Genomic DNA, 115,343 nt, shown 5'->3' on the forward strand with positions numbered 1-115,343 from the left:
CTCATCGAGCAGTGGCTGTTTGACCGCCAACGGCGGTGTTTGCAGCGCCAGCCAGAGCCGCACATCCACCATGCTTCCCCCTTGCTGCAACCGCTCATTGATGGCACAGCAGTCACTCCCCGCCCCTTCAGCCACCAGCACCTCTGCCGGTCTCAGATCAAAGTGCAGACGCCAGTCACGGCTCTGGGGAGTGGCCGCCGGTATGGTATCAAACCAGGGCTGCTCCTCCACCGCATCGGTCAGCAGGGCCAGATGCAACCGGAAATCAGCGCGATCGCCATGTTGCAGGTCACGGTTGAGGCGCTGCCCCAACTGGCCCTCATCGACGAGCAGGTGATTACGGATTGAACTGGGCAGCATGAGATAACTCTCGAAAATGGCGATTTCACTGGTTATCGGCCACAAATCCAATTCTTTTAATGGAAAAATCCTGCTTGGGGGTTCACAAAACCGGAAGATCTGTTAGTATGCGCCTCGCACTTGTGGAGGGGTTCCCGAGCGGCCAAAGGGATCAGACTGTAAATCTGACGGCTCTGCCTTCGAAGGTTCGAATCCTTCTCCCTCCACCATTTCAAGTGCGACAATTTGAAAGCAATACCCCGTGGAGGGGTTCCCGAGCGGCCAAAGGGATCAGACTGTAAATCTGACGGCTCTGCCTTCGAAGGTTCGAATCCTTCTCCCTCCACCATCATTCAGAAAACCCGGCTTGGCGCCGGGTTTTCGCATTTATAGCCCGCCGCAATCCATTCTCCCTCTGCACTCCAGTCCCTTATCGCCATTTACCTACAGCCGATCGCGCAATAAAAAAACGGGAGGCCAGCGCCTCCCGTTTATTCTCATCTCTGCCTTGTTACAGAGTGACGTGTTACAGGGTAAAGCGATAGAAGATATCGACCGCCTGAGCCACCCCGCTCATCGCCTGCAGATAGAGTCGTGGCAATACCTCGTAGCGCAGCTTGAATTCGGCGATGGGGCTGAAAACCCCGACCCCGTACTGGAACTGCAAGCCCGGTAGTAGATATGCAGACAGAGTCACCTGGGTGTTGTCACCACTGCCCGCGGTATCGAGGGAGACATCGCTCATCCCCAGCGACTCGCCGATACTCGACACCACGCCATTGGCCTGACTCACCGCACCGGCCACCAGCAGACCGTTGAAACCGCCATCCTCACCGCCGGTCTGCAACCCTTTGCCGCGCAGCAGATAGGAGAGTTGTTCCGACTGCGCCATCTGCGGTTCGGAGTAGACAGTGATCTCAGGCTTGCTGGCAGGGCCGGTCACCCGCACCCCGACCGTCACCTGACCCTCGATGGTATCGGGATCCCGGTTGGCCTCGATGTTGAGGAACGGCCGATCCAGCGGACCGGAGAAGAGGATCCGCCCCTCCTTGATGATGAGGTTCTGACCGTAAGCCTTGAAGCGGCCGTTGGTCAGCACCAGCTGGCCATTGCCAGCCAGCGGTTTCTCGGGATCCTGACGGATATTGAGGCCACCGGAGACATCGGTCTTCAGCCCCATGGCATCGAGCTTCACATCGTTGCCAAGACGGATCGCCACCTTCATCGCCAGCGGCAGGCTGGCCTGCTTGGGGGCCGGGGGCAGATCGTCATAGACCACGGTCACATCATCTGAGACTGCCACCGCCGAATCCGGCAGGCTCTTGACCAGAATGCGCGCCCAGGGAATATCCACCTGACCGGTAATCCGAGTCTCCTCCCCCAGCGACACCGCGATATCGGGCGAGACTCTGACCCGGCCCATGCCCGGATATTGCGCCTCCAGCTCCTTGCCCTGAATGGTGAGGCTGCCGCTGACCGGCATCTTGGCCCAGCTGAGCCAGCCGCCCAACGCCAGCGGCCCCTTGCCCACCAACATGGAACCATCGAGCTCGGCGCGGTTGCCCTCGATCTTGAGGCGGGTCACCAGCTTGGTCAGGGTCACCATATCGGAGTGAGTCTGCACTTCACCGTCACGCAGGTTGAGCTGGCCAAACAGCAGGGGCGCCGCCAGGGTGCCATCGAAACGGGCATCGGCGGAGATGATCCCTTGCAGAGAGCGCACCTCAGGGATGAGCGGCGCAAAGGTATTGAGCTTGAGATCGTCAAACTTGAGCTGACCACCGAGCAGACCGCGACCGGCGGGCTCCCTGATCAGCAGATCGGTATCGATATTGCCGATCTGCTTGGAGGCAAAATCGAGGCGAATGGCCGCCTGCTGCCGCTCGAAATCCAGGGCCAGAGCCAGCTGCTGATAGTCGGTCTTGAGGCCATCTGCCACAAAAGTGCCCGGCGTGGTGCGCACCACCGCATGCAGGGTCGGCTGATTGCCACGCCAGCTGGCACGCCCATCGGCGGAGAGCGTCGCCTGCCAGCGGAAGTTGTCCGGCAACCAGGGGCGCAGCCGTTTGAGATCAAACTCGCTCAGGGCAAACTCCAGGGTGCCCTGCGCAGCGGAGACCTGACTCCCCTTGACGCAGAGGCTGGCCCCCTGGGAACCGAGGCAGAGATCCCCCATGGCCAGACGCTGACGCGGCAGATCGAGATCCAGTGCCCACGGGGAGCTCAAGTCCCAACGGCGCAGCGGGGTTTTCAACTGCAACTCGGAGAGCGCCCCGCGCCAGTGATCCCCGCGCACGCCGCCACCCAGTTTGAGGTTGGCCGCAACAGGGTCACCCTTCATGGTCAGGGTCAACAGATGCTGACTGATATCGCCGCTGAGGTTCAGGGCCAGCTGGCTGAGCTTGGTTTCGCCCTGTTTCAGCTGCGCCACCAACAACGCGAGCTCACCGGCCGGTTTGGCACCGATCACCGCATTACCCTTGAGGCTAATGCCCTTCAGGTCGGTGCCGGCATAGTAGAGCCGGTCGGAGACGAGATCCGCATCGATTTTTGGCGTCTGCTGATTGCCACTGACCTTCACCTGTCCCTTGATATCCCCTTTCAGGCCGGGATAGATCCCCCCCAGCTGGGGAGCCTGCAGGTTGGCATCGAGCTTCCATTGGGCAGTGCTGATGCTGCCCTTGGCCTGCAACTGGTTGGGGCCACTTTGCAGCGAGAGCGCCGGGATCTGCCACTCCATCTTGTCGTTGCCGCTAAGCTCCCCCTTGAGGGCCAGCGGGTACTGGTTGAGCTTGCCATCCACCTTGAGCTTGGGCAGTTTCAGCTCCCAGTGGCCCGCTTCGTTCATCACGAAACGGCTCTCCAGCTCACCGGCCAGCGTCCCTTTCAGCTCAGGCAACAGCTCGGCCGGATTGATCCCCTTGAACAGAGTGGTCCCCTGCCACTCGATCCCCTTGTTCCATGCCAGCTTGCCATCGAGCTTGAGCTCCCCCTTGAGGCCATTGAGCTGCAAGGCGATCTTGCTGAGCCGCTCCAGATCCCCCTTGCCGTCCAGCGCAAGCTTGAAGGGGGGGACATCGGTCCCCTTGCCGGAGGTATTGAGGGCAAACTGGTAGCCGGAGAGCTTGCCCTTGGCGGTCAGGCTCCCCTTGTCCAGCCGATAGCTCGGCTCATCTTTGGCAGGCTTGTGAAGAGGCCAGCCGAGGCTCTTCCAGTCGAGGGCCACATCAAAAGGCAGATCCGGGTCGAGGGCGGCCAGCGAGCCCTTGAGACTGGCGGCGACCGGCCCCTTGGCCGACAACGCCAGCCCCAGCTTGCCGACCGAACCGCTCAGCGCCAGCGTGGCCTGCTCACCCTGCAGCTCGCCATCCAGCAGCCCCTTGCGGGCCTTGGCATCCAGGGTCACCGCCAGCGGGTAGTCGTCACTGAGCTGGATGTGCCCCTTGAGCGCCAGATCGGCCATGGCATGGCGCAGCGAGAGCTCGCGCACCTCGATGCGATCGTCGGCAGCAGTGGCCGAGAGCAGCAGCCTGTCGAGCCCTTCGATCAACTCGCCCTGCTTATATTGCACCCGGGTCGCGCTGACCCCTTCCAGCTGGATGGGGAAAGGAAGATGAATGGCGGGCAGGAGAATGGGGGCAGCCTTTGCCGTATTTGCAGCTGGCGCCCCTTTGCCCTGTTTGGCTGTCTCGGCGCTGGCCTTGTCGTTGCGCGCCACCGCAGCACCGGCTTGCTTCTCGTTAGCGGCCGGCTGCTTGGCAGATTTGGCTGCGCTGGCGGGTGCCGCGTCATCAAGCGTCACCGTCAGGTTATCAAGCACCGGGCCGCGTACAATCAGCCCCTTGCGGTTGAGGGTGGCGCCGATATCGAGGGATCCCAGGGTCACGGCAACACCGGGTACCGCCAGATCGAGGTCAGCCACCTTGAGACTGTCGACCTGAATTTTGAGGGGGAGCGGATGCCAGACAAAAGGCTCCGACGGCTCTTCCGGGGCAGGCTCCGAGTCGGCCACCTTGACCACCGGATGAGTCACTTCAAGCGATTTGATCCAGAGTTTGCCCTGCAGCAACTTGCCAAGATCCCAGTCGAGCACGGCGCGATCGACGGTGACATCCACCAGCTCATCCTGCCAACCCGCCCCTTCCAGAGTCCAGCCATAGCCAAGCTGGCCCGCCACCAGCTCTCCCTTTAGGGAGGGCAGCGCCCCCTTGGCCTGTTGCCACAACCACTTGTTGCCCTGATGGGTGAAGCCCAGCAGGCTGACGCCGATGAGCAGCAGGAACACCAGCCCCATCAGCCAGAGAAAGATGCGTTTTAGCCAGATCACAATGCAGACCCCCGCGAAAGATACAGCCGCAGCGGCCAAAGAAAAAAGCGTTTAGACAACATCATAATTCAGGCCCCAATGCGAAATGCAGCCGCAAGGGCTTGTCCTCCTCCGATACCCCGACCGCCAGATCCAGCCTGACCTGGCCGATGGGGGTGACCCAGCGCACACCGACGCCGGTACCTATTTTCCAGGGCTCGCTGTAATCGGTGGTGGAGGTGCCGCCATCCACAAACATGGCCCCCAGCCACTTCTCGCTGAAGCGATAGTTGTATTCCAGACTGGCCACGCTGGTGTAACGACCACCGGTCAGCTTGCCATCCGGCCCGGTGGGGGAGATGCTCTCGTAACCAAAGCCACGCACCGTCTGATCGCCACCGGTAAAGAAGCGCAAAGACGGCGGCACCAACGAGAAGCTGTCACCTATGATGGCCCCCTGCTCTGCCCGCATCAGGAATCTGTGGTTATCGCCAAGAGTTCGCAGCCACTTGCTGCGTCCCCACACCCGCATAAAGCTGATGTCGGAGCCCCATCTGGGATCGGAGAACTCCAGCGTCAGCTGCTGGCGATCCCCCCAGTCGGGCACCAGGGTGCCGCGCACCCGCAGTCGGGACCAGGAGACCCCGGGGATCAGCAGCAAGCTGTTCCCCTCGTCGGCGCCCTGGGTATAGATCTCGTTCTCCAGCCGGATAAAGACGTCCCGATCCCAGCTCTCCGGCCGCCGCGTCCAGCGGTGCACACCGATGGTAGTGAGATCGGAGCGGGTATCGTTGTTGTCCTTGTACTGGTAGCCGGTCTGGATGGAGTAGTAGTCCCGCAGCGGGTTGCCCACCGGGATCTGATAGTCGAAGCTGAGCTCTGCCTCCGGCGCCGACACCTTGGCGGTGGCAAACAGACGATGACCATAGCGGTTGACCCAGGGCTTCTCCCAGGTGGCACTCATCCGCGGGCCTACGTCGGTGGCATAACCGATACCGGTCTCGATTTCGTGATCGACCCGGTTATCCAGCGTCACCGCGATGGGAACCCGATAGTTGCTCGCCTCGCTCAATACCGGCTTGATGTCTACCTGACGGAACAGCTTGGTGGAGGAGACATCCTGCGACATCTCGGCCAGACGGATGGCGAGATAGGGGTCGCCGCTCTTGATGTTGATAAGCGGGCGAATAAGGTGAAGCGCTTCGGGGGTGGCATCGTAGCGGATCTCGCCAAAACGGTAGCGATGGCCCGATTCGAACAGAATAAAGATCTCCGCCGTCCCCTTGTCCGGAAACACCTTGACCTGACTCTTGCTCAGCTTGGCATCAAAGTAACCACGGGCCAGCCCGAGGCTGCCCAGATCCGCCTTGATGGATTCATACTTGGCGTGGTTGAGGGGCTCGCCCTCTTTGAGGGGCAACTTGTCCAGCAGGGCGCTGTAAAGCTCGTCGCTGCCCGCATCCCCCTCCAGCAGAATATCGAGGCGGGAGACGATGACCGGCTCCCCTTTATCCACCTCAATCACCACTTTGGATGGAGTCTTCTTGTCGCGACTCAGGGTGATTTTCGGCTGGTAGTAGCCATATACCTGCAGCGCCTTTTGCACGCTCTCGGTAATTTTTGCGCGGGCCGGGCGGTATTGCCGCTCCTGATAGACCGGCAGGGCATTGAGGTAGGCTTCAACGTTATCCTTGTTCTCCCCTTTCAACCCCTTGACCTGATAGGTGAGCTTGGCAGCAAACGCGGGCGAAGCCAGCAGCGACAGCAACAGGCCCACCCCCAGAACCCGCAGGCCGCGGCGAAAGGCAGAGCCGGACAGTGAACGCCCTGCCAGCAGGGATGAAATGCATCCTGTCAAAGGTCAATATTCCTGAATCTGTGGTGAAGGAAAACAGCGCCCTTTCGGGCCAACCCCGAATGCGGCGCAGCACGCCATGCAGTGCATGGCCGTGACACAAAAATGCGCGCCAGAAAAATGGCGAACCTTATCCTAACATAGGCATCGGCCAGCGACAGCGCGGCGCCATTGGCAAATTCGCCATATCTTTTAAGAGGTTGACCACAAATCACACATTTTGGTGACAATGACGCCGCCCGCTTTCCCGATGAGGGCGAGCTGACCCGCCCTGAACAAGGTTCACTTCGTCGTCAGGCACCATTTATCACCTCTCCCCCTCTCTTTTTACCACCAGAAACCCACCACGACAGAGTTTGTCGGCATCGCCCCACCCTCACCGTTTAACAGGCCCGGCACACGCCAAAGCCCGCCGTAGCGGGTGATTAAGAATTGCTCGTTCAGCGCAATCGAATTATCCCGCTGCCTTTGCGAACGTCCCTCCCTCACACTTGAACCATCAACTGAAGGAGACACATCATGCATGCACGTAGCGAACAGATGGCTGACTATATTGCCGATCGTCTCGAGTTCATCACCTTTCTCGCCTGTTGCAGCGCCCTGCTGGCCCTGCTGACCGGCATGAGTGGCCAACAGGCGCTGGCCTTTACCGCCCTGAACCTGCCGTTTGGCCTCGGCATTCTGCTGGCGATGGCGCTGCTGGCCCCCCTGCCCGTCCACTGGCGGCTGCCGGGCATCACCTTGCTGCTGGCAGGTTGCGCCCTGATGACCCTGCAACTGGGGGGAGAGTGGCTCAATCCGCTGGCCATCTGGAGCCTCTACGCCCTGCTCGGTCTGGAGATCATCTGGCAAGCGCGTCCCCGCGCCATGCTGGCCACCCGCGCTCGCCAATAATACGACCGATAAAGGGCGGGCTGTGATGGCTGACGCCAGTGGCAAATTGGGGTACTCTTGCGCTCCGATTTGCTACCCCCCTTGGCGTTAACAACCTTCGCCATCACTCCCAGGAGCGCCCCGATGAAAAAAGCCTGTGCCCAGCACATTCTGGTCAAGACCGAAAAACAGTGTCTGGAGATCAAGGAGAAGATCGAGAAGGGAGCCGACTTCGGCCAGATGGCCAAGCGCTTCTCTACCTGCCCCTCAGGCAAGCGTTTTGGCGATTTGGGAGAATTTTCCAAGGGCGATATGGTGAAAGCATTTGACGATGCCGTCTTCAAGGGCGAACTGCTCAAGGTGCTGGGGCCGGTGCGCACCAAGTTCGGCTTCCATCTGATCAAAGTGCTCTATCGCAACTAAGTCATCGCAACTGACCATTTTCTCGGTGAAGCTCCCGTCAGGCTGGCTTCACCGACCTCTGCATCTCCCTCGCAAAACTGACCAAAACCACGCCAAACTCTCATCAATTTACTAACGTTATCAGGCAATTAAGTTTATCCTTCTCGGCATTGTCCACATTCGACGATGGATCCCGTGCTATGCCCCGCTCTTGCTTGTGGCCCCTGCTGGCCTGGTTACTCCCGCTCGCTGGCGCCCTCGGCAGCCGCTTTCATCTCTGGCCCTGGTGGATCGGTTTTGCGATCTGTCTCATCGGAGCCCTTGTCTCCCTGATCTTGCTGGTACGCCTGCCCTGGAGCCGCCACCGCTACGCCAGCTGCCTTGGCGCCTTGCCACTGCTGCTGCCGCTGACCTTTGTGGCACAGGCGCTGCGGATGCCGCTGATCAACGATGTGAGCACAGATCCCTACAATCCCCCCCAGCTACGCTGGGCGGCAGAGCTCAGAACCGCGCAGGATCTGCCAATAAATAGCGCCCCGCTGAAAGCAGTTGAGGCAAAACCCGGTCCTCTCTTTACCCATACCGCCCCCGAAGAGGTGGTTATTGAGGCTGAGGAGCTGATGCAGGAGCTGGGCTGGCAGGTACGACCCAGCCCCGACGGTCTGGATGCAGTGGTCACCACCGGCTGGTTCGGCTTTCAGGGTGATGTGGCGCTGCGGGTCTTTGCTGGCCCCAAAGAGACCCGCATCGATATGCGATCAGCCTCCCGTCAGGGGCAAAGCGATCTGGGCACCAACCGGGCGCGGATCGAGGATTTCCTGACCCGCCTGAACGAGCGCCTCGGCCAGGCCTACAAACCCAATTTGAAACCGTAAGTGTGAAACAACAAGAAGGTAACTGATGCGCGTTGAGGTCAAACCCGACCGGGAATATGCCTGGTTTATCCGCCCCTTTTTCTGGCTGCAAAAGCGCAACTATGGTCAGGTGCTTATTCCGGGCAAGTGCTGGGGCCGCTCGCCGCGCCTCTTTGCCGCCGTCGCCACCCTCTATGGCGTCATCAACCGCAAGCGCTCCCCCATAGATCCCGTGCTGCGCTCGCTGGTGACGGTGCGGGTCTCCCAGCTCAACTGGTGCCGTTTTTGCGTCGACATCAACGCCATGACCTTGGTAAAGAGAGCCGGTTCCAGCGAGAAAGTGGAGGCGCTGGCCAACTGGCGCGAAAGCCCCTTGTTTGACGAGCGGGAAAAAGCGGTGCTCGACTATACCGAAGCGATGACTGGCCTCGATGGGGTGAGCGATGAACAGGCTGCCCGCCTCAAGCCCTGGTTCGACGACGATGCCATGGTGGAGCTGACCGGTCTTATCGCCTTTCAGAACATGTCGGCCAAGTTCAACGCCGCCCTCGATATCGCACCGCAGGGCTTCTGCCAGCTGCCGGTGCAACCGGAACGCCCTGCCCAGCCAGACAGCAAGGACGCCTGATGAACCGGACCCGCCTGCTGCTTGCACTGGTGATGGGGGGCCTTATCGGCACCTTTTTTGCCCTCGATCTTGGCCGTTACCTCACTCTGGACGCCTTGCAGGCCCAGCAGGCGGCAGTGGCGCAATGGGTCGACAGCCACTTTGTCTCGGCCAGCCTGCTGTTCGTGCTTATCTATGTGCTGAGCACCGCCCTCTCCCTGCCCGGCGCCAGCCTGCTCACCCTGGGTGGCAGCGCTGTGTTTGGCGTCGCCTGGGGGCTGCTGCTGGTCTCTTTTGCCAGCTCCATTGGTGCGACCCTGGCCTTTCTCAGCGCCCGTTTTCTGCTGCGCGACTGGGTCGAGCAGCGCTTTGGCGACAAGCTGGCCACCTTTCAGTCCGGCATGGCGAAGGAGGGGGCCTTCTATCTGCTGAGCCTGCGCCTCATCCTCATCTTCCCCTTCTTTCTGGTCAATCTGCTGATGGGGCTCACCCCCATCAGAGTCAGCACCTACTACTGGGTCAGCCAGCTTGGCATGCTGCCCGGCACCTTCGTCTACGTGCTGGCGGGGAGCGAGCTTGGCCAGTTAACCAGCACCGGCAATATCCTCTCCCCCGGCCTGATGGTCGCGTTGACCCTGCTGGGGCTGATGCCCTGGCTGGTCAAGAAATTGACCGCCAAGCTCGCGCAGCGGCGCCTGCTCGCCCCCTATCGCAAACCCGCTCGCTATGACTACAACCTGCTGGTGATCGGTGCCGGGGCAGGTGGGCTGGTTACCAGCTATATCGCGGCAGCGGTGAAGGCCAAGGTGGCGCTCATCGAGAAGCACAAGATGGGGGGCGATTGCCTCAACAGCGGCTGCGTCCCCTCCAAGGCGCTGATCCGAAGTGCCCGCTTTGCCGCCGAACAACGCCGGGCCAGTGAACTGGGCTTTGGCCCAAATCAAGCCAGCGCTGATTTCGCTGCCGTGATGGAACGGGTCGCCTGCGTCATCAAGGAGGTCGAGCCCCACGACTCCATCGAGCGCTATCAGGGGCTTGGAGTGGAATGCATCGAAGGGGAGGCGCGGCTGGTCTCTCCCTGGGAGGTGGAGGTTAACGGCCAGCGCCTTGCCAGCCGCCATATCGTTATCGCCACCGGCGCCCGGCCGCTGGTGCCCAAGCTGCCGGGGCTGGATCAGGTGCCTTACCTCACCTCGGATAGCCTCTGGCAGCTGCGCACCCCGCCGCGCCGCCTGCTGGTGCTGGGCGGCGGCCCCATCGGCTGCGAGCTGGCCCAGAGCTTCGCCCTGCTCGGCATTCCCGTGACCTTGGTGGAACTATCGGAGCAACTGCTGCCCCGCGAAGAGAGAGAGGTAGCCGACGCCCTGGCCGGGCAGATGAGCCGAGATGGCGTGCGGCTACTCACCGGCTGGCGCGCCGAACGAGCCGACTATCTGCCCGCAGCCGAGAGGGATCTTCCCATCCGGCTGCAACTGCGCCGGGGCGATGAGACACAAGTGGTTGAAGGGGATCAACTGCTGCTGGCACTGGGTCGGGTCGCCAACGTCAGCGGCTTCGGGCTCGAAGCGTTGGGGGTCGAGCTGGCCCCCCGCGGCACCATAGCGGTCGATGGCTTCCTTGCCACCAACTTCCCCAGCATACTGGCGGTAGGAGACGTAGCGGGCCCTTACCAGTTCACCCACTTCGCCGCCCATCAGGCCTGGTATGCGGCGGTCAATGCCCTGTTTGGTCAGTTCAAGCGCTTTCGGGCCGACTATCGGGTCATTCCGGCGGCCACCTACACCACGCCGGAGATTGCCCGGGTTGGCCTCAATCGCAAGGAAGCCGAGGCGCAGGGGATTCCCTTCGAGGCGACCCGCTTCGAGCTGGCCGAGCTGGACAGAGCCATCGCCGATGGGGATCGCCACGGTTTTGTCGAGGTGCTGACCGTGCCGGGCAAGGATACTATCCTTGGCGCCACCATAGTGGGCACTCACGCCGGTGAACGGATCGCCGAGTTCGTGCTCGCCATGCGTCACCGCCTCGGCCTTGGCAAGATCCTCGGCACCATTCACGCCTATCCCACCCTGATGGAGGGGAACAAATATGTGGCGGGTGAATGGAAACGGGCCCACCAGCCCACCCGGGTGCTGGCGTTGCTGGCCCGTTATCACCGCTGGCGCCGTGGCGCCTGACAATCAGGGAAACGTTTATGCTAAAGCCATTCTCACTGCTCGGCTCACACCTCAACTCGCACCGCAACTCTTGGCTCAAACAGCGGCTTAACGCCCTGCTGTGCGCCCTGCCACTGCTCGCCAGCGGCCCGCTGTTAGCCACCCCTAATGACCATTGGCAGCAGACCCTTGAGGAGGCGAAGGGGCAGACCGTCTACTTCAACGCCTGGGGCGGCAGCCCGGAGATCAACGCCTATCTGGTGTGGGCCGGGCAGGAGCTGGCGCACGACTATCAGGTCAAACTGGTGCAGGTGAAGGTGGATGACATTGCCCAGAGCGTCAGCCAGCTGCTGGCCAACAAGCAGGCGGGCAAGCAAGCTGGCGGCCCCATCGATCTGCTCTGGGTCAACGGCGAGAACTTCAAGGCGCTCAAGGAGCAGGGGCTGCTCGGCGCTCCCTTTACCGCCGAGCTACCCAACATGGTGCTGGTAGACAGCACCCTGCCGGTGAGTGAGGACTTCACCCTGCCGGTGGAAGGGCTGGAAGCCCCCTGGGGCATCGGCCAGCTCAATCTGATGGTCGACACCGAAGAGGTCGCCAGAGCGCCCACCTCGGCAGCAGCCCTGCTTGCATGGGCCAAGGCCCATCCCGGTCGCTTCACCTATCCCAAGCCGCCCCAGTTCCATGGCTCCAGTTTTCTCAAGCAGATCCTGCTGGAATTGACGCCAGACCCGGCCCCCCTCTATCGGGAAGCGACCGAGAGCGACTTTACCCAACTCACCGCCCCGCTCTGGGCCTGGCTCGATGAGCTGCATCCGGCACTCTGGCGCAAGGGAAAACTGTTCCCCACCAGCGCCGCCGAGACCCGCCAACTGCTCGATGATGGCGAACTGGCCATGGCCATCAGCTTCAACCCGCAGGAGGCGCAAAGCGCCGCCCAGATTGGCGCCCTGCCCCCCAGTGTGGAAGCGGTCGCCATGGAGAAAGGGGCACTCACCAACAGCCATTTTCTCGCCATCCCCTTCAACGCCAGTGCCCGTGCGGGTGCCAAGGTGGTGGCAAACTTCCTGCTGAGCCCGGCGGCGCAGGCGCGCAAGGCCAATCCGGCCTTCTGGGGTGATCCCAGCGTGCTGCGGGCCGATGCCCTGCCTGACCCCGCCAAGGGGCAACCGGCACTGCGCTTCAAAGCGGTGGCCGAGCCTCACCCCAGCTGGCAGCTCAAGCTGGAAGCGGCCTGGGCCGAGCGTTACGGTCACTGATGAGTGCCGCTGGTCACCCGCTTTCCCGCTCCCGACCGTGGCGCCAGTTGACACGCCACCCCACTATGAGTACGGGGATGGCGGTCATTTATCTGGCACTCTTCGTCATCCCATTGCTGGCGGGGCTGTGGCAACTGCTGGCGGAGGGGATGGCCGCCTCTCATCTCGCCTTGCTGCTCGCCCAACCCGGTCTTTGGCACTCAGCAGCACTGAGCCTGTGGATTGGCGCCGCCTCGACCCTTGGCAGCCTGCTGTTGACCGCCCTGCTGCTGGCCCACAGCGACAGCCGGGCTTTCGGGCTGCTCCGTCGCCTGCTCTCGCCTATGCTGGCCATGCCCCACGTCGCCTTTGCCATCGGCTTTGCCTTTCTGCTCGCCCCCTCCGGCTGGCTGCTGCGGCTCCTCTCGCCAGCTCTAACGGGGTTTGATCTTCCCCCCGATTGGCAAACCATTCGGGATCCTTGGGGGCTCGGGCTGATTGCACTGCTCGTTTTCAAGGAGACCCCCTTTTTGCTGCTGATGGCGATGGCCGCGCAGCAACCCATCCAGCTGGCACGCCAGCAGTGGCTGGGGACAAGCCTTGGCTTCAGCGCCCCCCAGATCTGGTGGCGCCTGCTGCTGCCGGCGCTCTGGCCTGCCCTGCGCCTGCCCATCTATGCGGTGGCGGCCTACGGAGTGGCGGTGGTGGATCTCGCCCAGCTGCTCGGGCCTGACACCCCCGCCCCGCTGGCGGTACGGCTGTGGCTTTGGTATCAGGATCCGGATCTGCTCTGGCGCGGCGCCACCGCCAGCGGCGCCCTGCTGCTGCTCGCTATCACGGCGCTGCTGATCGCCATGCTCAGATTACTGGAGTGGCTTCATCAAGAGGTGGGCAAAGGCTGCTGGCTCGATGGCAAACGAGCTGCGTCCCACTCCTTTGCCAACCGGCTCGCAGCAGGCTCTGCACTCACTCTGATCACCCTCAATCTGGCGGTGCTGGCGGCCCTGCTGCTCTGGTCACTGGCGCGCCGCTGGCCCTTTCCCGCCCTCTGGCCCAGCCAGTGGAGCAGTCATTACTGGCTGGATCTGCTGCCAACCCTGCTGCCACTGCTGGCAACCAGCGTACTGCTGGCGCTGGTGAGCGGCTTGCTGGCACTGGGAATGGCGGTGTGTAGTCTGGAGGCGCAAGCCGGGCGCCGCCCCTGGCCGCTCTGGCTCATCTGCCTGCCGCTGTTGCTGCCACAGGCGAGCCTGCTGTTTGGTATCCGGCTCGGGTTGGACTGGCTTGCGCATGACTCGATAAGCAGCGGCATTGGCTGGGGCTGGGTGCTCTGGAGCCAGCTGTTGTTTGTCTTTCCCTATGTCTATCTCTGCCTGCACGGCCCCTATCGCCAGTTCGACCCGCGGATCACCCAGAGCGCCCTGCTGCTGGGGGCCACACCGTGGCAAGCCTGGTGGCAGGTCAAAGCGCCGCTGCTGGCGCGCCCGCTGCTGTTTGCCTTCGGCGTCGGGGCGGCGGTGAGTCTGGCCCAGTATCTGCCAACCCTGTTGTTTGGGGCTGGCAGAGTGGTCACCATCACCACCGAAGCGGTGGCCATCGGCAGCGGCCTCAACCGGCGGCTGGCGGGGCTCTACGGCCTGCTGCAACTGCTGTTGCCACTCGTTATCTATCTGCTGGCGCTCTGGCTGCCGGCGCGGCTCAATCCGGCGCTCAAGGGGGGCGGCTCACGATGAACTCTCACGATGGAAACAACCATATGCTGAGCACCACGCCTCTTCGGCTTTACCTTGATGAAAATCTGCTGCTTTCACTCCCTGCCCTGCAAGTGGCCCCCGGCGAGGTATTGACCCTGATGGGACCAAGCGGCTGCGGTAAAAGCTCCCTGCTGGCGGGGCTCGCCGGGGTACTGCCCGGCGCGCTGGCAGGAAATGGCCCGATCCGGCTGGAGGGGAAGATAAGGCTCGGCGAGCGGCTACTCAACACCTTGCCTGCGCAAGCACGGCGCATCGGCATGCTGTTTCAGGATGACCTGCTGTTCGACCATCTGACGGTGGCGGAGAACCTGATGTTCGGCATGCCTGCGATCATCAAGGGAAAACGCGCGCGGCGGGAAAAGGCGTTGGCCGCATTGGCGCAGGTCGCACTGGCAGATCAGGCTGACAAGCTGCCGCCGCTGCTGTCAGGGGGGCAGCGGGCGCGGGTCAGCCTGCTGCGGGCACTGTTGGCGGAACCCGACGCCCTGCTACTGGACGAGCCCTTCTCCCGCCTCGACAAGCCGCTGCGGGCCGCCTTTCGCGAACTGGTGTTCGCGCAGATCAAGGCGCTGGCCATCCCTGCCATCCTGGTGACCCACGATGCGGAAGACGCGCCGGGCACCATACTCAACCTCACCGAATGCCACTGTTAACCGAGGAATGTTCACCTTGTTTGATCGCCATCTGATCCCCGTGATCCGCAGCCCCCTCACCCAGCTTGCCAAACCGCTCTGCCGTGCGGGGATCAGTGCCAATCAGGTGAGCCTCACCGGCTTTGCCATCGGCATGCTGGCGCTGCCGCTGCTGGCCTTTGGCGGCTATCAGTGGGCACTCGCGGCCATCCTGCTCAACCGGCTGCTGGACGGGCTCGATGGCGCCGTGGCGCGGGAAACCGGCATCACCGACTGCGGCGGCTTTCTCGACATCACGCTCGACTTTATCTTCTACGCCGCCGTGGTGCTGGGCTTTGCCCTCGCCGCCCCCGCCAATGCGCTGCCCGCCGCCACCCTGCTATTTGCCTTTATGGGTACCGGCTCGAGCTTTCTGGCGTTTGCTATCATGGCGGGCAAGCGGGGGATCGATAATCCGGTCTACCACCATAAATCTCTCTACTATCTGGGCGGCCTCACCGAGGGGAGCGAGACCATCGCGCTCTTTGTGCTGATGTGCCTGTGGCCCGCCGCCTTCGCCCCGCTCGCCTACGGCTTTGCCCTGCTCTGCGCCATCACCACCCTGACCCGGCTCTGGAGCGGTTACCACACCCTGCGTCCCCCCGAGCGCTAACCAGCACAGCCCTCACAGAAGGGCTAATCCATCGCACGATGAATTGGCGGCAAACAAGGCGCACGGAACACTTGCACGGGGATGGCAATGTTTTACCATGACGACACTTTTATCAGTCTCTTTGAGAACCCTATGCGTCGCCTTGCCTCTCTTCTCACTCTGTCGTTATTCCCCCTGCTCGGTGGCTGCAGCAGCACGCCGGCACCAAAGCCCGTGGTCGTCCCCCAGCCCAAGAGCGCCTTTATCAATCAGGCGCCATCGAGCAAACCCGTTTATACACAAGGGGTTAGCAAGGGGGACTTCGCCAATCGCCCCAACGTGGACAGGTTCGTCCAGAAAATGGTCGAGAAGCACGGTTTTGACAACGCCCAGCTGCATCAGGTGCTGGCACAGGCAGAGCGTTACGACTGGATCATCCGCCTGATGGATGCCCAGGCGCCGACCACCGCCAAGCCCACCGGCCCGACCGGTGCCTGGAACCGCTATCGCGCCAAGTTCATCACCCCCGACAACGTACAGAACGGCGTCAACTTCTGGCGTGAATACGCAAGCGAGCTGAACCGGGCGGAGCAGATCTACGGGGTGCCGCCGGAGATCATCGTCGGCATTATCGGGGTCGAGACCCGCTGGGGCCGGGTGATGGGCAAGACCCGCATTCTGGATGCGCTGGCCACCTTGGCGTTTGATTACCCGCGCCGCGCCGAGTTCTTCACCAGCGAACTGGAAGCCTTCCTGGTGATGACCCGCGATGAGGGGATGGATCCCACCGAACCCAAAGGCTCCTACGCGGGTGCCATGGGCTACGGCCAGTTCATGCCCTCCAGCTTCCAGCGCTACGCGGTGGATTTTGACGGCAACGGCCACACCAACCTGTGGGATCCGGTGGATGCCATCGGCAGCGTCGCCAACTACTTCAAGGCCCACGGCTGGGAGAAAGGCCAACCGGTGGCGGTACGCGGTCAGGGCCAGCTGCCCGGCTATGAGCATGGCTTCCAGACCCGCTACCCGGTCGCCACCCTGCGCCACGCAGGGCTGACGCCCACCAGCCCCCTCGGCAACCACAGCGAGTCGAGCCTGCTGCGCCTCGATGTCGGCACCGGCTACCAATACTGGTACGGCCTGCCCAACTTCTACACCATCACACGCTACAACCACAGCACCCACTACGCCATGGCGGTGTGGCAGCTGGGTCTGGCGGTGAAAGAGGCCAAAGGCGGTTACTGAGTCAAGCACTGATTTGCCAACAAAAACGGGCCTGCTGGCCCGTTTTTGTTATTCGTTTTCCAGCAACCAGCGTTTGAGCAGTGCCGCTAACTGAGCCTGCTCCGCCTCGGTCAGTGGCGCCAGCAGGCGACGCTCGTTGGCCACGTGCAGCTCAACCGCTCGGTCGATAAGCGCTTTGCCCGATTCGGTGAGGCAGACCAGCAGACTGCGCCGATCGCTGGGCGCCGCTTGCCGCTCTATCAGTCCCCGCTCGGCCAGCTTGTCGAGCCGGGCCGTCATGGCACCCGAACTCAACATGGCCGATTGGTAGAGCACTGTCGGCGTCAGTGGCTCACCCGACCGACGCAGGGTCGCCAAAATGTCGAAGTCCGTGCCAAGCAGGCCACACTCCTTGAGCTCTTCACTCACCTCACGACCGGCAATTGCCGCCATCCGGGCTACCCGACCCAGCACCCCCATAGGAGAACAGTCGAGATCCGGTCGCTGCCGGGCCCACTGAGCCAGCAGCAGGTCTACATGATCTGATTTCATCGCCAACCACTTATCTTTATATCGAGATACTTGATGATAAATCAATTTGGCGCTAATTTATCTTCACTTAAAGATACTTTGTGAAGAGATAAATAATGCCAATGCTGATCGCCTTGCTGGCTCCACTGCTGTGGGGCAGCACCTATGCTGTCGTCAGCCTCTACCTGACTGACTACTCACCCTACTGGGTTGCCGTATGGCGGGCACTGCCTGCCGGGCTGCTCTTGTTACTGTTGCATCCGCGCATGCCGCCTCTGCCCTGGGGCAAGCAGTTCCTGTTGGCGTTTTGCAACATTGCCGCTTTCTTCGCTTTGCTGTTTGTGGCGGCCTTCCGGCTGCCGGGAGCAGTAGCAGGTACACTTGGTGCCACCCTGCCGCTGGTGCTGATGCTACTGGCCTGGTTGCAAGATGGCACACGACCAAGCCTGAAATGGCTACTGCTGGGATTGATGGGGCTGGCTGGGGTATTACTGTTGCTCAACCCCTCTGCCAATCTGGATCCTGTCGGAGTTGCATGCGCCATGCTGGCCACCGTGCTGATCGGCCAATCCAGCCGCTGGATGCGCCACTGGCCGGTAAACGATCTGCTGGCGCTGACCGCCTGGCAATTGCTGCTTGGGGGCTTGATGCTGATCCCGCTCGCCTGGTGGCTAGCTGGCCCAATGCCATTACCGGATCCGGCCAGTGCGCCGGGATTGCTCTGGTTGATCCTGCTCAACACCGCGCTGGGCTACTGGGCCTGGTTGTGGGGATTAAAGCACCACGGCCCGGAGGTGATGGGCATGCTGGCCCTCACCAATCCCATGATGGCTGTGTCGCTTGGGGTATTGATGGTGGGTGAAACTCTGGATGTCAGCCAGTGGATCGGCATCGGGGCGATCCTGCTCTCCCTGTTCCTGATGAAACTGCCAGCACGCTCCTTCTTCAAACGTTGGCAAGCCCGCCGAGCGAGTACAGGGATCTGTCACGAGGTGTAAACACCAGACCACCTCAACCCATGCATAAACAAGAGGAGCCATTGCGGCTCCTCTTTTTAGTCAGCGGTCAGCGACTGGAAGGTGGCTTATACGCCGGCCTTGGCCAGTGCCGCGGAGACGATCTGCTGGGCCTCCTGCTGGATGAGGTCGAGGTGCGCGTCGCCCTTGAAGCTCTCCATATAGATCTTGTAGATGGACTCGGTGCCGGAGGGGCGCGCCGCGAACCAGCCGTTCTCGGTCACCACCTTGAGGCCGCCAATGGCGGCATCGTTGCCCGGCGCCTTGGTCAGCTTGGCGATGATGGGCTCACCGGCCAGAGTGGAGGCTTCCACCAACGCCGGATCCAGCTTGGAGAGCACCGCTTTCTGGGCACTGTTGGCCGGGGCGTCGATACGGCGGTAGCTGGAGCGGCCAAATTTGGCTTCCAGCGCGTCGTAGTGGGCCTGCGGATCCTTGCCGGTGACCGCCAGAATTTCCGCCGCCAGCAGCGCCAGAATGAAGCCATCCTTGTCGGTGGTCCAGACGGTGCCATCTTTGCGCAGGAAGGAGGCGCCTGCGCTCTCCTCGCCACCAAAACCGAACTCGCCGCTGTAGAGGCCATCCACAAACCACTTGAAGCCGACCGGCACCTCTTTGAGGGTACGGCCAATCTCACCGGCAACCCGGTCGATCATGGAAGAGGAGACCAGCGTCTTGCCAACGGCCGCATCGGCAGACCAGCCGGTGCGATGGGTAAACAGATACTGGATTGCCACCGCCAGATAGTGGTTCGGGTTCATCAGACCAGACTTGGTGACGATGCCGTGACGGTCGTAGTCAGGGTCGTTGCCAAGGGCGATGTCGAACTTGTCCTTGAGCGCGATCAGGCTCGCCATGGCGAACGGGCTGGAGCAATCCATCCGGATCTTGCCGTCTTTATCCAGGGTCATGAAGGAGAAGGTCGGGTCGACCTTGTAGTTCACCACCTCGATGTTCAGACCGTAGGTCTTGGCGATGACGTCCCAGTAGGCGACACCGGAGCCGCCCAGCGGATCGACACCGATCTTGATACCCGCGTTCTTGATGGCATCCATGTCCAGCACGTTCTTCAGATCATCCACATAGGGGGTGACATAGTCGTGCTCGACCACGAACGGGCTCTTGAGCGCCTCGGCGAACGGCATCCGTTTCACGCCAGCCAGACCCGCTTCCAGAATGGCGTTGGCGCGGTCTTCTACCCACTTGGTGATCTCCCCTTCGGCGGGACCACCGTGGGGCGGGTTGTACTTGAAGCCACCGTCTTCCGGCGGGTTGTGAGATGGGGTGATCACCACGCCATCAGCGCGCGTTGCAGGCTTGCTGGCCCCTTCTTTGCCAGAGTTGTAGCGCAGGATGGCGTGGGAGATGACCGGGGTCGGGGTAAAGCCGAGGCCAGCCTGAATGCGGGTCTCGACGCCGTTGGCCGCCAGCACTTCGACTGCGCTGGCAAAAGCGGATTCGGACAGGGCGTGGGTATCCATACCGACAAACAGCGGGCCCGTGATGCCGGCCTGCTGGCGATACTCCACCAGGGCCTGGGTCACCGCCAGAATATGGGATTCGGTAAAGGCACTGTGCAGGGCGCTGCCACGGTGGCCGGAGGTACCGAAGGCAACCCGCTGCTCGGGGCGGCTCATGTCCGGCTTGTTGAGGTAGTAGGCGCTGACCAGACGGGGGATGTTGGTCAGGTCGCTTAAACGGGCCGGTTGACCGGCGTGGGAATGCTGAGCCATGGCGTTTTCCTTGCGTAATGGCGGCCTTGCCGGGCAAGGCCTGAGTCTTGAAGAATCGTTAAATTGCGCCACACACCTGCACGATCACCTCTTCGCCATAGCCCATGCTGGCCATCAGCTGGGCCACCATGTTCTGCTTGCGGCTGGTGTTGGTGTTGGTGATCACCCAGAACGGGGTCTCCGGTACCGGCTTGGGCTTGGTGGTGCTGCCACTGGCACGCAGAGCCTCGGGATCCTGCGAGAAATAGACGCGCTTGCGCCCCTTGATTTCGGTTGCCTGGGTAAAGCCTTCCGGGTTATCCCGGTAGAGGGTACTGAGCACCAGCATAAAGCGGTTGATGGACTTCTCTTCCTTTTGCAGCTCACCTGAATCGAGCAGGGCTTGCAGCCCTTGTTGGGTGGCTACCGCACTGGGCTGCGCGACGGCAACTGGCTCGGCAACCGGCACACCTTGGTTAGCAGGCTGTTCCAGCAGACGGCGCAGGATATCGGAGGCACTCTCACCAATGTGCCGGGTCTGGCTGGCGATATAGAAGTAGAGATCGTCATCAAGCTCGATGGTTTTCATAGGGATGCGCTGGACTCGTCGAAATTCGGATGCGGCGATTATACATAGGCAAACCCGACAGCCCAAGCAAGGGGCTGGCAGATGTACATGAATCTCATCGAGAATACGGCATAATAGCGGGCCAAGTATGTGATCAGCCGCACTGATAGCCGATCCGGACGGAATTTTTTAGAAAAAAAACCACATTTATTCCCCATCCGTTGGACGAAATCCTTTTCTTTCCAGTGCGTTAAATAAAACAGCGATACGCACCCACGACCGACAAGGTGTCATTTTGCAACAAAACAGCATATTGAACTTCAAGGAGCAGGGTCAGGGCCCGGCGGTCATTCTGATCCACGGGCTGTTTGGCAGCCTCGACAACCTCGGCCTGCTGGCCCGTGCCCTCTGCGAACAATACCGGGTCATCAGCGTCGATCTGCGCAACCACGGAGCCTCCTTTCATAGCAGCGAAATGAGCTATCCAGCCCAGGCAGCCGATATCCTGGCCCTGATGGATCGGCTGGAGATTGCCGAAGCGACCCTGATTGGCCACTCGATGGGTGGCAAGGTAGGGATGCAGGTCGCCAAGCTGGCGCCAGAGCGGGTGACCAAGCTGGTGGTGGCCGACATGGCACCGGTCGCCTATCCCCACTCCCGCCACCAGAATGTCTTTGCCGGACTCAACGCCACACTGCGCACGCCGCCGCAAAGCCGCAGTGAAGCGGAAGCCATGCTGGCGCAGCACATCGAGATCGCCGGGGTACGCCAGTTCCTGCTCAAATCCTTCGCCAGAGGCGAGCAGGGCTGGGGTTGGCGCTTCAATGTGCCCGCCCTTGAGGAGAACTACGCCAACATCATGGGCTGGGCAGAGGATGAACGCCGCTTCGAGGGGCCGGTGCTCTTTATCAAAGGGGGGGATTCTGACTATATGCAGCCCCAATACAGCGAGGCGGCACTGGCCCAATTCCCGGCGGCAAAGGTGCGTGTCATCGCGGGTACCGGCCACTGGCTGCATGCGGAAAAACCGGCTCTGTTCAACAAATTGGTTGTGGATTTCCTGTCGACAGGCGGTTAACAGTTTCAAATCCTTTGTGATATAGTGCGCCGGTCATAAGGAGTGTGCGCAATCCATGCTAAGTGAACATATCGACCTGATCGAAAGTTTGGGCCTCAAGTTATTCTTTGTGGCCATTTTCATATTGATTGGCTTGGCCATTCAGGACGTGCTCAAGCGCGGCAACGTGCCCCGTTTCGGTCGTTTTATCGTCTGGTTGGTACTGTTTCTGGGTTGTGCGGGTTTTGTCGCCAAGGGGCTGATCGAACTGGGCTGGGAAGGCTCAGGACTCGGCTAACTTATTTTCATCTGTGATGTATGGCCAAACAGCAAACTGATCGAACAACACTGGATCTGTTCGCAAATGAGAAGCGCCCCGGCAGGCCAAAGACCAATCCACTCCCCCGCGAGACCCAGCTCAAGATCAACAAGCGTAACCAGCTTAAGCGCGATCGGGAAAATGGGCTGAAGCGGGTAGAGTTAAAGGTGGAGGCCGAGTTGCTGGAGCGCCTGAACCAACTTGCGTTACAACAGAACATCAGCCGAGCCGAGCTGATCCAATCTATCCTGAAACAACAGATTGAGTCCGCCTTTGCGGTGGACATTGCAGTCTGAGCGTTGAGCATTAACACCAAATACGGGTAACTAAACACTATGGCAAGTGTAGGTCTGTTTTTTGGCAGCGATACCGGTAACACCGAAGCTGTCGCCAAGATGATCCAGAAAGAGCTGGGCAAAAACCTGATTGAAGTCCGTGACATCGCCAAGAGCAGCAAGGCCGACATCGAGAGCTTTGATCTGCTGATGTTCGGCATCCCGACTTGGTACTACGGCGAAGCCCAGGCCGACTGGGACGACTTCTTCCCCGATCTGGGCGAAATCGACTTCACCAACAAGCTGGTCGCCATCTTCGGTTGCGGTGATCAGGAAGACTATTCCGAGTACTTCCTCGACGCTATGGGCACCCTGCGTGACATCGTCGAAGCCAAAGGCGCCATCATCATCGGTCACTGGCCGACTGCAGGCTACGAGTTTGAAGCCTCAAAGGCACTGGTCGATGACAAGCACTTTGTCGGTCTGGGTATCGATGAAGATCGCCAGCCGGAGCTGACTGCCGAGCGCGTCAAGGGCTGGTGCAAGCAGCTGCACGAAGAGATGTGCCTGGGCGAGCTGGAGTAATCCGCTTCCCCTCATACCTCTGACAACAAGGGCCCCGACGGGGCCCTTGTTGTATCTGCTTGTTGCGATGCCTGCCTTCATTCTTCCCTGTTATTCACCTCTGTGCTCCGGTTTGGCCCGCACATAGAGGGTGCGCTTGACCTGCGCCACCAGCTCGCCGCTCTTGTCTTGTACCGTCACCTCGAATTCGGGGAAGTGCTTGTTGCCACCTTCGGTCGCCGCCACGATTTCGGCCAGCTTGCCCTCGGTCAGGTTGAACTCGGCCACCAGCTTGCCCTTGCCCGGCTTGATGTAGTTGATGCTGCCCGCCTTGTCCCAGACGTAGTAGCGATTCTTGAAGTAGCCCATCAGCATCAGCGGATAGATGGGGTCAGTCATGGCAAACATGCTGCCGCCAAACTGGGTGCGGTTGGCGTTCTTGTTCCACCAGCGGGATTTGAGGGTCACCCGGCAGTAGCGAAAGTCATCGCTCAGGGTCTCTATCTTGATACCGGCGCCCCAGAAAGGGGGCCAGGCGTTGAGTGCGCGGCGCACCCAGGCCGCATTGTCAAAAAGCCAATCCATGGATCTCATCCGACCAGAATATGAAAGTTACATCTTATCAACATCTGCCATGCCAGCAAGTCGGACGACACGATTGATTATTTCAATCCAACCGGCCCTTTATGGCTAAACCCCTTGAATTGCTGGGTTTATTTTTAGGGAGGCTACGACCTATAATGACAGGCCAAGCGAGTTCAAGGTTGCCATTCCTGCGGCAGTCCATCAGAATAACCCCACCTTCGAGAATGCGAATAAGTAGAATATGGCAGACAACAACCAAGCGTTAAAAAAGGCCGGGCTCAAGATCACCTTGCCCCGGGTCAAAATCCTGGAAATCCTGCAACAGCCGGATTGCCAGCACACCAGCGCCGAAGATCTCTATAAACGACTGATCGACCTGGGTGAAGAGATTGGTCTCGCTACCGTCTATCGCGTTCTCAACCAGTTTGATGATGCCGGTATCGTTACCCGTCACCACTTCGAAGGTGGCAAGTCGGTATTCGAGCTGGCCACTCAGGAGCACCACGACCACCTGGTTTGCCTTGACTGCGGCAAGGTGATCGAGTTCTCCGACGAAGTGATCGAACAGCGTCAGCGCGAGATCGCCAAGAAATTCAATATCCGTCTCACCAACCACAGCCTCTACCTCTACGGTCACTGTGCTACCGGTGAGTGCAAGCACGACGAATAAGTCGCCCGCGACTTGCAGATAACGGACAATAAAAAAGCCAGCTGATGCTGGCTTTTTTATTGTCCGGCGCAGGCCGTTGGCATCGCACAGGGCAGGGTCTCCCCTGCCCTATCGGCTTAGCCTTCGACTTTGCCCCAGGAGTCACGCAGGGCAACGGTGCGGTTAAACACCAGATGCTCCGGGCTGGAGAGCTTGTTGTCGGCGCAGAAGTAACCTTCACGCTCGAACTGGTAAGCCTGCTCCGGCTTGGCGTCCTTCAGGGAAGCCTCGACACGGGCCCCCTCGATGATCACCAGGGATTCCGGGTTCAGCGCAGCTTCAAAGTCATCCTCGGCGCCCGGGTTCGGTACCTTGAACAGACGGTCGTAGAGACGCACTTCGGCTGGCAGGGAGTGAGTGGCGCTGACCCAGTGGATCACCCCTTTCACCTTGCGGCCATCGGCCGGATCCTTGCCCAGGGTCTCGGGGTCGTAGGAGCAGTAGATGCAGGTGACCTTGCCATCGGCATCTTTCTCGATGCGCTCGGCCTTGATCACATAGGCATTGCGCAGACGCACTTCCTTGCCCAGCACCAGACGCTTGAACTGCTTGTTCGCCTCTTCTTTGAAGTCCGCTTCATCGATGAAGATCTCGCGTGTGAAGTTCAGCTCGCGGGTACCCATCTCGGCATTGCTCGGGTGGGCCGGGGCTGTCAGCACTTCGTCGGCAGCCAGGTTCTCGATGACCACTTTCACCGGATGCAGCACGGCCATGGCGCGCGGCGCATGCTCGTTGAGGTCTTCGCGGATGCAGGCTTCCAGCATGCTCATCTCGACGATGTTGTCCTGCTTGGTGACGCCGATGCGCTTGCAGAACTCGCGGATGGAGGCCGGGGTGTAACCACGACGACGCAGACCGGAGACGGTCAGCATGCGCGGGTCATCCCAACCATCGACGTGCTTCTCGGTCACCAGCAGGTTCAGCTTGCGCTTGGACATGACGGTGTATTCGAGGTTCAGACGAGAGAACTCGTACTGACGCGGATGGCAGTCGATGGTGATGTTGTCCAGCACCCAGTCGTACAGGCGACGGTTGTCCTGGAACTCCAGGGTACAGATGGAGTGGGTGATCCCTTCCAGCGCGTCCGAGATGCAGTGGGTGAAGTCATACATCGGGTAGATGCACCACTTGTCACCGGTCTGGTGGTGGTGGGCAAACTTGATGCGGTAGATAACCGGATCGCGCATCACCATGAAGGGGGATGCCATGTCGATCTTGGCGCGCAGGCAGGCGGTGCCTTCGGCGAACTCGCCGTTCTTCATCTTGGCAAACAGCGCCAGGTTCTCTTCCACGCTGCGATCTCGGAACGGGCTGTTCTTGCCAGCTTCAGTCAGGGTGCCACGGTACTCGCGCATCTGCTCGGGCGTCAGCTCGTCCACATAGGCCAGACCCTTTTCAATCAGCTCGATGGCGTAGCCGTGCAGCTTGTCGAAATAGTCGGAGGAGTAGCAGATCTCGCCGTTCCACTGGAAGCCGAGCCACTGTACGTCCTGCTTGATGGACTCTACGTACTCGATATCTTCCTTCACCGGGTTGGTGTCATCGAAACGCAGGTTACACTGGCCCTGATAGTCGCGGGCGATGCCGAAGTTCAGGCAGATTGATTTGGCGTGGCCGATATGGAGATAACCGTTCGGCTCGGGCGGAAAACGGGTATGCACGCTGCTGTGCTTACCGCTGGCCAGATCTTCATCAATGATCTGACGAATAAAGTTAGTTGGGCTGTTCGCCTGACTCATGGCTCACCTCAAAAAAGCGTCACTGGCGGAAGTTGTGCCGGCTGGCACCCTCATCCCCCCGCCGTCAAGCCGGATATGATCCCTTATTACGGGCGCTGTCTCAACCTGAATTTGGCACTTCCGGGCCATTTCCCGGCCATTGCGCCGCTAAAAACGGCGTGGCTTGGCACATTGCACCCCAAATGCATAAAAAAGCCCCGCACTAGGCGGGGCTGAAAGTGATGAAAAACACAAAACAGACAATTACACACAACAAAGGCTCACACGCACAGTCAACCTTTCCCAAATCCGATGCGCCATCGCCCTTGGGAAAGGCGGGTCTTGCGACCCACCTCATGTTAACGGTTGACTGCTATCAGTTCAGTTCGGTGACGCGGCTGGTGCGCTTGCCATCGAAGCTGGTGGTACGCAGGTAGACCTTGCCATTCACGCTCGGCTTGGCCGCGGCGTCATAGGCACTCCAGTTGGTACCGTCCAGGCTGTACTGGATGGGCAGACCCGGCAGATCCACGTTCGCTTCCAGCACACCGTTCACTACCTTGGCACCCGGTACGGAGAGGCGGTATTCAACACCGGCCTGATCCAGTTTCGGCAACACGCGCTGACCCAGTACGTTGGCAAACTGGTTCCACTCTTTGTTGAGGGTGGCCTTGTTGACGAACTTGGTCTCGCCGGAGAACTCGCGGTTCTTCACGTAATCCAGCTCGAAGCCACCTTTGTGCCAGGCACGCTCGGCCACAGAGAAGATACGCGGGTAGACCATGTACTCGTACTGAGCATCGGTACGCACGGTTTCACTCCACTGCTGACCGGAGATCCCCTTGAACTTGACCGGATCCTGGTCACCCTTGGCCACGAAGGCGTTGCCGTCGCGGTCAACCGAGGTCTCGGCGTTCTGCGGCAGGTTTTCCGGGGCGAAGGCAAACACCTTGCGAGTGTCGTTGAAACGGGTAGCCCAGTAGTAGCCACGCTCGGCCGGGTGTACTTCGTTCGGGAAGTCGAAGTAGAGGTAATCCGGGTTGGACAGCACCACTTGGTAACCCTTGTGGGCCCACTTCATCGCTTCATTGAAGCCACCCCAGTAGAGGGTTTCCCAGAAGTTGACACGGGTGTTGTCGGTGGCGAAGTCCTTGGCACCGCTGGCGTACTTCAGACCATCTTCCCACGCCTGCAGGGTAGAGAAGCCGCGGTCTTTGACCATCTGGCCCACTTCCTTGGCGAAGTAAACCGGCAGCTCGCCCACTTCCTTGATCTTGCCTTCGTCGATCATCTTCTGGCACATCGGGGACTTGCCAAACGGCTTGTCCTGCTTGCTGGAGTCGACGTTGCCTTTCCAGGCGACCAGCTCTTCTTTCTTGGTGACGGCCGGATCCTGATAGCCACCGCCCTGCATGATGTTCTTCGCCTCATCACCACCATAGTGCCATGCGGTCAGCGGCTGACCGGCGGCCTGGTGCATCTGGGCAACTTCATCCATTACCTTGGCCACGAAGGTGGCAGCACCCGGCTGGCAAGGGTTGATGAAGGACATCTTGTCGTAGAACTGGACGGAGGTGACGTTGGAGGTGTCAGCCGGGTCAGTCAGACGGAACTGGTTGGCTTCGGCTTCTTTGCCTTCCGCCATCAGACGCTTGTAGCGCGCTTCCATGGAGACCACGGCAGCACGAGCGTGGGCCGGCATGTTGATCTCGGGGATCACAGTCACTCCGCGGGCCTTGGCATAACGCACCAGATCCACGTAGTCAGACTTGCTGTAGAAACCGGAACCCTGGTTGTCGCTGGTCGGGCCGGAACCCAGTTGCGGCATCAGGCACTTGGTTTCGGACTCGTCGTGGCAACGCTGGCTACCGACCTGGGTCAGCTCCGGCAGACCCGGGATCTCCAGACGCCAGCCTTCATCGTTGGTCAGGCCAAGGTGCAGTACGTTGAGCTTCATGGCAGACATCTGGTCAACCAGCTTCTTCATGGTATCCAGACTGCGGAAGTGGCGGGCCACGTCGGTCTGCATGCCACGGTATTCAAAGCGCGGCGCATCCTCGACGGTCATCGGGCTCACCAGCTTGTCATCAACACCCAGCAGGGAGATCAGGGATTGTGCACCCCAGAATGCCCCGTCGATGTCGCGACCCTGGATCACTGTGCCCTTCTGACCGATGGTCATGTCATAGCCTTCAGCCTCCTTGAGCTTGCTGCCGAGCTTGATGGTCACCGGGTAGCCGGTGTCGGAGAGGGTAACACCCAGCTTGGTCAGTTGAGCCTTCAGGGCCTCGGCGCGATCGCTCGGCAAGTCCAGGGCATTGAGTTTGATGGTGGAGAAGTCAACCTGCGGGCCCGCTTTGACTACCTGCTTCATCGGGGTCGGCAGGATCTGGTTGTCAATCTTGCCAGCCGGCAGCAGGGTGCTGGTCTGGTTGGCCGCGAAACGGGTCTCGCTGTTCATCAGGATGTTCTTGTCATCCTTGGTACGCTTCCAGCCATCAGCCGGCATCGGCTTCTCGTAGGTGCTGGCATCATTGATGTTGCTCATGCTGGCCAGTACTTTCGGCTCGGCACCTTCGCTGGCGACATACCAGTTCGGCATGATGTCAGACTCGAACAGCACCCAGTATTCCACCACCAGCGGCACTTCGACCGTGGCATCCTTGGCAAAGCCCTGGAACTTCTCGGTTGGCGTCAAACGATAGAGATCGCCGGTCAGGTGAGTGATGGTGAACTGGTCGTTATCCACACGCTGGATACGACGGATGGAGGAGACGTAGATGCTCCAGTCTTTGGAGGTGACGTCAGCACCGGTATTGGTCAGGTGCAGCTTGGCAACGCCACAGCTCGCCCACTCGGAACCGAGCGCCTGGCAATCGAGGCCGGCACCGGCACCGTCGTTGGTGACCACTTCATACTTGACCACCAGGTTGTTGGCGAGGGAGTCGACCACGGCCTGCTTGGCGGCATCGGCTGCCTGGACCTGGCTGACAAAAACGGTAGACATGGCAATGGCTAACAGAGAATGTTTCAAGTTCATAACTGCTGCTCTCATTTGAAGTAAAGGTTGGATTTTCTTGGCTTTTTTATATGGGGCCCCTGAGCGGGGCCCTTAGTTATGTCAACAATGGACTTAGACTTGAGGTGAGCGAGTCTCTCGATTAACGCAGGGCTTTCATCTCACCGGCGATGATTTCGGCCAATGGGCCCAGAATCACCTGCAGGTTCTGCTCACCGAGTTTGACCACACCTGCCGCACCCAGGGCTTTCAGCTTGCGCTCATCGACGATGCTGCGGTCTTTCAGAGTCAGACGCAGACGGGTGATGCAGGCATCGATGGAGACCAGGTTCTCTTGACCACCCAGCACTTCCAGGTATTGCTTGGCCAGCTCGGTACGGTTGGTAGATTGAGCGGCAGCCGGAACACTCTCTTCGTCATCTTCACGACCCGGGGTTTTCAGGTTCAGCTTGGCAATCACTACGCGGAACACGGTGTAGTAGAGGCCGAAGAAGACCAGACCCTGAGGGATCAGCATGTACCAGTTGGTCGCCAGCGGGTTACGGCTGGAGAGCACCATATCCACCAGACCGGCACTGAAACCGAAACCGGCCATCCACTGCATGGAGGCAGCGATGAACACGGAGATACCGGTCAGTACGGCGTGGATGACATACAGTACCGGCGCCACGAACATGAAGGAGAACTCGAGCGGCTCGGTAACACCGGTGAAGAAGGAGGCAAAGGCAGCTGCGATCATGATGGAAGCAACTTTCTCTTTATTCTCTTTCTTGGCGGAGTGGTAGATGGCCAGCGCAGCACCCGGCAGACCGAACATCATGATGGGGAAGAAGCCAGCCTGGTACATACCGACCACGCCTTTCACCTGCTCCAGGCTCTTGCCTGCGGCCAGAGCGGCATCGATGGTAGCCTGACCACCCAGGAAGTTCGGGATGTCGTTGATACCGGCCACGTTGAACCAGAACACGGAGTTCAGGGCGTGGTGCAGACCGATCGGGATCAGCAGACGGTTGAAGAAGGCGTAGATACCGGCACCGGTAGAGCCCAGGCTCACGATGGACTCACCGAAGGAGACCAGACCACCATAGATTGCCGGCCATACGGCCATCAGGATGAAGGATACGACGATCATCACCACGGAGGTTACGATCGGTACCAGACGACGACCGGAGAAGAAGGAGAGTGCCTTGTGCAGCTCGACGCTGCTGAAGCGGTTGTACAGCTCAGCGGCGATAACACCACACAGGATACCCACGAACTGGTTGCTGATCTTGGCAAACGCGGCAGGAACCTGCTCCACCGGGATGCTCTTGATCTGGGCCACAGCGCCCGGGCTCAGCAGGGTGGTAACGACCAGGAAGCCGACCAGACCTGCCAGCGCAGCAGAACCGTCTTTATCCTTGGACATACCGTAAGCGACACCGACTGCGAACAGTACGGACATGTTATCGATAATGGCTGCGCCCGCTTTAATCAGGAAGGCAGCCAGCGCACTGTCACCACCCCAACCATTCGGGTCAATCCAGTAGCCAACCCCCATCAGGATCGCTGCGGCAGGCAATACCGCTACCGGCACCATCAGGGCACGGCCGATCTTTTGCAAATAACCGAGAATGTTCACGGTTCCTCTCCTTAGTTAATGTTTTTCTAGAAATTAAGTGCTTATCACGTTTGACGCATAAGCCATCAAGGCTTGTTTGGCAGTCTAGGGCTTTTATTTCGCTGCGCAAATTAATAAACCGATAATCGTGATCGTTATCACCCAAACAAGATAAAGGTGGTGGATAGATGTGGCTTAGTTCGCAATCTTTATTTACGCTATAAAACAACTTGAATCCGTCTTAGCCAATTGCCACCGCCAAACCGGTCGCAACCCGACACAGAGGTATCCCATATGCGCCTGATCCCGTTGAAATCTGCCAGCCAAGTAGGCCTGTGGTCTGCTCGTTACATCGTTGACCGCATCAACGCGTTCAAGCCAACCAGCGATCGCCCTTTCGTACTGGGCCTGCCCACCGGTGGCACCCCGCTCAACACCTACAAGCGCCTGATAGAGTTGCACAAAGCCGGTGAAGTGAGCTTCCAGAACGTGGTCACCTTCAACATGGACGAGTACGTCGGCCTGCCGGAAGATCACCCGGAAAGCTACCACAGCTTCATGCACAACAACTTCTTCAGCCACATCGACATTCGTCCCGAAAACATCAACATCCTCAACGGCAATGCCGAGGATCTGGTGGCCGAGTGCAAGCGCTACGAAGACAAGATCAAGTCCTACGGCAAGATCCACCTGTTCATGGGTGGTGTGGGCAACGACGGCCACATCGCGTTCAACGAGCCGGCCTCTTCCCTCTCTTCCCGTACCCGGGTCAAGACCCTGACCGAAGATACCCGTATCGCCAACTCCCGCTTCTTCGGTGGCGACATGGAGCAGGTGCCCAAACTGGCCCTGACCGTGGGTGTCGGCACCCTGATGGATGCGGAAGAGATCATGATCCTGGTCACCGGTCACGGCAAGGCACTGGCCCTGCAGGCCGCCGTGGAAGGCAGCGTCAACCACATGTGGACCATCTCCACCCTGCAGCTGCATCCGAAGGGAATGATGGTGTGCGACGAGCCCTCCACCATGGAGCTCAAGGTCAAGACCGTTCGCTACTTCCAGCAGCTGGAAGCCGCCAACATCGGCCGTCTGTAAGGAGTCGTCATGTACGCATTGACCAACTGCACCCTCTACACCGGCAGCTGCGTGCTGACCGGCTACGGGGTGCTTATCGAGGGCGACAAGATTGTCGCCATCTCTCACCTGGCCGAACTGCCTGCGGGCATCGAGCAGATTGACCTCAGAGGCGCCAACCTGACCGCCGGTTTTATCGATGTGCAGCTCAACGGCTGTGGCGGGGTGATGTTCAACACCGAGATCACGGTCGAGACCCTGGCAACCATGCAGGCGGCCAACCTCAAATCCGGTACCACCAGCTTCCTGCCGACCCTGATCACCAGTCCGGATGCGGACATGAAGCAGGCCGTTGCTGTGACCCGTGACTACATGGCGGCACACCCCAACGAGGTGCTGGGCGTCCATCTGGAAGGGCCTTACACCAACCTCAAGCGCAAGGGGATCCACCCTGCCGCGCAAATTCGTCAGCCAGCGGACGAGATGATCGACTTCTTCTGCGCCAACGCGGATGCCATCACCAAGATCACCCTGGCACCGGAGCGCAACGAGCCGGCCCATATCCGCCGTCTGGTGGAAGCGGGCATTCTGGTCTCGGCCGGTCACACTGCCGCCAGTTACGATCAGGCCATGGCCGGGTTCGATAACGGTATTCGCTTTGCGACCCACCTCTACAACGCCATGACGCCGACCCTCAACGGTCGCGAGCCGGGCGTCGTGGGTGCCATCTACGATCGCAAGGATGTCTATGCGGGCATCATCGTCGATGGCCACCATGTGCACTGGGCCAACGTGCGTCTGGCTCACAAGGCGCTGGGGGAGCGACTGGTGCTGGTCACCGATGCCACCGCGGCAGCCGGAGCGCCGGAAGGCTTTGAGAAATTTGATTTTTGTGGCACCACCGTCTTTTTACGCGATGGTCAGTGTGTCGACGAGAATGGTACACTCGGCGGTTCCTCCCTCACCATGATTGAGGGGGTGGAAAATCTGGTCAAGCAGGTCGGATTACCGCTCGATGAAGCACTGAGAATGGCCAGCCTCTACCCCGCTCGCGCCATTGGATGGGACTCACGTCTCGGTAGTATCCAGGTCGGTAAAGTAGCCAACCTCACTGTCTTCGATCAGGACTTCACGGTCCGTGGGACCGTGGTTAACGGACACTACACACAACAGTGACATCATGACTGGCGGACAAATAGCAAACGTAGATCTTATCAAGCAGGTCAACAGTGCAGCCGTGTATCGGCTCATCGACCTGCAAGGCCCCATCTCCCGGGTCAAGATTGCCGAGTTGAGTCAGCTGGCCCCGGCCAGCGTGACCAAAATAACCCGGCAACTGATCGAGCATGGCCTGATCAAGGAGACCTCTCCGCAAGCCTCAACCGGCGGGCGGCGTGCCATCTCCCTGACCACCATCAAACATCGCTTTCAGTTTGTCTCTGCCAAGCTGGGCCGCGGCTACCTGCAACTGAGTCTCTATGACCTCGATGGCAAGGAGCTCGACCAGCACGTCATTCAGGTGACCGAGATCGACCAGCAACCCGTAGTCGACATGCTGCTGCGAGAGATTGGCGCCTTTATCGATGCCAACCGCGAACGTTGTCGCAACCTCATCAGCATCGCGCTGACCATGCCGGGTCTGGTCAACCCGGAATCCGGTATGGTCATCTACACCCCCAAGTACCAGATCCGCAATCTGGGACTGGCGAAGCTGCTTGAGAACCACTTCAACCTCCCCTGCTATGTGGGCAACGACACCCGCTCACTGGCGCTGGCCGAACACTTCTTCGGCGAGTCCCGCGACTGCATGGACTCCATTCTGGTGAGCGTCCATCAGGGGACGGGCTCGGGGATCATCACCAAGGGTCAGGTGTTCCTCGGTCAGAACCGCAACGTCGGCGAGATCGGCCATATTCAGGTCGAGCCGCTCGGCAAGCGCTGCCACTGTGGCAACTTCGGCTGCCTCGAAACCATCGCCTCCAACGAAGCGATCATCGACAAGGTGAAGGAGCTCATCAGCCGCGGTCACCAGAGCGCACTGCAAGAGAAACACATCACCATTCAGGAGGTGTGCAAGGCGGCACTGGCAGGTGATGAGCTGGCCCGCAGCGTGATCGAGAACGTGGGTGAGCATCTGGGACGAGCGGTGGCTATTACGGTCAACCTGTTCAACCCGCAGAAGGTGCTGATCGCCGGTGAAATCACCGCCGCCGAAGAGATCCTCTTCCCGGCAATTCGTCGCTGTGTCGAGCATCAATCCCTGCCGAGCTTCCACCGTGGCCTGCCCATCGTGAAAGCCCGCTTCCAGAACCAGCCGACCTATGGCGGCTTTGCGCTGGTCAAGCGCGCCCTGCTGGAGGGAGATCTGCTGCAGATCATCATGGAGCAGAAGTAAGGCTCTGATCTTGCGAGATAACAAAACGGCAGCCAGTGGCTGCCGTTTTCTATTGTGTGCTTTGCTGGCGGTTTAGCCCGCCCGACATGGCTTGAACAGATCCAGCTTGTTGTCGTAAACACGGGTCTGCACATCCATGATCCCCAGCATGGAGTGAAAGAGGTTGTCATGGGAGAAGCGCTGACTGCTCGCCTCCGCCGCCAGGCAACCCATATCAAGCTGGCGATCGGCCTGTAACTGGGGCGAGAACCAGGTCAGCAGCGGCACCCGGGTCTGATCATCCGGCGCAAATTTGTAGGGCGTGCCGTGCAGATAGAGCCCCATGGCCCCGAGGGATTCGCCGTGATCGGAGAGATAGACCAGTCCCACATCGTACTGGCTCTCCAGCGACTTGAGCTTGTCTATCAGCAGTCCCACCACCTTGTCGGTGTAGCGGATGGTGTTGTCATAGGTGTTGACCAGCTCTTCGTTGCTGCAGTTTTCAATGTCGCTACGCGGGCAGTCCGGCATAAAGGCGCGCTCGCTGGCAGGGTAACGACGGAAATAGGTCGGGCCATGGCTGCCCATCAGATGAAAGGCCACCAGCTTGTTGCCCTTCATGCCTGCAATCTGTTGATCTAGCCCCTCCAGCAGCACCTCGTCATAGCAAGACTCCCCCTGACAGAGCGCAGGATAGGATTTGGGGAGGATCTCGATGGTCGGCACATTGCGGCACACCCCTTTGCAGCCGCCATCGTTCTCTTTCCACAACACCGAGACCCCGGCATGTTGCAGCACATCGAGCAGGCCGTCACGGGAGCTGGCAAGCTGGTCATCGTAGCCACGGCGCGTGAGGTTGGAGAACATGCAGGGCACCGAGACGGCGGTGGCCGTACCGCAGGAGCGCACATTCCTGAACGACACCACCCCCTGCTCTTTGGCCGTGAAGCTGTTGGTTGCCTTGCCATACCCGTTAAGGGAGTAGTTCTGGCTGCGCGCCGTCTCCCCCACCACCAGGAACATCAAAGTCGGCTTGCTTCCCCGGGCCACCACCCTGGCATCGGTCCCCAAGTGTTGGTAGGGGATCGGCGTGGCAAACAGCACATCCCGCCCATATTTGTAGAGGCCGTGCACATAGTTGGCAGGCACAATCTCTTTGGCCAGCGACTTGTTGTTGCGACCGACCGAGGCGTAATCCTGATAGTAAAGTGCCGCGACGCCCCCGATAAACAGCAGAGATATAGCCAATACACCTGCCCGCCACGCCAACCCCTGATACCAGCGAGCCGGATAGCGGATCCGCAGTGACCAGAGCACCAGAACAGGCAGCAGCCCGGTCAGCAGAAACCAGAGCGCAACCGAGCCATTCAAATAGGCCCCCGCCTCACCACTGTTGGTCTCCACTATGTTCTGGATCATGCCTGCATCAAAGATGACGCCGTATTTGAGCATGGCGTAGCTGACGATAGAGCCAGTCAGAATGAGCACGGTAAAAAAGGGCTTGAGCACAAACCGGAACGTGAAGGGAATAAACACGGCATTGAGCGCCGCGATCAGCACCAGCGGGATCGAGATGGCAAATCCGGCTTTGACATGGGTCAAGGCGCTGAGCACCGTATAGAAATGCAAAAAGACTGGCCAGTTCAGTACCAGGGCGAAAAAGAGCACCAGCAACAGATTGGTCTGCAGTACACCGAGAGTTACACGCATAAACAACTCCTACATACCGGCCTGCAGTGCAGCGGGCCGGCCAAGCCAACAAAAACGGACAGGGCCAGCGTAGGAAGTAAAACTTAAGCGCGAATTAAGAGGAGAAGCACGGCGCTCGTGCGCCCCATCACAGCACGGAGTGCTCCGCGGCACCGAAATGGATTTTTAGTTGTCTATCCATCGGATTTTGCTAGCTTGTTGAGTAGGCATTCACGAAATGCAGGTTAACCGATGGCACTGATCCAAGCCTCGATAGAGCAATTGAGAGTAGGCCACTATATCCATCTCCCCACGGGATGGACTAACCACCCATTTATGTTCAATACCTTCAAGATCAAGGACCAGCAGCAACTCGACATTCTCCGTCATCTTGATCTCACCCTGCTGATGGTCGACCCCGACAAGAGCGATCTGCCCATCGAGCCGCTACTGCGCGGCGATATCCCGGATGCCGGGCCTGATCTTGATGAGCTGGAAGAGCTGATTGCCTCGGGCCCGCCCCCCTTTGACGAAAAGGCCTTTCGCCGCTCCATGCGCGCCGCCGACAAAGCCTTTGGCCAATCCATGAGCGAGCTGCGCGATGCACTCGGGGCGCTCAACCTCAAACCGGATGAGGGGCTGGCCAATACCGCCCAGATCGTCCGCAATGCCGCCTTCACCCTCAGTCAGCATGAAGGGCCTCTCGGGCTCCACCTTATTCGCAGCCCCCACACCGATATCCTGCTGCAACACAGCCTCAATGTGGCTTTCATTGCCATGCTGATGGCCCGCGAACTCGGCATGAACCCCATCGAGATTGAGGAGACGGGACTTGCGGGACTTATCCACGACATCGGCGAACTGAAAATCCCGAGCCAGATCACCCAAAAACGGGGGGATCTCAACAAGGCCGAGCAGAACTTCCTCAATATGCATCCCCAGTACGGATTTGACATGCTGACCCAGCTCAACGCCTTTGAACCGAAAATCCGTCAGGTCGCCCATCTGCACCACGAGCGGCTCGACGGCAGCGGGTATCCGCTCGGGATCAAGGGCGGGGAGATCCCGCCGCTGGCGCGATTGATCGGACTAGTCGACTTCTACGATGAGCTGCTCCATCCCCGCAACAGCGGCAACCCGGCCGCGCCGAGTCAGGCCATCAGCCAGCTCTACAAGTTATCCCAGAAGAAGTTCGACCAGAATCTGGTCAAGTTGCTTGTCAAGGTGCTGGGGGTCTATCCGCCGGGATCACTGGTGAAACTCTCCGACGAGAGCATCGCGCTGGTGCTCTCTACCGAACCCACCATGCCCCTCAAGCCGAAGATCCTGCCCTATATCAAGGCCCAGCGGCCGGAAGCCGTTGCCATGATCGATCTGCGGGAAGATGAACGCACCATCACTGCTTTTATCAAACAGGAAGAGCTGGATGAGGGACAACGGCAGTTCTTTAACCTGACCCGCCGCTTCTGCTACTACTTTGCATTCTGAGTTATCCCCAGAAGCTGGGGATAACTCATTGGACAAACCGGAATAATTGCTCAAACCCCCATCAGAAGGTTGCCAACTGACCATGTATAAAAAACGCCCAGCCAAGGGGCCGGGCGGAGCATGCCACCTCCGTGTGGCGTATCCAGTGGATACATTCATGCTCCATCCATCAATATCAACCCGCTGCCGCTTACACAAATATCAATTTAACATGCTGATTTGATATGGTTTTATCCACTTGTTCTGGCAAACTGGCGGCCCGTTGCGCCCAGTTGGGCCAACAGAACAAGATCCTGATCACACTTATTCACGGGCTGGCTATTTTTTCAGCTGGCTTATGAGGAGCGTTTTTTATGCAGTTGGTTCTCTCCTTGCTGCAACAGATGAGCGTCAGCCTGGTGATCGCCTATCTCTTCTCGAAAAGCCCGCTGCTGCGCCCGCTTGCCAACTATTCCGTGAGACTACCTCACAAGATACTGATATACATCATCTTTTCCAGCTTTTGTATCCTCGGCACCTATGTGGGCCTCGATATCGACGATGCCATCGCCAACACCCGGGCGGTCGGCGCCGTCTTGGGGGGATTATTGGGGGGACCGCTGGTGGGCTTTCTGGTGGGGCTGACCGGCGGCCTGCACCGCTATACGCTGGGGGGATTTACCGATCTCGCCTGCGCCATCTCCACCACCTGCGAGGGGTTGCTCGGGGGCATAGTGCACTGGCGACTGATGCGCTCGGGGCGAACGGATACCCTGTTTGAACCGCGTATCGCCTTCTTTACCACCCTCTACGCCGAGATCATGCAGATGGTGATCATCCTGCTGGTGGCGACCCCGTTCGACAAATCCCTGCTGCTGGTGCGCACCATCGCCACCCCGATGATTCTGGCCAACTCCTGCGGCGCGGCGCTCTTTATCAGCATGATCCGCGACCAGCAGCGGATGTATGAGAAGTTCTCCAGGGTCTTCTCCGCCAAGGCGCTCAATATCGCCAACCGTACAGTGGGGATCATGAGTCAGGGCTTTACCCCGGAGGCGAGCAACAAGATTGCCCGCATCATTCAGGAGGAGACCGGCGTGGGGGCGGTCGCCATCACGGACACCGAGCAGATCCTCGCCTTTATCGGCACCGGCGAAGATCACCACCTACCGGGCACCCCCATTGCGTCAGCCATCACCATGCAGGCCATCGCCCAGAACAAGGTGCTGTTTGCCGATGGCAACAGTCAGCCCTATCGCTGCAGCCTCTCCCCCGCATGCCAGCTGGGCTCGGTGCTGGTGATCCCGCTGCAGGGGGACAAAGGAGTGATCGGCACCATCAAGCTCTACGAGCCGAAGAAGCGGCTGTTTCTCAAGATCAACCACACCTTGGGTGAAGGGATTGCCAACCTGCTGTCACAGCAGTTGCTGGCCGGTCGGCTGGAGCAGCATCAGCGGCTGCTGGTGCAGTCCGAGCTGAAGCTGATCCAGGCCCAGATCAACCCCCACTTTCTGTTCAACACCCTCAACACCATCAGTGCCATCACCCGGCGCGATCCGGACAAGGCGCGAGACCTTCTGCTGCACCTGTCGCTGTTCTTTCGCAAGAACCTCAAACGCCAGAGCGGCCTTGCGACCCTGCAGGAGGAGCAGGAGCACTGCCAATCCTATCTGGAGATCGAGCTGGCCCGCTTTGGCGATCGGCTGACGGTGATAAACGAGATCCCGCCCCATCTGGCCACACTGCGACTGCCCAGCTTCACCCTGCAACCGCTGATCGAGAATGCCATCAAGCACGGCGTCTCGACCCTGCTGGAGCAAGGGCGCATTCGCCTCTATACCGATGAGCAACCCGCCAGCGTCACCATCCATGTGGAAGATAATGCAGGCACCTGGCAAGCGCACCCCGCTGGCGACGGTCTGGGCATGACCATTGTCGATCGGCGACTGAAAAGCGCCTTTGGCGAGCGCTATGGCGTGACTATTGCCTGCGAGCCTGAGCAGTGGACCCGGGTCTCGTTCACCATCCCCAAGGAGTAACCATGATCCGCACCCTGATAGTCGATGACGAACACTACGCCCGCGAAGAGCTGAGGCAACAGCTGGCCTGCGATCCTGCCATCGAGATCGTGGGGGAAGCGGCCAACGCCATCGAGGCGCTGCCGCTTATTCAGCGCCTCAAGCCTGATGTGGTGTTCCTCGATATCCAGATGCCCAAGCTGAGCGGCATGGAGCTGGTCGCCATGCTCGACCCCCTGCCCCGCATCGTCTTTGTCACCGCCTTTGACGAATATGCCATTCAGGCCTTTGAAGAGAACGCCTTCGACTACCTGCTCAAGCCGGTGGAGCCCGCCCGGCTCGCCAAGACCCTCGCTCGCCTCAAGCAGGATATCTCCCCGCAGCCCATCGAGCGGCTGGCCCCCACCATAGAACATATTCCGGGCTATCTGCACAATCGGGTCAGGCTGCTGCCCATCGCGCAGGTGGAGTATGCCTTCTCCGATCTGGGCGGGGTCCATGTGGCCTGTCAGGGCGAGCTCTTCCACACCCAGCTCACCCTCAAATCGCTGGAAGAAAAGAGCCTGCTGCTGCGCTGCCACCGCCAGTATCTGGTCTCCCCCAACGCCATCTTCGAGATCCGGCTGCTCGATAACCAGCTGGCAGAGATCGTCACCCCGAGCGGCGCCCGGGTGCCAGTCAGCCGCCGCTACCTGAAAGAGCTGAAGGAGCGACTAGGGCTGGAGTGAACCGTGGAGTGTGCGCCTGATCACAGCCGCCGACCGCTCGGCACGCCATGGCGCCGCTCATCTTTTTTCACCTGCCATTAACAGACCAACGTCCTAGAGTGGCTGCGCACACCTAAAAATAACAATGCAGGAGCGTAGCAATGATCTGGTTCTTCCTCTGTGTCGGCTTACTTGTGGCCGGCTACTTCATATACGGCAAATTCATCGAACGGATATTCAGCCCGAAACCCGAGCTGAAAACCCCCGCCATCACCATGGCTGACGGGGTGGACTATGTCCCGATGTCGGACAAGAAAGTCTATCTGGTTCAACTGCTCAACATCGCTGGCGTCGGCCCCATCTTCGGCCCGATCCTGGGTGCCCTCTACGGCCCGGTCGCCATGCTGTGGATCGTCTTTGGCTGCATCTTCGCCGGTGCGGTACATGACTACTTCTCCGGCATGCTGTCGGTGCGCGCCAAGGGTGCCTCGGTGCCAACCGTGGTCGGTGAACATCTGGGCACTGCCGCCAAGCACTTCATGAACCTGTTTGCCGTGGTGCTGCTGATGCTGGTGGGCGTGGTATTCGTGCTGAGCCCGGCAGGCCTCTTGGCCAACCTCACCTCCACCGATCTGGTCTACTGGATTGTGGCAATCTTTGCCTACTACATCCTCGCGACCATAGTGCCCATCGACAAGATCATCGGTCGCTTCTACCCCATCTTCGGCGCCCTGCTGGTCTTCATGTCGGTCGGCCTCATCGTTGGCCTGATCGCCTCCGGCAAAGGCTTCTACAATACCGGGATGGACTTCTCCAACCTGCACCCGACCGAACTGCCGCTGTGGCCGCTGCTGTTCATCACTATCGCCTGTGGCGCGGTATCAGGCTTCCACGCCACCCAGTCACCGCTGATGGCGCGCTGCATGCAGAACGAAAAATCCGGCCGCTTCATCTTCTACGGCGCAATGATCGGTGAAGGGATCATCGCCCTTATCTGGTGCACCCTGGGTCTCTCCTTCTACGACAGCACTGAAGCGCTCAACGCCACCATGGCCAACGGCGGCCCGGCAGCCGTGGTACACGAAGTCTCCACCAGCCTGCTCGGCACAGTCGGCGGCATTCTGGCCATCCTCGGCGTGGTGATCCTGCCCATCACCTCCGGTGACACCGCGTTTCGCAGTGCTCGTCTGATCGTGGCGGACTTCCTGAAGATGACCCAGAAGCCGCTGGCCAAGCGTCTGCTGATCGCCATCCCCATGTTTATCCTTGGTTTTATCATCTCCAAGGCTGAATTCGGGGTGATCTGGCGCTACTTCGGCTGGGCCAACCAGACCACCGCCGTCATCATGCTGTGGGCCGCTGCTGCCTACCTCATCAAAGAGGGCAAGCTGCACTGGATCTGCACCATTCCCGCCATGTTCATGACTGCTGTGGTGATCACCTATCTGGCCAACGCCCCCATCGGGTTCGGGCTGGAGATGGGAACCTCCACCATCATCGGCTTGACTGCAACGGCAGCCATTACCGTGGCCTTCCTGATGAAGTTCCGCCAGCCGCTGGTCAGCAGTACCAGCGAAGGGTAAAAACAGCAAAAAATGCAGCGAAAGCAGCACAAAAAAGGCGCCTGATGGCGCCTTTTTTAATGACAAAAAGACTAATAATGCAACTGTTGAAAGGCTTCAGCTTCAATACAGCGAATAGCTTTAAGATTCCGGGCGAACTGACGATAAATGTGTGATTCTTAATTGCTTTAGTGCTTGTTGGAACCAATGATTAAGCTGTGCGTCATGCCAGTGGAGGTTATAAATGGCCCTTGATTATTTTGCACTTGGTCTGCTCGTCTTTGTCGGGCTGGTCATTTTTTATGGAGTCATCGTTATCCACGATATTCCTTACGAGATTGCCAAACATCGGAATCACCCTCATCAGGATGCCATTCACGTGGCAGGTTGGGTCAGCCTGTTTACCCTGCATGTGCTGTGGCCCTTCCTCTGGATCTGGGCAACCATCTATCGCCCCGATCGCGGCTGGGGCTTTAGCCAGCGGTTGCAAAAAGATGAAGAGGAGCTGGCGGCCCTCAAGCAGGAGTTGGCGGATCTGAAGAGCCGTATCAACACTATCGAACAGAGTGAGCAACAGGGATAAACCATGGACCTGCTACTGATCCTGACCTACACGGCGCTGTGTGTCGCCATATTCAAAATCTTCCGCATCCCACTCAACAAGTGGACCGTCCCCACCGCAGCACTGGGCGGCGTGCTGCTCATCGGCACCCTGATCATGCTGATGAACTACAACCACCCCTACTCCGAGATGGCGCGCAACTACTACGTCTCCACCCCCATAGTGCCGCTGGTCAAGGGCCGGGTCGTTGAGGTTCCGGTGCAGGCCAACCAGCCGGTGAAAAAAGGCGACGTGCTGTTTCGCCTCGATGACGAACCGTTCCGCCTGAAAGTGGAGAGCCTCACCGCACGGGTCGAATCCAACCGCGAGCACCTCAAGTCCATTGAGGCAAGACTGCGCTCCGCCAGGCTGGATCGGGATCGCGCCAGCGACCTGATGCGCCGTGGCGTGGGCAAGCAGCGTGACCTCGACGTCACCCAGGCCAACATGGATGACATCGTGGCCCAGATTGACCAGCAGAAAGCCACCCTGAACGATCTGCAGGCCCAGCTGATGGAAGCCAAGTACCAGCAGTCACAAACCGTGGTCTATGCCCCGAGCGATGGTCATGTGGTGCAGTTGGCCCTGCGCCCCGGCATGATCGCCACCCCCTTCATGTATCGTCCGGTGATGACCTTCATCCACAAGGATGACACCGCCTACGTCGGCTGGTTCTGGCAAAACAGCATGCAGCGACTGGCGGTGGGCGATGAGGCCGAAGTGGTGATCGATGGCGTACCCGGCAAGATCTTCAAAGGCAAGGTGACAGCCGTGGTTCCGGCCATTGCCGCCGGTAACGTGCAGGCCAACGCCGGTCTGCTGGATCAGACCACGGCGGTGCGTCCGGGTCGCCTGCCGGTGGTTATCTCCATCACCGACCCCGAGTGGGCCAAGTATCAGATGATTGCCGGTGCCAGTGGGCAGGCCGCGGTCTACACCCAGTACTTCCACCATGTATCTGTGATGCGCAAAGTGCTGCTGCGCATGGCAAGCTGGATGAACTACATCTTCCCGTTCCATTGATCAGCACCCAAGCACCCTGCGGGCCGGCATCATGCCGGCCCGCTGTTTTTGTGACTGCAAGCACCCTATAATGGCGCCATCTTGCACCACCCCACATCGACATACCCAAGCCTGCATGTTCGTTCTCAGACCCTATCAGACCGACGCCGTCAACGCCGTTATCAGCCACTTTCGCAAACACCCGGATCCCGCCGTGGTGGTGCTGCCCACCGGGGCCGGCAAGAGTCTGGTGATCGCCGAGCTGGCCCGCAAGGCACGCGGTCGGGTGCTGGTGCTGGCCCACGTCAAGGAGCTGGTGGAGCAGAACCACGCCAAGTACGAGGCGTGGGGGCTCAAGGCCGACATCTTCGCCGCCGGTCTGGATCGCAAGGAGGCAAGCGCCCAGGTGGTGTTTGGCTCGGTGCAGTCGGTAGCGCGCAATCTGGCTGCCTTCGACGGGGCGTTTTCGCTGCTCATCATCGACGAGTGCCATCGGGTCTCGCTCGATGACGACAGCCAGTACCATCAGGTGATCGACCATCTCAAGGCTGCCAATCCGGCCCTCAAGATCCTCGGCCTCACCGCCACCCCCTATCGGCTCGGGCTGGGCTGGATCTACCGGCGCCACTACCACGGCATGGTCAAGAGCCACGGCGAGCGGCTGTTTGGCGACTGCGTGTTCGAGCTGCCCTTGCGTTTTATGGTGAAAAACGGCTACCTGACGCCGCCGCGCATGGTGGATGCCCCCATAGTCCACTACGACTTCAGCAAGCTGGTGGCACGGGAGAACGGCCTCTTTAGCGAGGCAGATCTCAACGGAGAGCTCAAGCGCCAGCAGCGGGTCACCCCCCATATCCTGAGCCAAGTGCTGGAGTATGCCGCCGACCGGCAGGGGGTGATGATCTTCGCCGCCACCGTCGAACATGCCCGCGAAATTCACGGCCTGCTGAGCGCCAGAGGGGAGCAGGCAGCCCTTATCACCGGCGAAACGCCGGGGCCGGAGCGCGATGCCCTTATCAGCGCCTTCAAGGCGCGCGAGCTCAAGTTTCTGGTCAACGTAGCGGTGCTCACCACCGGTTTCGATGCCCCTCATGTCGATCTTATCGTGATGCTGCGCCCCACTGAGTCGGTCTCCCTCTACCAGCAGATCGTCGGGCGGGGCCTGCGTCTCTCGCCGGGCAAGAGCGATTGTCTGGTGCTCGACTATGCGGGCAACAACTTCAACCTGTTCGCCCCCGAAGTGGGGGAGCCTCGCCCCCATGCCGGTACCGAGCCGGTACAGGTGCCCTGCCCCGCCTGCGGTTTTGCCAACACCTTCTGGGGCAAGACCGACGAGGATGGCAAGGTGATCGAGCACTACGGCCGCCGCTGTCAGGGGCTGTTTGAAGATGACGAGGGCAACCGCGAGGAGTGTGACTACCGCTTTCGCGCCAAGATCTGCCCCGGCTGTGGCGCGGAGAACGACATCGCCGCCCGCCGCTGCCAGAGCTGCGATCAGCTGCTGGTCGACCCTGACGACAAGCTCAAAGAGGCGCTCAATCTCAAGGATTGCATGGTGATCCGCTGTGCGGGGCTAACCCTCACAGCCGGGCGTGGCAAACAGGGGGAGCGGCTGGAGGTGACCTACCACGATGAGGATGGGTTGACCCTCAGTGAATACTTCGGATTTCACTCCCCGGGCGCACGGCGCTTGTTTCAACAGCACTTTGTGCGTCATCATTGGCCCGCACCGGGGCTGGAGCCCGAATTTGCCACCTTGGCGAGCGTGCTGGCCGCGCAAAGCCAGTTCCGTCATCCGGATTTTGTCATCGCCCGCAAATCGGGTCGCTTCTGGCAGATAAAAGAGAAAATTTTTGATTATGAGGGTCGCTATCGTACCGCCAACTCGATTACATGATGGCGACCGGCATACATGGCATGAATTGCGTTATCCCGTCGATCCCGCATCGGCGGGTTGAATTATCAGGGGCGGCACCACTGCCGGGCCCTTCGTCACGTTAGAGGATGTTATGCAGCGGCTGTTGATTGGTTTTTGTGCTCTTTTCTCTCTGGCGGCTCACGCCGCCCCGCTGACGCCCCCTCAGGGTGGCCAGTACGCCATCATGGTGCAGGGCAATAACGGCGTCGAGTTCGCCCGCCATGCGGATCAGATGATCGCCCCCGCCTCCACCATGAAGGTGCTCACCGCGCTGGCGGCCCGCCTCGAGCTGGGTGCCGACTTCCGCTTCGCCACCGACATTCAGGCCCAGCCGGGCGCCAAACAGGGTGACACCATCAACGGCGATATCTGGATCAACTTCGTCGGCGACCCCACCCTCTCCCGCATGGATCTGCTGGCCCTGTTCAAGCAACTCGGCGTCACCAGCATCAAGGGCAATGTCTACGTCAACACCGGCGCCTACAACGGCTACGAGCGCGGCAACGGCTGGTCGTGGGGGGATCAGACCCTCTGCTTCGCCGCTCCCGTCTCCTCGGTCATCATCGACAAGAACTGCGCCTACGGCACCATCACTGCCACCCAGATTGGCAAACCGGCGGTCGGCAACGTGGCCACCGGCGTCCCCATCGGCATCGGTGCCGACAACGTGGAGGTGATGAGCTATGGCGACATGGCGCGCCAGTTCTGCGCACTGGAAGTGGACATGGCCAAGGGCAACTTCTACGAGCTCAAGGGCTGCATCACCCCGAACAAGGAGCCGCAGGGGCTGCGTTTCGCCATTCACGATGTGGAAGCCTGGGGTTGGGACAACATCCGCTGGGCGATGAACCGTGCCGGTATCAAGCATGATGGCCTGCTGCGAGTCACCCACAAGGCCCCTGAAGGGGCTGAGACCCTCGGCACCCACTACTCGGTCTCCCTGCCGGTGATGCTCGCCAAGATGCTGAAGAAATCGGACAACCTCTATGCCGATACCTTCCTCAAAACCGTGGGCCGTCACTACTACAACAAGCCGGGCAGCTATCGCAGCGGCACCATGGCAGTGCGCGCCATCCTGACCAAGAACGGCATCGATCTGGGCAATGCCACTCTGGCCGATGGCTCCGGTCTCTCAGCTCACAATCTCATCAGCGCCCGTCAGATGATGTCGGTGCTCAACTTCATCCAGAAGAATGATGCCGAGCTTGGCCTGATCAAGCTGCTGCCAAGCTCGCAGGTGGATGGCACCCTGGCGTGGCGCCGCAGCGTCACCGCCCCCATGATGAAGAACAAGGTCCATGCCAAGACAGGTACCATCACCGGCACCTCCAATCTGGTGGGCTTTATCGACACGGCAGGCGGCCAGCGCAAGGCGTTCGTGATGTTCCAGCGCGGTCTGTCCCAAGATCCGGCCACCCATGAGCGCTATCGTGCCAGCAAGGCCCCTTGGCCCTGGACCGTATTCGAGAAGGGGGTGCTGGAGAGCATCTATCAGCAGCAGCCTATCCAGATCGCCGATGAGAGCTGATCCAATAGGCCCACTCGAATCAGGGTATCGATAATTTCGGCTTCAAGTCGCCACGAGGCAGGGCTATGCTGTTGCCTGCCTCATATCAACGGCCATACAAAAACGGCTTAAAAAACGGAGAGAAAATATGTTTGCAGTGATTTTTGGTCGCCCGGGTTGCCCCTACTGTGTCCGTGCCGTACAGATCGCCGAGCAGCTGACCGAACAGCGCGATGACTTCAAATTCCGCTACGTGGATATCCATGCCGAAGGGATCACCAAAGAAGATCTGGCCAAGAGCGCCGGCAAGCCGGTCAATACCGTGCCGCAGATCTTCCTGGATGAGCAGCACATCGGTGGCTGCACCGATTTCGAAGCCTACGCCAAAGCGAATCTGGGTCTCTACCAGTAATGCCTGCGGGTCATCCCGAGCGGGTTGACCGCCAGAGCGTATAAAAAATCCGGCGCCATCAGGCGCCGGATTTTTTATGAGCGGAACTCGCACCATCTCTTGTCAGGGAGTCACAGACTGGGCGGCAAAGCGCGCAATGATGGGGTTGTGATCGGAGCTATCGGTCGCCGGTGAACTCACCTCCACCAGGTCCAGATTGCGGTAGTAGAGGTGATCCAGCGGGCGACCGAAGGCGGTGCGGCGCAAGTCCGGCACCGGCACGGCCTCTTGCAGCCCCAGCTCGTCCACCAGTTTGCTTAACCAGAACTGACGCTTGTCGCTCCAGGTGTTGAAATCACCGGCCAGAATCACCGGCCCCTGATGACGACGCACCAAGGCAGTCAGATCGTTGAGCTGCTCGCGGAAGGTCGCCATCCCCAGCTCGAAATTGACCGCATGGATATTGATGACCATCACACCGTCAGGATCGCCCTGCAGCGGATAAAGGCTCACCAACCCGGATTTGGGGATGCGCAGCAAAGGCTCGGGGGAGCGCACACCACAGACGAACGCCTGCGGGGTCTTGGCCACCGTCATTACCCCGAACGACACGCCGCCCTGGGTGAAGGCTTGCAGCTGTTGCCACTGGAAATCACCGGCGCGCAGCCAGTCGAGCATATCGGGACGGGTGGCCGACTCTTGCAGCAGCACCAGATCCTGCCCCTTGGCATAACTGTCCATCCCTTCGCGCCAGTTTTTGCGCTGGCCCTTGTAGAGATTCCACACCGTCACCCCGAATTCACGGGGCAGCGCCGTGGTCGCCAACGCTACCAGCGGCGGACGCTGGCAGTCGAGTCCCGGCACAATCCCTTGAGCTGTGACCAGATGGTTCTGATCCGGCACTTCAAAACAGCCTACCAACCCCAGGGTCAGCAGGGAGGTGCCAAGAATGCGATAACTATTTTTCATTGGCTAACAACCGCCCGCCTTTGCTTTTTGTTGCGACCATCACAAACGTCATCCACGCCGACTAAGCTGATAGTCCCTGTTCCACCCAACCAGAAGGACCTTGTCTCATGGCGAAAGAACTTCGGTACAACGTGACGTTTTATGATCAACAAGGAAATTGTCATCAAGTGGAGCTGTCCACCGTCTACCAGATAAGACGGGACCCTCAATGCGATCTCTGCCTATTTGACACCCTGCAATATGTGGGCTCGGAAGAGATGCTGGAACGCATGATACGGCAAAAAACCGGGCTTGAGCAGGAAATATCCATCATCAATGCCCGGCTGATTTAATCAGGCACTCACCGGAACCGGGCGGGATTTGCCCTGTTCGTCGATGGCGACATAGGTGAAAATCCCCTCGGTCACGCAGTAACGCTGGGCATCGTTTTCCCGCAGTACCGGCTTGACCCACACCTCCAGCTTGAGCTTCATGGAGCTGCGGCCGATCTTCATGCAGCGGCCGTAGCAGCAGACCACATCGCCCACCTTGACCGGACTGTGAAAGGTCATGCCTTCGACGGATACGGTACAAATACGTCCTTTTGCCAGCTCCTTGGCCATAATGCCCCCACCTATATCCATCTGGGACATGATCCAGCCACCAAAGATGTCGCCATTGGGGTTGGTATCGGCTGGCATTGCCAGGGTTCTCAGCAACAACTCCCCATCGGGGTGACGTTTTGTATCTACCATCATTACCGCCTCTCTCTCATGGATGGCGGCATGATAGGGGGCGATCACCCCCTTGGCAAACCTCAATTGCCCGAGGCGGCAAGCTCGGCAAACCAGTGGGCCGGATCGGGCCAGCGATAGTTGAATCCCATCTGCTGGCAAATCAGCTGACCGTCGATGGGCTGAAATTCACCGGCAGGCTCGATAAAGACCGGCGCAGGCAGCCCCTGCTGGCGCGCCGCAAAGGGATAGAACTGCTCGCGGCGCGGATGCACCGGCGCGCTCAGGTTGAACACATCCCCGTCCTTGCCCCGCTCCAGCAGCAGCATGCAAGCCGCCACCACATCGTCCAGATGGACCAGATTGACCGACTGGGCGCCGCCATCCAGCGTCTTGCCCGCCAGGAAACGACCGGGATGGCGATCCGGGCCATAAAGGCCGGAGGGGCGCACTATCATCACCGACTCGAAACCGGCCGCCAGCACCGCCTGCTCCGCCGCCAGCATCCGCTCACCACGGGCATGGCGCGGTTTGGGCAGTTCCCCCTCCTGCTGCCCCGCGCCCCATACCGAGGTGGCGCTGACAAACAGCACCCGCCGGGTGCCATTCGCTTTGGCCAACGCGCAGGCCCTTGCCACCGCCTGCGGATAGTCATCGGTCTTGCTGGGCGGTACGCAGATAACCAGACTCTCGCAGGGGATGGGCCACGGCGCTTGTTGATCAGCAACGGACATCTCGGCAGAGCCCATGTTGGCAGAGATGGTCAGCGGATAGGCGTTGAGCCCCTCCCCCTGCAGACGGGCCGCCTTCTCGGCGCTGCTGACCGTCACCGCCACCGGCTTGCCTGCCGCCAGCAGGGCCCGCGCCAGCGGCAGCCCCAGCCACCCCGCCCCCAGAATGCCGATCGTCCCGGCGATATGTTGTTCTGTCATCGTCCCTTCTCCTGCTTGACGCTATTTGCCCCGCAGCTTACCTGCCTTGGTCGGAAAAGGAAGCCTAATGCTGTAGATAGGATGATTACGCTAAAGTGGTGATAGATTGTGCCATGTTTTAGAAGCATTCCTTGCATAAGGTTCCTTATTATCTACACGTCTTATGAATACTGAGCCGCCCAATATATTTACAACAAAAAATATCGGTTGCACATAGCTAAATCTATTTTTCGTGAACAAAAAAGTCTGCGTATTTTCGACTATATCTCAACCCCAATAGCTTTTTAGCATTTATCACTCTGGCTTTTAACTTGGAAAACTCATCAAACATACTATCTTGCTTACTCTGATCAACATTGTAATACCAATACACTTGGCTTTGAAGTGCACCCGCGACAACAAAAACATCAGATACTTCTTGTAGTATTCTCTCATGGTTTTTTTCAAATTCTGGAACCAAACTTACCTCCCAAAAGCTCAACTCTGATTTTGTTCTTGCTAATGTTTTAGCCTTTGCTATGAGCTTATAAAGAGCATCATTGCTATTGGCTAATAATGAATTACTCTGTTCACATTTAATCGGTATACCACCAGCCTGTGGAACACATTGCTCAAATGGAGACATTATCTCATCAAGCAACTCTGATATATCTACCAAACATGATATATAGTTCTTCGATGTCTGATAGGCATCTTCTCTTTTCTTTGAGTCGAGCCATCTTGAATAAGTTATGTATACGATAATTGCTGTCACGACGGTAGCGAGAGCAGCAATAATATCAGTCCATTTTACTTCCTTTACTAGAGACTGATAATCTGTAGCATCTATAACAACGCCAAATAAAAACACCATCATGTAACTTACAAATCTCAAATTACCTCCAGAATAAAGCAAAGCGGAATATTCAACATACAAAAACTATTATGTCACACATAAATATGTCATATATCCTGCCCAGCTTCTCATAACATATCAACACATCATTTTTCATTTCACCAACACAACGCCTGTAGTTGCTATCAGATAGTGAGTAGTGACATCCAATAGTCTCCCGATACAAAAAGCGGGCCATTGGCCCGCTTGGTTATATTTCACTCGCCCATCCTCACACCAGCGGATGGAAATGGCTGGCCTCGCGGGTGGCCATCTCCTCGTAGGTGGCCCACTTCTGCCACGCCACTTTTTGCGCCACCTGCATCAGCCGTTCGGCCTCCTCCGGATGGCTCTGGGCCAGCACCCGATAACGGGTCTCCTCTTGGCGGTATGTAGCAAGGGGAATGGAGGGACGCAGGCTGTCGAGGCTGAAGGGGTTCTGCCCCGCGCTGCGCAATACCGGGTTGTAGCGCATCAGCGGCCAGTGACCGGAGGCCACGGCGCGTTTTTGCTGGGTCAGGCCAAACTCCATGTCGATGCCGTGAGCGATACAGTGGCTGTAGGCGATGATCAGCGACGGGCCCGGATAGGCTTCGGCCTCACGCAAGGCTTGCAGCGCCTGCTGCGGATTGGCACCAAAGGCGATGCGGGCAACATAGACGTTGCCGTAGGAGATGGCCTGCAACGCCACATCCTTCTTGGCCAGCGTCTTGCCCCCCGCCGCGAACTTGGCGACGGCGCCAAGCGGGGTCGATTTCGACATCTGGCCGCCAGTGTTGGAGTAGACCTCGGTATCCATCACCAGCACGTTCACATCGCGGCCGGAGGCGAGCACATGATCGAGCCCCGCCGAGCCGATGTCATAGGCCCAGCCATCGCCGCCGATGATCCAGACCGAGCGGCGCACCAGCTGATCGATAAGCGACAGCAGCTCGCGGGCCTTGCCGGATTTCACCTCCTCCAACCGCTCGCGCACTTGTGCCACCCGGGTGCGCTGGGCGCGGATCTCCGACTCCAGCCGCTGCGGGGCGCTAATCAGGGTATCGACCAGCTCTGCGCCCAGCTCCCCCTTCATCGCCTGCAAGGCCGCCACCGCCTGACCGTGATGCTGATCGGCGGTGAGACGAAAACCAAAGCCGAACTCGGCGTTGTCCTCAAACAGGGAGTTGGACCAGGCCGGCCCCTTCCCTTCCGCGTTCTTGGCCCACGGCGTGGTCGGCAGGTTGCCGCCATAGATGGAGGAGCAACCGGTGGCGTTGGCCACCAGCATGCGGTCACCAAACAGCTGGGTCAGCAGCTTGAGATACGGGGTCTCGCCACAACCCGCGCAGGCACCGGAGAACTCGAACAGGGGTTCGAGGAACTGGGCACCGCGCACCGTGGAGAAGTCCACCCGCTCGCGGGCAGGCCACGGCAGACTCTCGAACCAGCGCAGCGCCTGTTTCTGGCCAGCCAGATGGGGCGCCTTATCCATCATGGTGATGGCACGTTCGCCCTCGTGCTCCTCATCGGCCCCGGCCCGTACCGGACAGGCCTGCACGCACTGGCCGCAGCCGGTGCAATCCTCCGGATAGAGCTGCAAGGTATAGCGGCTGTCGGGGAAGCCCTTGGCGGTGACGGGCACCGACTGTGCAGCCTCGGGGGCGGTCGCCAGCCAGTCCTGATGGTAGAACTTGGCCCGCAGCGCCGCGTGGGGGCAGACAAAGACGCAGTTACCGCACTGGATGCAGATATCGGAGTGCCAGATCGGGATCTCGCGGGCGATATCCCGCTTCTCGAAGCGGCTGGTGGCAGTGGGGTAAGTACCATCCACCGGCAGCATGGAGACAGGGATCAGATCGCCGCGCCCCGCCAGCATCTCGCCTGTGACCCGCTGGACAAACTCGCTGCCACCCGGCGCCAGTGGCAGCGGATAGTCGCTGATCTGCTCGTCACCGGCCGGGATCGCCACCTTGCAGAGGTGAGCCAGGGTATCGTCCACCGCCGCGAAGTTGCGCGCCACCACCTCGGGTCCCTTGCGGGCATAACTCTTCTCGATGCTCTCCTTGATCAGCGCAATCGCCTCATCCCGCGGCAAGACTCCGGCCAGCGCGAAGAAGCAGGTCTGCATAATGGTGTTGATACGATTGCCCATGCCGTTTTGCTCGGCCACCCGATCCCCATCGATGCAGTAGAGCTGGATATTGAGGGCGCGAATACGGGCCCGCAGCCGCTCGGGCAGCTGACCCCACACCTTGTCCGCCTCATAGGGGGCATTAATCAACAGGGTCGCCCCTTCCGCGGCATGTTCCAGCAGGTCCACCGACTCGACAAAGCCCCATTGGTGGCAACCGATAAAGCTCGCCTGCTCGATAAGCCAGGGGGCGTCGATGGGCTCGGGGCCAAAGCGCAGGTGGGAGACGGTGCGCGAGCCCGACTTCTTGGAGTCGTAGACGAAGTAGCCCTGGGCGTGGAACCCCTCCAGCTCGCCGATGATCTTGATGCTGTTCTTGTTGGCACCCACGGTGCCGTCGGCACCAAGGCCGAAGAAGAGTGCCCGTACCCGGCTGGCGGGCTCCAGATCGCCGATGGGGTGCCAGGCCAGACTGAGGCCCGACACATCATCCACTATCCCCACGGTAAAGCGCGGGCGCGGCGCATCGGATGCCAGCTCCTCGAACACCGCCGCGCACATGGCCGGGGTGAACTCTTTGGACGAGAGGCCGTAACGGCCGCCACTGAGCCACGGCAACCGCTTGATAAGGCCGCGCTGCAAGCCGTCGATCAGGGCGCTCTGCACATCCAGCAGCAGCGGCTCGCCCCCCGCCCCCGGCTCCTTGGTGCGATCCAGCACCGCCATGCGCCGCACGCTATGCGGTAGCGCATCGAGCAGCGCCTGTACCGGGAAGGGGCGATAGAGGCGAATGACCATTACCCCTGTCTTGCGATCCTGCCGATTGAGCCAATCCACAGTCGTGCGGGCGGTGGCCGCTCCCGAGCCCATCAGCACGATGACGTCGGTGGCATCGGGCGCGCCATGATACTCCACCAGCCGGTAGTGACGACCGGTCAGCTCGCCGAGATTGTCCATGCACTGCTGCACCCGCGCCGGTACCGCTTCGTAGAAGGGGTTGACGCTCTCGCGGGACTGGAAGTAGGTATCCGGGTTCTGGGCTGTGCCGCGCATCACTGGATGATCCGGGTTGAGCGCCCGCGCACGGTGAGCCCGCACCCAGTCGTTGTCGATAAGGGCCCGAATTTCATCCCGATGCAGGGCGGTGATCTTGTTCACCTCGTGGGAGGTGCGAAAGCCGTCGAAGAAGTGGATAAAGGGCACCCGGCACTGCAAGGTGACGCTATGGGCAACCAAGGCCAGGTCCTGCGCCTCCTGCACCGAGCCGGAGGCGAGCATGGCAAAGCCGGTGCTGCGCGCTGCCATCACGTCCTGATGGTCGCCAAAGATCGACAGCCCCTGCGCCGCCAGCGAGCGGGCCGCCACATGGAACACCGCCGAGGTCAATTCACCGGCGATCTTGTACATGTTGGGCAGCATAAGCATCAGCCCCTGACTGGCAGTGAAGGTGGTGGCGAGCGCCCCCGCCTGCAGGGCGCCGTGTACCGTACCGGCCGCCCCCCCTTCACTCTGCATCTCTACCACGGTGGGGATGTTGCCCCACAGGTTGGTCTGCCCCTCCGCCGCCCAGGCGTCGGCCAGTTCGGCCATGGTCGAGCTCGGGGTAATGGGGTAGATGGCACACACTTCGCTCAGCTGATACGCCACCCGGGCCGCGGCTTCGTTGCCGTCAACCATGATCAGTTCATGTTTCATTGGGACTCCTCCGGTTGGCGCAGCTCGATGGCGTGACAAGGGCATTGGTCGTGGCAGGCACCGCAGCCGGTGCAGCGCTCGGCATCCACCTGATACCCCAGACCCGGCCCCAACTTGGCGATGGCCTGCTCGGGGCAGCTGCCGTAGCAGCCGTCACACTCGAAGCAGTTGCCGCAGGAGTAGCAGCGCGCCGCCTCGTAACGGGCGGCCACCTCATCCAGCCCGCCGATGATCTCGCCAAAGTCGTCCCGCGCCGAGGGCGGTTTGACCGGCTGACTGCTGGCAGGGGCATGGGTCTGGAACCAGAGCTGCAACTGCTCCGGCCCCACCAGCGGGTAGGAGAGCGGTTTGTGATAGTGGCGACCACGCAGCCAGGCATCCATATGGCGTGCCGCCTTCTTGCCGTGACCGGTGGCGATGGTAACGGTGCGCTCGGAGGGCACCATATCGCCACCGGCAAACAGACCCGGCACATCCGTCATCAGGTTCTCACCAACCTGCACCACCCCCTCCTTGTTGACCCGCACGCCGGGAATGCTCTCCAGCACCGAGAGGTCGACCTCCTGACCGAGCGCCAGAATAAGGGAGTCCGCTTCGAGGGTTTCAAACTTGCCAGTGGGCACCGGTTTACCCTCGGCATCCAGCGCCATCACCTCCACTTCGATGCTGGTGCTATCGAGCTGGCGGATGGTGCGCAGCCAGTTGATCTTGATCCCCTCCTCCTCGGCCTCGTCGGCTTCGAAGGCGTGGGCCGGCATATGGTCGCGGTCGCGGCGATAGATGATCATCGCCTCTTCAACACCGAGGCGACGAGCGGTGCGGGCCGCGTCCATGGCGGTGTTGCCGCCACCGTAGATGGCCACCCGCCGCCCCAGTTTGGGCGGCGGCAAACCTTTCTCTTCGGCCAGACTGGCCTGTTCGAGGAAACTCACCGCATCGAGGATCTTGCCCGCTTCCCGGGCCGGAATATCGACCCGCTTGGCCAGATGGGCGCCAATGGCCATAAAGACGGCGTCAAAGCCCCCCTCGTCGCGCTCGCGCAGCACATCCTCCACCTTGTGGTTGAGGGTCAGGGTCACCCCGGCCGCTACGATGCGGGCCACCTCCCGATCCAGCACATCGCGAGGCAGACGGTAAGCGGGAATACCAAAGCGCAGCATGCCGCCCGCCAGCGGCCCCGCTTCACGGATCTCCACCTGATGACCGAGCCGGTTGAGGTGCCAGGCGCAGGAGAGGCCGGAGGGACCCGCGCCAATGACCAGCACCTTCTTGCCGCTGGCGGGCGCGGGTGGCGCAGGCTGCCAGCCACGGGCCAGCGCCTCGTCGCCGAGGAAACGCTCGATGGCGTGGATAGAGACGGATTCATCCACCTGACCGCGGTTGCAGGCGCTCTCGCAGGGGTGATAGCAGACCCGGCCATGAATGGCGGGCAAGGGGTTCTCTTCGATCAGAGTCTGCCAGGCCGCCTCAAAACGACCGGCCTGCGCCAAAGAGAGCCAAGCCTGGATATTTTCTCCGGCCGGGCAGGCGTGATTGCAGGGTGGCAGGGCCGGCCGCCAAACGGGTAGCCGAGTACGCACCGGGCCTGTTCCCGTTTTCAGGGAGAGATCCGGCAATGGGGTCATGTCCAGTTGTTTGCTCATACATTGCTTTCTTCTTTTTGTGTGACAGGCCCCACCCGATGGCGCTTGATACCGTGTAGCCGAAGCGGACGGTGGCCGGATGGGGAAGAAGCGAAAGCGTTAGAAACTGGGAACTGAGTCGATAATGGCCGCTTTTTTGTACTGATTAGCGAATCAGGATCAAAAAATGTTGCACTTTATGGTTCATAGAGACCAGAACGTGACTCAAGTAACATCTTCTCCAGCTGACCGCTGGCTTTCAGTTTGGCGAGCCCCCGATTGAAGGTTTTGATCAATTCGTCAGCGTTGGCACGCTTGCGGCTGATCAGCAGGTGACCCTCAACTTTCATCACGGGTTTTGAATGGGTTGCAAAGAGATCGACCGTGCTGGCCGGGTAGAACTGACGCAGGGAGTAGTAGCCGACATCTATGTTCTCCAGGGTCAGGTCGGCGCGGCCAGAGAGCAGCAGATCAAAGCTCTGGCGCAGCCGGGTGACAAACTGCACCTGCAGCGGCACCTGCGCGATGGCTGCAAAAAAATCTGCATTGTAGGTATAGCCGCTGACCGCAGCCAGCTTGCGATCCGCCAGATCCTGATAGCCACGCCATTCCAGCGGATCGGACTTGAGATAGAACCAGACGTAGGTTTCGCTCAGGATGGGATCGCTGTAGAGATGGGTTTTGCGCCGCTCGCTCGACTCATACCAGTGGACAGTGCCATCCACCACCCCCTCCTCCGACAAGCGAAAGGCCCGCTTCCAGGGAAGAAACTGGAACTTGACGCTTACCCCTTCACTCTTGAATGCCTCGCTCACCACATGAGGGATAAGCCCCTGATATTTCAGCGTCTCGGAGCAGTAAGGGGGATACTCCCCCGTGGTCAAGGTCAGCTCCTGCGCCCAGAGCCCGTGGCAAAAAAGGCTCCCCGCCAGCAACCAGCATATTTTCATCCCTATGCCCTCTTGTTCTGTTTTCCCAACTATAGACCGCCCCCTTGAAAGGATTGCCGGATCGCCGGGGAACCGTTATGTTCCCCTTTTTCCAGGCGAACGCGCCGCGTCACAAGGATATGAAGATGCCCAGGCTAGACAGCATTCACCTCTACCCCATCAAATCGACTGCAGGTATGCCGCTGGCTCGCGCCCGGGTGACCGAAGAGGGACTGGCAGGGGATCGCCGCTACATGGTGGTCAAACCGGACGGCACCTTTATCACCGCCCGAACCCATCCCCAACTGCAACAGGTCGTGGCTACCCCCATCGAAGGTGGCTTGCAACTGCGCTATCCGGGCTTTGAACCGCTCACCCTGCAAGAGGTCGACTTCAGCCGCGCCCCGCAAGCTACCGGAGTCTGGAGCGACCGTTTCACCGCCCTGCACACCGACCCCAACGCCGATGAGTGGCTGAGCCGGGTGGCTGGGGAAACGGTGCAGCTGCTCTGGTTGGGTGAAACCTCTGATCGCTTTCGCGAGAAGACCGGCACCCGGGTCAGCTTTGCCGACGGTTATCCGCTGCTGCTGATAAGCCAGGCCTCTCTGGAAGACCTCAATCTGCGCTCCGATGCGCTGCACCAGATGAGCCAGTTCCGCACCAATCTGGTGGCAAGCAATACCCAGCCCTTCGAGGAGGACAGCTGGGTGCGCATCCGCATCGGCGAAGTGGAATTTAAAGTGGTCAAGCCCTGCAGCCGCTGCATCATGACCACGGTGGAAGCGGGCACCAATCGTTTCAACGCCCTGAAAGAGCCGCTGGCCACCCTCACCCGCTACCGCCGTGGCGAGGATGGCGAGGTCTACTTCGGCCAGAATCTGATCGCCCTGAACGAGGGGTGGATTGAGGCTGGCAGCGAGATAGAAGTGCTGGAGCGTACCCGTCCGGTGGTCTATCCCGCCGCCGCACCGAAGAAGCGGGAGCTGGTCTGCGTGGCCCGCGAACCGCTGGCGCGGGATCTGGAGACCTTCTGGTTCGAAGCCGCCGATGGCGAGCCCCTGCCCGACTACCTGCCGGGCCAGCATCTGCCCATCAGCCTCGATATCAAAAACGAGCGGATCCTGCGCCGCTATACCCTGGGCTCCACGCCGGATCACCCGGAGCGTTACAGCATCAGCGTCAAAAAGGTGGAGGGTGGCCGCATCTCCCACTGGCTGCACCAGCAGTTGCAGATGGGCGACCGGCTGCTGGCCGCCAACCCCGCTGGCGAGTTTCACTTAGGGTCCGAGCGCAACCTGCTGTTGCTCTCCGCAGGCTCCGGCGTCACCCCCATGCTGGCGATAGCCCGCACCCTGGCCCTTCGCGGGGAGCTGGAAGAGGTTCACTTTATGCACCAGTGCCGCAGCGAAGCGGACATTCCCGCCGCTAGCGAACTGCATGCCATGGCGCAACAGGGGATGACCCTCACCCTGATCCTGAGCCAGCCGGACAATCACTGGCAGGGACTGCAAGGGCGACTCAGCGATGAGCATCTGCAACGGATCAAAGGGCTGGCCGAAAAAGAAGTCTTTATCTGCGGCCCCCACGGCTTTATGGCCGATGCTGCTGCCAGAGTTGCAGCCCTCGGCGTTCCGGCCGCACGGATCAAACAGGAGAGTTTTGGCGGCGCCATTCTCTCGGTGGCCCGCCCCCATCAGGCGGTTCAACTGCGTATCGGCCCCCAAGCCTTTACCGGCAACAATCAGGGCACTGTGCTGGATCAGGCCAACAAGCAAGGTGTAGAGCTGCCATGGAGCTGCCGCGCCGGCATCTGCGGCAGTTGCAAACAGACGCTGATCTCGGGCGAGGTGGATCACCCCGACGCCCCCGCCATCACCGCCGCCGAGCGGGCCGAGGGCAAGATCCTTGCCTGCTGCGCCGTGCCGCTCACCGACCTTGAAATCCTATGATCGGGTGATCGGGCCGCATTAACTCACGCCACCCCAGATGACCGGGGAATTGACCCCGGTCATCTTTATCCACACTTGTTCACCTGATCCGCCCTTAATTTGTCCCCACGGCCTTCATCAGTGAGTTTCCCTTCCTATACTCTCAGAGCAAAAAGCCTTGCCAGCCATTGACTTGGCGATGCTCCATACGACACTCAGCCATAGGGAAAGGACGCCCATACCATGGAACAGAACAAGCCCGCCTTTCAGCTTAACCTGCTGCTATCCGTCATCACCCTGATCCTGCTGTCACTGGTGTTTTTCGCCTACAGCTGGGCGGGTAAACAACTGGAAGAGAGTTATCGACAACAATATGTCTCCTACCTGCTGGCCGACGAACTGCGCCAATCCTCCGATGATCTGACACGACTCGGGCGCACCTATGTCATCACCAAGGATCCAGCCTACGAACAGCAGTACATGCGGATCCTGGCCATTCGCAACGGCGAACAGCCGAGACCGGATGGCTACAACCGTATCTACTGGGACTTTGTCGCCGCCAACGGCCAGAATCCCCGTCCCGACAGCAATGTTCGCCGTGGCCTGATCGACCTGATGAAGGATGCCGGTTTCACCGACGGCGAACTCGCCAAACTCAACGAGGCCAAAAACAACTCGGATGCGCTGGTCAACACCGAGGTCGCCGCCTTCAAGCTGGTTCAGCAGAGCGATGGCGATCCGGTTGCCAACCAGCAAAAAGCCATCGCCATGATGCATGACAAGGCCTATCACCAGAACAAGGGGCGCATCATGTCCCCCATCGATGACTTCTACGTGATGATGGAGCAGCGCAACCATGAGGCAGTCGAGAGCGCCATCGCCAATACCGACATGCTGCGCTATCTCTTTATCGCCCTCGGTCTGGTGTTGATGTTCTTCCTCTGGCGCACCTATCGCTCCCTGCTCGATCTGGTGGGCACCTCGGTCGAACAGCTCAAGACAGATCTCCATATGATGGCGGAAGGGGACTTCTCGCGCCCCATCAAGGTGCCGCCAGGATCGAAAGAGAGCCTGATCGGCCTGCTCGGCGGCATGCAGACCACCCTCAAAGGGATCATCGCCAAGGTCTCCCACTCCACCGAGGAGCTGTCCCACTCTGCCGACAGCATCGCCCAGATCGCCGAGCAGACTGCCCAGTTTGCCACCGATCAGCAAACCAGCACCCAGACCATGGCCGCCGCCATCGAGGAGCTGGTAGTGAGCATCAGCCACCTCTCCGACAACGCCACCCATGCCGACGAGCTGAGCAAGGTCTCCGCCAATACCCTGGAGGAGGGGTCAGGGGTCATTAAAGAGACGCTTGGCAGCATCGAGAATATCTCCACCACGGTGGGGGATGCAGCCAGCACCATCTCCGAGCTCAACGGCCATACCCAGCAGATTTCGGAGATCATCGGGGTGATCCGCGGCATCGCCGATCAGACCAACCTGCTGGCTCTCAACGCGGCCATCGAGGCGGCGCGGGCCGGTGAACAGGGTCGCGGCTTTGCGGTGGTGGCCGACGAGGTGCGCAATCTGGCCAGCCGCTCGGCGGCCTCAACCCAGCAGATCACCGGGATGATCAGCAAGATCCAGAGCGGGGCGGATGCCTCCATCCGCAGCATGGAAAATACGGTCAACAACGTCTCTCGCGGGGTCACGCTGGCCAACCAGACCGGCGAGGCGATCGCCAGCATCCAGAGCCACGCCTCCAACCTCACCGGCTTGATGGGGGAGATCAGCCACACCCTGCGCGAGCAGTCCACCGCCGCCAACGAGGTGGTCTCGACCGTCGGCAACATCACCTCCCTCTCCGAGCAATCGGGGGATGCCGCCCGTCACGTGTCGCAAGAGGCGGCCAAGCTCAAGCAGCTGTCACGGGTACTGCGCCAGGAGATGGGACACTTCAAGCTTTAAAGAACGCTGAAAAGCAAAACGGCTGCCCGAAGGCAGCCGTTTTTTATTCGGGGTCATCTCCCGTCATTCAGTATCTATCAACCACGCAGGGCGGCGATACGCTGCTCGATGGGCGGGTGGCTCATGAACAGCTCGCTCATGGAGCGCTTGCCGTTGATGCCAAAGGCCATCATGGAGCCTTCCAGCTGCGGCTCGGCACCGCGGGAGAGGCGCTCAAGGGCGGCAATCATCTTGTCGCGACCGGCCAGCTTGGCGGCACCTGCATCGGCACGGAACTCGCGCTGACGGCTGAACCACATGACGATGATGGAGGCCAGAATACCGAACAGCATCTCCAGCACGAACACGGTGATCATGTAGGCAAAACCGCCGGTGCTGCTGCTCTCTTCCTCGTTGTTGGAGCTGAAGAAGTTGCTGATCACGCCAGCCACGATCCGGGCGAAGAACATCACGAAGGTGTTCACTACACCCTGGATCAGGGTCAGGGTCACCATATCGCCATTGGCCACGTGGCTAACCTCGTGGGCCAGTACCGCTTCCGCCTCGTCACGGCTCATGCTGTAGAGCAGGCCGGAGGAGACCGCCACCAGCGAATCATCGCGGCGGGCGCCGGTTGCAAAGGCGTTCATCTCGGGAGAGTCGTAGATCCCCACTTCCGGCATCTTGATACCCGCTTCGCGGGCCTGACGGGCCACAGTACTCACCAGCCAGTGCTCGGTCTCGTTACGGGGTTGCTCGATGACCTGGACGCCATAGCTGCGCTTGGCCATCCACTTGGACATCAGCAAGGAGATAAAGGAACCCCCAAAACCGAACACGGCACAGAACACCAACAGCCCGGAAATGCTGGACTTGTTGATCCCCAGAACCGAGAACAGGATATTGAGTACCACCCCCAGCACCAGCATGACGGCCAGGTTGGTCACTAGGAATAGCATAATTCGCTTCATATAAACTCCTTGTGAAGATAAGGGACATGACCGGGGATCACTCGGGATCCCCACCTGATCATGTTAATGTCGACATTCTAGGGAGATTCGATGAATGTTCGCTGAATATGCCGTCAAAGTAGCGGCGAGATATCAAGACGCCCCTGCAAATCGGCTTCAAGCGGATTGTTTATAAACGGAATTTCGCCAAGGAAGGGGGCTGGCAGCAAGCCCCTCAGGGTGTCCAGATTTTCCTGATAATGGCTCATGGAACCATGGAGCCGATTAATTACCCACCCCACCACCGGCAGCTGATCATTGCGAATGGCGGCAAAGGTGAGCAGCGCATGGTTGAGGCAACCCAGCTTGGCCCCCACCACCATGATCACCGCCATGTTCTCCTGCTTGACCCAGTCCGACAGCAGATGCTTGCGATCGAGCGGCAAATACCAGCCCCCTGCCCCTTCCACTACCGCCAGTTCGGCCCCGGCCTGTTCAATCTTGCGTAGCCCCTCGCTCAACCCCTGCATGGTGATAGGCTGGCGCGCCTCGCTGGCGGCAATGTGGGGCGCAATCGGCGGCTCATAGGCGAACGGATTGACCACCTCATAGGGCAGCGGCAGACTCGCCGCCTCCTGCAACAGGACGGCATCCAGGTTGCGCAGCCCGTCCGGAGTGCGGGCACATCCGGCCGATACCGGCTTGTAACCCGCACACTTGATTCCCTGTGCGCTAAATTCGCGCAGCAGGGTGCGCGCCACCAGCGTCTTGCCAACATCGGTATCGGTGCCGGTGATAAAGAATGATTTCATACGGTTCTCTCCTTGGCTGGGCCCATTGACTACCCTGCACACACTGCGATTCCCGGCGCTCAACGAGGCTTGCTGAGGCGACCGAGGCACACCCGATAACTGGCGACCAGCCTGCCATCGGGCTGGCGAAACGCCTCATATGCCTGCGCCAGCTGCTGCAATCTGGCGCGACCGCTCAGACCGGCCGGGGCGGCACTCCCCTGATTGTCATTGACCTGATTAGCCCCAATCCCCTTGAGATCGCGCAACAACTGCGGCAATTCAAGATAGGCGAGATCCCAGGTGATACCACGCAGCTCGGGAGCAGATACCCCGGCGCTCGCCAGCGCCAGCTCCAATTGTGGCAGGCTGAGGAAGCGATTGACATGGGCGCGACCATCAAGCTGCTGCCAAGCGGCTCGCAACTGCCAGAGCGACTCATCGAGCAGGGTCGAGAAAAAGATCTGGCCGCCCGGTTTGACCACCCGCAGCAGCTCGCCGAAAGCCTGGGCCGGACGCTCGCACCACTGCAACGCCAGACTGGAGAAAACCCAGTCGAACGTGTTATCGGCGAAAGGAAGCTGCTCCGCATCGCCGCAGAGCAGGCGAGCACTGCTGCCACGCAAGGCGGCCTGCGCCAGCATGCCGGGGGCGAGATCCAGCCCCACCAGCTGGTGACAACGGTTCGCCAGTTGGGGCAAGAAAAAGCCGGTGCCACAGCCCAGATCCAGCCCGCTCACCGTCAGGTCAGTGCCAACCAGCCTGTCTGGCATCCATTCCAACAGCGCCTGACCCACCTCCTGTTGAAAGCGGGCGTGGGCATCGTAATGACGAGCGGCGGCGCCAAAACGGCGAGCAAGCTGCGCCTTGTCGACCGTTTGAAAACGCTCAGCCATAGTGAGCCTCCCCAAGCGTTGTAACTGCAGGGCAGACACCCAAGGCATCGAGCAGGCGATCCACATCCTGCTCGCGGTGAGCCGCACTCAGGGTGACGCGCAGCCGGGCTGTACCGACTGGCACCGTGGGCGGACGGATGGCGCTCACCCAGACGCCGCGTTCCCGCAGCCGTTCTGCCAGTTGCAGGGCAACACTGCTCTCCCCCACCAGCAGCGGCTGGATCGGGGTATCGCTCGCGCCAAGCTGCCAACCCTGATCCTTTGCCCCTTGCCGGAAGCGAGCGATCAGCTGGCCAAGATGGGCGCGGGACTCATCAGCCGCGCGCACCAGTTCGATGCTCTTGCTGACCGCGTAAGTCTGCGCGGCGGGCATATGGGTGCTGTAGACATAGTGGCGGGCGAAGTTGACCAGATACTCCACCAGTTCGCGACTGCCGCCGACAAAGGCACCGGCAACCCCGAGCGCCTTGCCAAAAGTGCCCATCTGGATGTGTACGCTGGCAGGGTTAACCCCCTGCGCCGCCAGCGTGCCACGCCCCTCGGGTCCCAGCACGCCGAGACCGTGGGCATCGTCGATCATCAGCCAGTTGCCGCTTTGGGCGGCGAGGGTTGCGAGATCGCGCCAAGGGCCCTGATCCCCGTCCATGCTGAACACCCCCTCCGAGACGATGAGCCCGCGATTTGGTTCAAGCTGCCGTTCAAGGGCCGCCATATCGTTGTGGGCAAAACGCTTCATCTTGCAAGGGAGCTGGCTGCCCATCTCCTGCAAAGAGGCGTGGTTGAGTTTGTCCTGCCACAGCAGATGTTCCTTGCCGAGCAGCGCTTTGAGCACCGCCTGATTGGCGGAAAAACCGCAGTTGAACAGCAGCACCGCCTCCACTCCGAGCCACTCGGCCAGAGTCTCCTCAAGCTCTTGGTGAGCATGACTGTAACCAGTCACCAGTGGCGAGGCGCCGGAGCCCGTGCCATAACGCTCAATCCCCGCGTTGAAGGCGGTCTTGATGGCGCCGTGATCCGCCAGTCCCAGATAGTCGTTGGCGGAAAAGTTGAGGTAGTCGCGCCCCGCAACCTTGAGCCGCCCGCCACTCGCCCCGTCGGTCGCGATGCGGTTGCGCAGCAGACCCACCTGCTCGCGCTCGGCCAGAGCCGTGCCCAACACAAAGGGGCCCGTTACTGCAGGGCCGTTCATGACCGCGCAGCCCCTGCACGGGGGCGGGTGGCGTCATAAAACATCTCGGCAGGCTCGCTCTGGCGACTCACCTCGGCCAGCAGTTCCTCTTCTTGAACCTGATCCGGCTTCTGGGCCCGCTGGGCAGGGCGAATGCCGAGCCGCTTGAACAGCTGCATATCGCTGTTTTCGTCCGGGTTGGGGGTGGTCAGCAACTTGCAGCCATAGAAAATGGAGTTGGCCCCGGCCATAAAACACATGGCCTGCATCTGCTCATTCATCTTCTCCCGCCCGGCTGAGAGGCGCACATGGGAGGCGGGCATCATGATCCGTGCCACGGCGATGGTGCGGATAAATTCGAACGGATCGAGGTTCTCCTGATCCTCCAGCGGCGTTCCCTTCACCTTGACCAGCATGTTGATGGGCACACTCTCCGGGTGCCGCGGCAGGTTGGCGAGCGCCATCAAGAGGCCCGCACGGTCTTTGGCCTGCTCGCCCATGCCGACGATACCGCCGGAGCACACCTTCATCCCGGCGCTGCGCACATGCTCCAGGGTATCGAGCCTGTCCTGATAGGTGCGGGTGGAGATGATCTCGCCGTAAAACTCCGGCGATGTATCGAGGTTGTGGTTGTAGTAATCGAGCCCCGCAGCGCCAAGACGTGCCGCCTGATCGGCGGTGAGCATCCCTAGCGTCATGCAGGTCTCCATCCCCAGCCCGCGCACCTCCTCAATCATCCGGATGATGTAGGGCATGTCCTTCTCTTTGGGGTTGCGCCAGGCGGCCCCCATGCAAAAGCGTGACGAGCCGTTGGCCTTGGCTTCACGGGCCCGCTCCAGCACCTTCTCCACCTCCATCAGCCGCTCGGCCTCGAGCCCGGTGTGGTAACGGGCGCTCTGGGGGCAGTATTTGCAATCTTCCGGGCAGGCGCCGGTCTTGATGGAGAGCAAAGTACTCACCTGCACTTCATTCGGGTCAAAGTGGGCGCGGTGGACGGTCTGGGCCTGAAACAGCAGATCGTTGAACGGCAGGGCAAACAGGGCCTGAACCTCGGCGAGGGTCCAGTCATGACGAAGGGCGTGACCGCCCGCGGTGAGAGCATTCATACATGGCTTCCGGTTGTTATTAGTGGGATCCTGCGCCCGCCATCTCGGGATGGACGGCCACAAAACCCGCCGCCTGGCCTGTGCGCTCAGGGTGATGCGCAGTGCCAAGTGGCTGAAATTGTTGGCTAGTGTAGAGAGCACGCGTAGACTGTCAACACCGACCAGATCAAACCAATTGACAACAGAACAACAAATGACCAATCAAGAATTCGACCTGCATCACATCTGGCACCCCTATACCTCCCTCACTCACCCCCTACCCTGCTATGAAGTGGCCAGCGCCAAAGGGGTGACCATCACCCTCAGCGATGGCCGCAAACTGGTGGATGGCATGAGCTCCTGGTGGGCTTGCGTGCACGGGTATCAGGTGCCGGAGCTGGATGCTGCCGCCACCGCCCAGCTCGGCAAGATGTCCCACGTGATGTTTGGCGGCCTCACCCACGCCCCGGCGGTCGAGCTCTGCCGCAAGCTGGTGGAGATCACTCCGAAGGGGCTTGATCGGGTATTTCTGGCCGATTCCGGCTCGGTGGCAGTGGAAGTGGCGCTCAAGATGGCGCAGCAGTACTGGCACGCCAAGGGGACGCCCAGAGCCAAATTTGTCGCCCTGCGCAGCGGCTATCACGGCGACACCTTTGGCGCCATGAGCGTCTGCGATCCCGATGGCGGCATGCATGAGCTCTACAAGGGATTCCTGCCGGAACACTATTTTGTCGAAGCACCCAGCTGTCGCTTCTACGCCGAGTGGGACGAGCAGTGCGTGGTGGAGCTGGCCACACTCATGGCGGATCATCACGAAGAGATCGCCGCCATCGTGCTTGAGCCCATAGTGCAGGGCGCTGGCGGCATGCGCTTCTATCACCCCCGCTACCTGCAGTGGGTGCGCGCCCTGTGCGACGAGTTCGGCGTGCTGCTGATTGCCGACGAGATCGCCACCGGCTTTGGCCGTACCGGTCAGCTGTTTGCCTGCGACTGGGCGGGGATCAGCCCCGACATCATGTGTCTGGGCAAGGCGCTCACCGGCGGCTACCTCACCCTCTCGGCGACCCTGACCACCGAGCATGTCGCCCGCACCATCTGTGACGGCAAGGCGGGCGTCTTTATGCACGGCCCCACCTTTATGGGCAATCCCCTCGCCTGCGCGGTGGCCAACGCCTCTATCGATCTGCTGCTGGCCTCACCGTGGCAGGAGCGGGTGCGCGCCATCGAGCATCAGCTGCGTACCGAGCTGGTGGAGCTGACCCTGCACCCGGCGGTCGCGGATGTGCGGGTGCTCGGCGCCATCGGGGTGGTGGAGATGAAAGAGCGGGTGGATGTGGCGCGCATCCAGCGCAAGTTTGTCGAACTGGGCGCCTGGATCCGCCCCTTCGGCAAGCTGGTCTACCTGATGCCCCCCTTCGTCATCACCCCTGAAGAGTTACGGGTATTGACCGGCGCCATCCGTCAGGCCATCACCGAAGGCGAGTTTTAAGGCATGCAGCGGGCGGCCATCGCTGCCGCCCGTTTGGCTACCGGCATTTGATATATAAAGAGGGCAACTTTATCCACTTCCGTGCGCTTTCACTTGCCGTAATGTGAGCAAAACACCAGACCTGAGGCCCCAAGAGGGGTAAACTGCTGCGGTTTTACCATCAAGAAAGACTGCTCATGCGCCTCTCCATTGCTGCCAAAATCAACTTTTTCCTGCTCTTCATCTTCTCCATGGTACTGGTCTTCTCCGCAGCCTATCAGGCGGTGCGCGAGCGCGATCTCATCCTGACCCTCATCAAGGAGCAGAGCCGCGAGCAGACCGAAGCCTATTTCGATGGCCTCAACATGCTGATGCTGACCGGCAAGATGGATGCCCGCGATACCCTGCGCGGCAAATTTCTCGACCATGCCCATGTGGAGGATGCCCGCATCGTCCGTGGCGACGCGGTGAGCAAACAGTTCGGGCCGGGACGGGAGACAGAACAGGTAAAAGATGAGTTTGATGAGCTGGCACTGGCGGGCAAAGGGAGCCTGGAGGTGGTGCACAATGGCATGCACAGCCGTCTGGTGGTCACCCGACCGCTGCTGGCCAAGAAGGATTTTCGCGGCACCGACTGCACCAGCTGTCATCTGGTGCCGGAGAACACTGTGTTAGGGGCGGTGCGCTTTGACTACTCCCTCGATTCGCTGTTTACCCGGGTCGAGCAGAATATTCTCACCTCGGCGCTCATTCTCACCGGCATCTTCGGGATGGGACTGCTGCTGACCCTCTGGGTCATCCGCACCTGGATCGTGCGCCCTCTCAACCAGTTGACCCGCTCCATGGAAGAGGCGACTGACTTGCACGACTTCGGACACCGGCTGGAGGGGGATGACGGCGACGAGATTGGCCGGGTGGCGGTGGCCTACAACCAGATGCTCGACAGCGTGGAGCGCCAGCTCGGCAAGCGCACCAAGGCCAGCAGGCAGGAGCCGGATCAGCCCCGCTGAGGCGGGCGCTTAACCGACGTAGTAGAAGAGCAAGCTGGCGATCAGCACCAATAGCAGGATGGCCAGATTGACATGCCGGGAGTCATCCTGACGGCGGCTGCGCTTGCGCTCCAGCAGCAACACCGCCAGCGTCAGGGCGCAACAGCTCCAGAGCCCGTAGACCAGCCAGGGGGTAAGGGACGGGTCCCAATAATCGCGCACCTCGATCCCGCCATAGACCAGAAAACCGTAGGCAATTTCGGGCCGGGCATAGTGGTAAAGGGAAAGCAGCACGATAAAGCCGCCCCAGCAGAGCATCACCAGCCCCTGCAACACCCGTGTCAGCCAATCTGGCCCATGCCGCCGATCTTTCACCCACCTCTCCTGCGCCCGTGACACTCTTGTTGAGTGAACCATGCCGAAAACCCCACCAGAGTCCGACATTTTTGCTTGTTTATCAAACCCGCGCGGGTAAGATTGACGGCTTAGTCTGCCATGGTGGGCCATCTGTGCCCGGGCCAGACTCCCTAGTGTTGCAAATAGCGCTGCAAGAACAAGCTGGAGACAATATTTCGATGACGCACGCATCCGTAGTAGATGTGCTGGCCGGTAAGTATCCGGTCGGCACCACCCAAACTGTCAAAGGGTGGATCCGGACTCGCCGTGATTCCAAGGCGGGGATCTCATTTTTGGCCATTTCCGATGGCTCCTGTTTCCATCCGGTACAGGCAGTTGTCCCCAATACCCTGGCCAATTACGAGAATGAAGTGCTGCGTCTGACCACTGCCTGCTCCGTGGAAGTGACCGGCGTGGTTGCCGCCTCTCAGGGCAGCGGCCAGGCTTTCGAACTGCAGGCGACCGAGGTGAAGGTAGTCGGCTGGGTCGAAGATCCGGACACCTACCCGATGGCCGCCAAGCGCCACAGCATCGAATACCTGCGTGAACAGGCCCACCTGCGCCCGCGCACCAACATCGTTGGCGCCGTGACCCGCGTTCGTCACTGCCTGGCGCAAGCCATCCACCGCTTCTTCCACGAAGAGGGTTTCCTCTGGGTTGCGACCCCGCTCATCACCGCCTCTGACACCGAAGGTGCCGGCGAGATGTTCCGCGTCTCCACTCTGGACATGGAAAACCTGCCGCGCACCGACGCCGGCAAGGTGGACTACAACGAAGATTTCTTCGGCAAAGAGGCTTTCCTGACCGTATCCGGCCAGCTGAACGCCGAAACCTATGCCTGCGCCCTCTCCAAGGTCTACACCTTCGGCCCGACCTTCCGCGCTGAAAACTCCAACACCAGCCGCCACCTGGCCGAGTTCTGGATGGTTGAGCCGGAAGTGGCCTTCAACGATCTGGAAGATAACGCCGCACTGGCCGAAGCCATGCTGAAGTATGTTTTCAACGCCGTACTGACCGAGCGTCGCGACGATCTGGAGTTCTTCGCCCAGCACGTGGACAAGGATGCTATCGGCCGTCTGGAGCGTTTCGTCTCCTCCGACTTCGCCCAGATCGACTACACCGACGCCATCGAAGTGCTGCAAAACTGCGGCAAGAAGTTCGAGTTCCCGGTCTCCTGGGGTATCGATCTCTCCTCCGAGCACGAGCGCTATCTGGCCGAGGAGCACTTCAAGTCTCCGGTGGTGGTGAAGAACTACCCGAAAGATATCAAAGCCTTCTACATGCGCCTCAACGACGACGGCAAGACCGTTGCCGCGATGGACGTACTGGCACCGGGCATCGGCGAGATCATCGGTGGTTCCCAGCGTGAAGAGCGTCTGGACGTGCTGGATGCCCGTCTGGCCGAGATGGGCCTGAACAAGGAAGATTACTGGTGGTACCGCGACCTGCGTCGCTTCGGTACCGTGCCGCACTCCGGCTTCGGTCTGGGCTTCGAGCGTCTGGTGGTCTACGTGACCGGCATGGGCAACGTCCGCGACGTGATCCCGTTCCCGCGTACTCCGCGTACCGCCGAGTTCTGATCAGCGGCATCTTGCCACTGCATTGCAAAAGCCGACCTCTGGGTCGGCTTTTTTATTGTCACCGTTATGGGTGATACTCAGGATCAACCGGCACAAGGAACTCGTCGCCTATGGGATATCGCCTGCTGCTCTCGCTATTGCTGTCCTGCATGCCTGTTCAACTGTGGGCCGAGCCCGTTCGTCTGACCACCCTGGAGTGGCCCCCCTACACCAGCCAGAGCCTGCCCGATGGCGGCCTCACCGGTCATATCGTCAAACGCGCCTTTGCCGAAGCGGGACTGGAAGTGACATTCGACTTCTATCCCTGGCAGCGGGCGGTGCGGCTAGCGGCCGACCCGACCCAGCCTTATAGCGGCTATTTTCCCGAGTACCTCTCCGACACCCTGCCGACCCTGTGGCGCAACTCCCCCAGCGTGGGCGACAGCGTGCTGGGCATGGCGCAGCGCTCAGGCCCCCCCATCCCCTGGCAGCAGCTCACGGATCTCGCCCCCTACCGGATCGGCGTGGTGGAGGGATACGTCAACACCCGTGAATTCGATGCCCTGATGGCTAGCAAGCGCCTCAACACTGCCGCCGTCGATTCCGACCTGCTCAACCTGCGCAAATTGCAGCGCGACCGGCTCGATCTGGCGGTAGTCGATCGGGATGTCTTTCACTGGCTCATCAACCATGATCGCAAGCTGAGCAGCGCCGGATTGCAATTTCACCCGAAGATCCTCGAACACAAGAGCCTGCACATCATGTTTCGCCCCGATCAGCAGGCGTTGCAGCAACGGGTGGCGCAGGCTATTGCCAGATTGGATATTGCCAAGCTGAGCGAGGATTATCAGCGCCGCTATCTGCAGCAAGCACCTGCGGCCAAGTGAGCCAACCCGCCGAAGTCAGCCCTTGCTGGCAAAAATAGCCTGAGCGCTGGCTTTTTCACCCTCTTCTGCCGCAATCGAGCCCTTTTTATGCCCCTCCCCTGCAGCCCTGTTGCCAAACTGTGCTGCCACCATGACCACCCGATGGCTTGGCCCCGAGTGATACCACTTGGTAACAAAAATGATGTTTTTGTTAGTACGTGGTTTTTAAGTGGTTTAATCAAAAATTCATCGAGTTATTGAAGTAACTCAATTTTTTCACTTTTTCAGGGGAGCAGAATAGCAACTAACCCTTTTGGGCTAAATAAAACAGACAATGACAATTCATGGTTCAGGCTACCCGCGGCAATATGGGTTGAATCACACGAGGTAACGGAATGATCTTGATGGAATTTTTAGTGGTACTCGGCTGCTTGCTGCTGGGTACCCGCTTTGGGGGCATGGGACTCGGTCTCATCAGTGGTATCGGTCTCTTCCTGCTGACCTTCGTCTTCGGCCTGGTGCCGGGCGAACCGCCTGTTCAGGTAATGCTGACCATTCTGGCGGTGATCGGCTGTGCCGCCACCCTGCAGACTGCCGGTGGCCTCAACCTGATGATGCAGGTAGCCGAGCGTCTGCTGCGCCGTCACCCGCAATACATCACTATCCTGGCGCCGCTCACGACCTGGACCCTCACCTTCCTGTGCGGTACCGGCCACGTGGTCTACACCATGTTCCCCATCATCGCTGACATCGCGCTGCAGAAGAACATCCGTCCCGAGCGCCCGATGGCCGTAGCCTCCGTTGCATCCCAGATGGCCATCTGCGCCTCCCCGGTCTCCGTTGCCGTGGTCTCCATGGTCTCCATTCTGGCGGCCGGTCATGGTATCGGTCAGGCTTACGGCCTGCTCGACATCCTGATGATCGCCATCCCCTCCTCCCTGACCGGTGTCATCGTGGCGGCCCTGTGGAGCCTGCGTCGCGGCAAGGATCTGGACAAGGACGAAGAGTTCCAGGCCAAGATCAAAGACCCGGAGCAGCGCGCCTTCATCTACGGTGGTGGCGAGACCCTGCTCAACACCAAGTTCCCGAAAGAGGCCTACTGGTCTACCTGGATCTTCTTCGCCGCCATCGCTGCCGTGGTATTGCTCGGTGCCAACGAAGGTCTGCGTCCGGTGTTCACCATCAAGGACAAGACCGGCCCGCTCTCCATGAACCTGGTGATCCAGATGATGATGCTGATCGCCGGTGCCATCATCCTGATGCGCTGCAAGGTCAAGCCGGGCGAGATCGCCAACGGTGCCGTCTTCAAGGCAGGCATGGTCGCCATCTTCTCCGTATTCGGGGTGGCATGGATGAGTGAGACCTTCTTCCAGGCTCACATGCCGCTGCTCAAAGAGACCCTGGCCCATGTGGTACAGGCCCAGCCCTGGACCTACGCCTTGGTGCTGTTCCTCATCTCCAAGCTGGTAAACAGCCAGGCCGCTGCCCTCACCGCCATCGCCCCCATGGGTCTGGCGCTGGGTGTGGAGCCGAAGCTGCTGATCGCCTTCCTGCCGGCGAGCTACGGCTACTTCGTGCTGCCGACCTACCCGAGCGATCTGGCCTGTATCGGTTTCGACCGCTCCGGCACCACCCGCATCGGCAAGTTCATCATCAACCACAGCTTCATCATTCCGGGGCTGATCGGGGTGGTGACCTCCTGCTCGCTGGGCTTTATCCTCACCAGCATCCTGCTCTAATCGCAGCGGCGTTTACCACACTATTGCAATACAGGCCCCCGCTTCGGGGGTCTGCTTTTTCCCGCTCTGTGACCCCAACCATTTCCCCGCCGCCATTTCCGGACACTATACCTTTACCTCTGCCCCCGCCGCTGGGTAGCATGCCCCCTCGTTCACCATTGGAATCTCATCCATGTCTCGCGTCATCCTGCTCTGGAGTGGTGGCAAAGATGCCATGCTGGCCCTCTGTCATGCCCGCCAAGCGGGCCATCAGGTGGTGGCACTGGCCACCTTTGCCCCGCCAGAGCCCCGATTTCTCGCTCACCCCTTGCCGCTGGTGCGCCGTCAGGCGGAAGCCCTCGAGCTGCCCCATCTGCCGGTCACCATAGAAGCGCCGTTCGATCTCGGTTATGAGCGGGCACTGGCGCAGCTCAAGGAGGAGTGGCAACTCGATGGCGTAGTCACCGGCGATATCGACAGCGTGGGCGGTGCGCCTAACTGGATCCGCGAACGCTGCCAGCCGCTTGGTCTCACCGTCCATACCCCGCTCTGGCAGCAATCTCGCCAAGCCTTGCTGGCGGATATGCTGACCCGCGGCATCGTCGCCCACCTCTCCTGCGTCGATACCCGGGTGCTGGCTCCCGAGTGGACTGGACGCACCCTCGATGCCGCTACCCTCGTGGAATTACAGCAACTGGCCGAGCGCGAGGGCTTCGATGCCTGCGGCGAGCAGGGGGAGTACCACACCATGGTGACCTACGGCCCGGGCTTTGCCGCCCCGCTGCGCCTCGATGGCTGGCAGGTGGCGCGGCAGGATCATCTGGCCTATCTGGCCGAGCCACAGGGGTAACGGCCTCAGGCCATCTGGCCCGCTCACTCAGCGCACGAAAAATCGAGATAAAAAAACGGGAGGCAACAGCCTCCCGTTGGGGTTTGATCGGGCCAGTTTTGAGCGGGCCATGACGACCCGAACAAGGGATAAACCGGCTTATTTCGCCAGCTTGCCCAGCACCCGCTGCAGCAGGCGGATGCGCGGCTCGATGCTCTCCAGCAGCAGGAATTCCGCCTCCGAGTGGAAACCACCGCCCATGGGGCCGAAGCCATCGAGGGACGGCACACCCGCGGCGGCGGTGAAGTTTGCATCCGAGCCGCCACCGGCCTCCAGCCAGTTGAAGGGGATCCCCTCCTCGTTGGCTGCCGCCTCCACCAGCGCCATCAGCGCCTCGGTGTCACCGCTCGGTCGCATCGCCGGCTTGAAGGTCTGGCGATCCACCTCGACCCGGCAGCCCGCGAGGAAGGGGTTGTTGGCCATAAAGGTGAGCCGATCGTGTACCGCCGCGGCCTCTTCGTTGCTCCAGAAGCGCAGATCGACGATCGCCTCGGCAAAGTCCGGTACCACGTTGACGCCGGTGCCGCCCTGTACCACGCCAACGTTCATGGTGGTGCCCGTGGTCATGTTGACCTGCTCGTTGATGGCCAGCACCCAATGAGCGAGTTCTGTAATGGCAGAGACCCCTTCGGTCAGGGCCGAACCGGCGTGGGACGCCTTGCCGTGGAAGGTGATGCGGTACTTGGCATTGCCCTTGCGGGCGCTGATGAGATCTCCGCTCGGGCGAGCAGCCTCGGCCACCAGCACGCAGCCGCTCTGTTTGGCCTTCTCCACCAGCCAATCTTTCGACCAGGGGGAGCCAATCTCTTCGTCGCAGTTGTAGCAGACCAGCACCTTGAGCTTGGCAAGCAATGCCGGATCCATCTCTTTGAGGGCATACCAGATAGAGAGCAGGCCACTCTTCATGTCCGAGACGCCGGGACCAAAGGCTTGATTGCCTTCGATTTTCAGCGGGCGCTTGGCCGCCGTCCCCTCGGGGAAGACGGTATCCATGTGGCCGCACAGCATCACGTCGTAGTGATCGGCACCCGGCGCATTGGTGATCTCGAGGCAGGGGCCGCACTCGGCAGCGAACTGGTGGCGGGTCACCTGCCAGCCGATGGCCTCATATTTCTCGGTCATGATGTCGGCCACTTTCGCTACCCCGGCCGGGGTGCGAGTACCGCAATCGAGGTTGATGAGCGGAGCCAGATCGGCCAGATAGCTATCAAGGGAAAACGGGCTCTTTACAACTGTCATTATCTTCTCCATGCAACAATCAGCGTTGATGGCCGATCGTCTATTGCAACAATGCGACACAGTGAGAAAAAGGCGGGCAGCCATGCCACCCGCCCGACCGGTAAATTCCAAACACCACTTACATAACCCACATCACTACATGAACAGCAGATAGTTGAGGGTCAACGCCGTCAGCAGCGCCCCCGCCATCGGCACGCTGGTGCGCTTGACCACGGTAAAGGGCGATACCTTGGCAATCCCCGCACAGGCGATCAGTACCGCAGCGATGGGGGAGACGGTGCGGCCGATACTGGAAGCGAGCTGCATCGGCAGCAGCATGGTCACCGCAGGTACGCCGAACTTGGCCGCCACCGCCGGTGCCAGGGTCGAGAAGCTGAGGAACGCCGCGTTGCCGGAGCCCATGATGACCGCCGCCACCATGATCAGCGCCACCATCACCAGGGTCATCAGACCGCTGCCGATACCGGCATTGCTGGCAGAGTGCAGCAAGGTATCGATGGCGCCGATGGCCTTGAGGGATTCGGCAAACAGCTCGGCACAGACGATGAGCGCCACCACGGGGCCAAACACCTTGCCCATACCATCGAGGAAGCTCGACAGCCCGGCAAATGCGGTACGCACCGAGCGGCTACGCAGCAGCTCGCACAGCATGCCGATAAAGACCGACAGCAGCATGGCCACCTCCACGCTCATCTTGATGTCGCTCACCAGCAGCTTGGAGAAGGTCATCATCAGCACGAAGGGGATGATCGGCAGCAGGGCATACCAGGTAGGCGCCTGCACGCTCTCGGTGCCCTGCTCGTCCAGCTCGGCGTGATCGCCGCGATGGAGCGCAGGATCCCAGCCATCCTTGCGATCGCAGTGACGCTGCCAGAAGAAGTGCAGCACCATGGTCACCAGCAGCATGGGGGCCACCAGCCAGATCTGGTAGTCGACGAAATAGCTGGTCGGATCCATACCGGATTGACCGGCAGAGAAGATGGCGTTGGTCTGGGTTGGGCCAATTTCAAACGCCTGTGAGGTGGCGATGACGCCACAGGCGGAGGCCGGGCTGATGCCGAGGTTGCGCATCACCGGATACATGGTGACCATCAACAGCAGGCCAAGGCCGGTGGCGGAGGTAACGAACAGGGAGACAAAGACCGCCACCAGATAACAGATGGAGAGCATCAGGTAGCTGGACTGGATGCCTGCCACCGGTTTGACCGCCACCCGCACCAGCGCCTGGGAGGCCCCGATATGGGACATGTAGGTGGCAAAACCCGCCACCGCCATGATGGTGAGGCCAAGTCCCGCCGCGCGGTAGGAGAAGATCCCCTTGAACACTTCGAACAGGTCGAACAGGGCGAAACCGGTGCTCTTGTCAGCGGGGAGAATGGGGTGCAGCCCCAGCCAGTAGGCCACCGCAAAAATGGCCATGCCCGCCAGCGCCAGCACCGCCTGCGGGTTGTAATCCTTGATGATGCCGTAGACCACGGCGACCAGAACGAGCAAGACGAATAAAAGTTCCAATATTCACTCCTGATAAATTTATCGAAGAGCGAAATCTAGTGATCTGACCACTGTTTGCCTTTGATCCCTATCAATAAAGGTGCCGTCACCGTGATTCATTAGCATAATATGTCGGCCATGTAACAATTTTTCGTTATTTCAACTGCCGAAAAACCTTTATCACCCTATATCCGGGAATTGTGTGACGCGACTCCCCTCTTTTTTGCGTTGGATCAACATATGACGGCGCCGAACTGGCGAAGATGCGCTTCGACATATAGCGACCATTTCGCGCCGGAGAGAGTTATGACAAGCCAAGCCACCGCAGGTGCTTCGACCTGCGACTACAAGCTGTGGGACATCCTCGTCGAGTCTGCAAAGGAACGCACTACCATTCGTTACTCCAAACTGGCCAAGCAGGCCGGGCTGGAGCAGTGCCAGGATGAACTGCGCACCCTGCTGCAACGCATCCGCATGTACTGCACCGAAAACAACCTGCCGATCCTCTCCGCCATCGTGGTGGACGACGTGGGCAAATACACTGGCCTCTCTTCCAGCCTGCCTGATGCACCCTGGGAACGGGCCCGGGTCTTTGACCATGAGTGGACCACCCTGCACTGATTGAGGTGCTTGATGATGCCGACCAAAACGCGCCCGCTGGCGCGTTTTGGCTATCTGGCGTTTGCCCCCTTCTCTTTTTCTCCTGCAATAGTCGATCTTCTCCCGCAATACCCAACCCCATCGGGCACGCCAGCCCCACTGCTTCTGACCTTGTGCTCAAAATCGCCGTTCAGGTGTGACCAGTTCCGGTAAAACCCGCGAGCCAGACCATCGGCGTTGCCATGGGATTGCCACAATGCCAGAATCGGGCCCTTGCACTGCGTTGATTCGGATTTTCGGGCACGGCCACGGCCAGCGCCCACAAGAGAAGGACTCCCCATGGCCATCACCCTCTATGGCATCAAGAACTGCGACACCATCAAGAAAGCCCGCAAGTGGCTGGATGAGGCCGGTATCGACTACCGCTTTCACGACCACCGCGCCGATGGTCTGAACCCGGACGATCTGGACAGCTGGCTGGCAAAACTCGGCTGGGAAGCACTGCTCAACAGTCGCGGTACCACCTTCCGCGCCCTGCCGGATGAGGCCAAACAGGGGCTCGACACCGCCAAGGCGCGCGCCCTGCTGCTGGAACATCCGGCCATGATCAAGCGCCCGCTGCTGGACCGTGACGGCGAACTGACCCTGGGTTTCAAGGCTGATCACTACCAATCCCTCTTCTCCCGTTAAGGACAACTAAGGACAACTGATGTCGGATGTCATCGCACTGGCCAAGGATCTGATCCGCCGCCCCTCCGTTACCCCCCTCGATGAAGGGTGCCAGACCCTGATGGCGGAGCGCCTCGCCAGGATCGGATTCGTTATCGAGCCCATGGTGTTTGAGGACACCACCAACCTCTGGGCCCGTCGTGGCAGCGAGGGGCCGCTGTTCTGCTTCGCCGGTCACACCGACGTGGTGCCCGCCGGGCCGCTGGACAAATGGCACACCCCGCCGTTCGAGCCGACCATCAAGGATGGCTTGCTCTATGGCCGCGGTGCCGCCGATATGAAGGGCTCGCTGGCTTCCATGGTGGTGGCGGTCGAGCGCTTCGTGGCCGAGCATCCGGATCACACCGGGTCCATCGCCTTTCTCATCACCTCCGATGAAGAGGGGCCCTTTATCAATGGCACCACCCGGGTGATCGACACCCTGGAGGCACGCAACGAGAAGATCCGCTGGTGCATCGTCGGTGAACCCTCCTCCACCGCCGTGGTAGGCGATGTGGTGAAGAACGGCCGCCGCGGCTCCATCACCGGCGATCTGCTGGTACGCGGGGTGCAGGGCCATGTCGCCTATCCCCATCTGGCTGACAACCCCATTCACAAAGCCGCGCCAGCGCTGGCGGAACTCGCCGCCACCGTGTGGGATGAGGGCAACGCCTACTTCCCCCCCACCAGCTTCCAGATCGCCAACATCTCGGCCGGCACCGGCGCCTCCAACATCATTCCGGGCGAGCTGCAGGTACAGTTCAACTTCCGCTTCAGTACCGAACTGACCGACATGGATATCCGCGAGCGGGTCGAAGCGCTGCTGGATAAACATGGCCTCGATTATCAGCTGAGCTGGACCCTCTCCGGCCAGCCGTTCCTCACCGATACAGGCAAACTGCTGGCGGCGGCAGTCTCTGCCATCGAGGCGGTCAATGGCCAGCAGCCAGCCCTGCTCACCACCGGCGGCACCTCGGACGGGCGCTTTATCGCCCCCACTGGCGCCGAGGTGATTGAGCTCGGTCCCGTCAACGCCACCATTCACAAGGTGAATGAGTGCGTGAAGGCGGACGATCTGGATCTGCTGGCGGACATGTACCAAGGGGTGCTCGAGAGATTGCTGGCATGACGCAGGAACAACTGCTGGGGCTCGATGAGAGCCACCTTATTGTGGTGGGGCGCGGCCCCCATCGGCTGACCGCCGCTACCGCGGCGGCCTTCAACGACATGCAGGTGGCGGCTGCCTATGAGGGATTCAACCTGCAGGCGGCCTCCAGCTGGCGCAGCTTCGAGCGCCAGCTCGCCATCTGGAATGGCAAGTGGCGCGGCGAACGGCCACTGCTCGATGCCAACAGCCAGCCCATCGATGCCCTGCAACTCTGCGAGACAGAGCGGCTGCACGCCATTTTGCGCTGGAGCGCTCTGCCCGGCACCAGCCGTCACCACTGGGGGACCGATCTCGATATCTACGACCCGGACTGTTTGCCTGCCGATACCAAACTGGCACTGGAGCCGTGGGAGTATGAAGCCGGGGGCTGGTTTGCGGATCTCAGCGAGTGGCTCAGCGACCATATGAGCGACTTCGGCTTCTTCCTCCCTTATGCCAAGCCGGTCGGGGCAGAGAGCGGGGTCGCCTACGAGCCCTGGCATATCAGCTTCTCGCTGGAGTCCGACGAGCAGCGGCTCGATCCCGCGGCACTGGCGCTTTGTCTGCAACAGGCGGATATTGAAGGCAAGTCGACCATATTGGCCAACCTTGATGAAATTTTGGCCCGTTATGTCACCACCTGTCCTGACGAAAGGAAAATCCCATGAATCTCTGGCTGTGGATAGGGTTGCCGCTGCTGTTCCTGCTCGGGCTGTTTCTCAATGCCATCAAAGACATGAAACGGCTGGAGAAGCAGTTGCCCAACTACAAGGACAAGATCCGCGAAGTGAAGGATGACGAGGACGACTGAATCCCGCCCCCATCCCGTGGGGAGCGCCCTTGTGCTCCCCTCTCCCTCTGCTGTGCCGTTGCGCTTTTCCCCGCCTTATCCTCCCTGCGCATCCTGAAATTGACTCTCCTTTGACTCCGCTTTCGTTGACCCCGTCACAGTCAGAATATGGCGCGGCCATGCTGAAAAAAGGGATGAAAAATGTAAGAAAGTGCAAATTGATGCACAAATAAGCCACACAAGGGGGGCCTAACTGCATATAATGTGCCTACTTTGCACATTACTAGGAAGGAGTTCGCCCTTGGATGCCGCTACCATCAACAGTTTCTTTTTTGTCGCTGCCCTGTTGGTGGGAGCCAGCGTACTGTTGAGCGCCCTCTCTTCCCGCCTCGGTATTCCCATTCTGGTTATCTTCCTCGCCGTCGGCATGCTGGCCGGTGAGGATGGCCCAGGTGGCATCCACTTCGCTGACTACTCCATCGCCTATCTGGTGGGCAACCTGGCGCTCGCCATAATCCTGCTCGACGGCGGCATGCGCACCCGGGTCTCATCGTTCCGGGTGGCGCTCTGGCCTGCCCTGTCGCTGGCGACGGTCGGGGTGGCCATCACCACCGGCCTGACGGGTCTGGCCGCCGCCTGGCTGTTTGACCTCAACCTGATGCAGGGGATGCTGATCGGCGCCATCGTCGGCTCCACCGATGCGGCAGCGGTCTTCTCCCTGCTTGGCGGGCGCAGCCTCAACGAGCGGGTGAGCGCCACTCTGGAGATAGAGTCAGGCAGCAACGACCCCATGGCGGTGTTTCTCACCGTCACCCTGATCGAGGTGCTCGCCACCGCCCAGCAAGGGCTGGATGGGGGCTTCCTGCTGCTGCAACTGGTCAAGCAGTTTGGTCTTGGCGCCGGGATTGGCCTTGGCGGCGGCTGGCTGCTGTGGCGTCTCATCAACACCGCCCGTCTGGCGCCGGGACTCTATCCGCTGCTCACCGTCAGCGGCGGTCTGCTGATCTTCGCCCTCACCACGGCGGTCGGTGGCAGCGGCATTCTCGCCATCTATCTCACCGGTCTGTTGCTCGGCAACCTCGCCCTGCGCAGTCGCAGCACCACATTGTCGGTGCTGGACGGTCTGACCTGGCTCAGCCAAATTGGCATGTTTCTGGTGCTGGGGCTGCTTGCCTCCCCCCACAAGCTGCTGCCCATCGCCCTGCCCGCGCTGGCGCTGGCGATGTGGATGATCCTGTTTGCCCGCCCGGTGTCGGTCTGGATCGGGCTACTGCCGTTCAAGAACTTCGCCCCCCGCGAGCGCTGGTTTATCTCCTGGGTCGGCCTGCGCGGCGCCGTGCCCATCATTCTGGCGGTGTTCCCCATGATGGCGGGACTTCCCAATGCCCAGCTCTACTTCAACGTCGCCTTTTTCGTGGTGCTGGTTTCGCTGATTTTGCAGGGCAGCTCGCTGCCGCTGGCCTCAAAACTGGCGCGGGTGGAGGTACCGGCACCGCCGTCACCCATCAACCGCTCCGGGCTCGAGATCGATCTCGACAGCCAGTGGGAGACCTTCGTCTACCAGCTGGGGGAGGAGAAGTGGTGCATCGGCTCGCCACTGCGGGATCTGCAGATGCCCGCCGGCACCCGGATCTGCGCCCTGTTTCGAGGCCGCGAGCTGCTCCACCCCTCGGGCAGTACCTGTCTTCAGGCCGATGACATCCTCTGCGTCATCGGTCACGAACGTGACCTCCCCGCCCTCGGTCAGCTGTTCAGTCAGGCGCCGGAGCAGGATCTCGGCCCCCGCTTCTTCGGTGACTTCCTGCTGGAAGCGGCGGCACGACTGGTGGATCTCGCCCCTCTCTACGGGCTGGATGTGAGCGAGGTGGCGGATCAGACACTGGGCGATTTTATTGCCAGCCAGTTGGGCGATAATCTGGTGGTCGGTGACAACATCGAATGGCAGGGCCTGATCTGGACCGTGGCCGAAATGGACGAAAGCGTGCCGAGCAAGATCGGGGTGCGCTTTCAGGAAGAGGACCCGGTCTGACCGACCGTCCCGTATCAAGTCCCCAGCAAGAAGGGAGAGTGTTATGCCATATCAAAGTTTGCTGTCCGGCCACCTACCCCCCGCTGCCAATCTGGGGGTGATTGAAGGCTTTTTTGGCAAGGGATGGAGCTGGCAGGCCCGCGCCCGCTACGCCCAGTGGCTGCCACGCCACGGCTACGGTTTCTATATCTACGCTCCGAAAGAGGATGGCTATCTGCGCAAGCACTGGGCCCTCCCCTGGCCCGAGCAGCAGCTGGCCGATCTCGCCGAGCTGGCGCGCCAGAGCCGTGCCAACGGGCTCGCCTTCGGGGTGGGCTTGAGCCCCATGGGGGCGCATCACGACTACGATCGCAAACGCTCGGCGCTGCTTGAGAAGGTGCGCCTCATCGACGAGATGCTCCAGCCCGATATTCTGGCGGTACTGTTTGACGACATGAAGGGGGATACCCCGGACCTGGCCCGTCACCAGCTCACCATCGCCCACGATATCGCGGCCCACAGCAAGGCAAGCCGCCTCATCTTCTGCCCCAGCTACTACTCGACCGATCCGGTGCTGGAGAAGGTGTTTGGCGCCATGCCTCCCCGCTATCTGGAGGAGCTTGGCGAGCAGCTCGATCGCCGTTTCGAGATCTTCTGGACCGGCCCCAAGGTCTGCTCCAGCGAATATCCGGCCAGCCACCTCAAGCAGGTGAGCGAACTGCTCGGCCGCAAGCCGTTCCTGTGGGACAACTACCCGGTCAACGATGGCAGCAAGGCGAGCAGCTACCTGCACCTGCGCGCCTTCGAGAATCGCCCTGCCGAGCTGGCAGAGCTGGTCTCCGGCCACGCGGTCAACCCGATGAAACAGGCGGCGCTCTCCGCCCTGCCCCTCGCCACCCTGCCAATGAGCTACCGGCTCGGCAAGCAGTACGACCCCGACAAGGCGCTGCATGCCGCCCTCAACGCCACCTGCGGCCCGCAGATCTCGGCGATGATCGAGGCCGACCTGCCGCTGTTTCAGGATCTGGGGCTGGCCCAGCTCACCCCCGAGCAGATTGCCGCCCTCAAGGCGCGCTATCTGCCGTTTCGTGACCAATCCTGCGTAGACGAAATCGTGCGCTGGCTGGACGGGGAGTATGTGTTCGACCCCGACTGCCTGACCGATTAAACCACCCCTGCGGGGGGCAGAAAGGAGGTTGTATGGATGCACACCTGCTTTACCAGAATCTGGCGGTGACCGCCGCCTTCTTGCTGATCTACAGCCTGATCGCGGGGCGCTTTGAATCAAAACTGGTCAACGGCCCCCTGCTATTTCTGCTGACCGGCTGGCTACTGGGGCCGGGAGGGCTGGAGCTACTCTCCCTCTCCATCGACAGCGCCGGCATCAAGCTGCTGGCAGAGCTGACTCTGGTGATCGTGCTGTTCAACGATGCCGCCAACACCAACTGGCAGGTGCTGCTGGCCAACCGCCAGCTCCCCATCCGGCTGCTGCTGATCGGCCTCCCCCTCACCCTGCTCTGTGGCGCCCTGTTTGGCCACTGGATCTTCCCCGACCTGCCACTGTTGGAGATGGCGATCCTCTCCACCATTCTCGCCCCGACCGATGCGGCGCTCGGCAAGGCGGTGGTGAGCAATCCGGCGGTACCGGCACCACTGCGCGAAGGGCTCAATCAGGAGAGTGGCCTCAACGACGGCATCTGCGTGCCTGTGCTGCTCCTGCTGCTCGCCCTTATCGCCCCCACCGAGGAGCACACCGGCACCGCGACGCTGGCCATCACCCTGATGCTGGAGGAGATCGGTATCGGTCTTCTGGTCGCCTTCGTGCTGACCGCCCTCACCGTCCGGCTGCTGAAAGTCTCCTATCTCAACGGCTGGCAACTGCCGCTCTGGCGCCAGCTCACCATGCCGGGGCTGGCCCTGCTCTGCTTTGCGCTGGCCCAGACTCTCGGTGGCAGCGGCTTTATCGCCGCCTTCGTCGGTGGTTTGCTGATGGGACGGCGCCTTGGCGAGCACAAGCACGCCTATATGGATAGCTGCGAGGGGTATGGCGATCTGCTCTCGGTGGTGATCTGGATGGTGTTTGGCGCCACCCTGATGCCCATCCTGCCGGAGCTGCTGCACTGGCAGTTCTGGCTCTATGCGGCAGCCAGCCTCACCCTGCTGCGGATGGTGCCGGTCTGGCTGAGCCTCATCGGTACCGGCCTCAAGCCGGAGCTCAAGCTCTTTATCGGCTGGTTCGGGCCGCGGGGCCTTGCCAGCATCGTCTTTGCGGTGATGGTGCTGCAAAAAGAGCCCTCCCTGATTGGCCAGCGCCCCATCATCGCCACCGTGCTCTGCACCATCATATTGAGCGTCATCCTGCACGGCCTCAGCGCCAACCCCTGGGTCGAGCGTTTCAAGCCTCGCTGAGCCACCCGGCGCCCATAAAAAATGCCACCGATCGGTGGCATTTTTCTTTTCTGGCGAGAGTCACTGACAGCTCTTACCCGAGCGCCAGCCAGACTCCCACCCCCAGCATCAGAGTACCGGCGATGCGGTTCATCAGGGTGACGTTGCCGCTCTTGGCGAGGAAGTGGCGCAGGGTGCGGCCACCGCTGGCGTAGAGCAGCAGGCAGGAGAACTCGATGACCAGGATCAGCGCCACCAGCGCGCTGATCTGCGGCGCCATCGGCTTCTCGGCAGAGATAAAGGGGGGCAGCAGGGAGATCATGAAGGCCCACCCTTTGGGGTTGGCGATGGCGGTGACAAAGCCCTGCAGCGCCAGCCCCATGGCGCTGGTCTGCTGACCGGCCGAGAGATCCGCCGGAATGGCCATCTTCCCCTTGGCCTGCCACATCTGGATGCCAAGCCACACCAGATAGGCGCCCCCCACATATTTGAAGGCGGCGAAGATCCCCGGATAGTTGAGCATGATGGCTGCCACCCCGATCACCGACAGCACCGAGACCAGCCCGACCCCGATCAGCTCTCCCCACATCATGTGCAGGGTACGGCGCACCCCCAGGCTCATCCCCAGCGTCATCGACAGAGTCATGCACATGCCGGGGGTCACCGAGACAAAGAAAAAGGTCGGGATAAACAGAGCCAGAATGGCCGGATCGATCCAGCTGGACACAACACACCTCCATATGACGAGAGCGGGAAATCACGAAAACGGGACAGGATTGACACAACCCAGCCAGTTGTACCACATATTCAGGGGATAAAGCGCTCAATCATGCCTAAATGGCTCCTTTCTCACAAGAAAAAACCTTTTCTTCAGCACATTTCAGCAATAAAAGCCTGTGACAGCTCCTGACGTGCATGTGTAATATGTCGGCTCCTCCAATTCCGGATTAGAGTCATTTATGTCATTGAATAATCTATCAATACGTATCCAGGTCTTGATACCTTTGCTGCTGGCCAGCCTGCTGATGATGGTGATGATCGCCATCAGCAAACAGGGTTTGGATGAAGCCATCAATGACATAGATGAGACGACCCAGAGCGTGGTCCAGCACAAGGACGATATTGCCAAACTGATCCACGCCACCTACCGGCTACGCACCAGCGCCATCTATGGCCTCTACGATGCCAAGCTGTTTGCCGCTCTGCCCGCAAACCTCAACAGCGCCGAGCAGGAGATCAACGCCATCCTCGGCCGTCTGGTGCTCCCCGGTGCCGAGCAGGATAACCGGCAGGTCGCTGCCGCCCTGCAGGCCTACCTCAGCCATACCCGCAGCAACATGCTGCCGCTGCTGGCGCAAAAACATCAGGGTGGCGGCGATCCGGTCGCCTACGAGGCGGCTCGCCTCCATTTCCGCGAGCTGGGTGAACAGCTGATCAAGCAGATAGACAGCATGTCCGCCCACATCAACCAGCTGATCCAGCAAGAGCTGGCCGAAGAGCAGGCCCACTACGACGCCACCCTACTCCGTACCCTGCTGCTCACCGCCGGTACCCTGCTGGCGGCGCTGATCTGCGGCTGGGTCCTCTCCGGGCGCATCGTCAGCCCCATCAGTCAGCTACAAGAGGTGATGCACGCCGTGGCGCAAGGGCGCTTCAACGTGCGCGCCAAAGCGGAGGGCAACAACGAGCTGACCCGTCTGGCCAAAGATATCAATCTCACTCTGGGGCAACTTGGTAGCACCATCGAGAGCCTGACCGGGATCAGCAACAGCGTCGCCTCCGCCGCCACCGAGCTGGCCGCCGTGATGACCCAGTCCGAGGCCAATGCAAAGCAGCAGCACAGCGAGATCGAACAGGTCGCCTCCGCCGTAACCGAACTATCCAGCACCGCTGACAACGTCAACCACAACGCCGCCGTCGCCGACGAGCTGGCGCGGGATGCCAATGGCCGGGTCGAGCAGGGGCTCGCCCTCTTTACCGAAAGCATCGCCGCCAACAGCCGGATGGCGGGCAGTCTGGAAGATGCCGCCGCCATCGTGGCCCAGCTCAAATCCCAGTCCGAGCAGATCGGCAAGGTAATTGAAGTGATTCAGGGGATCTCCGAGCAGACCAACCTGCTGGCGCTCAATGCCGCCATCGAAGCGGCCCGTGCCGGTGAAACGGGTCGTGGTTTTGCGGTGGTGGCCGACGAGGTGAGAATGCTGGCGGCCCGTACCCAGGACTCCACCAAGGAGATCCAGGCCATCATCGAGCGGCTGCAGAGCCAGTCCCAATCCGCCAACAACGGCGTGCAGGAGACTCTGGAGATCCTCAGCCATAACCAGCGCTTGTCCGCTCAGGTGCAGGATCTGCTGAGCGGCATTACCGGTGCCGTGCGCCAGATCAACGACGCCAACGCCCAGGTCGCCACCGCCGCCGAGGAGCAGTCCTGCGTCACTGCCGACATCAACCGCAACATCACCAATATTCACGAGATCGTGAGCCAGAGCTCCGCCGGCATCAGCCAGAGCGCCAGTGCCAGCAACGAGCTCTCCCAGCTCGCCGAGCAGCAACGCAAACAGCTGGCTCAATTCCAGCTGTAAGCGCACAAAGTGAACCAGACAAAAAGGCCCGCAAGGGCCTTTCTTGTTGATGCAGCAATGGCTTTGTCTCTGTTTTAAACGCCATTTTTTGGCTTGTGGCGCCATAAGGGGCTGGGCTGCCCTGTCAAATATCGGTATGGTAGAGGCACGTTACTCCCCCTCACGTGAGCACACCATGAGCCTGAGATTCAAGAAACCCGCTTTTATCGCCCTGGGGCTCATCGCCCTCATTTCCGCCGCCTGGCTCGACTACTACCTGCCGGAGCACACCATCGCTACCATCACCGGGGTCGAGGTGAAGCGCACCGACAAGGATGGCCCCATCAGCCAGAAAAACCCGGCTGACGGCCCCACCACCGACGTCTATTACATCTACACCGAGCGCCCCGGCGAGAAGATCCGGGTGTTTCGCAATGAAGATACCGAGTGGGGCTGGCCCTTCTACTTCAAGTTCAACGCCGCCGACGTACAGGCCAAAGCCAAGTCGATGGAGTTTGAAAAACGGCTCGCCATCATCACCTCCTACGGCTGGCGCATCAACATGTTCTCCATGTTCCCCAACGTCACCAAGATTGAGAGCACTGAGCCTGACGCCTCCACCTGGAGCTTCTTCCGCTGGTTCTGGTTCGGCCTCTGGGCATTGGTGATGGGCAAAGCAGCGATTGCGACCTGGCGCTACTTCGATCGTCTTGAGGACGAGCTATGAGTGAGCCGAGCAAGACCCGCACCAGCTTCTACCGGCGGCTCTACGTGGCCTGGCTGATCAGCCAGGGCACGGATACGGTGCCCGCCATCATGGAGGCAACCGGCATGCCGCGCCGCACCGCGCAAGATACCCTGAACGCGCTGGCCGAACTCGATATCAGCTGCGCCTTCGAGCAGACCGAAGGGGCTCGCCACCTGCAGGGGCACTACCGTATCAGCGACTGGGGCCCCATCAATCCGGCGTGGATCAAGGCTCAACTGCCGCTTATCAAGGAGACGCTGAGCTATCCCTGATCAGGGCGCTAAGCAACAATAAAAAAGAGGGGCCAGCCGACAAGGCTGGCCCCTCTTTTTTCAGGCCGATAGCGTGACAGGTGGCTCTACTCGGGCATGGCCGAATCCTCAAGCTCCCCGTCAGACTCGCCGCGGGTGCAGTCGATGATGGAGCGCTTGGGGTTGTTGGGATCGCGCAGCAGCAGAGGCGCCAACCCCTCGTCATGCTTCTGCTCGTCACCAAACTCGCTGCCGTAGGCGTTGTGGGTCAAGCGGCGGGCGTTGGCGATGGGAGTATCGACAAAGAGAGCATGCACTTCGAAGCTGGAGGCGGGCACGATAAAACCGACCACCGGCAGGCCGTGCAGCTCCTCGTGCACCTTGTACCAGGCAAAGCCGTCGCTCACCTTGTAGGGGGTGTAATTGGCCAGTTGTAGATTGGCGGCCCTGCCCGTCTCATTCACATAGAGATCGGTAAATTCACAGGTCGCCAGCCCCTGCCACATCCGCTCGAATGGCGTCGCACAGCCTGTCAGTTGCAACCCGGCCAGCAGCACCAAGCCTCTCTTCCACATTCCCCGCCCCTTCTTGCAAAAATGAACCGGCGCTCAGTCAAACGCCCGCAGCCGCGTCACCAGCAGATCGATAAAGCCCGGACGATCCAGCCCCAACAATACCAGCGCATTGGCTGGCTTGCCGCTCAGACCATAACGATCCACCACCGTCATCCCCACGGTATGCTCCCCCCGGGTCTCGATATCGACCCGGCACTCGACCCCGTGGAACAGCTCGGGAGCCAGCAACCAGGCAATGGTACAGGGGTCGTGCAGCGGCGCGCCAGCAAACCCCCACTTGGGATCCCGGTGGTAGATCATGAAAAAGTCGAGCAACCCCGCCACGCACTGGGCCACCGGATTGGTGATGGCGCGTACCCGCTCGATATCCTCGTCCATCACCTGAGCCTCGTGGGTCACGTCCAGCCCGCACATGGTGATGGGGATGCCCGACTTGAACACCATATCGGCCGCTTCCGGGTCCACATAAATATTGAATTCCGCCGCCGGCGTCCAGTTGCCGGCCCCTGCGGCGCCCCCCATCAATACGATGCGGGCAATCTTGGGTTTGAGCTCGGGATGTGCCGCCAACAGCAGGGCGACATTGGTGAGCGGGCCGGTCGGCACCAGGGTCACGGGCTGCGGGCTCTCGCGCAGACATTTGGCCATCAACTCGATCCCCGTCATCCCCTGCGGCGCAAAGGCGGGATCCGGCAGTTTGGGGCCATCGAGGCCCGACTCGCCATGGACGTTGTCGGCGATAATCAGCTCGCGGGCCAGCGGTTTCGGCGCCCCCGCCGCCACCGGAATATCGTCCCGCCCCAGCAAGGTGAGGATGCGCAGGGCATTGTTGAGGGTCTTGTCCGGCGTCTGGTTGCCCGCGCTGGTGGTAACTGCCAACACGTCAAGTTCTGGGCTGGCCAGCGCCAGAATGAGGGCGATGGCGTCGTCGTGGCCGGGATCACAATCGAGAATAACGGGCAGTGCCATGGGATGAGTCCTTACAACATAACAGGGAGCCATACCTTAACAAGCAAGCCTCGGATGAACTCGGGAAGGGGTCACAAAACGGGGCCTTGTTGCTGACCTGGGCGGTTTGCACGGCACACCGTCTCGCTCAACGCGGCACATTATCAATAGGTTGCATGGCGTCATCCCGTTCATTTTCCGAGGCTGCGCACCACCCATTCGCCCGGCCGCGCCGGTTCGGGTATGATCGTCCCCCGTTTCCAGCCCGTGTGCCCTATGTCCGTTATCGTCGACACCTTTATCGCCCCACCTTGCAGTGCCGCCATCGAGATCCTGTTCGAAGATGAACACCTGCTGCTCATCAACAAGCCAAGCGGCCTGCTGAGCCTGTCGGGCAAGAATCCGCAGAACCTCGACTCGGTGCACTATCGACTGGTGCAGGATTACCCCGGCTGTACCCTGGTGCATCGCCTCGATTTTGGTACCTCGGGTCTCATGGTGGTGGCCAGAAACAAGGCCATCAATGCCCTGCTCTGCCAGCAGTTCAGTCAGCGGGCGGTGAGCAAGGCCTACAGCGCCCTGCTCTGCGGTCATCTGATTGACGACGAAGGAGTTATCGACGCCCCCATCGCCAAGGATCCGGCCCTCTTTCCGCTGATGAAGATCTGCACCGCCAGCGGCAAACCCGCCCGCTCCCGCTATCGGGTGGTTGAACGGCTGGAGCAGCAGATACAGGGGCAGACCGTGCCTTTGACCCGGGTACGACTGGTGCCGGAAACCGGCCGCACCCATCAGCTGCGCATCCACAGCCAGCTGCTGGGCCACCCCATCCTCGGTTGCGATCTCTATGGTGGCCTGCTGCTACCCGGCTGCGAACAGGCCCCCCGGCTGATGCTGCATGCCAGCGAGCTGGATTTTGTCCATCCGGTAAGCGGCGAGCCGATGCAAGTGCGCTGTCCAGCGCCGTTTTAGAGGCAATCAGTAGAGACAACCAGCGCGAGTGCGGCGGGATCAGTGAAAGGGGTAACGGGAGAGGAAAAGCGGTAAACGGCGGATAAAGATAGGGGCCGCGCTTTCGCAACGGCCCCCCCCCCACTCTTTGTGGTGCTATCAGATCAGCTTGCGGGCAGCGCCCAGTACGATCTTGATGGCATCAGATTCGGTCTTCGCCATGGTCTCGGCGTTCGGGATCTCTTGCTGGGTACGGTTGACGATAACGCCAGCCACCATACCGGCACGCAGGCCCTGGCTGGAGCACATGGTCAGCAGGGTTGCAGATTCCATCTCATAGTTCAGCACGCCCATGGCTTGCCACTCTTTCATGGAACCTTGGAAACGGCTCACTACACGGCCGGATACGGTGTCGTAACGCTCCTGACCCGGGTAGAAGGTGTCGGAGGAGGCAGTCACACCGATGTGCAGCTTGGAGCCCATCTCTTTGGCGGTGTTCACCAGTGCGGTGGTGCAGTCGAAGTCGGCAACAGCCGGGAACTCCATCGGTGCGAAGTGCAGGCTGGCACCGTCGAGGCGCACGGAACCGGTGGTCACGATCACGTCACCCACGTTCAAGTGCGGCTGGATGGCGCCAGTGGTGCCGATACGCAGGAAGGTACGGATGCCCAGCTGGGCCAGCTCTTCTACCGCGATGGATGTGGACGGGCCACCGATACCGGTAGAGCAGATGATCACGGCCTTGCCGTCCATCTCGCCGCGCCAGGTAGTGAATTCACGATGGCTGGCCAGGTGCACCGGGTTATCCAACAGCTCTGCGATACGCTTCACGCGCTCGGGGTCACCGGGGACGATCGCCAGGGTGGCGCCTTGCAGATCCGCTTTCTTCAAACCCAAGTGAAATACATCAGACATATTGGACTCCTGGTTGCCCCCTGCCAGCATGGTCAGGGCACAAGTTAAGATGATTCTTTATGATACTTTCAAGCCTTTACCCCCCTCTTCGGGGAGGCGCCAACTATGGTCGAAAGCGCTTTCCAATTCCTTGAAGCGCCTCACACTTCCACGCATTGACAGTGACAAACATTGCGCAAAACGTTTGCTAACTCAATGAAATAATTGACAAACGTTTTTCTGCAAATCGAGTCAGATGCGGGAAAGTCAAGCCTGGTTCAGCGCTTAATTAACGACTCGTGATCGACCCCGTAAAGTTGTAAACAAGATGCTTTTGTATCCCTTTCTAGATGGTAGCCTAGCTCTCAACTACCACTTAATGGCTAACTATAGGAAGTCCATCATGGCTACATTCAAATTTTATATTCCCGCAATCAACCTGATGGGTGCCGGCTGTCTGCAAGAGGCTGCCGCCGATATCAAGGGTTACGGCTATCGCAAGGCGCTGATCGTCACCGACAAAATCCTCAACCAGATCGGTGTGGTTGCCAAGCTCACCACCCTGCTGGCTGAACATGGCATTGAAAGCGCTGTTTTCGATGAGACCAAACCCAACCCCACCACCAGCAACGTCGAAGCGGGTCTGGCCATGATCAAGGCCAACTGCTGCGACTGCGTCATCTCGCTGGGGGGCGGCTCGCCTCACGACTGCGCCAAGGGCATTGCGCTGGTCGCCGCCAACGGTGGCAGCATCAAGGATTACGAAGGGGTGGATCGCTCCGCCAAACCGCAACTGCCGCTTATCGCCATCAACACCACCGCCGGTACCGCCTCCGAGATGACCCGCTTCTGCATCATCACCGACGAAGCGCGCCACGTGAAAATGGCCATCATCGACAAGCACGTTACCCCGCTGATGTCGGTCAACGACCCCGAGCTGATGCTGGCCAAGCCGGCTGGTCTCACCGCCGCCACCGGCATGGATGCCCTGACTCACGCCATCGAAGCCTATGTCTCCACCATCGCCACCCCGGTAACCGATGCCAGCGCCGTGATGGCCATCGAGCTGATTGCCAAGCACCTGCGCACCGCCGTTCACCACGGCGATGACCTGCATGCCCGCGAGCAGATGGCCTATGCCCAGTTCCTGGCCGGCATGGCATTCAACAACGCAAGCCTGGGCTACGTGCACGCCATGGCCCACCAGCTGGGTGGTTTCTATGACCTGCCCCACGGTGTCTGCAACGCCGTGCTGCTGCCCCACGTTCAGGCGTTCAACGCCCAGGTGAGCGCGGCTCGTCTGAAGGATGTGGCCCGCTACATGGGGGTAGACGTGAGCGCCATGAGCGACGAACAAGGCGCCGCCGCGGCCATTGCCGCCATCAAGCAGCTGGCGCTGGATGTGAAGATCCCGGCGGGTCTGGAGCAACTCGGCGTCAAGGCCGATGACTTCGATACCCTGGCCAGCAACGCCCTGAAAGATGCCTGCGGCTTCACCAACCCGAAACAGGCGAGCCACGAAGAGATCGTTGCCATCTTCCGCGCGGCGATGTGACCCTGTTAACACCTTGAATAGCGAGGGGCCGATCAGGCCCCTCTTTGCATTATTTCGTTAACACGACATCGTTGATGGAGCTCGCCAACCGGGTCAGTACAGTACGAATATTGCTTTTGGTTGCTTTGAAGGCCAGGGAGCGATCACTGGCACACTGAGCCACGAAACGGGTATCCCCTTCGAACGCCACCGTATAGATCTGGATCCCCTTGCGTTTCATCTCCCGGCATAACAGCAACTGCTTGCGATCCCGCAATGCCGCCTCGGTCATGTGTTCCCCATCGGAAAACAGCACCATGATCTTGCGGTTATCCTGTAACCCATATGGGCGCGGCAAAGCTGCCGCCCCCTGCCGCCAGCGTCCCTGCCACTCTGGTGAAAGCAGCCGCCAACCCCACATCACTCCCTCTGCCGTGTTGGTATTGAATGCGGCATAAAGGGTATCAAGCGCCTGACGATAGTCGGCACGGGTCGACAGGTGCGCCTGAATGGGGCTCACCCCGCAATCCGGATCATCGAAGATGCCGAGCTTGTCACGGCGGTTCTCCAGATAGCGATCCAGCGGATTTTCTTTTGGCGCAAAGGCCAGCAAGGGCGTCCCATCGCCATAACGGGCAATGGGGGGAGGCTTGGTGCTGTAAAAAAGATGGGGCCTCAGTTCATCCCGCGGGGCCTGCTCCAGTTTGCGGATCCAGCCGGGCGTGACCTCTGCCACCCGATCGATACCATCAACATGTTCCGGCAATCTGGCACAGAATGCCTTGCGTTGACGCCCAGGCACCTCTCGCGACAACAGATTGAGCCAACCACGCTCCTCTGCCAGCGTCCGCAACCCGAAGGGAATTTCGATGCTTTCGGGATGAAACAGCTCGGGATGATCGCCGATATTGACCAGCCCGGTGGCGGGAATGATGCTGACCACCCGATCCTGATTGCGCCGCTCGCGACCAAACAGCACCTCGCCAAACTCGACAAGGCCCTGCTTGATCGCCTTCATGGGTGCACCTGACATGGAATCGGAAATATCCAGCACCAGCGCGACTTCGATCCGGCTTCGTGCACTGCTGGCACGCGCAGCCGCCGCAATCGGCATCCCCTCCTCCCCTTCATCTATCGCCGAGAGATCCATCAGAGCGGGCACTTTTCCCTGCAAGATCACTTGCGCCCCCTGCTCTCCCTGGTTCAGGCGGGGAGTAGCCACCTGCAGGTTACGCCCGCTCAGATTGGCCTGCATCAGCGCCTGAGCATCTTGCAAGGCTGTATCGCTATCTGCCGCAGAGTAGATGACTGCATCGGCAGCGGCGCTGAGCAGACTCTGGCCGTTGTAACCGCGCACCAGCTCGATGGCGACCCCGGTCAGCGCCAATACCCCGACCAGCATCAATGCGAATGCCGGAGATAAGCCGCCACGCTGTTCAGACAATAGTGGCATCAGTGGATCTCCTGAATAAAGTGGGTGGTCAACGCACGATCGCCCCACAGGCGGCGAAACATGCCCCCCCCTTCCAAATCCGGACGATAGCAAAGGGTCACCCGCATCAAGGTGCCAACCCGCAGCGGCGGCCAATTGCCCTGCCCGGCACAGCCACTTCCCTGCAACAGCGGCAACAGTTCACCACTGGCGCTGTTGTACTGCTCTATGGTCAACGCCGCTTGCCCACCATGCAGAGCCGCCAGTTGCTGCTGCACAAATCCTTGATAAAACGCCAGCTGGGAAACTGCCGCCGCATCCTGCGTGACCCCTTGCTGGGTCACGATCTGAGTCACGTTATAGGCCACATTGTGCAACCGCTGTTCAAGGCGCAGCAGTTGCAATGCCTCGTTGCCAAAACTGAGCAGGGCCAACAGCGCGGGGATAAACAGCATCGCCTCGATGCTGATGCTCCCTCTGTTTTGTGCGGGTCGAGAGATGGTTCTGCTCATCCTGCACCACCTGCCGGCAACCGGTCAGTCAGCAACAACAAGGTGCTCTGATAACCCAGCTGGCGATCGGCCACCAGCCAGCTCGGGGTCAGCAGCAAACGGGGGCGAAGTCTGGCAGTCACCTCCAGCACGGGATCGGCAGGCGCACGGGTGTCACTGCCCGGATCCTGCCCTCCCTCTTGTTGCCCCAACATGGCTGCAAGTGACACATGATGCCTGACAGTCACCTCCACCCCGGCCAATTCACCGTGCCCTTGCTTGAGTAACCGCTCCCGAATAGCGCCAGCCAAGGGGATACGCCCAGCGGCCGACTCGGCCTGCAGCTCCCGCAATGCAGCGCGCAGGCCATACTCCAGGGTGCTGTATTGCAGCTGTATCCGCAGCACATCCACCACCAGCAACAACAACGCCAGCAGCAGTGGCAAGATGATCACCAGTTCGATGCTGGCCACGCCACGCTGATGATTCACACAGACTGCCCTCTGAGTTGCGCCTTGAGCAGCCGGATATCGTGTTCCAGCTGGCTGGCACTGAGAAAGCGCGACAGGATGAGGCGAGCCTGAGGTTCATTGCCCTCGGCCAGCAGCAGCAGGGCGTAGTTCATCTCCACCTGGGGTGGCAGGCTCTGATAATGCAGCAGCGGCTCGAAGGCCTGACGAGCTGCGACCCGGTTACCCTCCATCAACCAGCCCAATGCCAGATTGCCGCGATAGTCAGGCTCATCCGGAGCAGCGGCGACCGCCGCCTCAAACAGCGCTCGCCCTTTGGCAAACGCCCCCTGCCGCAGACTGGCTACCCCCAGCCCGTTGCTGAGCCGGGCCCGTGCCAACGGTGTCAGCTCCGGCAAAGCGAGTCCTTGACGATAAGCGGTTGCGGCCTCCTCCGTGCGCCCATCATCGAGCAGGAACTTGCCCAGATAATTGGCCGCCTCCGGTGCCTGCTTGCCAGCGCGGTCGAGCAGCTGTTGCAGGCCATCGCGCGCGGCCTGCTTTTTATCTTGCTGATAACGGGTTCGCGCCAGCATCAGCTGCGCCTCTTCCAGCGAGACATCACTGCTCAAGAGCGCCAGATAGAGGCGTTCAGCCTTCTCATACTGGGCAGAATCAAAAGCGGCCTTGGCCACCGCCATGCCATTGCTTTGACTCTGTGCCGATACATCACCATGGCTGCTGCATCCCGCCAGCAGAAGCAGCGAGATAAAAATGAGGTAATAGCTTGATTTCATATCCGATTCCATCACCTGCTCAACGCAGGCTGTTGATCAACAAATTGAGGGTGGGGGCAATGATCAGCACCAGCATGGGCAACATGATGAGCGCCATCTGGATGAGGGTGATCTTGCCCGGCAGGGAGCCTGCCTGCTCCTCCAGTGCCAGTCGTCGCATCTGGCGCGCCTCCTGACTGATGGTGCGCATGGTCTCGGCCAATGGCGACCCGTACTGCTGAGCCATCTGCAAGGTGTTGGCGAGACGATCCAGCTCGGGCAAACCGGTCCGCCAGGCAAGCCGTGCCAGACAGCTGGCCTGATCGCCGCGCATCTGGATCTCGGCATGGGTACGCAAGAATTGCCGGGCAAGCCCCGGCTCCAGCGCCTCCAGATAGTGACCTACTCGCAGCAACGCCCGATCCAGCGCAAGCCCCGCCTCGACACTGATCACCAGCAGGTCGATGGCATCAGGCACCACCTTCTGCTGAGCCGCCTTGACCTTGCGGGCCCGCCATTGCAGCCAGCGCTCCGGCAAACCGGCCCCTACTACATAGGCCATCAGTACCCACATCAGGGTGAATCCATCGGCCGGGGCAACCAGCAGGCGCCATGTCAGCACCATGATGGCCAACCCCAGCCCCCCCAGCAGCTTGGCACCCCGTAACCGGTCAAAACCCTGGCTGGCAAAGACCCCGGCTTGCGCCAGTAACTGCTGCAAACGTGCCTGCTCGCGGCCGCCCACCGGATAACCGCGGCCGCACCACGCCAGCCACTCACGCCCCGGCACCTTTGCCGCGGCAAGAGTGGCATAACGGCGACACTGTTGTTGCCACTGTTGTTGTTGCCGGTAACCGTACCAGCCCGTCACAGCGGCAAGCGCAAGCGACAGCAGTGCCAATCCGAATAGTTGGGTAACAGCCATGACCTACCCCTGCAGACGCGTGAGCCGGCGGATAAGCCAGAGCCCCACCGCCACGCTGATTGAGACATACCCCATCACCCACTGGCCGCTGGCCGTGGTCATCAGATAGGTAAAGTGCTCCCGCCCGGTACTGAACAGCACCAGCAGGATGATGACAGGCAGAGCGGCCAATACCTTGGCAGAGTTGCGACTCTCGGCGGTGATGGTCTGGATGCTGGCCGCCAGGGTCTGACGGGCACGCAGGGTTTCGACCAGTTGTGCCAGCACGTCGGAGAGGCGACCACCGGTCTCTTGCTGCAGGCTGAGCACTATGGTCAGAAACTGGAACTCGGCCACCGTGACCCTGCTTGCCGCCTGTCGCATCACCTGCGCTACCGGTTGCCCCACCTGCAACTCGTCGTGCATCTGGGCAAACAGCCGTGACATCAAGCCGCGCTGCTGCCGTGCCACTTGCTGGAAAATATCGGCCAGCGGCGCCCCCACCCGCAGCGCCCGGATCATCCCGTCTATCACCTCGGGCAAGCCAGTGCGAAACTGCTCCAGCGCCCGCTGTTGCAGCTGTTGATAGAGCAGCAGACCAAACAGCAGCGCTCCACCAACCGCCAGCAACAACGCCAGCCAAAGCGGCATGCCATTGGCGACCAGCAAGATGCAGGCAAGTGCAGCGCCTGCCGGCCCCTGCCAGCACCAGCGTGTCAGTTGTTCCTGCCCCACCATGGTCACCATCTGCTGATACCACTGGGGCAAGGGACGCGCCGCCTCCCGGGATTCCGGTTGCCCGCCATAACGCTGGCTCTGTTGCAGCCAGGCTTCACGCCGACTCTGCCACTGCCAGAGCAGCAGACAAGCCGCCCCCCAGCCAAGGCAGACGGATAACAGCATACTCATGCGCCCTCCTCCCCATCTTCATCCATGCACGCCTGCAACTCGGCTAGCAGGCCCGCCTGACGAGCCTTTTCTTGTACCCCGGCCGAGAGCGGATGGGCCATGAAGCGCCCCTGCAACTTGCCATGCAGCTCGGACTCCAGCACGAAACGAAACAACGGTTGCATCCTGATCTGGCCTCCCTCCAGCGCCGTGATTTCACTGATGGCAGTGATGCGGCGCTGACCATCGCGCATTCGCTCCAGTTGCACCACCAGATCCACCGCGCTGGCGATCTGGGCCTGAATGATCTGCTCGGAGAGGCGCTCCGCCCCCATCTGCAACATGTTGGTCAGGCGCAGCAACGCATCTTCCGGGGTGTTGGCGTGCAGGGTGCAGAGTGAACCGTCATGGCCGGTGTTCATCGCCTGCAGCATGTCGAACGCCTCGACGCCGCGCACTTCCCCCAAGATGATCCGGTCCGGCCGCATCCGCAGCGCATTGCGCACCAGCGCCCGCACGCTCACCTCCCCCTTGCCTTCGGCACTCTCGTTGCGCGTCTCCAGCGGTACCCAGTGCGGCTGCTCAAGAGAGAGCTCGGCAGCATCCTCAATGGTGATGATCCGCTCGTCGTCGTTGATGTGCTTGCTCAGGGCGTTGAGCAGGGTGGTCTTGCCCGACCCCGTCCCCCCCGAGATCAACACGTTGAAACGACTGCGAGCAGCCAGACCGAGAAAGCGGGCCATGGCGTCCGACAAGGCCCCTTTCTCCACCAGGTGAGCCAACGTCAGGCGGCTACTCGGGAATTTACGAATGGAGATGGAGGTGCCGCACAGGGCGATCGGCGGTGCAATGACGTTAACCCGGCTGCCATCGGCCAGACGGGCATCCACCATGGGGGTGGACTCATCCACCCGCCGTCCCACCGCATTGACGATCCGCTGCGCCACATTGAACACATGTTGACGGTCGCGAAAGCGCACCCCCGATAACACCAGCTTGCCGTGCCGCTCCACATAGACCTTGTCCGGACCATTGACCAGAATGTCCGACACCTCGGGATCATCGAGCAGGGGTTGCAGCGGCCCGACCCCCACCATCTCGTCCACCAGTTGCCGCCCCAGCAGGAGCAACTCCTGACGGTTGTAAGGGAGCATGCGGCGGCTCGAGAGCTGATCGAGAGCATTGGCGACCCGCTCCAGCAATGCATCACGGGGCAAGGTGGCGGCCACCGAAGGCTCCACCAGCTCGTAAAACGCCTCGCGCGCGGCCTCAGACATGGTCAGCAGCGCCCCTTGTACCGGCGGCTGACGATTGCTGGCTTGTCCGAACATCAGCGCAATCCTCCCCGGCGGCGTCCCGCTGGTTGAGTGCCAACCAGCTCGGCTGCCAGCCACTTGATTGCTCGGGCCAGTTTGCTTTTTTGCTTGATAAGCGCCATACCGGCCCGCTCGGCTCGTACAAAGGCGCCGTGGTCATAAGGCAATACGGCGGCATGAGGTTGACCACAGACCCGCTCCAGCTCTGCGGCGGGCACTCGCCCCTCCTTGCCGCGGCAATGGTTGCCTACCAGCAGGTGACGTTGAGCCTGCCCTCCTTTGGGCAAGTTCCCCAGCAGTCGCAATGCCCCCAGACTGAAATCGTGCAACCAGATCACCACATCTGCCTCTTGCAGCAAGGCGCGTAACCCATGGCTGCGCAGGTCCGGCACATCGATAATGAGGGTGCTGTAGTGCTCCGCCATCACATTGACCGCGGCCACCAGCTGCTCGGCGCCGAGCACCAGCTCAGCGCCCTCGTCATAGAAAAGGAACAACCGTGACCCGAGTTGATGAGCGGTGTGGGCCAGCAAGGTGCCATCTAACCGATCGGTCGCCTGCCACCACTGCTCGCCGGGCGGGGCATAGTCGCTGCCCAGCAAAATGGGGTGACGGCTGTGATAAAGATTGAGATCCAGCAGGGCCACCTGACGGTGATGCTGCTCTGCCAGCTCCAGTGCCAGATTGGCGCAGACGGTACTGGTGCCCACGCCACCCGCGGCCCCCACGACACAGATCACTCTCCCTTTACGCAAGGAGGTCACCAGCGGCACCCCCAGCAGACGCAGCAGACCTGCACGAAGTGCATCAGGATCCAGCGGCGCCGGATAGTAATCATCCACCCCCACCGAGATCAACCAGCGAAACAGGGCAACATCCCCCCGCTCCCCCACCAGCACCAGTCGCATCTGGGGTGGACAGCATTCAGCAAGCGCCGCCAGATCTGCCGCCAGTGTCTGCTGATTTTCCACCTCCACCAGCAGGATATCGGGCGCCCCGTGAGCCAGACAGTGCGCTCTGGCCTCCGCCAGAGAGCCCGTCAGTTGCAGGTGCTCCACATCGCTCAATCCGGCCATCACCCGCTCGACCCCGGCACTCAAGGCAGGCTGGCGCGTCACGGCCACCAGCCGTTTGGCTTGTTCACTCATGACTTACTCCCCGGTCGTCTGCTGTTTCTTGGCCGATTTGGCCTTGCCCTGATAGAGGCGCTGTACCGCGCCGGCATCGAGGGCGCTACCACTGCCGTCATAACGGGCACCACGAGCCCAGTGCTCGCCATGGCTTTGGGCACGATATTGATTGCGCAGCACCAGACAGGCGCTGACAGGGGCTGACGCCCCGCCTCTGGTATAACGGCAGCTATCCGGCTGCAAGGTGGCATCGAGTTGCACCTGATAGTCACCTTGCCCGGTCGGGGTGAAGATGAGCCGGGTATCGAGCGCCAGCCACTGAGCCAGCTGCTGGCGCAGCGCCTCCAGCGTTGGCGCATGGCTTGCTGGCTGCGGCCCGCTGATCTGCAGCGTGACGGTGCCCGCCTCCAGCCGATTGGCCAAGGAGGCCAGTTGCCATTGCAACTGCTGTTGCAACTGCGACGGGGCAACCCGGAATTGCAGCTGATCCTTGAGAGGGGCAGCCGGAGGTGGGGTGGTACAAGCCAGTAACGGCAACGTCATGGCCAGCAACAGCGTCTCTTTCAACATGGTCATCCTCCTCAGTAGCTGTAGCCATAGTTGCCGAACAGGCGGGTTGTCTGCGCCGCCGGCAATTGGGTTGACCCCATGTCGGTGAAGAACAGTCGCTCGAAGCGACTCGGAGCCCGGTAGTGATCCAGCGGCGTCGACAGGGAGAGGGGATCGCTGGTGGGCTGCACCAGACGGGCGGTGGCGATGATCACCAGCTCGCTCTCCTGATTTTTGAAGCTGTTGCTGCCAAAGAAGGGGGCCAGCCCGGGGATCTCTCCCAGGAAGGGCAACGCTTCGTTATTCTGGTTGCGATGGCTGCGCACCAAACCTGCCAGCGCAAAGCTCTGGCCGTCAGCCAGCTCGATGGTGGTGGTGGTACGACGCGTCTCGATGCCAGGTACTACGACCCCGGCAATGGTGACGCTGTTCTCCCGGCTCAGGGTCGATACTTCCGGGGAGACCGTCAGGCTGATGCGATTGTTGTCCAGCAGGGTCGGCGTCAGCTCCAGCGAGATGCCGAACTTCTTGAACTCAATCTCGGGCCCGTTATCCCCGTTGCCAACCGGAAAGGGGAACTCACCGCCGGACATAAAGGTCGCAGCCTCTCCCGATTTGGCCGTCAGGTTGGGCTCGGCCAGTACATTGACCAGGCTGTTTTCCACCAGCGCATCGATGATGGCGTTGATGTAGACCACATCTTTCTTGCCGGCCCAGTTGCCTCGCTCCAGCGGCTTCGGAAAACGGTTACCCGGCGAGACACCCAACTGCAGATACTCACCCATTGCGCTCCAGCGCAGCCCCAGCTGTTCACTGGTAGTACGCTGCATCTCGACGATGCGCACCGATATGTTGATTTGATCCGATCCGGCCAGTCGCAGCTGGTTGATGACATTGGCGTACTGACCGCTGCCCCCACCGGCGACTGCTGCACCTTCATCCTGATTACCCGCCTGAGGCGAAGGGGCCATCACCGTACTCTGGGCGACGGATTGCGGTTGCAGCCCCTTGGCAAAGCCTTCCACCATGCTGAGGATTTCGTGCGCCTGCAGCGGGCTGGTCACCTCTCCTGCCACTACTATGGCACCGCCCGACTCGCTAAAGGTGAGCCGGCTCTGGGGGAAATGCTGACGGGCCAGCTGTTCAAGCGGTGCAAGATCAGCGACGACGGTTACCCGATAGTGACCCAGGGTTCGGCCATCGAGGGCGGTCACCACCAGATCGGTGTGGCCCACCTTGCGGCCATAGATCAGCAACTGCTGATCAGAGGGGCTGTGTACTCTGACCAGCTCCGAATTGGCCACAAAGGCATCCAGCACAGGTTCATCAAAATTGAGCAGGGTGGATTGCTCGGGAGTTAGCGTCAGGCTCTCGGCGGCTGCGGCCCAGAGCGGCAGCATGGCGAGCAATATGGCAAATGTTCGCAACATCATTTCCTTTCTGTGTTGATTAGGGTTGACGGGTTCGGTCGTTACCGTCGCCATAACTGATCTTGACCCCATGACCTGGAATGGCTCTCGGGTTCTGGCCGCGAGCGACCTGTTCAGCCCATATCAGACTCCCCTCCGGCAGCGCCATCGCAGGGCTGCCCGCCGGTGCGCTCTGTGCCGAACGCAGTACCAGAGCCAGCTCTCCCAAGCGATGTGCCAGCAACAAGCGTGCTGCCGCCCGAGGGGGCAACTCGAAGGTCACGGCGACCTGGTCGAAGTTATCCTGTGCCGCAGGATTGCCGTTGAGCGCGGCGATATCGGTCACCTGGGCGTCGATGGCCAGCAGCTTGATATCGGTCAGAATGATCTCGGCCGACTGATTGCTGGTTACCTCTGCCCCTTGGGCATTGTGTTGACGCGCATGCTTGCTGGTGAGGATCACATCCACCCGGTTACCGGGCCGGATCAGGCCGTGGCTGGCCGCCTCCCTCCCCAACGCCAGGGTCACCGCTCGCATGCCCGGCGCCATCATGGCGGAGAGATAGTGACTCTGCTCGGGACGAACCAAATCATCGGCAGAGACGATCTGGCCCGCCTCCAGCGTGCGGGTCACCAGACTCCCCTTAAGGGCCTTGGTATCGGTAAAACCAAACAGAAATAGACCCGGCAGGTTCCTCTCTTCGGCTTCGGGAAGGGCTTGCCAGCCCAGATCTTCGGGATGGATGAAAGAGCCGGCCTGCACCCGATGGGCGGCAACCAGCACTTGGGCCACCCGATCCGGCGCCAACGATTCTGCTGGCGGATCCTGTGAGGACGTACCGCTCTGCGGCGCAGGTTCAGCTGGCCACAAGGTAGCCAGCATCGCCGCCAGCACCAGCAGTGCAGCGATAAGCAAAAAGAGTTTCTTCATAAGGTGTGACTACATAAATAGAGGTGTGGTCAGAGCTGTCGCCCAGAGGATGGCAACCCCATAAGGCACAGTAGTTGGATTGGGTGAAGGGCGCAGGCGGCTATGGATAAAACACACCAGGCTGAGCAGGCCACCGGAGAACGCCATCAACAGCAATAATTCGGGCCATTGCTCGCCTGCCCCATAGAGGCAGACCGCCAGCAACTTACTGTCCCCGGCGCCACACCAGCCTCGGTGATAGGCAACCAGCCCCAACAGCAAGGTCAGTATGGCCAACACCAGTGACAGCGGATTGAACGGCAACAACCAGCCAACCCAGAGAGCCAGTACCAGCACCGCCAGATTGGGGATCCGCCGTTCGAACAGATCACTGACCAGACACCAGCAGGCCATCAGTATGGCGAGCCATTGCCCCCACGCCATCACTTGCCAGCCGCGTCCATATTCAACCCGGCAACGATAGCGGTGAACTTCTCTTTCAACGCCGTGATGAAGATCCCGTCCGAGCCAAATATGGCCAGGATCCCAGCCGCCAACCCGGCAGCCAGGATGCCGTACTCAATGGCCGTGGCACCGCTTTCATCCTTCAGGTAGTCACGAAGGTAATCCCAAACTCGCATCGTCATTTTTTGTCCCTGTTTTTTTATGCCTGAAATTAAACAACGACAAGATGATATTGAGATCACAAACGAGAATCAATATCATTATCATAAAATGAAATAATTCGCAGAGTGAATTTGCCAATTTAACGGAGTTAACAGCGAAAGCATCTGCAATTGGTTTCATTTACGCGCTAAAAGCCGGACTTGGCAGATTAATAATCTAAAGAACAATAACGGAGTCGAACGTGTTCAGGACAACGAAACTACTGCTATTGCTCCTTTGCTGCGCCACATTGCTGGCATGCAAGGCAGAGCTGGGCAGCCCCGAGCAGGCGGGAAATAACGCAAGCAACAGCGGAGGAAGCGGTAGCAACCAGCAACCCACCACACCGGATAGCGGAAGTGGCAACAACCCGGGCACTGCGGGAGGTACTGCCAGCGGAGGAAGCACCAGCAGTAGCAGCGGAGGGAGCTCAGGTAGCGGCTCGGGAACAACGTCACCAGACCAATCGGGCCAACCAACAACGGGGACAACACAGCCCGCCCCACCCACTTCGCTGGATCTGGCCGGCGCACTGCCGTTGACTCACGACCAGGGTGGGCAATTTGATATTCAGCTCTGTGCTGACAAGGTCTGCGTCACCCAGAGCGCTCAGGCTGATGGCAGTTTCGGCTTCAAACTGAAATTGAGCCAATGGCCACAAGACAAGGCGCTGCGCCTTGTCGCCAGCCACCGTCAGAACAGCGGGCTATCCCTCAGCAGTGAATTGCCTACGCTGACACAACTGCTCAAACAGGATCAAAACGGGGATGGCATCATCACCGAGCAAGAGAGCCCTCGTCTGCACCTCTCCCCCATGCCGCTGGCATATCAGAGCATCATGGCGGCGCTGCAAAAGCAGGAGGGAAAACAGGATGTCTCTGGCCAGCTCTTCAGTGACCCTCATCTCAATCACCGTTTTGCCCGAGATCTCACCGCCTTGCTGCAGTTGACCCTGAACGGCGATATGCCGAACCCGGCCCGGCAGCTCGGTGAGTTGGCAACTGCACTGGTCAGCCAGCAACAGTCCAACCCGGCATCCACCCTGTTTGAACACCTGACGACACTGGCCACCAGCCAAGGCACAACATTACCTGACGACGCGGAAGCACGGCTGAAGGGTGCCCTCGCTGCCATGGAGAAACTGGATACCCGCACAGCGAACTACCAGCTGCTCACCACCTTCTATCCACAGCGCAAACTGACCTTGCTGGGACAATTCCCCTCTCGTCTGAGCGAAGCATCGGTATCGGTAGAGATCGGTGCCAAACCCAACCACGATGGGCTCAATGCCCACTATTTCAAACCCGAACGCCCCATTCGGCCACAACGGCTTGCGGTAATGGCCCAGAGTGGTCGGATGCAAGAGTCTCTTCCCATCAAGCAGGGCAACCAGTACAGCATCACTCTCACGCTCGCTGACCTCAACAACAGCTTCGCCAGTTGCAAACCGGGCAGCAGCGAGACCAGTGATGATCTGATGGAAGACACCCTGACCCTGGTGGTACAGGATGCCAAGAGTGAGGTGGAACTGCGCTCGGTGCTCGGCTCTTTCTGCGAGCTGGTCAAGCGCGATGAAAATCGTGATGGCATGCTCGGTGCCAACGAATATCCGCGCCTCAATGTGGGCTATACCACCACGGCGCAGTGGGCTCTGCTGCTAAAAAGCACCCTCAACCCTGGTATGGGCTCTTTCCTGGACTGGCAAGCCTGGCCCTTGGCGGAGCTGGATCAAAAACTCAAGGCACTACCGAGGCATCAGGTTGAGCTACTGGCAGCCATGGTTGCCCTGCAGGCCGAGGGGGAGCTCTGGCAGCAACCTGTCAACCTGATCGAGGGCACTGATTTTCGCCAGCAACTGCTGAGCTGGCTGGAGATCAACATGGCCAATGAATATTCAACCGTGTCCCGCAACAATCAGATACCGGACCTGTTCAAACTGGAAACCACCATCGCCGAAAATAGCGGGCTGGGCCCCCTGTTGAATGCCAATCCAGACAAGAACATCTCCCACATCATCAAGGCGGCGGCCGGTCTGATCCGCAACTCGGAAAGCGACGCTCTTCTCTATCCCGGAACCAGCACAGCGGGTAGCTGGCTCACCCCCTACCCCAACAGCCCCATATCCCCTGTCTGTCAGCGCGAGGTATTGTCAGATCAAGTGATCGGCCTGGCTATTCTGGGCCAGGGCCGTGATCAGGATGGCAGCCACTGGGTCACCCTCGGCTGGCAACCCCAGGAGGGGGTGAGTCAATATCGAATTGGCTGGGGGAAAACCCCGTTTGAACATATTGAAAACGCCGAACAGCAAGACATCAGCCAGCAAACTCGCATCACCCTCAAGGGTCTCCCTCACTATCAGGACTACCAGATAAGAGTGATGAGCGAGGGTGGCACCATCAGTGCCCCACTGACCTACCGAGCCGGGCAGTTGCATGTGGCCGATACCCGTATCACCCACAGCATGGGGCTAGATGATGGCAAGCGTGGCCGTGACCTGGATAGCCGCTGCGATCCCTTGAGTGGACAAGCGGTCAACAGCAATCTGGATGGGGTGCTCGGTGCTCGTTATATCAAGCTGGACAACCGGGGAGAACCGCTCCCCCGCCAGGATCTCTCCTACAAACAGATGCCGTTTGCCTGCGTGGCCGACGCCCTGAGCGGGCTGGTATGGGAGACCAAGGTACAACACAAGGATGGCGAATCTTCCCTGCACGATGACAAGAGCCTGTTTGCCTATGACGATATCCAGAGCAACAACGCCTTCAACGGCAGCTGCTATGACCCGCAAAGTGGTGCTCTGGCCAGTGACCGTAGCCGCTGCAATCTGAAACGCCAGATAAGCCAGGTCAACCAGAGCAAGCTGTGCGGCCTCTCCAACTGGCGCGCCCCCAGCCAGCAGGAGTTCTACGGCATCATGACCCTGACCCGGGATAATCCCATTGCCCTCGATACCCGCTACTTCCCGCTCTATTCGGGTCTGCAATACACCAGTGGCAAGTGGAAAGAGCTGGAGAGTATCTCCCACGGCTTCTGGACCTCGGATGTGATGCCGGTCAGTCGCCCCATCGGCACCTGGGCGAAAGATGATGGCGGACCAGATGCTTACAAGGTTCGCCCAACTACCCAGCTACGTGGCAGCATTGCCCGCCAGTATCAACCTCACCACGTCATGCTGGTGAACGATGGCTTCAAGGTCACAGGAGAATAAAATGCACCACTCTCTCTTCCCTCTGTTACTAACTGCCGCCCTGTTGCCAGTAGCAAGCCAGGCCCGTGTATGTCTGCCTGGCTATCAGGACGATGGTACCCGTTTCGTTAGCGAACTGATCGACACGGCCGAAGGCAAGCTGCAGGTGGTCAACGACAGAGCCACCGGCCTGCAGTGGCTTTACTGCCCCTACGGTCAACAAGTCAGTGATAATGGCTCTGGCTGCGAGGGCATGCCTGAGGTGATCAGCAGCAGAGCAAGCCCGAGCGACAACCCCTTGATGACCATCATCATGCAGGCCAACGACCGGCTTGGCTCCCCTGCACACCCTTGGCGGGCCCCAGACATCAAGGAGCTGTTTACCCTCTACAACCCTCAGTGCCAACCTGCTACCTATAGCGCAGTGGGCTTTCCAGACCCTCAGCTGACCGCAGACACTGAAGTCCTCAAACTGCGTGCGTGTGAAGCCAGATTTGATGCGGTGACCGACGAATATATTGAGCCGACGGAAGAGCAGAAACAGACTTGCAACAAGCTAACCAACCAAAGCTATGCCTTAACCATGCTCCAGTTTATTTCAGACAGTTCCTCCGGAGATGGATACAACTACCTTCAGTTCGAACCATCACATGAAGTGTTTAATGAAGGCGGTTACAGTGCTCCTATGCTTAGGCTCGTCAGGCCAATCCCTAACCACAGTGAATGATGCCGTGCTGGCCAAAGGGGGTTAACTCCCTTTGGCTATTTTTGCCTTGGCTTTTTACTTCCGCCAAGGGAGTAGGTATGATTCGGCCAGCGTAAAAAGACTTGAATGGATGATCTGAACTCGATATGCGGATGAAACACCTGATTGCCGCGGCTTTGACCGCCCTCACCCTCTCCGGTTGCAGCCTGGTCTATCGTATCGATATTCCCCAGGGCAACTATGTGGAACAAAAACAGGTCGACAAACTGCGCCAGGGGATGACCCGCGAGCAGGTCAGCTATGTACTGGGGACCCCCATGCTGCGCGACGGCTTTGACCCCAACACCTGGTACTACCTCTATGAATTCCAGCCGGGCCACGGCGACAAGGAGCGCAAAGAGCTCACCGTCACCTTCGCCAACGACAGGCTGACCACTGTGACGGGTGACTTCCCGCTGCCAGCAGCTTTCAATACCCCGCTCTGATATCCCGCAAAACCGGCCTCGCGCCGGTTTTGTTTTATCAAGCCCCGCGTAATTCATCCTGCCCGACAACACTGAGTCATTTCTCCCCATTGCAGCTACCCGCAAATTGCCTGATGCTGATGAGCAGCCACCATGGCATCAACACCATCGAATGACACAGGGAGAATCCCCATGAGCCGGATCCTGATTGCCGGAGCCAGCGGCCTGATCGGTCGCGAACTGGTGCAGCAACTGCCTGCCGAACATGAACTGACCCTGCTCTGTCGCAAGCCGGGCAAGGAGGCGCACCACTGGCTGCCGGTCAATTTTGATGATCTGGCCAGCGTCACCCTCTCCCGCCCGGTGGATATCGCCTTCTGTGCCCTCGGTACCACCCGCAAGGAAGCGGGCTCTGCCGAGGCGTTTCGCCGGGTCGATCTCGACTATGTGATCGCCTTTGCCGAACTGGCCCGCCGCCACGGTTGTCAACGGCTGATCGTGGTCTCGAGCATGGGGGCCAGCGCATCGTCCCCGGCTCTCTATCCGCGTACCAAGGGAGAGATGGAGCAGGCCCTGCTGGCCCAATCCTGGCCACGGCTCGCCATCGTGCGGCCCGCCATGCTGCTCGGAGATCGCCAGCCACCGCGCCTCTCCGAGCAGATCTTTCAGACCATCTACCCGCTGTTTCGGCCGCTGCTGGTGGGCAAGCTCGCCCGCTGGCGCGCCATCGAGGCCAGTCAGGTGGCTCGCGCCATGATCGCCCTCTCGAAACTGCCCGCTGGGTGCGAGATTGTCGAGAACGAGCAGTTGCTGACCCTCTGAACCCGGCCTTTTCCACCGCTTTCGCATTCAGTCGTGAAAACAGAAGGGCAAGCCAACCGGCTTGCCCTTTGTCTATCTGTTGGCGAGGTACCCTGACCGCCTCTTGCCATCACAGGCCGCGCTCGACTGTCAGGGCAACATCCATCAACCGCGAATATGGTCGATAAAGGCGTCGATCTGCTCGCGAGTGCAGGCAGGGTTCATAAATACCGCCTTCTCTCCGGCGATGTAGGAGTACTTGCCGCGGGCGTCATAGTCGGAGTGGGCCACCGCCTCCACCCAGTTGGTGTAGAGCCCCAACTTGCCGCGCCCCTTGAACAGGCTGCGGTGGTAGTCAGTGTTGCGCTGCAAGCGCGCCTTGTAGGCAGGATCGCTGGAGCGGGCCAGCTCGAAGGCGAATTCGGCTTCCGGATCGCTCACCCACTCGGGATTGTAGATCTTGAAGCCGACACTCGGCCCCTGATTCTCCTGCGCCACCAGCATGACGTTGCCCAGCTGGCTTAACCGGAAGCGGAAGTAGTTGGCATTTTGCAGGCAGTGGGCCAGCACGGTGCGATACCCCTCCACACCCATATAGTTAAGGGCCGCATAGGCGCCGAACAGGCCGCTCGCGCCGCGGGAGCACTCGATGGTGGATTGCAGGTGGGTCTGGCCCTGAATGTCCCGCTCGAAGTAGGAGAAGTTCTCCGGGTCATTCTCCATCGCCTTGAGGTCATCCTGCTCCTTGATCATCACCAGACTGGAGGTGTAGGGCACATAGCCCCACTTCTGGAAGTCGACGGTGAAGGAGTCGGCATATTTGAGCTCGGCAAAGCGCGCCACGTTGCGCTCGATCCCCGCAAGAGTTGCGCTGTTGATGGCGAGCGGGTTGACGGCAAAGTCGTAACCCAGGAAGAAGATCATCGACCAGCCGATGGCGGCATCGACGTGGATATGGGGTTTGACCGCCACCTCAAACTGCTCGCACAAGCGATTGCGCAGTTCGAACACGGGTTTCACCTGATCCACCCCGAAGGTGTCGGTGGTGCCCATGGTGAGCATGATGGTGGGCACCACGTGTTTGAGGGCAAAACAGGCGGTCAGGGTGCGCTCGAGATGGTCGAGATCGATGTCGTTGTTCTCGCCGACCTGAATGCGGATAGTCTTGTTCTCGATATCGACCCCGAGCAGGGAGAGGTTGGTGATGTTGGAGTAGTGACCGCCCTGGGAGTTGATGATGCGGTAATCCTGATAGTGGCCGAGCCCCTTGTGCTTGGCCTCCGGCAAGGTTTTGCGAATGCCGAGCAGGTAGCCGTAGAGGTTACAAAAGGTCCCCCCCTGGGTGAAGATGCCGGTGGCGCGAGCCGGGTCGTAACCCGCCAGCAGCGCTATCTGGCGCACCACCTTCTTCTCCAGCTCCTCGGCCACTCCGGCGTATTCGGAGTAGACCAGATTAGGGTTGGCCAGAATACCCAGCTGGGCGCCATAGATAGCGGGGTCCGCCGACATGGTGATGACGTTCTCGACGCTGGAGGGGTTCTCCCAATCCTTCGACAGCGCGGCGGCAAACAGCAGCTCGGCCATCGGCTCGCCCGGGGTACGCATGGTGGCGGGCACCGGCATGGTCTCGCAGAGATCGGCCAGGCGGGCACGGCCATCAGGCCAGGCGTTCAGGCGGGCATCCGGCGCCAGGCCACGGGCCCGAAATTCATTGAGGGTGGCAAATCCGGGTTCGCGAAAAACGGGCCAGAGATCGGGATTACGCGAGAAAAAGTTGGCTTTGACGGTGGCGAAACGGGCGGAGAAATCGGGATGGACGGCATTGACGCTTTCGTCTTGCAGATAAACTAAGTCACTCATTTTTATACCATTAGTACAGCAAATGTGCGGCCGTTATACCCCTGAGGCAGCAGGGCCGACAGTGACAATATCTAATGGCCTACCCTACTTTTTGTCATGTATCAGTCATCACAAGGGCTGGCAAAAAGGCGCCTTTGAGGCGCCTCTTTATATTTCGTGATCTTGCTCCCATCCTGGCTGACAGCGCCCTCACTAACGGACCACCATCAGCACAGCGCCCCCTCAACGCAGGGAGGCCAACAGCCACCGTGCAAACTCCGCCAGCTCGCTCTGCTGCTGCGGAAAGGCCGCCAGCCAGGGCTGCAAGCGCGCGGCGACAGCGTCCGGCCGATAGCCGCAACCCGCCAGTTCGGCCGCCAGCAGATCAAACGGGGCCGGCTCCAGAGTATCGCTAAAGAGCTGCGCCCGGGTGATGACCCCTTTCTCCACATCAAAGTGCAGCTCCACCCCGCCCCAGCTGAACCGCTCCTCCAGCAGATGGCTGAACGCCGGGGCATGGCCATAGTTCCACTCCCAGCTACGCTGGCGGGCGAAGGTCTCGGCAAAGCCCGGCAGATCCGGCATCTGCTCCGGGGAGATATGCTCGGGCTCAACTCGCGCGCCGTAATGGTGGAAGAAGGCCTCCTGCAGCGCCTCGCTCACCTGTTGATGGTCGATCCCCGGCAGCAGTTCGCACAGATTGGCCACCCGGCTGCGCACCGAGGTGATCCCCTTGGCCGCCAGCTTCTTGGGGTCGGGGTTGAGATAGTTGGCAAGGCGGCCGAGATCGGCATCCAGCAGCAGGGTGCCGTGGTGAAAACCGCGATCCTGAGTCTCCCGATAGGCCGACCCCGATACCTTGCGCTCCCCGTCCGGGGTGGCCACCAGCAGATCGTTGCGACCAGAGGCAAACGCCTCGATCCCCAATCGCTTGAGCCCGTCCAGCACGATGGCGGTGGAGACGCTCTTGTCATACTCCGGCTTGCCCGCCATGAAGGTGAAGCAGCTGTTGCCAAGGTCGTGGAACACGGCGCCGCCACCGCTGCTGCGACGCGCCAGGGTCACCCCGTCCTCTTCCATGCGGCGGGTATTGCACTCCTTCCACGGGTTCTGGGCACGGCCAATCACCACGGTATTGGCATTGCGCCAGAGGAACAGCACCCGCTGGCCGGGGTCCATCTGGCGGAAGATGCACTCCTCGACGGCCAGATTGAACAGGGGATCGTGAGAGTCGGAGACAAGCAGACGCAAGCGGGACATAAAAAGACCTTATCCGGAACTGGGGGCAGCATGATAACACTGACGGGGTACCATCACTGAGCTGTCGCACATTAACCGGTGCGCAGCAGCCGCGACACATTTGCGTCACACCTGACCGCCCCATAAAAGTATCTATTGATATAACGACACAGCTTGACGTGCAACCACGGAAAAAATGCAGTCAAGCCACAATGACAACGATAAAAACGGGAAAAAGTGGCTAGAATGCGACCACTTCGATAGGCCATATGACTCTCTTATTGGTCACATAACTTGCAAAAAAACGGCATGTATCCATCCCGTGTGATGAACGACACAAAAATGACTTTCCAACCCCCCTATACCCTATTGCAAACGCCTTTTCTCCCCTTGCAGGTGACACAAAATTGCTTGAATCTAGCCTAGACATCGCTCCCGAGAGAAACGTTGTATGACGGAGAACGCAGCCCCCCGCCAGCCCCTCAGCTGGTTTATGCCAATGCTGGTCGGTATGGTCATCGCGACCCTGACCTCTTCCCCCGTGCGAGCCGGCGAGCAGGTCATCGTCCAGTTGCCGTGGCAACACCAGTTCCAGTTTGCCGGTTACTACGCGGCTATCGCCAAAGGATTTTATCGGGAGGCCGGTCTGCATGTCACCCTGCGCGAAGCGGACTCCCGCACCGATGTGGTCAGCGAGGTGATCTCGGGAAAGGCCCAGTTTGGCATCAGCGGCAGTGATCTGCTGCTGGATCGGGCTGCCGGTCGTCCGGTGGTGGTGCTCGCCGCCCTGCTGCAGCACTCGCCGCTGGTTCTGCTCACGCTGGATAGGCCAGATATTCGCAACCCGGCCGATCTGGCCAACAAGCGACTGATGCTGGAGCCGGGCTCCAACGAGCTGCTGACCTACCTTTCCCACCATACCCGCAGCCGCGACTGGGTCACCCTTCCCTACAAACAGGGGATAGAGGCACTGCTGGCGGGCAAGGTGGATGCCATCAGCGCCTACAGCACTACCGAACCCTTCTATCTGCAGCAAAGAGGCATCCCCTATCGGGTCTTCAGTCCGCGCACCATCGACTTCGACTTCTACGGCGACAACCTGTTTACCTCCGAGCGGGAGCTGATCACCCGACAGGATCGGGTCTACGCCTTCCAGCAGGCCAGCCTCAAGGGGTGGCGCTATGCGATGGACCACCCCGAAGAGATGATCAACCTCATCATGGAGCAGTACCCGACCGGGGCTGGCCGTGAACAGCTGGAGTTCGAGGCTCGTGAAACCAGAGAGCTGATGCAGCCGGATCTGATCGAACCTGGCTACATGCAGCAGGAGCGCTGGCTGCAGATCGCCAAAACCTATCTGGAGGCGGGCATGCTCACGGTATTGCCCAACCTCGACCGCTTTATCTACGACCCGGCGCAGGAGCGGCTGCGCCAGCAACGGCTGCTGCTCGACAAGAGCGTGGCGGTGGCCATGCTTATCACCTTTACCTTGATGACCCTGCTCGGCATCTTCTTGCACCTCTATCTGCGCCTGCGTGAGGAGGCGCGGGATCGCCAGCGGCTGACCCGTGAACTGGCCCAGAGTGAGCAACACTACCGCTTTGTTGCGGAGAACAGCGCCGATGTGATCTGGACCATGGATGCCGCCAGCTTGCGCTTTCGCTATGTCAGCCCGGCCATCACTCCTCTTAGCGGCTACGAGGCCCCCGAGCTGTTTGCCCTGCCCCTCAAACAGCTGCTGCCGGATGCCTCAAGGCAACTGCTGCGCGAGGAGATCTCTGCCACTCTGGAGGCCTGGCAGCGGGGGGAACATGACCAGACTCGCCGGGTCATTCGTACCCAGCTGCGCCGCAAGGATGGCCATCTGGTGGCCACCGAAACCATCACCACCCTCCATGGCAACCACAATGCCCAGCCGGAGGCGATCCTCGGGGTCACCCGGGATATCACCGAGCGGGCAGCGCGAGAGGAGATGATGCGCCGGCTCGCCTTCTACGACCCCCTCACCGGGCTGCCCAATCGCCGCTTGCTGCAGCAACGGCTCAAGGAGCTGATGGAGCAGGAGGCACCCCGTCCGCTGGCATTGATGTTTATCGATCTCGATCACTTCAAGCCGATCAACGACACCTTCGGCCATGAAACCGGGGATATTCTGCTCAATATGGTGGCCGAGCGGATGAGCCACTGCGTGCGCAAACAGGATCTGGTGGCACGGCTGGGGGGCGATGAGTTCGTTATCTTGCTGCCGGATAGTGGCGACGAAGTGCTGGCGGTGGCCGACAAGCTGCACCAGCAGCTGCGCCATCCGTTCCAGCTGGAGGGGCAGGAGCTGCTCATCTCCAGCAGTATCGGGCTGGCGCTCTATCCCGAGCACGGGGAGGATGCCAAAACCCTGATGCACCACGCCGATCAGGCCATGTATCAGGCGAAGAATCGGGGCCGCGGCCGGGTCTGCCTCTATACCGAAGGCCTTGATCCCGAGCAGGGGGCACTGCTGTGGCAACCCGGCCACGAGTGCGGTCACCCGCGCATCGATGCCGAGCATCGCCAGCTCTTCGTATTGACCAACCGGCTGCTGGAGCGGATGAAAGATCAGCACGAGGATCCGGCCCCGTTTCTGGAGAGTCTGGAGAGCCTGTTCGACATGGCCCGCCATCACTTCGCCTTTGAAGAGCAGATGCTGGCGGAGATCGACTATCAGGAACTCGTCAGCCACCGTCAGGATCACCAGCGCCTGCTCAACAAAGCAAACCAACTGCTGCACGCCGCCAAAGCGGGGACGCTGGGCAACGACGAGCTGCTCAACTTCATCATTCAGGAGCTGGTGGTCGGCCACATGAGTCAGGCGGATCGCCGCTACTTTCCTCTGTTCAGACCCGAGCGTAATGCGACTCTTGCGAAAGGGGCGGCCTAGTCACCCCGCAGGGCCACAACGGGGTCGAGACGCACCGCCCGCAAGGCGGGAGCGACCCCGGCCAGCAGGCCGACCAGGGCGCTGCAACCGAGCGCCAGCAGCAGATAGAGAGGATGGAGGGTGAGCGGCAAGCCGGCCGCCAGCAGGGTGAGCAGCAGCTTGAGCCCGCCGAGCAGGGCCAGCCCCATGGCCCCGCCCAGCAGCGCCAGCACCACGGCTTCGAGCAGGAACAGCAATAGAATGCGCCGCCGTGGGCAGCCCAGCGCCATCAGCAAGCCCACTTCGGGGATCCGCTCCTGCTGGGCGATGCTCATGATACTGAAGATGCCGACCGCCCCGATCAGCAGCGAGATAATGCCGAGCCCGCCAACCGCCAGCTTGATGATGGAGAGGATCTTGTCGAGGCTGGTCAGCATGTCCTGCTGGGAGGTGAGGGTAAAATCCTCGGCGCCGTGGCGGGCGATCAGCACCCGCCGGATCTGGGCTGTGATGTCGGCCTCCGTCTGCCCGGCGCGATAGATGACGTCGATCTCCTGCAGCCCCTCCTTGTTGAACAGCGCCTGGGCGTGAGCGGCGGGCAGATAGATCATGTCGTCCAGATCAAAGCCGAGAAATTGCCCCTTGGGAGCCAAAACCCCGGCCACCCGAAAACGGCGATCACCAGCGCGTAGCAGACTGCCCGGCGCATCGCCACCGGGAAACAGCTCAGCCGCCACCTTGGCCCCCAGCACCGCATAGGCGCGGGGCATGGCACTGTCATCCGCGGGCAGAAAACGCCCCTGCACCAGGGTGAGCCGCCAGCCTGAGAGCGCAGCCGGACCTGTGCCCAGAATGGCGGTGCTGCGGGTCAATCCGCGGCTGCGCACCTCCCCCTGCCCCTGCACCACAGGGAGCGCCGCCTCTACCCCTGCCAATCTGGCGAGGGCATCGGCGTCCTCCAGCAACAGAGGACGGCTGCTGGAGAGGATGCCGGGCGGACCGCCGGCGGTTTCGGTCTTGCCCGGGGTCACGGCGATCAGCCGGGTGCCGAATTGGGAGAAGCTGTCGAGCAGATAGAGCCTGAGCCCCTCACCGATGCCGGTGAGCAGGGTCACCGAGGCAATC

The 115,343-nt window shown here is 60.4% G+C and carries 101 protein-coding genes and 2 tRNA genes (2 of these 103 only partly in view); 57 read left to right on the plus strand and 46 right to left on the minus strand.

The window, feature by feature from the left end; all coding sequences use genetic code 11:
* Positions 1–360 carry the 5' portion of a VC2046/SO_2500 family protein gene (locus I6L41_RS09395; RefSeq protein WP_201993345.1) on the minus strand. Its footprint begins 150 nt before the window's first position, so 360 of the gene's 510 nt are visible here — the first part of the coding sequence; the start codon lies at positions 358–360; its stop codon lies off the left edge, out of view.
* A 124-nt stretch (positions 361–484) separates the two neighbouring features.
* Between I6L41_RS09395 and I6L41_RS09400 the strand changes: the two genes are divergently transcribed.
* Positions 485–569 (plus strand) — tRNA-Tyr (locus tag I6L41_RS09400).
* Between the two features lie 34 nt (positions 570–603).
* Positions 604–688 (plus strand) — tRNA-Tyr (locus tag I6L41_RS09405).
* Positions 689–865: 177 nt separating this feature from the next.
* Here the strand turns inward: I6L41_RS09405 and I6L41_RS09410 are convergent.
* Positions 866–4,666, minus strand: a complete 3,801-nt coding sequence (locus I6L41_RS09410) for a translocation/assembly module TamB domain-containing protein (RefSeq protein WP_216963594.1) — start codon at positions 4,664–4,666, stop codon at positions 866–868.
* Positions 4,667–4,727: 61 nt separating this feature from the next.
* Positions 4,728–6,503: an autotransporter assembly complex family protein gene (locus I6L41_RS09415; protein WP_100646312.1), complete on the minus strand. Its 1,776-nt coding sequence runs from the start codon at positions 6,501–6,503 to the stop codon at positions 4,728–4,730.
* A 516-nt stretch (positions 6,504–7,019) separates the two neighbouring features.
* On the opposite strand from I6L41_RS09415, the gene I6L41_RS09420 reads away from it, so the two are divergent.
* The 10 genes from I6L41_RS09420 (at position 7,020) to mltB (ending at position 16,889) form a co-directional block, all read left to right on the plus strand.
* Entirely contained in the window at positions 7,020–7,394 is a 375-nt protein-coding gene (locus I6L41_RS09420) for a hypothetical protein (RefSeq protein ID WP_005334267.1), read from the plus strand.
* Positions 7,395–7,517: 123 nt separating this feature from the next.
* On the plus strand, positions 7,518–7,796 hold the full coding sequence (locus I6L41_RS09425) for a peptidylprolyl isomerase (protein WP_040066119.1): 279 nt from the start codon (positions 7,518–7,520) through the stop codon (positions 7,794–7,796).
* A gap of 179 nt (positions 7,797–7,975) precedes the next feature.
* Positions 7,976–8,650 (plus strand): DUF1499 domain-containing protein, encoded by a 675-nt coding sequence (locus I6L41_RS09430; protein ID WP_216963598.1) that lies wholly within the window; start codon positions 7,976–7,978, stop codon positions 8,648–8,650.
* Between the two features lie 25 nt (positions 8,651–8,675).
* Positions 8,676–9,257 (plus strand): carboxymuconolactone decarboxylase family protein, encoded by a 582-nt coding sequence (locus tag I6L41_RS09435; RefSeq protein WP_021231092.1) that lies wholly within the window; start codon positions 8,676–8,678, stop codon positions 9,255–9,257.
* Complete coding sequence (locus I6L41_RS09440; RefSeq protein WP_216963601.1) at positions 9,257–11,410, plus strand: FAD-dependent oxidoreductase; 2,154 nt, start codon at positions 9,257–9,259, stop codon at positions 11,408–11,410. The genes I6L41_RS09435 and I6L41_RS09440 overlap by 1 nt, the downstream gene beginning before the upstream one ends.
* A gap of 17 nt (positions 11,411–11,427) precedes the next feature.
* Positions 11,428–12,648, plus strand: a complete 1,221-nt coding sequence (locus tag I6L41_RS09445; protein WP_254203413.1) for an ABC transporter substrate-binding protein — start codon at positions 11,428–11,430, stop codon at positions 12,646–12,648.
* 77 nt (positions 12,649–12,725) lie between these two features.
* Positions 12,726–14,360 carry an ABC transporter permease gene (locus I6L41_RS09450; RefSeq protein ID WP_216963604.1) on the plus strand — a complete coding sequence of 545 codons (1,635 nt, stop codon included), beginning with the start codon at positions 12,726–12,728 and terminating at the stop codon, positions 14,358–14,360.
* A 23-nt stretch (positions 14,361–14,383) separates the two neighbouring features.
* Positions 14,384–15,034 carry an ATP-binding cassette domain-containing protein gene (locus tag I6L41_RS09455; protein WP_216954155.1) on the plus strand — a complete coding sequence of 217 codons (651 nt, stop codon included), beginning with the start codon at positions 14,384–14,386 and terminating at the stop codon, positions 15,032–15,034.
* 16 nt (positions 15,035–15,050) lie between these two features.
* The gene (locus I6L41_RS09460; protein ID WP_216954156.1) at positions 15,051–15,665 is read left to right on the plus strand and encodes a CDP-alcohol phosphatidyltransferase family protein; all 615 of its coding nucleotides are present in this window, start codon (positions 15,051–15,053) and stop codon (positions 15,663–15,665) included.
* 132 nt (positions 15,666–15,797) lie between these two features.
* A complete protein-coding gene (mltB, locus tag I6L41_RS09465) occupies positions 15,798–16,889 on the plus strand; it encodes a lytic murein transglycosylase B (RefSeq protein WP_216963606.1) in 1,092 nt (363 codons plus the stop codon).
* A 48-nt stretch (positions 16,890–16,937) separates the two neighbouring features.
* On the opposite strand, the gene I6L41_RS09470 is transcribed toward mltB, so the two are convergent.
* Positions 16,938–17,420 carry a MarR family winged helix-turn-helix transcriptional regulator gene (locus I6L41_RS09470; RefSeq protein ID WP_216963609.1) on the minus strand — a complete coding sequence of 161 codons (483 nt, stop codon included), beginning with the start codon at positions 17,418–17,420 and terminating at the stop codon, positions 16,938–16,940.
* 95 nt (positions 17,421–17,515) lie between these two features.
* Between I6L41_RS09470 and I6L41_RS09475 the strand changes: the two genes are divergently transcribed.
* Positions 17,516–18,397 (plus strand): DMT family transporter, encoded by an 882-nt coding sequence (locus tag I6L41_RS09475; RefSeq protein ID WP_216963612.1) that lies wholly within the window; start codon positions 17,516–17,518, stop codon positions 18,395–18,397.
* 86 nt (positions 18,398–18,483) lie between these two features.
* Here the strand turns inward: I6L41_RS09475 and pgm are convergent, their stop codons facing one another.
* A complete protein-coding gene (gene pgm, locus I6L41_RS09480; protein ID WP_216963615.1) occupies positions 18,484–20,148 on the minus strand; it encodes a phosphoglucomutase (alpha-D-glucose-1,6-bisphosphate-dependent) in 1,665 nt (554 codons plus the stop codon).
* Positions 20,149–20,206: 58 nt separating this feature from the next.
* Entirely contained in the window at positions 20,207–20,716 is a 510-nt protein-coding gene (seqA, locus tag I6L41_RS09485; protein ID WP_204483853.1) for a replication initiation negative regulator SeqA, read from the minus strand.
* Between the two features lie 274 nt (positions 20,717–20,990).
* Here seqA and I6L41_RS09490 point away from each other — a divergent pair, with 274 nt between their 5' ends.
* Genes I6L41_RS09490 through fldA form a run of 4 tightly spaced genes read left to right on the plus strand, consistent with a single transcriptional unit; the run spans position 20,991 to position 22,931 of the window.
* Positions 20,991–21,773: an alpha/beta fold hydrolase gene (locus tag I6L41_RS09490; protein WP_234920384.1), complete on the plus strand. Its 783-nt coding sequence runs from the start codon at positions 20,991–20,993 to the stop codon at positions 21,771–21,773.
* 55 nt (positions 21,774–21,828) lie between these two features.
* The gene (locus I6L41_RS09495) at positions 21,829–22,050 is read left to right on the plus strand and encodes a DUF2788 domain-containing protein (RefSeq protein WP_005334296.1); all 222 of its coding nucleotides are present in this window, start codon (positions 21,829–21,831) and stop codon (positions 22,048–22,050) included.
* A 20-nt stretch (positions 22,051–22,070) separates the two neighbouring features.
* On the plus strand, positions 22,071–22,367 hold the full coding sequence (gene ybfE, locus I6L41_RS09500) for a LexA regulated protein (protein ID WP_005334297.1): 297 nt from the start codon (positions 22,071–22,073) through the stop codon (positions 22,365–22,367).
* Between the two features lie 39 nt (positions 22,368–22,406).
* The gene (gene fldA, locus I6L41_RS09505) at positions 22,407–22,931 is read left to right on the plus strand and encodes a flavodoxin FldA (protein WP_005334298.1); all 525 of its coding nucleotides are present in this window, start codon (positions 22,407–22,409) and stop codon (positions 22,929–22,931) included.
* A 90-nt stretch (positions 22,932–23,021) separates the two neighbouring features.
* Here fldA and I6L41_RS09510 read toward each other — a convergent pair whose 3' ends face one another.
* Positions 23,022–23,495, minus strand: a complete 474-nt coding sequence (locus tag I6L41_RS09510) for a DUF4442 domain-containing protein (protein ID WP_005334300.1) — start codon at positions 23,493–23,495, stop codon at positions 23,022–23,024.
* Between the two features lie 241 nt (positions 23,496–23,736).
* Between I6L41_RS09510 and fur the strand changes: the two genes are divergently transcribed.
* Positions 23,737–24,165 (plus strand): ferric iron uptake transcriptional regulator, encoded by a 429-nt coding sequence (gene fur / locus I6L41_RS09515; RefSeq protein WP_005334301.1) that lies wholly within the window; start codon positions 23,737–23,739, stop codon positions 24,163–24,165.
* Between the two features lie 116 nt (positions 24,166–24,281).
* Here fur and glnS read toward each other — a convergent pair whose 3' ends face one another.
* From glnS to nagE, 3 genes are all read right to left on the minus strand, one after another.
* Positions 24,282–25,943, minus strand: coding sequence for a glutamine--tRNA ligase (glnS, locus tag I6L41_RS09520; RefSeq protein WP_064336856.1), 1,662 nt, complete (start codon positions 25,941–25,943; stop codon positions 24,282–24,284).
* A 355-nt stretch (positions 25,944–26,298) separates the two neighbouring features.
* Entirely contained in the window at positions 26,299–28,962 is a 2,664-nt protein-coding gene (locus I6L41_RS09525; protein ID WP_216963618.1) for a beta-N-acetylhexosaminidase, read from the minus strand.
* A 121-nt stretch (positions 28,963–29,083) separates the two neighbouring features.
* Entirely contained in the window at positions 29,084–30,562 is a 1,479-nt protein-coding gene (nagE, locus tag I6L41_RS09530; protein ID WP_216963621.1) for an N-acetylglucosamine-specific PTS transporter subunit IIBC, read from the minus strand.
* A 273-nt stretch (positions 30,563–30,835) separates the two neighbouring features.
* On the opposite strand from nagE, the gene nagB reads away from it, so the two are divergent.
* From nagB to I6L41_RS09545, 3 genes are read left to right on the plus strand one after another with little or no spacing between them, the layout of a single operon-like run.
* On the plus strand, positions 30,836–31,636 hold the full coding sequence (nagB, locus tag I6L41_RS09535; protein WP_005334308.1) for a glucosamine-6-phosphate deaminase: 801 nt from the start codon (positions 30,836–30,838) through the stop codon (positions 31,634–31,636).
* Between the two features lie 9 nt (positions 31,637–31,645).
* On the plus strand, positions 31,646–32,791 hold the full coding sequence (nagA, locus tag I6L41_RS09540; protein WP_111899656.1) for an N-acetylglucosamine-6-phosphate deacetylase: 1,146 nt from the start codon (positions 31,646–31,648) through the stop codon (positions 32,789–32,791).
* 4 nt (positions 32,792–32,795) lie between these two features.
* Positions 32,796–34,010, plus strand: coding sequence for an ROK family protein (locus tag I6L41_RS09545; protein ID WP_005334312.1), 1,215 nt, complete (start codon positions 32,796–32,798; stop codon positions 34,008–34,010).
* A gap of 72 nt (positions 34,011–34,082) precedes the next feature.
* Here the strand turns inward: I6L41_RS09545 and I6L41_RS09550 are convergent, their stop codons facing one another.
* Positions 34,083–35,699, minus strand: a complete 1,617-nt coding sequence (locus I6L41_RS09550; protein WP_075115491.1) for a phosphoethanolamine transferase — start codon at positions 35,697–35,699, stop codon at positions 34,083–34,085.
* Between the two features lie 231 nt (positions 35,700–35,930).
* On the opposite strand from I6L41_RS09550, the gene I6L41_RS09555 reads away from it, so the two are divergent.
* From I6L41_RS09555 to I6L41_RS09595, 9 genes are all read left to right on the plus strand, one after another.
* Positions 35,931–37,166, plus strand: coding sequence for an HD-GYP domain-containing protein (locus I6L41_RS09555; RefSeq protein ID WP_042080247.1), 1,236 nt, complete (start codon positions 35,931–35,933; stop codon positions 37,164–37,166).
* A gap of 353 nt (positions 37,167–37,519) precedes the next feature.
* Positions 37,520–39,184 (plus strand): sensor histidine kinase, encoded by a 1,665-nt coding sequence (locus tag I6L41_RS09560; protein ID WP_216963623.1) that lies wholly within the window; start codon positions 37,520–37,522, stop codon positions 39,182–39,184.
* Between the two features lie 2 nt (positions 39,185–39,186).
* Positions 39,187–39,891, plus strand: a complete 705-nt coding sequence (gene btsR / locus I6L41_RS09565) for a two-component system response regulator BtsR (RefSeq protein WP_216963626.1) — start codon at positions 39,187–39,189, stop codon at positions 39,889–39,891.
* A gap of 140 nt (positions 39,892–40,031) precedes the next feature.
* Positions 40,032–41,453, plus strand: coding sequence for a carbon starvation protein A (locus I6L41_RS09570; RefSeq protein ID WP_005350521.1), 1,422 nt, complete (start codon positions 40,032–40,034; stop codon positions 41,451–41,453).
* Positions 41,454–41,676: 223 nt separating this feature from the next.
* The gene (locus I6L41_RS09575; RefSeq protein WP_005337862.1) at positions 41,677–42,015 is read left to right on the plus strand and encodes a DUF3302 domain-containing protein; all 339 of its coding nucleotides are present in this window, start codon (positions 41,677–41,679) and stop codon (positions 42,013–42,015) included.
* A gap of 3 nt (positions 42,016–42,018) precedes the next feature.
* Positions 42,019–43,056: an HlyD family secretion protein gene (locus I6L41_RS09580; RefSeq protein WP_158113220.1), complete on the plus strand. Its 1,038-nt coding sequence runs from the start codon at positions 42,019–42,021 to the stop codon at positions 43,054–43,056.
* Positions 43,057–43,171: 115 nt separating this feature from the next.
* On the plus strand, positions 43,172–44,932 hold the full coding sequence (locus I6L41_RS09585; protein ID WP_216963630.1) for a DEAD/DEAH box helicase: 1,761 nt from the start codon (positions 43,172–43,174) through the stop codon (positions 44,930–44,932).
* Positions 44,933–45,044: 112 nt separating this feature from the next.
* Entirely contained in the window at positions 45,045–46,481 is a 1,437-nt protein-coding gene (gene dacB, locus I6L41_RS09590; protein WP_204379555.1) for a D-alanyl-D-alanine carboxypeptidase/D-alanyl-D-alanine-endopeptidase, read from the plus strand.
* Positions 46,482–46,575: 94 nt separating this feature from the next.
* A complete protein-coding gene (locus I6L41_RS09595) occupies positions 46,576–46,872 on the plus strand; it encodes a GrxA family glutaredoxin (RefSeq protein WP_224970215.1) in 297 nt (98 codons plus the stop codon).
* A gap of 102 nt (positions 46,873–46,974) precedes the next feature.
* Here I6L41_RS09595 and I6L41_RS09600 read toward each other — a convergent pair whose 3' ends face one another.
* Positions 46,975–47,820, minus strand: a complete 846-nt coding sequence (locus I6L41_RS09600) for an endonuclease/exonuclease/phosphatase family protein (RefSeq protein WP_005350508.1) — start codon at positions 47,818–47,820, stop codon at positions 46,975–46,977.
* Positions 47,821–47,927: 107 nt separating this feature from the next.
* Between I6L41_RS09600 and I6L41_RS09605 the strand changes: the two genes are divergently transcribed.
* The gene (locus I6L41_RS09605) at positions 47,928–48,152 is read left to right on the plus strand and encodes a hypothetical protein (RefSeq protein WP_005344394.1); all 225 of its coding nucleotides are present in this window, start codon (positions 47,928–47,930) and stop codon (positions 48,150–48,152) included.
* Here I6L41_RS09605 and yciA read toward each other — a convergent pair whose 3' ends face one another.
* The 6 genes from yciA to I6L41_RS09635 form a co-directional block, all read right to left on the minus strand.
* The gene (gene yciA, locus I6L41_RS09610) at positions 48,153–48,557 is read right to left on the minus strand and encodes an acyl-CoA thioester hydrolase YciA (protein ID WP_005337875.1); all 405 of its coding nucleotides are present in this window, start codon (positions 48,555–48,557) and stop codon (positions 48,153–48,155) included.
* A 59-nt stretch (positions 48,558–48,616) separates the two neighbouring features.
* Positions 48,617–49,465, minus strand: a complete 849-nt coding sequence (locus tag I6L41_RS09615; RefSeq protein ID WP_216963633.1) for an NAD-dependent epimerase/dehydratase family protein — start codon at positions 49,463–49,465, stop codon at positions 48,617–48,619.
* A 223-nt stretch (positions 49,466–49,688) separates the two neighbouring features.
* Positions 49,689–50,339, minus strand: a complete 651-nt coding sequence (locus tag I6L41_RS09620) for a hypothetical protein (RefSeq protein WP_216963636.1) — start codon at positions 50,337–50,339, stop codon at positions 49,689–49,691.
* Positions 50,340–50,571: 232 nt separating this feature from the next.
* The gene (gene nifJ, locus I6L41_RS09625; RefSeq protein WP_216963639.1) at positions 50,572–54,147 is read right to left on the minus strand and encodes a pyruvate:ferredoxin (flavodoxin) oxidoreductase; all 3,576 of its coding nucleotides are present in this window, start codon (positions 54,145–54,147) and stop codon (positions 50,572–50,574) included.
* Positions 54,144–55,790: an NAD(P)-binding protein gene (locus I6L41_RS09630; protein ID WP_043851318.1), complete on the minus strand. Its 1,647-nt coding sequence runs from the start codon at positions 55,788–55,790 to the stop codon at positions 54,144–54,146. The genes nifJ and I6L41_RS09630 overlap by 4 nt, the downstream gene beginning before the upstream one ends.
* A 176-nt stretch (positions 55,791–55,966) precedes the next feature.
* On the minus strand, positions 55,967–56,719 hold the full coding sequence (locus I6L41_RS09635; protein WP_216963642.1) for an ABC transporter substrate-binding protein: 753 nt from the start codon (positions 56,717–56,719) through the stop codon (positions 55,967–55,969).
* A 125-nt stretch (positions 56,720–56,844) separates the two neighbouring features.
* Between I6L41_RS09635 and I6L41_RS09640 the strand changes: the two genes are divergently transcribed.
* The gene (locus I6L41_RS09640) at positions 56,845–58,647 is read left to right on the plus strand and encodes an MOSC N-terminal beta barrel domain-containing protein (protein WP_254203414.1); all 1,803 of its coding nucleotides are present in this window, start codon (positions 56,845–56,847) and stop codon (positions 58,645–58,647) included.
* Between the two features lie 222 nt (positions 58,648–58,869).
* Positions 58,870–60,582 carry a methyl-accepting chemotaxis protein gene (locus I6L41_RS09645; protein ID WP_021231121.1) on the plus strand — a complete coding sequence of 571 codons (1,713 nt, stop codon included), beginning with the start codon at positions 58,870–58,872 and terminating at the stop codon, positions 60,580–60,582.
* Positions 60,583–60,659: 77 nt separating this feature from the next.
* Here the strand turns inward: I6L41_RS09645 and htpX are convergent, their stop codons facing one another.
* The 5 genes from htpX to bioB form a co-directional block, all read right to left on the minus strand.
* Complete coding sequence (gene htpX, locus I6L41_RS09650) at positions 60,660–61,532, minus strand: protease HtpX (RefSeq protein ID WP_005337890.1); 873 nt, start codon at positions 61,530–61,532, stop codon at positions 60,660–60,662.
* Between the two features lie 113 nt (positions 61,533–61,645).
* Complete coding sequence (gene bioD, locus I6L41_RS09655; protein ID WP_216963650.1) at positions 61,646–62,323, minus strand: dethiobiotin synthase; 678 nt, start codon at positions 62,321–62,323, stop codon at positions 61,646–61,648.
* A gap of 59 nt (positions 62,324–62,382) precedes the next feature.
* Positions 62,383–63,198, minus strand: a complete 816-nt coding sequence (gene bioC / locus I6L41_RS09660) for a malonyl-ACP O-methyltransferase BioC (RefSeq protein ID WP_201908464.1) — start codon at positions 63,196–63,198, stop codon at positions 62,383–62,385.
* Complete coding sequence (bioF, locus tag I6L41_RS09665) at positions 63,191–64,387, minus strand: 8-amino-7-oxononanoate synthase (protein WP_216963655.1); 1,197 nt, start codon at positions 64,385–64,387, stop codon at positions 63,191–63,193. The genes bioC and bioF overlap by 8 nt, the downstream gene beginning before the upstream one ends.
* Positions 64,384–65,472: a biotin synthase BioB gene (gene bioB, locus I6L41_RS09670; protein WP_005344369.1), complete on the minus strand. Its 1,089-nt coding sequence runs from the start codon at positions 65,470–65,472 to the stop codon at positions 64,384–64,386. Before bioB ends, bioF begins: the two co-directional genes overlap by 4 nt.
* A gap of 193 nt (positions 65,473–65,665) precedes the next feature.
* On the opposite strand from bioB, the gene bioA reads away from it, so the two are divergent.
* Together bioA and I6L41_RS09680 are read left to right on the plus strand one after the other, a co-directional pair.
* Entirely contained in the window at positions 65,666–66,940 is a 1,275-nt protein-coding gene (bioA, locus tag I6L41_RS09675; RefSeq protein ID WP_216963658.1) for an adenosylmethionine--8-amino-7-oxononanoate transaminase, read from the plus strand.
* Between the two features lie 176 nt (positions 66,941–67,116).
* A complete protein-coding gene (locus tag I6L41_RS09680; protein ID WP_005350472.1) occupies positions 67,117–67,929 on the plus strand; it encodes a HAMP domain-containing protein in 813 nt (270 codons plus the stop codon).
* Positions 67,930–67,938: 9 nt separating this feature from the next.
* On the opposite strand, the gene I6L41_RS09685 is transcribed toward I6L41_RS09680, so the two are convergent.
* Positions 67,939–68,283 (minus strand): hypothetical protein, encoded by a 345-nt coding sequence (locus I6L41_RS09685; protein WP_005350469.1) that lies wholly within the window; start codon positions 68,281–68,283, stop codon positions 67,939–67,941.
* Positions 68,284–68,483: 200 nt separating this feature from the next.
* Here I6L41_RS09685 and asnS point away from each other — a divergent pair, with 200 nt between their 5' ends.
* From asnS to I6L41_RS09705, 4 genes are all read left to right on the plus strand, one after another.
* Entirely contained in the window at positions 68,484–69,884 is a 1,401-nt protein-coding gene (gene asnS / locus I6L41_RS09690; protein ID WP_005337914.1) for an asparagine--tRNA ligase, read from the plus strand.
* A gap of 110 nt (positions 69,885–69,994) precedes the next feature.
* Positions 69,995–70,750: an ABC transporter substrate-binding protein gene (locus I6L41_RS09695; protein ID WP_216963661.1), complete on the plus strand. Its 756-nt coding sequence runs from the start codon at positions 69,995–69,997 to the stop codon at positions 70,748–70,750.
* Between the two features lie 374 nt (positions 70,751–71,124).
* Positions 71,125–72,468, plus strand: coding sequence for an anaerobic C4-dicarboxylate transporter (locus I6L41_RS09700; RefSeq protein ID WP_005337916.1), 1,344 nt, complete (start codon positions 71,125–71,127; stop codon positions 72,466–72,468).
* Between the two features lie 172 nt (positions 72,469–72,640).
* Entirely contained in the window at positions 72,641–73,297 is a 657-nt protein-coding gene (locus tag I6L41_RS09705; RefSeq protein WP_216963664.1) for an adenine nucleotide alpha hydrolase, read from the plus strand.
* 138 nt (positions 73,298–73,435) lie between these two features.
* On the opposite strand, the gene I6L41_RS09710 is transcribed toward I6L41_RS09705, so the two are convergent.
* Together I6L41_RS09710 and dcuC are read right to left on the minus strand one after the other, a co-directional pair.
* Entirely contained in the window at positions 73,436–74,575 is a 1,140-nt protein-coding gene (locus tag I6L41_RS09710) for a M20 family metallopeptidase (RefSeq protein WP_216963666.1), read from the minus strand.
* Between the two features lie 135 nt (positions 74,576–74,710).
* Positions 74,711–76,087 (minus strand): C4-dicarboxylate transporter DcuC, encoded by a 1,377-nt coding sequence (gene dcuC / locus I6L41_RS09715; RefSeq protein WP_128836092.1) that lies wholly within the window; start codon positions 76,085–76,087, stop codon positions 74,711–74,713.
* Between the two features lie 285 nt (positions 76,088–76,372).
* Between dcuC and I6L41_RS09720 the strand changes: the two genes are divergently transcribed.
* The 8 genes from I6L41_RS09720 (at position 76,373) to I6L41_RS09755 (ending at position 83,728) form a co-directional block, all read left to right on the plus strand.
* Complete coding sequence (locus I6L41_RS09720; protein WP_005337929.1) at positions 76,373–76,687, plus strand: hypothetical protein; 315 nt, start codon at positions 76,373–76,375, stop codon at positions 76,685–76,687.
* Positions 76,688–77,005: 318 nt separating this feature from the next.
* Entirely contained in the window at positions 77,006–77,356 is a 351-nt protein-coding gene (locus I6L41_RS09725; RefSeq protein ID WP_005337930.1) for an ArsC family reductase, read from the plus strand.
* A 19-nt stretch (positions 77,357–77,375) separates the two neighbouring features.
* A complete protein-coding gene (dapE, locus tag I6L41_RS09730; protein ID WP_216963669.1) occupies positions 77,376–78,503 on the plus strand; it encodes a succinyl-diaminopimelate desuccinylase in 1,128 nt (375 codons plus the stop codon).
* Positions 78,500–79,189, plus strand: a complete 690-nt coding sequence (locus I6L41_RS09735) for a M15 family metallopeptidase (RefSeq protein WP_216963672.1) — start codon at positions 78,500–78,502, stop codon at positions 79,187–79,189. The genes dapE and I6L41_RS09735 overlap by 4 nt, the downstream gene beginning before the upstream one ends.
* Positions 79,186–79,332, plus strand: coding sequence for a hypothetical protein (locus I6L41_RS09740; RefSeq protein WP_005337933.1), 147 nt, complete (start codon positions 79,186–79,188; stop codon positions 79,330–79,332). Before I6L41_RS09735 ends, I6L41_RS09740 begins: the two co-directional genes overlap by 4 nt.
* A gap of 280 nt (positions 79,333–79,612) precedes the next feature.
* The gene (locus tag I6L41_RS09745; RefSeq protein ID WP_043818568.1) at positions 79,613–81,340 is read left to right on the plus strand and encodes a potassium/proton antiporter; all 1,728 of its coding nucleotides are present in this window, start codon (positions 79,613–79,615) and stop codon (positions 81,338–81,340) included.
* 43 nt (positions 81,341–81,383) lie between these two features.
* A complete protein-coding gene (locus tag I6L41_RS09750) occupies positions 81,384–82,487 on the plus strand; it encodes a beta-N-acetylglucosaminidase domain-containing protein (protein ID WP_216963674.1) in 1,104 nt (367 codons plus the stop codon).
* Between the two features lie 32 nt (positions 82,488–82,519).
* Positions 82,520–83,728 (plus strand): sodium:proton antiporter, encoded by a 1,209-nt coding sequence (locus I6L41_RS09755; RefSeq protein WP_216963677.1) that lies wholly within the window; start codon positions 82,520–82,522, stop codon positions 83,726–83,728.
* 73 nt (positions 83,729–83,801) lie between these two features.
* Here I6L41_RS09755 and I6L41_RS09760 read toward each other — a convergent pair whose 3' ends face one another.
* A complete protein-coding gene (locus I6L41_RS09760) occupies positions 83,802–84,434 on the minus strand; it encodes a LysE family translocator (protein ID WP_216963680.1) in 633 nt (210 codons plus the stop codon).
* 232 nt (positions 84,435–84,666) lie between these two features.
* Here I6L41_RS09760 and I6L41_RS09765 point away from each other — a divergent pair, with 232 nt between their 5' ends.
* The 3 genes from I6L41_RS09765 to I6L41_RS09775 all read left to right on the plus strand — a co-directional run bounded on the left by I6L41_RS09765 (position 84,667) and on the right by I6L41_RS09775 (position 87,288).
* Positions 84,667–86,289, plus strand: coding sequence for a methyl-accepting chemotaxis protein (locus I6L41_RS09765; protein WP_216963683.1), 1,623 nt, complete (start codon positions 84,667–84,669; stop codon positions 86,287–86,289).
* Between the two features lie 175 nt (positions 86,290–86,464).
* Positions 86,465–86,995, plus strand: coding sequence for a DUF1523 family protein (locus tag I6L41_RS09770; RefSeq protein WP_042053974.1), 531 nt, complete (start codon positions 86,465–86,467; stop codon positions 86,993–86,995).
* On the plus strand, positions 86,992–87,288 hold the full coding sequence (locus I6L41_RS09775) for a helix-turn-helix domain-containing protein (protein ID WP_216963686.1): 297 nt from the start codon (positions 86,992–86,994) through the stop codon (positions 87,286–87,288). The genes I6L41_RS09770 and I6L41_RS09775 overlap by 4 nt, the downstream gene beginning before the upstream one ends.
* Before the next feature lie 86 nt (positions 87,289–87,374).
* On the opposite strand, the gene I6L41_RS09780 is transcribed toward I6L41_RS09775, so the two are convergent.
* Both I6L41_RS09780 and rihA read right to left on the minus strand, forming a co-directional pair.
* Complete coding sequence (locus tag I6L41_RS09780; protein WP_216963689.1) at positions 87,375–87,842, minus strand: hypothetical protein; 468 nt, start codon at positions 87,840–87,842, stop codon at positions 87,375–87,377.
* A gap of 33 nt (positions 87,843–87,875) precedes the next feature.
* On the minus strand, positions 87,876–88,811 hold the full coding sequence (gene rihA / locus I6L41_RS09785; RefSeq protein ID WP_216963692.1) for a pyrimidine-specific ribonucleoside hydrolase RihA: 936 nt from the start codon (positions 88,809–88,811) through the stop codon (positions 87,876–87,878).
* Positions 88,812–89,033: 222 nt separating this feature from the next.
* Between rihA and I6L41_RS09790 the strand changes: the two genes are divergently transcribed.
* Complete coding sequence (locus I6L41_RS09790; protein ID WP_216963695.1) at positions 89,034–89,762, plus strand: RluA family pseudouridine synthase; 729 nt, start codon at positions 89,034–89,036, stop codon at positions 89,760–89,762.
* Between the two features lie 138 nt (positions 89,763–89,900).
* Here I6L41_RS09790 and udp read toward each other — a convergent pair whose 3' ends face one another.
* Complete coding sequence (gene udp / locus I6L41_RS09795) at positions 89,901–90,656, minus strand: uridine phosphorylase (protein WP_005337975.1); 756 nt, start codon at positions 90,654–90,656, stop codon at positions 89,901–89,903.
* A gap of 382 nt (positions 90,657–91,038) precedes the next feature.
* Here udp and yiaY point away from each other — a divergent pair, with 382 nt between their 5' ends.
* The gene (gene yiaY, locus I6L41_RS09800) at positions 91,039–92,190 is read left to right on the plus strand and encodes an L-threonine dehydrogenase (protein ID WP_139406289.1); all 1,152 of its coding nucleotides are present in this window, start codon (positions 91,039–91,041) and stop codon (positions 92,188–92,190) included.
* A gap of 49 nt (positions 92,191–92,239) precedes the next feature.
* On the opposite strand, the gene I6L41_RS09805 is transcribed toward yiaY, so the two are convergent.
* From I6L41_RS09805 to I6L41_RS09865, 13 genes are read right to left on the minus strand one after another with little or no spacing between them, the layout of a single operon-like run.
* Entirely contained in the window at positions 92,240–93,622 is a 1,383-nt protein-coding gene (locus I6L41_RS09805) for a vWA domain-containing protein (protein WP_216963698.1), read from the minus strand.
* Entirely contained in the window at positions 93,622–94,113 is a 492-nt protein-coding gene (locus tag I6L41_RS09810) for a hypothetical protein (protein WP_042053982.1), read from the minus strand. The genes I6L41_RS09805 and I6L41_RS09810 overlap by 1 nt, the downstream gene beginning before the upstream one ends.
* Entirely contained in the window at positions 94,110–94,583 is a 474-nt protein-coding gene (locus I6L41_RS09815) for a TadE/TadG family type IV pilus assembly protein (RefSeq protein ID WP_124929812.1), read from the minus strand. Before I6L41_RS09815 ends, I6L41_RS09810 begins: the two co-directional genes overlap by 4 nt.
* Positions 94,580–95,338, minus strand: a complete 759-nt coding sequence (locus tag I6L41_RS09820) for a lipopolysaccharide assembly protein LapB (protein ID WP_216963701.1) — start codon at positions 95,336–95,338, stop codon at positions 94,580–94,582. Before I6L41_RS09820 ends, I6L41_RS09815 begins: the two co-directional genes overlap by 4 nt.
* Positions 95,339–95,357: 19 nt before the next feature.
* Positions 95,358–96,242 (minus strand): type II secretion system F family protein, encoded by an 885-nt coding sequence (locus tag I6L41_RS09825; RefSeq protein WP_216963705.1) that lies wholly within the window; start codon positions 96,240–96,242, stop codon positions 95,358–95,360.
* A 3-nt stretch (positions 96,243–96,245) separates the two neighbouring features.
* Entirely contained in the window at positions 96,246–97,130 is an 885-nt protein-coding gene (locus tag I6L41_RS09830; protein ID WP_216963708.1) for a type II secretion system F family protein, read from the minus strand.
* On the minus strand, positions 97,127–98,440 hold the full coding sequence (locus I6L41_RS09835) for a CpaF family protein (protein ID WP_216963712.1): 1,314 nt from the start codon (positions 98,438–98,440) through the stop codon (positions 97,127–97,129). Before I6L41_RS09835 ends, I6L41_RS09830 begins: the two co-directional genes overlap by 4 nt.
* Complete coding sequence (locus I6L41_RS09840) at positions 98,440–99,573, minus strand: P-loop NTPase (RefSeq protein ID WP_216963715.1); 1,134 nt, start codon at positions 99,571–99,573, stop codon at positions 98,440–98,442. Before I6L41_RS09840 ends, I6L41_RS09835 begins: the two co-directional genes overlap by 1 nt.
* A 3-nt stretch (positions 99,574–99,576) precedes the next feature.
* Positions 99,577–100,125, minus strand: a complete 549-nt coding sequence (locus I6L41_RS09845) for a pilus assembly protein FlpD (protein WP_216963719.1) — start codon at positions 100,123–100,125, stop codon at positions 99,577–99,579.
* 11 nt (positions 100,126–100,136) lie between these two features.
* On the minus strand, positions 100,137–101,534 hold the full coding sequence (locus tag I6L41_RS09850) for a type II and III secretion system protein family protein (RefSeq protein WP_216963929.1): 1,398 nt from the start codon (positions 101,532–101,534) through the stop codon (positions 100,137–100,139).
* 19 nt (positions 101,535–101,553) lie between these two features.
* Positions 101,554–102,444, minus strand: coding sequence for a Flp pilus assembly protein CpaB (cpaB, locus tag I6L41_RS09855; protein ID WP_213389188.1), 891 nt, complete (start codon positions 102,442–102,444; stop codon positions 101,554–101,556).
* 9 nt (positions 102,445–102,453) lie between these two features.
* Complete coding sequence (locus tag I6L41_RS09860) at positions 102,454–102,867, minus strand: prepilin peptidase (protein ID WP_181363265.1); 414 nt, start codon at positions 102,865–102,867, stop codon at positions 102,454–102,456.
* Positions 102,867–103,070 (minus strand): Flp family type IVb pilin, encoded by a 204-nt coding sequence (locus I6L41_RS09865; RefSeq protein WP_005350403.1) that lies wholly within the window; start codon positions 103,068–103,070, stop codon positions 102,867–102,869. The genes I6L41_RS09860 and I6L41_RS09865 overlap by 1 nt, the downstream gene beginning before the upstream one ends.
* 557 nt (positions 103,071–103,627) lie before the next feature.
* On the opposite strand from I6L41_RS09865, the gene I6L41_RS09870 reads away from it, so the two are divergent.
* The 4 genes from I6L41_RS09870 (at position 103,628) to I6L41_RS09885 (ending at position 108,268) form a co-directional block, all read left to right on the plus strand.
* Entirely contained in the window at positions 103,628–106,297 is a 2,670-nt protein-coding gene (locus I6L41_RS09870) for a DUF1566 domain-containing protein (protein ID WP_254203415.1), read from the plus strand.
* Between the two features lies 1 nt (position 106,298).
* Positions 106,299–107,003: a DUF1566 domain-containing protein gene (locus tag I6L41_RS09875; protein WP_216963724.1), complete on the plus strand. Its 705-nt coding sequence runs from the start codon at positions 106,299–106,301 to the stop codon at positions 107,001–107,003.
* A gap of 125 nt (positions 107,004–107,128) precedes the next feature.
* A complete protein-coding gene (gene bamE, locus I6L41_RS09880) occupies positions 107,129–107,467 on the plus strand; it encodes an outer membrane protein assembly factor BamE (RefSeq protein WP_005337980.1) in 339 nt (112 codons plus the stop codon).
* Between the two features lie 171 nt (positions 107,468–107,638).
* Complete coding sequence (locus tag I6L41_RS09885) at positions 107,639–108,268, plus strand: NAD(P)H-binding protein (RefSeq protein WP_216963727.1); 630 nt, start codon at positions 107,639–107,641, stop codon at positions 108,266–108,268.
* Between the two features lie 144 nt (positions 108,269–108,412).
* Here the strand turns inward: I6L41_RS09885 and I6L41_RS09890 are convergent, their stop codons facing one another.
* Complete coding sequence (locus I6L41_RS09890; RefSeq protein WP_216963730.1) at positions 108,413–110,107, minus strand: pyridoxal-dependent decarboxylase; 1,695 nt, start codon at positions 110,105–110,107, stop codon at positions 108,413–108,415.
* Positions 110,108–110,329: 222 nt separating this feature from the next.
* Positions 110,330–111,346 (minus strand): lipoate--protein ligase A, encoded by a 1,017-nt coding sequence (locus I6L41_RS09895; protein ID WP_201904139.1) that lies wholly within the window; start codon positions 111,344–111,346, stop codon positions 110,330–110,332.
* A 478-nt stretch (positions 111,347–111,824) separates the two neighbouring features.
* Between I6L41_RS09895 and I6L41_RS09900 the strand changes: the two genes are divergently transcribed.
* Positions 111,825–114,239, plus strand: a complete 2,415-nt coding sequence (locus I6L41_RS09900) for a diguanylate cyclase (RefSeq protein ID WP_254203424.1) — start codon at positions 111,825–111,827, stop codon at positions 114,237–114,239.
* Here the strand turns inward: I6L41_RS09900 and I6L41_RS09905 are convergent.
* A protein-coding gene (locus tag I6L41_RS09905; protein ID WP_235695592.1) for an ABC transporter permease crosses the window boundary here: on the minus strand, positions 114,236–115,343 show its 3' portion. 107 nt of this gene lie beyond the right edge of the window; the window shows 1,108 of its 1,215 coding nt (coding positions 108–1,215); its start codon lies off the right edge, out of view; it ends in the stop codon at positions 114,236–114,238. The two genes, I6L41_RS09900 and I6L41_RS09905, sit on opposite strands and share 4 nt — an antisense overlap.

Source organism: Aeromonas sp. FDAARGOS 1411 (assembly GCF_019047125.1).
Taxonomy (GTDB): domain Bacteria; phylum Pseudomonadota; class Gammaproteobacteria; order Enterobacterales; family Aeromonadaceae; genus Aeromonas; species Aeromonas veronii.

What these genes read in the sequence shown, in the direction of transcription:
- I6L41_RS09420 (WP_005334267.1), top strand. Translation starts at nt 7,020, where the DNA reads ATGCATGCACGTAGCGAACAGATGGCTGACTATATTGCCGATCGTCTC.
- I6L41_RS09425 (WP_040066119.1), top strand. Translation starts at nt 7,518, where the DNA reads ATGAAAAAAGCCTGTGCCCAGCACATTCTGGTCAAGACCGAAAAACAG.
- I6L41_RS09430 (WP_216963598.1), top strand. Translation starts at nt 7,976, where the DNA reads ATGCCCCGCTCTTGCTTGTGGCCCCTGCTGGCCTGGTTACTCCCGCTC.
- I6L41_RS09435 (WP_021231092.1), top strand. Translation starts at nt 8,676, where the DNA reads ATGCGCGTTGAGGTCAAACCCGACCGGGAATATGCCTGGTTTATCCGC.
- I6L41_RS09440 (WP_216963601.1), top strand. Translation starts at nt 9,257, where the DNA reads ATGAACCGGACCCGCCTGCTGCTTGCACTGGTGATGGGGGGCCTTATC.
- I6L41_RS09445 (WP_254203413.1), top strand. Translation starts at nt 11,428, where the DNA reads ATGCTAAAGCCATTCTCACTGCTCGGCTCACACCTCAACTCGCACCGC.
- I6L41_RS09450 (WP_216963604.1), top strand. Translation starts at nt 12,726, where the DNA reads ATGGCGGTCATTTATCTGGCACTCTTCGTCATCCCATTGCTGGCGGGG.
- I6L41_RS09455 (WP_216954155.1), top strand. Translation starts at nt 14,384, where the DNA reads ATGCTGAGCACCACGCCTCTTCGGCTTTACCTTGATGAAAATCTGCTG.
- mltB (WP_216963606.1), top strand. Translation starts at nt 15,798, where the DNA reads ATGCGTCGCCTTGCCTCTCTTCTCACTCTGTCGTTATTCCCCCTGCTC.
- I6L41_RS09470 (WP_216963609.1), bottom strand. Translation starts at nt 17,420, where the DNA reads ATGAAATCAGATCATGTAGACCTGCTGCTGGCTCAGTGGGCCCGGCAG.
- I6L41_RS09475 (WP_216963612.1), top strand. Translation starts at nt 17,516, where the DNA reads ATGCCAATGCTGATCGCCTTGCTGGCTCCACTGCTGTGGGGCAGCACC.
- pgm (WP_216963615.1), bottom strand. Translation starts at nt 20,148, where the DNA reads ATGGCTCAGCATTCCCACGCCGGTCAACCGGCCCGTTTAAGCGACCTG.
- seqA (WP_204483853.1), bottom strand. Translation starts at nt 20,716, where the DNA reads ATGAAAACCATCGAGCTTGATGACGATCTCTACTTCTATATCGCCAGC.
- I6L41_RS09495 (WP_005334296.1), top strand. Translation starts at nt 21,829, where the DNA reads ATGCTAAGTGAACATATCGACCTGATCGAAAGTTTGGGCCTCAAGTTA.
- ybfE (WP_005334297.1), top strand. Translation starts at nt 22,071, where the DNA reads ATGGCCAAACAGCAAACTGATCGAACAACACTGGATCTGTTCGCAAAT.
- fldA (WP_005334298.1), top strand. Translation starts at nt 22,407, where the DNA reads ATGGCAAGTGTAGGTCTGTTTTTTGGCAGCGATACCGGTAACACCGAA.
- I6L41_RS09510 (WP_005334300.1), bottom strand. Translation starts at nt 23,495, where the DNA reads ATGGATTGGCTTTTTGACAATGCGGCCTGGGTGCGCCGCGCACTCAAC.
- fur (WP_005334301.1), top strand. Translation starts at nt 23,737, where the DNA reads ATGGCAGACAACAACCAAGCGTTAAAAAAGGCCGGGCTCAAGATCACC.
- glnS (WP_064336856.1), bottom strand. Translation starts at nt 25,943, where the DNA reads ATGAGTCAGGCGAACAGCCCAACTAACTTTATTCGTCAGATCATTGAT.
- I6L41_RS09525 (WP_216963618.1), bottom strand. Translation starts at nt 28,962, where the DNA reads ATGAACTTGAAACATTCTCTGTTAGCCATTGCCATGTCTACCGTTTTT.
- nagB (WP_005334308.1), top strand. Translation starts at nt 30,836, where the DNA reads ATGCGCCTGATCCCGTTGAAATCTGCCAGCCAAGTAGGCCTGTGGTCT.
- nagA (WP_111899656.1), top strand. Translation starts at nt 31,646, where the DNA reads ATGTACGCATTGACCAACTGCACCCTCTACACCGGCAGCTGCGTGCTG.
- I6L41_RS09545 (WP_005334312.1), top strand. Translation starts at nt 32,796, where the DNA reads ATGACTGGCGGACAAATAGCAAACGTAGATCTTATCAAGCAGGTCAAC.
- I6L41_RS09550 (WP_075115491.1), bottom strand. Translation starts at nt 35,699, where the DNA reads ATGCGTGTAACTCTCGGTGTACTGCAGACCAATCTGTTGCTGGTGCTC.
- I6L41_RS09555 (WP_042080247.1), top strand. Translation starts at nt 35,931, where the DNA reads ATGGCACTGATCCAAGCCTCGATAGAGCAATTGAGAGTAGGCCACTAT.
- I6L41_RS09560 (WP_216963623.1), top strand. Translation starts at nt 37,520, where the DNA reads ATGCAGTTGGTTCTCTCCTTGCTGCAACAGATGAGCGTCAGCCTGGTG.
- btsR (WP_216963626.1), top strand. Translation starts at nt 39,187, where the DNA reads ATGATCCGCACCCTGATAGTCGATGACGAACACTACGCCCGCGAAGAG.
- I6L41_RS09570 (WP_005350521.1), top strand. Translation starts at nt 40,032, where the DNA reads ATGATCTGGTTCTTCCTCTGTGTCGGCTTACTTGTGGCCGGCTACTTC.
- I6L41_RS09575 (WP_005337862.1), top strand. Translation starts at nt 41,677, where the DNA reads ATGGCCCTTGATTATTTTGCACTTGGTCTGCTCGTCTTTGTCGGGCTG.
- I6L41_RS09580 (WP_158113220.1), top strand. Translation starts at nt 42,019, where the DNA reads ATGGACCTGCTACTGATCCTGACCTACACGGCGCTGTGTGTCGCCATA.
- I6L41_RS09585 (WP_216963630.1), top strand. Translation starts at nt 43,172, where the DNA reads ATGTTCGTTCTCAGACCCTATCAGACCGACGCCGTCAACGCCGTTATC.
- dacB (WP_204379555.1), top strand. Translation starts at nt 45,045, where the DNA reads ATGCAGCGGCTGTTGATTGGTTTTTGTGCTCTTTTCTCTCTGGCGGCT.
- I6L41_RS09600 (WP_005350508.1), bottom strand. Translation starts at nt 47,820, where the DNA reads ATGAAAAATAGTTATCGCATTCTTGGCACCTCCCTGCTGACCCTGGGG.
- I6L41_RS09605 (WP_005344394.1), top strand. Translation starts at nt 47,928, where the DNA reads ATGGCGAAAGAACTTCGGTACAACGTGACGTTTTATGATCAACAAGGA.
- yciA (WP_005337875.1), bottom strand. Translation starts at nt 48,557, where the DNA reads ATGATGGTAGATACAAAACGTCACCCCGATGGGGAGTTGTTGCTGAGA.
- I6L41_RS09615 (WP_216963633.1), bottom strand. Translation starts at nt 49,465, where the DNA reads ATGACAGAACAACATATCGCCGGGACGATCGGCATTCTGGGGGCGGGG.
- nifJ (WP_216963639.1), bottom strand. Translation starts at nt 54,147, where the DNA reads ATGAAACATGAACTGATCATGGTTGACGGCAACGAAGCCGCGGCCCGG.
- I6L41_RS09630 (WP_043851318.1), bottom strand. Translation starts at nt 55,790, where the DNA reads ATGAGCAAACAACTGGACATGACCCCATTGCCGGATCTCTCCCTGAAA.
- I6L41_RS09635 (WP_216963642.1), bottom strand. Translation starts at nt 56,719, where the DNA reads ATGAAAATATGCTGGTTGCTGGCGGGGAGCCTTTTTTGCCACGGGCTC.
- I6L41_RS09640 (WP_254203414.1), top strand. Translation starts at nt 56,845, where the DNA reads ATGCCCAGGCTAGACAGCATTCACCTCTACCCCATCAAATCGACTGCA.
- I6L41_RS09645 (WP_021231121.1), top strand. Translation starts at nt 58,870, where the DNA reads ATGGAACAGAACAAGCCCGCCTTTCAGCTTAACCTGCTGCTATCCGTC.
- htpX (WP_005337890.1), bottom strand. Translation starts at nt 61,532, where the DNA reads ATGAAGCGAATTATGCTATTCCTAGTGACCAACCTGGCCGTCATGCTG.
- bioD (WP_216963650.1), bottom strand. Translation starts at nt 62,323, where the DNA reads ATGAAATCATTCTTTATCACCGGCACCGATACCGATGTTGGCAAGACG.
- bioC (WP_201908464.1), bottom strand. Translation starts at nt 63,198, where the DNA reads ATGGCTGAGCGTTTTCAAACGGTCGACAAGGCGCAGCTTGCTCGCCGT.
- bioF (WP_216963655.1), bottom strand. Translation starts at nt 64,387, where the DNA reads ATGAACGGCCCTGCAGTAACGGGCCCCTTTGTGTTGGGCACGGCTCTG.
- bioB (WP_005344369.1), bottom strand. Translation starts at nt 65,472, where the DNA reads ATGAATGCTCTCACCGCGGGCGGTCACGCCCTTCGTCATGACTGGACC.
- bioA (WP_216963658.1), top strand. Translation starts at nt 65,666, where the DNA reads ATGACCAATCAAGAATTCGACCTGCATCACATCTGGCACCCCTATACC.
- I6L41_RS09680 (WP_005350472.1), top strand. Translation starts at nt 67,117, where the DNA reads ATGCGCCTCTCCATTGCTGCCAAAATCAACTTTTTCCTGCTCTTCATC.
- asnS (WP_005337914.1), top strand. Translation starts at nt 68,484, where the DNA reads ATGACGCACGCATCCGTAGTAGATGTGCTGGCCGGTAAGTATCCGGTC.
- I6L41_RS09695 (WP_216963661.1), top strand. Translation starts at nt 69,995, where the DNA reads ATGGGATATCGCCTGCTGCTCTCGCTATTGCTGTCCTGCATGCCTGTT.
- I6L41_RS09700 (WP_005337916.1), top strand. Translation starts at nt 71,125, where the DNA reads ATGATCTTGATGGAATTTTTAGTGGTACTCGGCTGCTTGCTGCTGGGT.
- I6L41_RS09705 (WP_216963664.1), top strand. Translation starts at nt 72,641, where the DNA reads ATGTCTCGCGTCATCCTGCTCTGGAGTGGTGGCAAAGATGCCATGCTG.
- I6L41_RS09710 (WP_216963666.1), bottom strand. Translation starts at nt 74,575, where the DNA reads ATGACAGTTGTAAAGAGCCCGTTTTCCCTTGATAGCTATCTGGCCGAT.
- I6L41_RS09720 (WP_005337929.1), top strand. Translation starts at nt 76,373, where the DNA reads ATGACAAGCCAAGCCACCGCAGGTGCTTCGACCTGCGACTACAAGCTG.
- I6L41_RS09725 (WP_005337930.1), top strand. Translation starts at nt 77,006, where the DNA reads ATGGCCATCACCCTCTATGGCATCAAGAACTGCGACACCATCAAGAAA.
- dapE (WP_216963669.1), top strand. Translation starts at nt 77,376, where the DNA reads ATGTCGGATGTCATCGCACTGGCCAAGGATCTGATCCGCCGCCCCTCC.
- I6L41_RS09735 (WP_216963672.1), top strand. Translation starts at nt 78,500, where the DNA reads ATGACGCAGGAACAACTGCTGGGGCTCGATGAGAGCCACCTTATTGTG.
- I6L41_RS09740 (WP_005337933.1), top strand. Translation starts at nt 79,186, where the DNA reads ATGAATCTCTGGCTGTGGATAGGGTTGCCGCTGCTGTTCCTGCTCGGG.
- I6L41_RS09750 (WP_216963674.1), top strand. Translation starts at nt 81,384, where the DNA reads ATGCCATATCAAAGTTTGCTGTCCGGCCACCTACCCCCCGCTGCCAAT.
- I6L41_RS09755 (WP_216963677.1), top strand. Translation starts at nt 82,520, where the DNA reads ATGGATGCACACCTGCTTTACCAGAATCTGGCGGTGACCGCCGCCTTC.
- I6L41_RS09765 (WP_216963683.1), top strand. Translation starts at nt 84,667, where the DNA reads ATGTCATTGAATAATCTATCAATACGTATCCAGGTCTTGATACCTTTG.
- I6L41_RS09770 (WP_042053974.1), top strand. Translation starts at nt 86,465, where the DNA reads ATGAGCCTGAGATTCAAGAAACCCGCTTTTATCGCCCTGGGGCTCATC.
- I6L41_RS09775 (WP_216963686.1), top strand. Translation starts at nt 86,992, where the DNA reads ATGAGTGAGCCGAGCAAGACCCGCACCAGCTTCTACCGGCGGCTCTAC.
- I6L41_RS09780 (WP_216963689.1), bottom strand. Translation starts at nt 87,842, where the DNA reads ATGTGGAAGAGAGGCTTGGTGCTGCTGGCCGGGTTGCAACTGACAGGC.
- rihA (WP_216963692.1), bottom strand. Translation starts at nt 88,811, where the DNA reads ATGGCACTGCCCGTTATTCTCGATTGTGATCCCGGCCACGACGACGCC.
- I6L41_RS09790 (WP_216963695.1), top strand. Translation starts at nt 89,034, where the DNA reads ATGATCGTCCCCCGTTTCCAGCCCGTGTGCCCTATGTCCGTTATCGTC.
- udp (WP_005337975.1), bottom strand. Translation starts at nt 90,656, where the DNA reads ATGTCTGATGTATTTCACTTGGGTTTGAAGAAAGCGGATCTGCAAGGC.
- yiaY (WP_139406289.1), top strand. Translation starts at nt 91,039, where the DNA reads ATGGCTACATTCAAATTTTATATTCCCGCAATCAACCTGATGGGTGCC.
- I6L41_RS09805 (WP_216963698.1), bottom strand. Translation starts at nt 93,622, where the DNA reads ATGCCACTATTGTCTGAACAGCGTGGCGGCTTATCTCCGGCATTCGCA.
- I6L41_RS09810 (WP_042053982.1), bottom strand. Translation starts at nt 94,113, where the DNA reads ATGAGCAGAACCATCTCTCGACCCGCACAAAACAGAGGGAGCATCAGC.
- I6L41_RS09820 (WP_216963701.1), bottom strand. Translation starts at nt 95,338, where the DNA reads ATGAAATCAAGCTATTACCTCATTTTTATCTCGCTGCTTCTGCTGGCG.
- I6L41_RS09825 (WP_216963705.1), bottom strand. Translation starts at nt 96,242, where the DNA reads ATGGCTGTTACCCAACTATTCGGATTGGCACTGCTGTCGCTTGCGCTT.
- I6L41_RS09830 (WP_216963708.1), bottom strand. Translation starts at nt 97,130, where the DNA reads ATGAGTATGCTGTTATCCGTCTGCCTTGGCTGGGGGGCGGCTTGTCTG.
- I6L41_RS09835 (WP_216963712.1), bottom strand. Translation starts at nt 98,440, where the DNA reads ATGTTCGGACAAGCCAGCAATCGTCAGCCGCCGGTACAAGGGGCGCTG.
- I6L41_RS09840 (WP_216963715.1), bottom strand. Translation starts at nt 99,573, where the DNA reads ATGAGTGAACAAGCCAAACGGCTGGTGGCCGTGACGCGCCAGCCTGCC.
- I6L41_RS09845 (WP_216963719.1), bottom strand. Translation starts at nt 100,125, where the DNA reads ATGTTGAAAGAGACGCTGTTGCTGGCCATGACGTTGCCGTTACTGGCT.
- I6L41_RS09850 (WP_216963929.1), bottom strand. Translation starts at nt 101,534, where the DNA reads ATGTTGCGAACATTTGCCATATTGCTCGCCATGCTGCCGCTCTGGGCC.
- cpaB (WP_213389188.1), bottom strand. Translation starts at nt 102,444, where the DNA reads ATGAAGAAACTCTTTTTGCTTATCGCTGCACTGCTGGTGCTGGCGGCG.
- I6L41_RS09860 (WP_181363265.1), bottom strand. Translation starts at nt 102,867, where the DNA reads ATGGCGTGGGGGCAATGGCTCGCCATACTGATGGCCTGCTGGTGTCTG.
- I6L41_RS09865 (WP_005350403.1), bottom strand. Translation starts at nt 103,070, where the DNA reads ATGACGATGCGAGTTTGGGATTACCTTCGTGACTACCTGAAGGATGAA.
- I6L41_RS09875 (WP_216963724.1), top strand. Translation starts at nt 106,299, where the DNA reads ATGCACCACTCTCTCTTCCCTCTGTTACTAACTGCCGCCCTGTTGCCA.
- bamE (WP_005337980.1), top strand. Translation starts at nt 107,129, where the DNA reads ATGCGGATGAAACACCTGATTGCCGCGGCTTTGACCGCCCTCACCCTC.
- I6L41_RS09885 (WP_216963727.1), top strand. Translation starts at nt 107,639, where the DNA reads ATGAGCCGGATCCTGATTGCCGGAGCCAGCGGCCTGATCGGTCGCGAA.
- I6L41_RS09890 (WP_216963730.1), bottom strand. Translation starts at nt 110,107, where the DNA reads ATGAGTGACTTAGTTTATCTGCAAGACGAAAGCGTCAATGCCGTCCAT.
- I6L41_RS09895 (WP_201904139.1), bottom strand. Translation starts at nt 111,346, where the DNA reads ATGTCCCGCTTGCGTCTGCTTGTCTCCGACTCTCACGATCCCCTGTTC.
- I6L41_RS09900 (WP_254203424.1), top strand. Translation starts at nt 111,825, where the DNA reads ATGCTGGTCGGTATGGTCATCGCGACCCTGACCTCTTCCCCCGTGCGA.